107 protein-coding genes and 1 other RNA gene (1 of these 108 cut by a window edge) are annotated in these 115,343 nt (G+C 56.0%); 39 read left to right on the top strand and 69 right to left on the bottom strand.

All coding sequences use genetic code 11. The features are described from left to right. Positions 1–44: 44 nt before the first annotated feature. An RNA gene (gene ffs, locus ACNT1W_RS07520) (signal recognition particle sRNA small type) lies at positions 45–141 on the bottom strand. Positions 142–297: 156 nt separating this feature from the next. Between ffs and ACNT1W_RS07515 the strand changes: the two genes are divergently transcribed. After that, on the top strand, positions 298–612 hold the full coding sequence (locus tag ACNT1W_RS07515; RefSeq protein WP_012005553.1) for an MGMT family protein: 315 nt from the start codon (positions 298–300) through the stop codon (positions 610–612). 66 nt (positions 613–678) lie between these two features. On the opposite strand, the gene ACNT1W_RS07510 is transcribed toward ACNT1W_RS07515, so the two are convergent. Beyond that, the gene (locus ACNT1W_RS07510) at positions 679–1,170 is read right to left on the bottom strand and encodes a YbaY family lipoprotein (RefSeq protein ID WP_012005552.1); all 492 of its coding nucleotides are present in this window, start codon (positions 1,168–1,170) and stop codon (positions 679–681) included. Between the two features lie 230 nt (positions 1,171–1,400). Here ACNT1W_RS07510 and tesB point away from each other — a divergent pair, with 230 nt between their 5' ends. Then, complete coding sequence (gene tesB, locus ACNT1W_RS07505; RefSeq protein WP_012005551.1) at positions 1,401–2,264, top strand: acyl-CoA thioesterase II; 864 nt, start codon at positions 1,401–1,403, stop codon at positions 2,262–2,264. A gap of 96 nt (positions 2,265–2,360) precedes the next feature. On the opposite strand, the gene amtB is transcribed toward tesB, so the two are convergent. The 5 genes from amtB to ACNT1W_RS07480 form a co-directional block, all read right to left on the bottom strand. Continuing rightward, positions 2,361–3,647 (bottom strand): ammonium transporter AmtB, encoded by a 1,287-nt coding sequence (gene amtB, locus ACNT1W_RS07500; RefSeq protein ID WP_012005550.1) that lies wholly within the window; start codon positions 3,645–3,647, stop codon positions 2,361–2,363. A gap of 36 nt (positions 3,648–3,683) precedes the next feature. Next, complete coding sequence (gene glnK / locus ACNT1W_RS07495) at positions 3,684–4,022, bottom strand: P-II family nitrogen regulator (protein WP_012005549.1); 339 nt, start codon at positions 4,020–4,022, stop codon at positions 3,684–3,686. A gap of 294 nt (positions 4,023–4,316) precedes the next feature. Further along, positions 4,317–6,095 carry a SmdB family multidrug efflux ABC transporter permease/ATP-binding protein gene (locus ACNT1W_RS07490; protein WP_012005548.1) on the bottom strand — a complete coding sequence of 593 codons (1,779 nt, stop codon included), beginning with the start codon at positions 6,093–6,095 and terminating at the stop codon, positions 4,317–4,319. Continuing rightward, positions 6,088–7,863 (bottom strand): SmdA family multidrug ABC transporter permease/ATP-binding protein, encoded by a 1,776-nt coding sequence (locus ACNT1W_RS07485; protein WP_012005547.1) that lies wholly within the window; start codon positions 7,861–7,863, stop codon positions 6,088–6,090. Before ACNT1W_RS07485 ends, ACNT1W_RS07490 begins: the two co-directional genes overlap by 8 nt. A 91-nt stretch (positions 7,864–7,954) precedes the next feature. After that, on the bottom strand, positions 7,955–8,416 hold the full coding sequence (locus ACNT1W_RS07480) for an Lrp/AsnC family transcriptional regulator (RefSeq protein ID WP_012005546.1): 462 nt from the start codon (positions 8,414–8,416) through the stop codon (positions 7,955–7,957). Between the two features lie 122 nt (positions 8,417–8,538). On the opposite strand from ACNT1W_RS07480, the gene ACNT1W_RS07475 reads away from it, so the two are divergent. After that, complete coding sequence (locus tag ACNT1W_RS07475) at positions 8,539–9,579, top strand: PLP-dependent cysteine synthase family protein (protein WP_115183133.1); 1,041 nt, start codon at positions 8,539–8,541, stop codon at positions 9,577–9,579. A 61-nt stretch (positions 9,580–9,640) separates the two neighbouring features. Here the strand turns inward: ACNT1W_RS07475 and cof are convergent, their stop codons facing one another. After that, positions 9,641–10,465: an HMP-PP phosphatase gene (cof, locus tag ACNT1W_RS07470; RefSeq protein ID WP_419246590.1), complete on the bottom strand. Its 825-nt coding sequence runs from the start codon at positions 10,463–10,465 to the stop codon at positions 9,641–9,643. 104 nt (positions 10,466–10,569) lie between these two features. On the opposite strand from cof, the gene ACNT1W_RS07465 reads away from it, so the two are divergent. Then, positions 10,570–12,297: an SgrR family transcriptional regulator gene (locus ACNT1W_RS07465; RefSeq protein WP_261098998.1), complete on the top strand. Its 1,728-nt coding sequence runs from the start codon at positions 10,570–10,572 to the stop codon at positions 12,295–12,297. 118 nt (positions 12,298–12,415) lie between these two features. Next, a complete protein-coding gene (queC, locus tag ACNT1W_RS07460; protein WP_012005542.1) occupies positions 12,416–13,114 on the top strand; it encodes a 7-cyano-7-deazaguanine synthase QueC in 699 nt (232 codons plus the stop codon). A 35-nt stretch (positions 13,115–13,149) separates the two neighbouring features. Here queC and ACNT1W_RS07455 read toward each other — a convergent pair whose 3' ends face one another. The 9 genes from ACNT1W_RS07455 to bolA form a co-directional block, all read right to left on the bottom strand. Beyond that, positions 13,150–13,563 (bottom strand): acyl-CoA thioesterase, encoded by a 414-nt coding sequence (locus ACNT1W_RS07455; RefSeq protein WP_012005541.1) that lies wholly within the window; start codon positions 13,561–13,563, stop codon positions 13,150–13,152. Positions 13,564–13,718: 155 nt separating this feature from the next. Continuing rightward, the gene (locus tag ACNT1W_RS07450) at positions 13,719–14,108 is read right to left on the bottom strand and encodes a ComEA family DNA-binding protein (RefSeq protein ID WP_419246589.1); all 390 of its coding nucleotides are present in this window, start codon (positions 14,106–14,108) and stop codon (positions 13,719–13,721) included. 139 nt (positions 14,109–14,247) lie between these two features. Then, positions 14,248–16,131: a peptidylprolyl isomerase gene (ppiD, locus tag ACNT1W_RS07445; protein WP_419246588.1), complete on the bottom strand. Its 1,884-nt coding sequence runs from the start codon at positions 16,129–16,131 to the stop codon at positions 14,248–14,250. Positions 16,132–16,313: 182 nt separating this feature from the next. Further along, a complete protein-coding gene (gene hupB, locus ACNT1W_RS07440; protein WP_017891836.1) occupies positions 16,314–16,586 on the bottom strand; it encodes a nucleoid-associated protein HU-beta in 273 nt (90 codons plus the stop codon). A gap of 216 nt (positions 16,587–16,802) precedes the next feature. Next, positions 16,803–19,157, bottom strand: coding sequence for an endopeptidase La (gene lon / locus ACNT1W_RS07435; protein WP_012005537.1), 2,355 nt, complete (start codon positions 19,155–19,157; stop codon positions 16,803–16,805). Between the two features lie 195 nt (positions 19,158–19,352). Next, positions 19,353–20,624, bottom strand: coding sequence for an ATP-dependent protease ATP-binding subunit ClpX (clpX, locus tag ACNT1W_RS07430; protein ID WP_012005536.1), 1,272 nt, complete (start codon positions 20,622–20,624; stop codon positions 19,353–19,355). Positions 20,625–20,786: 162 nt separating this feature from the next. Then, positions 20,787–21,410, bottom strand: a complete 624-nt coding sequence (gene clpP, locus ACNT1W_RS07425; protein WP_012005535.1) for an ATP-dependent Clp endopeptidase proteolytic subunit ClpP — start codon at positions 21,408–21,410, stop codon at positions 20,787–20,789. Positions 21,411–21,972: 562 nt separating this feature from the next. Continuing rightward, positions 21,973–23,277 (bottom strand): trigger factor, encoded by a 1,305-nt coding sequence (gene tig / locus ACNT1W_RS07420; RefSeq protein ID WP_012005534.1) that lies wholly within the window; start codon positions 23,275–23,277, stop codon positions 21,973–21,975. 366 nt (positions 23,278–23,643) lie between these two features. Further along, complete coding sequence (gene bolA, locus ACNT1W_RS07415) at positions 23,644–23,958, bottom strand: transcriptional regulator BolA (RefSeq protein WP_012005533.1); 315 nt, start codon at positions 23,956–23,958, stop codon at positions 23,644–23,646. Between the two features lie 361 nt (positions 23,959–24,319). Between bolA and ACNT1W_RS07410 the strand changes: the two genes are divergently transcribed. From ACNT1W_RS07410 to ACNT1W_RS07375, 8 genes are all read left to right on the top strand, one after another. Next, positions 24,320–24,898: a lipoprotein gene (locus tag ACNT1W_RS07410; protein ID WP_012005532.1), complete on the top strand. Its 579-nt coding sequence runs from the start codon at positions 24,320–24,322 to the stop codon at positions 24,896–24,898. Between the two features lie 53 nt (positions 24,899–24,951). Continuing rightward, positions 24,952–26,430 (top strand): muropeptide MFS transporter AmpG, encoded by a 1,479-nt coding sequence (gene ampG / locus ACNT1W_RS07405; RefSeq protein ID WP_012005531.1) that lies wholly within the window; start codon positions 24,952–24,954, stop codon positions 26,428–26,430. Positions 26,431–26,870: 440 nt separating this feature from the next. Continuing rightward, positions 26,871–27,821, top strand: a complete 951-nt coding sequence (gene cyoA, locus ACNT1W_RS07400; protein WP_026142235.1) for a cytochrome o ubiquinol oxidase subunit II — start codon at positions 26,871–26,873, stop codon at positions 27,819–27,821. A 3-nt stretch (positions 27,822–27,824) separates the two neighbouring features. Beyond that, entirely contained in the window at positions 27,825–29,816 is a 1,992-nt protein-coding gene (gene cyoB, locus ACNT1W_RS07395) for a cytochrome o ubiquinol oxidase subunit I (RefSeq protein WP_012005529.1), read from the top strand. Continuing rightward, complete coding sequence (locus ACNT1W_RS07390; RefSeq protein ID WP_012005528.1) at positions 29,806–30,423, top strand: cytochrome o ubiquinol oxidase subunit III; 618 nt, start codon at positions 29,806–29,808, stop codon at positions 30,421–30,423. The genes cyoB and ACNT1W_RS07390 overlap by 11 nt, the downstream gene beginning before the upstream one ends. Further along, positions 30,420–30,758: a cytochrome o ubiquinol oxidase subunit IV gene (locus ACNT1W_RS07385; RefSeq protein ID WP_012005527.1), complete on the top strand. Its 339-nt coding sequence runs from the start codon at positions 30,420–30,422 to the stop codon at positions 30,756–30,758. The genes ACNT1W_RS07390 and ACNT1W_RS07385 overlap by 4 nt, the downstream gene beginning before the upstream one ends. Before the next feature lie 17 nt (positions 30,759–30,775). After that, a complete protein-coding gene (gene cyoE / locus ACNT1W_RS07380; RefSeq protein ID WP_012005526.1) occupies positions 30,776–31,666 on the top strand; it encodes a heme o synthase in 891 nt (296 codons plus the stop codon). Between the two features lie 200 nt (positions 31,667–31,866). Next, complete coding sequence (locus ACNT1W_RS07375) at positions 31,867–33,231, top strand: MFS transporter (RefSeq protein WP_129938623.1); 1,365 nt, start codon at positions 31,867–31,869, stop codon at positions 33,229–33,231. 232 nt (positions 33,232–33,463) lie between these two features. Here ACNT1W_RS07375 and ACNT1W_RS07370 read toward each other — a convergent pair whose 3' ends face one another. Then, entirely contained in the window at positions 33,464–33,955 is a 492-nt protein-coding gene (locus ACNT1W_RS07370) for a YajQ family cyclic di-GMP-binding protein (protein WP_012005524.1), read from the bottom strand. A 182-nt stretch (positions 33,956–34,137) separates the two neighbouring features. On the opposite strand from ACNT1W_RS07370, the gene panE reads away from it, so the two are divergent. Both panE and yajL read left to right on the top strand, forming a co-directional pair. Beyond that, entirely contained in the window at positions 34,138–35,049 is a 912-nt protein-coding gene (gene panE, locus ACNT1W_RS07365) for a 2-dehydropantoate 2-reductase (RefSeq protein ID WP_419246587.1), read from the top strand. Then, positions 35,012–35,602 carry a protein deglycase YajL gene (gene yajL, locus ACNT1W_RS07360; RefSeq protein ID WP_012005522.1) on the top strand — a complete coding sequence of 197 codons (591 nt, stop codon included), beginning with the start codon at positions 35,012–35,014 and terminating at the stop codon, positions 35,600–35,602. The genes panE and yajL overlap by 38 nt, the downstream gene beginning before the upstream one ends. A gap of 33 nt (positions 35,603–35,635) precedes the next feature. Here the strand turns inward: yajL and thiI are convergent, their stop codons facing one another. After that, positions 35,636–37,084, bottom strand: coding sequence for a tRNA uracil 4-sulfurtransferase ThiI (thiI, locus tag ACNT1W_RS07355; protein WP_012005521.1), 1,449 nt, complete (start codon positions 37,082–37,084; stop codon positions 35,636–35,638). 232 nt (positions 37,085–37,316) lie between these two features. Here thiI and xseB point away from each other — a divergent pair, with 232 nt between their 5' ends. The 4 genes from xseB to ACNT1W_RS07335 all read left to right on the top strand — a co-directional run bounded on the left by xseB (position 37,317) and on the right by ACNT1W_RS07335 (position 41,488). Beyond that, the gene (gene xseB, locus ACNT1W_RS07350) at positions 37,317–37,580 is read left to right on the top strand and encodes an exodeoxyribonuclease VII small subunit (RefSeq protein ID WP_012005520.1); all 264 of its coding nucleotides are present in this window, start codon (positions 37,317–37,319) and stop codon (positions 37,578–37,580) included. 5 nt (positions 37,581–37,585) lie between these two features. After that, entirely contained in the window at positions 37,586–38,506 is a 921-nt protein-coding gene (ispA, locus tag ACNT1W_RS07345) for a (2E,6E)-farnesyl diphosphate synthase (protein ID WP_115183140.1), read from the top strand. A 34-nt stretch (positions 38,507–38,540) separates the two neighbouring features. Then, a complete protein-coding gene (gene dxs / locus ACNT1W_RS07340; RefSeq protein WP_012005518.1) occupies positions 38,541–40,406 on the top strand; it encodes a 1-deoxy-D-xylulose-5-phosphate synthase in 1,866 nt (621 codons plus the stop codon). 107 nt (positions 40,407–40,513) lie between these two features. Next, positions 40,514–41,488, top strand: coding sequence for an aldo/keto reductase (locus tag ACNT1W_RS07335; RefSeq protein WP_012005517.1), 975 nt, complete (start codon positions 40,514–40,516; stop codon positions 41,486–41,488). Between the two features lie 43 nt (positions 41,489–41,531). Here the strand turns inward: ACNT1W_RS07335 and pgpA are convergent, their stop codons facing one another. The 6 genes from pgpA to nrdR all read right to left on the bottom strand — a co-directional run bounded on the left by pgpA (position 41,532) and on the right by nrdR (position 45,660). Then, positions 41,532–42,026, bottom strand: coding sequence for a phosphatidylglycerophosphatase A (gene pgpA, locus ACNT1W_RS07330; RefSeq protein WP_012005516.1), 495 nt, complete (start codon positions 42,024–42,026; stop codon positions 41,532–41,534). A gap of 1 nt (position 42,027) precedes the next feature. Further along, positions 42,028–43,011, bottom strand: coding sequence for a thiamine-phosphate kinase (gene thiL, locus ACNT1W_RS07325; protein WP_419246586.1), 984 nt, complete (start codon positions 43,009–43,011; stop codon positions 42,028–42,030). Positions 43,012–43,063: 52 nt separating this feature from the next. Then, a complete protein-coding gene (gene nusB, locus ACNT1W_RS07320; protein WP_012005514.1) occupies positions 43,064–43,480 on the bottom strand; it encodes a transcription antitermination factor NusB in 417 nt (138 codons plus the stop codon). A 20-nt stretch (positions 43,481–43,500) separates the two neighbouring features. Then, positions 43,501–43,971, bottom strand: coding sequence for a 6,7-dimethyl-8-ribityllumazine synthase (gene ribE, locus ACNT1W_RS07315; RefSeq protein ID WP_012005513.1), 471 nt, complete (start codon positions 43,969–43,971; stop codon positions 43,501–43,503). A 119-nt stretch (positions 43,972–44,090) separates the two neighbouring features. Then, the gene (gene ribD, locus ACNT1W_RS07310) at positions 44,091–45,200 is read right to left on the bottom strand and encodes a bifunctional diaminohydroxyphosphoribosylaminopyrimidine deaminase/5-amino-6-(5-phosphoribosylamino)uracil reductase RibD (RefSeq protein WP_375189283.1); all 1,110 of its coding nucleotides are present in this window, start codon (positions 45,198–45,200) and stop codon (positions 44,091–44,093) included. 10 nt (positions 45,201–45,210) lie between these two features. Further along, a complete protein-coding gene (nrdR, locus tag ACNT1W_RS07305; protein WP_004949256.1) occupies positions 45,211–45,660 on the bottom strand; it encodes a transcriptional regulator NrdR in 450 nt (149 codons plus the stop codon). A 187-nt stretch (positions 45,661–45,847) separates the two neighbouring features. Here nrdR and ACNT1W_RS07300 point away from each other — a divergent pair, with 187 nt between their 5' ends. Next, entirely contained in the window at positions 45,848–46,402 is a 555-nt protein-coding gene (locus ACNT1W_RS07300) for a DUF3251 domain-containing protein (protein ID WP_012005511.1), read from the top strand. A 48-nt stretch (positions 46,403–46,450) separates the two neighbouring features. Here the strand turns inward: ACNT1W_RS07300 and ttrA are convergent, their stop codons facing one another. The 3 genes from ttrA to ttrB are packed head-to-tail and all read right to left on the bottom strand — an operon-like array spanning position 46,451 to position 51,316. Continuing rightward, a complete protein-coding gene (gene ttrA / locus ACNT1W_RS07295) occupies positions 46,451–49,534 on the bottom strand; it encodes a tetrathionate reductase subunit TtrA (protein ID WP_419246585.1) in 3,084 nt (1,027 codons plus the stop codon). Continuing rightward, complete coding sequence (ttrC, locus tag ACNT1W_RS07290; protein ID WP_419246584.1) at positions 49,527–50,585, bottom strand: tetrathionate reductase subunit TtrC; 1,059 nt, start codon at positions 50,583–50,585, stop codon at positions 49,527–49,529. Before ttrC ends, ttrA begins: the two co-directional genes overlap by 8 nt. Beyond that, positions 50,582–51,316 (bottom strand): tetrathionate reductase subunit TtrB, encoded by a 735-nt coding sequence (ttrB, locus tag ACNT1W_RS07285; protein ID WP_419246583.1) that lies wholly within the window; start codon positions 51,314–51,316, stop codon positions 50,582–50,584. Before ttrB ends, ttrC begins: the two co-directional genes overlap by 4 nt. A gap of 153 nt (positions 51,317–51,469) precedes the next feature. Here ttrB and ttrS point away from each other — a divergent pair, with 153 nt between their 5' ends. Together ttrS and ttrR are read left to right on the top strand one after the other, a co-directional pair. Further along, complete coding sequence (gene ttrS, locus ACNT1W_RS07280; RefSeq protein WP_419246582.1) at positions 51,470–53,227, top strand: tetrathionate respiration histidine kinase TtrS; 1,758 nt, start codon at positions 51,470–51,472, stop codon at positions 53,225–53,227. After that, positions 53,202–53,822, top strand: a complete 621-nt coding sequence (gene ttrR / locus ACNT1W_RS07275; RefSeq protein WP_419246581.1) for a tetrathionate respiration response regulator TtrR — start codon at positions 53,202–53,204, stop codon at positions 53,820–53,822. The genes ttrS and ttrR overlap by 26 nt, the downstream gene beginning before the upstream one ends. Before the next feature lie 58 nt (positions 53,823–53,880). Here the strand turns inward: ttrR and secF are convergent, their stop codons facing one another. The 5 genes from secF to queA form a co-directional block, all read right to left on the bottom strand. Then, positions 53,881–54,849: a protein translocase subunit SecF gene (gene secF, locus ACNT1W_RS07270; RefSeq protein ID WP_012005505.1), complete on the bottom strand. Its 969-nt coding sequence runs from the start codon at positions 54,847–54,849 to the stop codon at positions 53,881–53,883. A gap of 10 nt (positions 54,850–54,859) precedes the next feature. After that, positions 54,860–56,707, bottom strand: coding sequence for a protein translocase subunit SecD (secD, locus tag ACNT1W_RS07265; RefSeq protein ID WP_026142232.1), 1,848 nt, complete (start codon positions 56,705–56,707; stop codon positions 54,860–54,862). A gap of 25 nt (positions 56,708–56,732) precedes the next feature. Next, positions 56,733–57,065, bottom strand: coding sequence for a preprotein translocase subunit YajC (gene yajC / locus ACNT1W_RS07260; protein WP_012005503.1), 333 nt, complete (start codon positions 57,063–57,065; stop codon positions 56,733–56,735). Between the two features lie 33 nt (positions 57,066–57,098). Next, a complete protein-coding gene (tgt, locus tag ACNT1W_RS07255) occupies positions 57,099–58,223 on the bottom strand; it encodes a tRNA guanosine(34) transglycosylase Tgt (protein WP_012005502.1) in 1,125 nt (374 codons plus the stop codon). A 72-nt stretch (positions 58,224–58,295) separates the two neighbouring features. Further along, positions 58,296–59,366 carry a tRNA preQ1(34) S-adenosylmethionine ribosyltransferase-isomerase QueA gene (gene queA, locus ACNT1W_RS07250; RefSeq protein ID WP_115183149.1) on the bottom strand — a complete coding sequence of 357 codons (1,071 nt, stop codon included), beginning with the start codon at positions 59,364–59,366 and terminating at the stop codon, positions 58,296–58,298. A 120-nt stretch (positions 59,367–59,486) separates the two neighbouring features. Here queA and ACNT1W_RS07245 point away from each other — a divergent pair, with 120 nt between their 5' ends. From ACNT1W_RS07245 to ggt, 3 genes are all read left to right on the top strand, one after another. Next, the gene (locus tag ACNT1W_RS07245; protein ID WP_129939655.1) at positions 59,487–60,068 is read left to right on the top strand and encodes an ACP phosphodiesterase; all 582 of its coding nucleotides are present in this window, start codon (positions 59,487–59,489) and stop codon (positions 60,066–60,068) included. Between the two features lie 229 nt (positions 60,069–60,297). Continuing rightward, positions 60,298–60,900, top strand: coding sequence for a peroxiredoxin C (locus tag ACNT1W_RS07240; RefSeq protein WP_085115428.1), 603 nt, complete (start codon positions 60,298–60,300; stop codon positions 60,898–60,900). A 230-nt stretch (positions 60,901–61,130) separates the two neighbouring features. Further along, positions 61,131–62,894: a gamma-glutamyltransferase gene (gene ggt, locus ACNT1W_RS07235; RefSeq protein WP_419246580.1), complete on the top strand. Its 1,764-nt coding sequence runs from the start codon at positions 61,131–61,133 to the stop codon at positions 62,892–62,894. Between the two features lie 65 nt (positions 62,895–62,959). On the opposite strand, the gene malZ is transcribed toward ggt, so the two are convergent. Continuing rightward, positions 62,960–64,783 (bottom strand): maltodextrin glucosidase, encoded by a 1,824-nt coding sequence (gene malZ / locus ACNT1W_RS07230; protein ID WP_419246579.1) that lies wholly within the window; start codon positions 64,781–64,783, stop codon positions 62,960–62,962. A gap of 249 nt (positions 64,784–65,032) precedes the next feature. Here malZ and ACNT1W_RS07225 point away from each other — a divergent pair, with 249 nt between their 5' ends. After that, positions 65,033–66,298 (top strand): mechanosensitive ion channel family protein, encoded by a 1,266-nt coding sequence (locus ACNT1W_RS07225; RefSeq protein WP_419246578.1) that lies wholly within the window; start codon positions 65,033–65,035, stop codon positions 66,296–66,298. Between the two features lie 131 nt (positions 66,299–66,429). Beyond that, complete coding sequence (locus ACNT1W_RS07220) at positions 66,430–66,693, top strand: hypothetical protein (protein ID WP_129935993.1); 264 nt, start codon at positions 66,430–66,432, stop codon at positions 66,691–66,693. 222 nt (positions 66,694–66,915) lie between these two features. On the opposite strand, the gene proY is transcribed toward ACNT1W_RS07220, so the two are convergent. The 6 genes from proY to phoB all read right to left on the bottom strand — a co-directional run bounded on the left by proY (position 66,916) and on the right by phoB (position 74,461). After that, positions 66,916–68,322, bottom strand: a complete 1,407-nt coding sequence (gene proY, locus ACNT1W_RS07215) for a proline-specific permease ProY (RefSeq protein ID WP_012005487.1) — start codon at positions 68,320–68,322, stop codon at positions 66,916–66,918. A 71-nt stretch (positions 68,323–68,393) separates the two neighbouring features. Continuing rightward, entirely contained in the window at positions 68,394–69,713 is a 1,320-nt protein-coding gene (brnQ, locus tag ACNT1W_RS07210; RefSeq protein WP_012005486.1) for a branched-chain amino acid transport system II carrier protein, read from the bottom strand. Between the two features lie 447 nt (positions 69,714–70,160). After that, a complete protein-coding gene (locus ACNT1W_RS07205) occupies positions 70,161–71,267 on the bottom strand; it encodes a cobalamin-independent methionine synthase II family protein (RefSeq protein ID WP_261099011.1) in 1,107 nt (368 codons plus the stop codon). Positions 71,268–71,475: 208 nt separating this feature from the next. Continuing rightward, positions 71,476–72,414 carry a PstS family phosphate ABC transporter substrate-binding protein gene (locus tag ACNT1W_RS07200; RefSeq protein ID WP_012005484.1) on the bottom strand — a complete coding sequence of 313 codons (939 nt, stop codon included), beginning with the start codon at positions 72,412–72,414 and terminating at the stop codon, positions 71,476–71,478. A 16-nt stretch (positions 72,415–72,430) separates the two neighbouring features. Continuing rightward, positions 72,431–73,747: a phosphate regulon sensor histidine kinase PhoR gene (gene phoR, locus ACNT1W_RS07195; RefSeq protein WP_012005483.1), complete on the bottom strand. Its 1,317-nt coding sequence runs from the start codon at positions 73,745–73,747 to the stop codon at positions 72,431–72,433. A gap of 24 nt (positions 73,748–73,771) precedes the next feature. Then, a complete protein-coding gene (gene phoB / locus ACNT1W_RS07190) occupies positions 73,772–74,461 on the bottom strand; it encodes a phosphate response regulator transcription factor PhoB (protein ID WP_012005482.1) in 690 nt (229 codons plus the stop codon). A 201-nt stretch (positions 74,462–74,662) separates the two neighbouring features. On the opposite strand from phoB, the gene sbcD reads away from it, so the two are divergent. Together sbcD and sbcC are read left to right on the top strand one after the other, a co-directional pair. Further along, entirely contained in the window at positions 74,663–75,895 is a 1,233-nt protein-coding gene (gene sbcD, locus ACNT1W_RS07185; RefSeq protein WP_012005481.1) for an exonuclease subunit SbcD, read from the top strand. Then, on the top strand, positions 75,892–79,143 hold the full coding sequence (sbcC, locus tag ACNT1W_RS07180) for an exonuclease subunit SbcC (protein WP_419246577.1): 3,252 nt from the start codon (positions 75,892–75,894) through the stop codon (positions 79,141–79,143). The genes sbcD and sbcC overlap by 4 nt, the downstream gene beginning before the upstream one ends. 79 nt (positions 79,144–79,222) lie before the next feature. Here the strand turns inward: sbcC and ACNT1W_RS07175 are convergent, their stop codons facing one another. From ACNT1W_RS07175 to mak, 3 genes are all read right to left on the bottom strand, one after another. After that, positions 79,223–79,609 (bottom strand): type II toxin-antitoxin system VapC family toxin, encoded by a 387-nt coding sequence (locus ACNT1W_RS07175; protein WP_112363955.1) that lies wholly within the window; start codon positions 79,607–79,609, stop codon positions 79,223–79,225. Next, positions 79,606–79,839: a type II toxin-antitoxin system Phd/YefM family antitoxin gene (locus ACNT1W_RS07170; RefSeq protein WP_012005478.1), complete on the bottom strand. Its 234-nt coding sequence runs from the start codon at positions 79,837–79,839 to the stop codon at positions 79,606–79,608. The genes ACNT1W_RS07175 and ACNT1W_RS07170 overlap by 4 nt, the downstream gene beginning before the upstream one ends. Positions 79,840–79,944: 105 nt before the next feature. Further along, positions 79,945–80,853 (bottom strand): fructokinase, encoded by a 909-nt coding sequence (mak, locus tag ACNT1W_RS07165; protein ID WP_261422888.1) that lies wholly within the window; start codon positions 80,851–80,853, stop codon positions 79,945–79,947. A gap of 210 nt (positions 80,854–81,063) precedes the next feature. On the opposite strand from mak, the gene ACNT1W_RS07160 reads away from it, so the two are divergent. Continuing rightward, positions 81,064–81,804 (top strand): response regulator, encoded by a 741-nt coding sequence (locus ACNT1W_RS07160; RefSeq protein WP_012005476.1) that lies wholly within the window; start codon positions 81,064–81,066, stop codon positions 81,802–81,804. Here ACNT1W_RS07160 and ACNT1W_RS07155 read toward each other — a convergent pair. From ACNT1W_RS07155 to ACNT1W_RS07130, 6 genes are all read right to left on the bottom strand, one after another. Further along, the gene (locus ACNT1W_RS07155) at positions 81,779–82,792 is read right to left on the bottom strand and encodes a carbohydrate kinase family protein (protein ID WP_419246576.1); all 1,014 of its coding nucleotides are present in this window, start codon (positions 82,790–82,792) and stop codon (positions 81,779–81,781) included. The genes ACNT1W_RS07160 and ACNT1W_RS07155 overlap by 26 nt on opposite strands. Further along, positions 82,792–83,652 (bottom strand): ketose 1,6-bisphosphate aldolase, encoded by an 861-nt coding sequence (locus ACNT1W_RS07150; RefSeq protein ID WP_419246575.1) that lies wholly within the window; start codon positions 83,650–83,652, stop codon positions 82,792–82,794. The genes ACNT1W_RS07155 and ACNT1W_RS07150 overlap by 1 nt, the downstream gene beginning before the upstream one ends. A gap of 11 nt (positions 83,653–83,663) precedes the next feature. Beyond that, the gene (locus ACNT1W_RS07145; RefSeq protein ID WP_012005473.1) at positions 83,664–84,350 is read right to left on the bottom strand and encodes a D-lyxose/D-mannose family sugar isomerase; all 687 of its coding nucleotides are present in this window, start codon (positions 84,348–84,350) and stop codon (positions 83,664–83,666) included. A gap of 62 nt (positions 84,351–84,412) precedes the next feature. Then, a complete protein-coding gene (locus ACNT1W_RS07140) occupies positions 84,413–85,357 on the bottom strand; it encodes an ABC transporter substrate-binding protein (RefSeq protein WP_012005472.1) in 945 nt (314 codons plus the stop codon). A gap of 99 nt (positions 85,358–85,456) precedes the next feature. Continuing rightward, positions 85,457–86,446, bottom strand: a complete 990-nt coding sequence (locus tag ACNT1W_RS07135) for an ABC transporter permease subunit (protein WP_419246574.1) — start codon at positions 86,444–86,446, stop codon at positions 85,457–85,459. 28 nt (positions 86,447–86,474) lie between these two features. After that, positions 86,475–87,995, bottom strand: a complete 1,521-nt coding sequence (locus tag ACNT1W_RS07130) for a sugar ABC transporter ATP-binding protein (protein WP_112363959.1) — start codon at positions 87,993–87,995, stop codon at positions 86,475–86,477. 141 nt (positions 87,996–88,136) lie between these two features. Between ACNT1W_RS07130 and ACNT1W_RS07125 the strand changes: the two genes are divergently transcribed. Next, positions 88,137–90,749 carry an ATP-binding protein gene (locus ACNT1W_RS07125; RefSeq protein WP_419246573.1) on the top strand — a complete coding sequence of 871 codons (2,613 nt, stop codon included), beginning with the start codon at positions 88,137–88,139 and terminating at the stop codon, positions 90,747–90,749. A gap of 88 nt (positions 90,750–90,837) precedes the next feature. Continuing rightward, positions 90,838–91,749 (top strand): recombination-associated protein RdgC, encoded by a 912-nt coding sequence (rdgC, locus tag ACNT1W_RS07120; protein WP_012005468.1) that lies wholly within the window; start codon positions 90,838–90,840, stop codon positions 91,747–91,749. 191 nt (positions 91,750–91,940) lie between these two features. On the opposite strand, the gene ppnP is transcribed toward rdgC, so the two are convergent. From ppnP to ACNT1W_RS07085, 7 genes are all read right to left on the bottom strand, one after another. Then, entirely contained in the window at positions 91,941–92,231 is a 291-nt protein-coding gene (ppnP, locus tag ACNT1W_RS07115; protein WP_012005467.1) for a pyrimidine/purine nucleoside phosphorylase, read from the bottom strand. 211 nt (positions 92,232–92,442) lie between these two features. After that, on the bottom strand, positions 92,443–93,120 hold the full coding sequence (locus ACNT1W_RS07110) for an AroM family protein (protein ID WP_419246572.1): 678 nt from the start codon (positions 93,118–93,120) through the stop codon (positions 92,443–92,445). 4 nt (positions 93,121–93,124) lie between these two features. Then, positions 93,125–94,054 carry a DUF1177 domain-containing protein gene (locus ACNT1W_RS07105; RefSeq protein WP_419246571.1) on the bottom strand — a complete coding sequence of 310 codons (930 nt, stop codon included), beginning with the start codon at positions 94,052–94,054 and terminating at the stop codon, positions 93,125–93,127. A 32-nt stretch (positions 94,055–94,086) separates the two neighbouring features. After that, a complete protein-coding gene (locus ACNT1W_RS07100; protein WP_172491131.1) occupies positions 94,087–95,652 on the bottom strand; it encodes an OPT/YSL family transporter in 1,566 nt (521 codons plus the stop codon). 195 nt (positions 95,653–95,847) lie between these two features. Continuing rightward, positions 95,848–96,621, bottom strand: coding sequence for an IclR family transcriptional regulator (locus ACNT1W_RS07095; RefSeq protein WP_115183169.1), 774 nt, complete (start codon positions 96,619–96,621; stop codon positions 95,848–95,850). Between the two features lie 303 nt (positions 96,622–96,924). Next, entirely contained in the window at positions 96,925–97,125 is a 201-nt protein-coding gene (locus ACNT1W_RS07090; protein ID WP_026142228.1) for a YaiA family protein, read from the bottom strand. 46 nt (positions 97,126–97,171) lie between these two features. Continuing rightward, a complete protein-coding gene (locus tag ACNT1W_RS07085) occupies positions 97,172–97,576 on the bottom strand; it encodes a nuclear transport factor 2 family protein (RefSeq protein WP_012005461.1) in 405 nt (134 codons plus the stop codon). Between the two features lie 100 nt (positions 97,577–97,676). Here ACNT1W_RS07085 and ACNT1W_RS07080 point away from each other — a divergent pair, with 100 nt between their 5' ends. Then, positions 97,677–98,450, top strand: coding sequence for a helix-turn-helix domain-containing protein (locus ACNT1W_RS07080; RefSeq protein WP_419246570.1), 774 nt, complete (start codon positions 97,677–97,679; stop codon positions 98,448–98,450). Positions 98,451–98,469: 19 nt separating this feature from the next. Here ACNT1W_RS07080 and aroL read toward each other — a convergent pair whose 3' ends face one another. The 4 genes from aroL to ACNT1W_RS07060 all read right to left on the bottom strand — a co-directional run bounded on the left by aroL (position 98,470) and on the right by ACNT1W_RS07060 (position 102,950). Beyond that, positions 98,470–98,994 (bottom strand): shikimate kinase AroL, encoded by a 525-nt coding sequence (gene aroL, locus ACNT1W_RS07075; protein ID WP_218217479.1) that lies wholly within the window; start codon positions 98,992–98,994, stop codon positions 98,470–98,472. A 116-nt stretch (positions 98,995–99,110) separates the two neighbouring features. Then, positions 99,111–99,629: a GNAT family N-acetyltransferase gene (locus ACNT1W_RS07070; protein WP_419246569.1), complete on the bottom strand. Its 519-nt coding sequence runs from the start codon at positions 99,627–99,629 to the stop codon at positions 99,111–99,113. Between the two features lie 89 nt (positions 99,630–99,718). Continuing rightward, the gene (locus tag ACNT1W_RS07065; RefSeq protein WP_419246568.1) at positions 99,719–101,842 is read right to left on the bottom strand and encodes a TonB-dependent siderophore receptor; all 2,124 of its coding nucleotides are present in this window, start codon (positions 101,840–101,842) and stop codon (positions 99,719–99,721) included. Then, positions 101,835–102,950 (bottom strand): ABC transporter substrate-binding protein, encoded by a 1,116-nt coding sequence (locus ACNT1W_RS07060; RefSeq protein WP_115183173.1) that lies wholly within the window; start codon positions 102,948–102,950, stop codon positions 101,835–101,837. The genes ACNT1W_RS07065 and ACNT1W_RS07060 overlap by 8 nt, the downstream gene beginning before the upstream one ends. A gap of 220 nt (positions 102,951–103,170) precedes the next feature. On the opposite strand from ACNT1W_RS07060, the gene ACNT1W_RS07055 reads away from it, so the two are divergent. Further along, positions 103,171–103,632, top strand: coding sequence for a GNAT family N-acetyltransferase (locus tag ACNT1W_RS07055; RefSeq protein ID WP_012005455.1), 462 nt, complete (start codon positions 103,171–103,173; stop codon positions 103,630–103,632). Here ACNT1W_RS07055 and ACNT1W_RS07050 read toward each other — a convergent pair whose 3' ends face one another. Then, positions 103,633–104,190 carry a class I SAM-dependent methyltransferase gene (locus ACNT1W_RS07050; protein WP_012005454.1) on the bottom strand — a complete coding sequence of 186 codons (558 nt, stop codon included), beginning with the start codon at positions 104,188–104,190 and terminating at the stop codon, positions 103,633–103,635. 241 nt (positions 104,191–104,431) lie between these two features. After that, complete coding sequence (locus ACNT1W_RS07045) at positions 104,432–104,716, bottom strand: DUF1471 domain-containing protein (protein ID WP_012005453.1); 285 nt, start codon at positions 104,714–104,716, stop codon at positions 104,432–104,434. A 309-nt stretch (positions 104,717–105,025) separates the two neighbouring features. Here ACNT1W_RS07045 and ACNT1W_RS07040 point away from each other — a divergent pair, with 309 nt between their 5' ends. Then, positions 105,026–106,207, top strand: a complete 1,182-nt coding sequence (locus tag ACNT1W_RS07040; RefSeq protein WP_419246567.1) for a low temperature requirement protein A — start codon at positions 105,026–105,028, stop codon at positions 106,205–106,207. A 260-nt stretch (positions 106,208–106,467) separates the two neighbouring features. Here ACNT1W_RS07040 and ACNT1W_RS07035 read toward each other — a convergent pair whose 3' ends face one another. After that, on the bottom strand, positions 106,468–107,832 hold the full coding sequence (locus ACNT1W_RS07035; protein ID WP_419246566.1) for an esterase-like activity of phytase family protein: 1,365 nt from the start codon (positions 107,830–107,832) through the stop codon (positions 106,468–106,470). Between the two features lie 449 nt (positions 107,833–108,281). On the opposite strand from ACNT1W_RS07035, the gene aqpZ reads away from it, so the two are divergent. After that, positions 108,282–108,977 (top strand): aquaporin Z, encoded by a 696-nt coding sequence (aqpZ, locus tag ACNT1W_RS07030; protein WP_012005450.1) that lies wholly within the window; start codon positions 108,282–108,284, stop codon positions 108,975–108,977. Positions 108,978–109,076: 99 nt separating this feature from the next. On the opposite strand, the gene ACNT1W_RS07025 is transcribed toward aqpZ, so the two are convergent. Continuing rightward, on the bottom strand, positions 109,077–109,847 hold the full coding sequence (locus ACNT1W_RS07025; protein ID WP_017891772.1) for a class I SAM-dependent methyltransferase: 771 nt from the start codon (positions 109,845–109,847) through the stop codon (positions 109,077–109,079). Between the two features lie 117 nt (positions 109,848–109,964). Between ACNT1W_RS07025 and ACNT1W_RS07020 the strand changes: the two genes are divergently transcribed. From ACNT1W_RS07020 to ACNT1W_RS07010, 3 genes are all read left to right on the top strand, one after another. Beyond that, positions 109,965–110,750: a helix-turn-helix transcriptional regulator gene (locus tag ACNT1W_RS07020; protein WP_041418477.1), complete on the top strand. Its 786-nt coding sequence runs from the start codon at positions 109,965–109,967 to the stop codon at positions 110,748–110,750. Positions 110,751–110,876: 126 nt separating this feature from the next. Continuing rightward, the gene (locus ACNT1W_RS07015; RefSeq protein WP_012005447.1) at positions 110,877–111,629 is read left to right on the top strand and encodes a DUF2076 domain-containing protein; all 753 of its coding nucleotides are present in this window, start codon (positions 110,877–110,879) and stop codon (positions 111,627–111,629) included. Positions 111,630–111,729: 100 nt separating this feature from the next. Next, positions 111,730–112,281 (top strand): GNAT family N-acetyltransferase, encoded by a 552-nt coding sequence (locus ACNT1W_RS07010; protein ID WP_419246565.1) that lies wholly within the window; start codon positions 111,730–111,732, stop codon positions 112,279–112,281. On the opposite strand, the gene ACNT1W_RS07005 is transcribed toward ACNT1W_RS07010, so the two are convergent. The 5 genes from ACNT1W_RS07005 to ycaC all read right to left on the bottom strand — a co-directional run. After that, positions 112,275–112,532, bottom strand: a complete 258-nt coding sequence (locus ACNT1W_RS07005) for a hypothetical protein (RefSeq protein WP_012005445.1) — start codon at positions 112,530–112,532, stop codon at positions 112,275–112,277. The genes ACNT1W_RS07010 and ACNT1W_RS07005 overlap by 7 nt on opposite strands. Positions 112,533–112,627: 95 nt before the next feature. After that, on the bottom strand, positions 112,628–113,071 hold the full coding sequence (locus tag ACNT1W_RS07000; RefSeq protein WP_261131066.1) for a thiol-disulfide oxidoreductase DCC family protein: 444 nt from the start codon (positions 113,069–113,071) through the stop codon (positions 112,628–112,630). A gap of 63 nt (positions 113,072–113,134) precedes the next feature. After that, positions 113,135–113,467: a hypothetical protein gene (locus tag ACNT1W_RS06995; RefSeq protein ID WP_112363361.1), complete on the bottom strand. Its 333-nt coding sequence runs from the start codon at positions 113,465–113,467 to the stop codon at positions 113,135–113,137. 212 nt (positions 113,468–113,679) lie between these two features. After that, on the bottom strand, positions 113,680–114,849 hold the full coding sequence (locus ACNT1W_RS06990; protein WP_017891766.1) for a type I restriction endonuclease: 1,170 nt from the start codon (positions 114,847–114,849) through the stop codon (positions 113,680–113,682). Between the two features lie 451 nt (positions 114,850–115,300). Further along, positions 115,301–115,343 carry the final stretch of an isochorismate family cysteine hydrolase YcaC gene (gene ycaC, locus ACNT1W_RS06985; protein WP_012005442.1) on the bottom strand. Its footprint extends 584 nt past the window's final position, so only the last 43 of its 627 coding nucleotides appear in the window; the start codon falls outside the window, past its right edge; it ends in the stop codon at positions 115,301–115,303.

Raw genomic sequence — 115,343 nt, 5'->3', positions numbered from 1 at the left:
AATTAATAACTGACAAATCAATCAGTTACTGAAATTGGTGGAGGCCCTGCCAGCTACATCCCGGCACACACGTCACCTGCTACGGCTGCTTCCTTCCGGATCTGACCGAGTTCACAAGTTAGTGTTGCGGGAGAACCAACAGGGCCCCCATTGACGGCTTCTGTACTCTGAAGCGGTGGGCATTATCGGTGATGACCAGCCAAATAGCAAGCCAACCGGGGCCAACCGCTGTTTTCTTACCCACCTCGACTGTGGCACACTTTCATCCTTGGTTTTTGCCGCAGCAGGAAAACAGAAATGGAGCCAGAAGATGCCTCATTCAGCCAACGCGTGTTCCACGTGATAGCCGCTATTCCCTATGGCAAGGTCACGACCTATGGCGAAGTGGCGCGGCTGGCCGGTTCACCACGCGCCGCACGTCAGGTCGGCGGCGTATTAAGGCGCCTGCCAGAAGGTAGCAGCCTGCCCTGGCATCGGGTGATTAACCGGCACGGCCAAATTTCACAGCAGGGAGAGGACTTCCAGCGCCAGCGTCAGGCGTTGCTTGAAGAGGGGATTATCTTCGGCACGCACAGCACGGTGGATCTGCTGGTTTACGGCTGGCGCTGGTAATAAACAAAACAGCCTTTGGCCGAAGCGCAAAGGCTGTTGAAGGTTTACTCTTTCAGTGCTGCCGGCTTACGGCATGGTTGCCGGGGCTGCCTGAACCGCAACGCCCTGCACCGGGACCATTACCAGGTCAGCACGGGTGCCGTTACGGTTTACCACTTCCTGGATCGTATCGGTAATAAAGGTCATCTGCCCATTTACCGTAATTGCCGCACTCAGGATGATGCGTGCATTAGGCTGAATATCGGCCGGGTTGTACGGCAGGACAAAATTAAACGGTGCCTGTTTACCCTCGGTGCGAACCGCACGCTGGGCAATGACTTTAGACGGAGCATCCGCCAGCGAGGCATCAGAGAGCGTGACGGTCAGTACTGCATCCGGCGGCAGCGCAATGCGCTGGCGAATGTTAACCGAGCCAGTCACCGCTGGGCCCTGAATCTGCGTTTGCGCAATCGCCGGGTTTCCCGTTGTTGGTACAGGCACATTCGCACTCTTTTGGGCACAGCCCGCCAGGGTGAGGGTCAATGCAGCTGCTCCACCTACGATTTGCCAGAGTTTCATGGATCGCTCTCCTTTTTTATTATCAACATGTTGGTGGCTTTCACCACCGCACCTATTAAACTTAGCACAAAACACTGAAAAATCCATTTAGTCCTGCCTATTAATCACTTAGCCCTCTAATAACGCTCAGCATTCAGTCAATTTTCTCTGTGCCATAACGCAATATATTGACGTCTTGCCGTGATATTCCGCACACTGCGCAAAATGATTATTAAAAGGGTAGTAACTTTATGAGCCAGGCACTGCAAAACCTCCTCGATCTGCTGGATCTGGAGAAAATTGAAGAAGGGCTGTTCCGCGGCCAAAGTGAAGATCTGGGATTACGCCAGGTCTTCGGCGGCCAGGTGGTGGGTCAGGCGCTGTATGCCGCCAAGCAAACGGTGCCTGCCGAGCGCAGCGTCCACTCGTTCCACAGCTATTTCCTGCGTCCGGGCGACAGCAGTAAGCCAATCATTTATGACGTGGAAATTCTGCGCGATGGCAACAGCTTCAGCGCCCGTCGCGTCAGCGCCATTCAGCACGGTAAACCGATTTTCTACATGACCGCCTCTTTCCAAAGTCCGGAAGAAGGCTTTGAACACCAGAACACCATGCCGGACGTGCCGCCGCCAGAAGGGCTGATGTCTGAGTCAGACATTGCCCAAAAACTGTCGCATATGCTGCCGGACAAGGTGCGTGAGAAGTTTATCGGCCAGAAACCGATTGAGATGCGTCCGGTCAAATTCCACAATCCGCTGAAAGGCAGTGTGGAAGAACCGCACCGCTACGTATGGTTCCGCGCCAACGGCACCATGCCGGACGATCTGCGCATCCATCAGTACCTGCTGGGTTATGCGTCTGACTTCAACTTCCTGCCGACGGCGCTGCAGCCGCACGGCGTCGGTTTCCTGGAGCCGGGCATGCAGGTGGCAACCATCGATCACTCAATGTGGTTCCACCGCCCATTCCGCATGGATGACTGGCTGCTGTACGTGGTGGAAAGCACGTCCGCCTCCGGCGCCCGTGGATTTGTACGCGGTCAATTCTATACCCGTGACGGCGTATTGGTTGCCACCACGGTACAGGAAGGCGTGATCCGCCAGCGCGAAGCCTGATAAACGCAGGCCAAAAAAAAGGGCGATGGTGACATCGCCCTTTTTGCATCATCATTATTTTTCGAGTTATTTTAGCGCACTGCCCTTCTTCAAGGCTTATTGGTTATAGGCACTCTCGCCATGGCTGTTGACGTCCAGACCTTCGCGTTCCTGCTCTTCCGGTACGCGCAGCCCGACGATGGCCCCTGCCACTTTAAAGGCGATAAAGGCCGCTACACCAGACCACACCAGCGTGATCACTACGCTCAACAACTGGATCCACACCTGATGGCCCATGGTGACGCCCTCGGCGTAGCCGGTACCGCCCAACGAGGCCGAGGTGAATACCCCAGTCAGCAGGCAACCGACGATACCGCACACGCCATGCACACCGAACACGTCGCAGGTATCATCTACCTTCAGCCATTTCTTCAGCGTGACCACGCCCCACAGACCGGCGATACCGCCAATCAGGCCGATAATCAACGCCCCGCCAATACCCACGGTGCCTGCAGCCGGCGTGATGGCAACCAGCCCGGCGATCATGCCGGAACAGGCGCCCAACAACGAAGGCTTGCCACGAACAATCCACTCGGCAAAGGTCCAGGAGAGGATCGCGCCGGCAGTCGCCACCACGGTATTCAGGAACGCCAGGGCCGCAATGCCGTTAGCCGCGCTGGCAGAACCGGCGTTAAAGCCGAACCAGCCGATATACAGGATGGAAGCCCCGGTAAACACCATGGGCAGGTTGTGCGGTTTGAAAGCTTCCTTACCGAAACCGGCACGCTTGCCCAGCAGGTAAGCGCCAACCAGACCGGCACTCGCTGCGTTGATGTGCACAACGGTACCGCCGGCAAAGTCCAACGCGCCATCAGCGGCCAGGAAGCCGCCGCCCCACACCATGTGGGCAATCGGCAGGTAAGAAATGGTGAACCAGATGGCTGCGAAGATCACCACCGCAGAGAAGCGGATACGCTCGGCAAAGCCGCCCACCACCAGCGCAACGGTAATACAGGCGAACGAACACTGGAACGCCACGTGGATCATCTGGCTAAAGGTCCCGGTGACGCTGTCGATGCCAATGCCTTTGAGCATCGCCGTCTGGAAACCGCCGAAGAAGGCGTTACCTTCGCTGAAAGCCAGGCTGTAGCCATAAAGCACCCACAGCACGCACACCAAGGCAAAGGTAACGGTGACCTGGGTCAACATGGAGAGCACGTTTTTGGAACGCAGCAAACCACCGTAAAACAGAGCGACACCCGGCAGGGTCATGAACAGCACCAAAGCGGTGCAAATCATCATGAAGGCGTTATCCGCCTTGTCTGCGACCGCCGGAGCGGCCAGTGCCAAAGAAGGAACCATGGTTACCGTACTCAGGCCCAACATGGATAAAAGTTTTTTCATTATCAATCCATCCCCATTACTTTACTGAGCCAGTGATTACAGTGCTGCTTCGTCTGTTTCGCCGGTGCGAATGCGAATGACACGTTGCAATTCGGCAACGAAAATTTTGCCATCACCGATTTTGCCGGTGTAGGCCGCTTTACTGATAACATCGACCACTTCGTCTAACTGATCGTCGGCGATAGCGATGTCGATTTTTACCTTAGGTAAGAAGTTGACGCTGTATTCGGCTCCACGATAGAGCTCAGCATGCCCCTTCTGGCGACCAAAGCCTTTTACTTCGCTTACGGTCAGCCCCTGAATACCCACAGAGGATAGGGCTTCACGCACGTCCTCCAGCTTGAATGGTTTAATCACCACGGTCACCAGCTTCATATTGCCCCTCCACGAATTAAGCCCAAACTCACCCCTGGTACGAGTCTTATAAAGCAAAGGCTATGCCATAAATGGATTGGTACGCTAATTCAGCAAATTAACCGACCAGGCAGGGGTGTAACGCAACGCCGCTAGCCAATGGCAGGCTATCGCACAGGGAATTGATTAAATATTGCGCACTACTTTGGTGCGTGACGCGTCGAAAAAGTGCAGAGAAAGGGATTTAAAACGCAGCGATGCCTGTTTATGGTGCGTGGCGGGAAAAGAAAGAGGCCGCTCAAGCGGCCTCATAGATCATGCAGTTTGTGTTTCTTCGCGGTTGGCGGCTGCCAGCTCTTCACCCACCAGTTGTAGCTGATACATCTGGTAGTAACGCCCCTGCTGCGCCAGCAGTTGCTGATGGTTACCCTGCTCGACAGCCTGACCACGGTGCAACACCAGAATCGAATCGGCATCAACAATGGTCGACAAACGGTGAGCGATCACTACCAGCGTGGTGTGCTCGCGGATCAAACTCAGCGCCCGCTGAATAGCTTGTTCCGTACCCGAGTCAATGTTGGCGGTGGCTTCGTCGAGGATCAGGATCTTCGGTGCCTGTACCAGTACCCTGGCCATCGCCAATAGCTGCTTCTGACCCACCGACAGGTTATTACCCTGCTCGCCCAGCCGGGTGTGAATGCCTTCAGGGAAAGAGCGAACCAACTCAGCCAGTTGCACCCTTTCCAAAGCCTGCCAGACCGCCTCTTCACTGATATTACGCCCCAGAGTGACGTTGGCCAGTACCGATTCGGCAATCACCACCGGATCCTGCTGCACCATAGCGATGCCCTGGCGCAGGGTAGCGTGTGAAAGGCTGGACAGAGGCCGTCCGTCGAGACGCACTTCCCCCTGATCGACCGGGTAATAGCCCATCAGCAGATTGGCCAGCGTGCTCTTGCCGCTGCCGGTATGGCCGACCAGCGCCACGAAGCCGCGTGAAGGCACCGACAGCGAAATATGCTGCAGCACCTTTTTGTCATCACGGTAGGAAAAACTCAGGTCGTCAATATCAATACGGCCGCTCTCCAGCGGACGAGCATCCGTCCCGTAGCTCTGCTGGCGGCGATCCATCAGTTCGAAAATACGCTCACCGGCCACCACCGCCTGCTGCAAAATCGACTGCTGCGACGTCAACTCAATCAACGGCTCATTCAAACGCCCCAGATAGTTGATAAAGGCATACAGCACACCGACGCCGATCGCCCCTTCGCCGCTGAAACCGAACAGCATCAGCAGGCCGCACAACACCAGCGCCGAAAACAGACTGAGCAGCGGCCGTAGCAGGAAACCGTCCAACCGCAGCGTTTGCATACGCGCGGTATAGTGGGAACGGCTGGCAGCGCTCATGCGCTCGCCGAAGCGGATCTGCTGGCGGAACTGCTGGATCACGCCCATGCCGTTAATCACTTCGTTAAAACCGTCGTTGATGTCGGCCAGATAGCTACGCACCCGGCGTACAATAGGGATGCTGTAGTATTGGTAAATGCCCATCACCACGAATACCGCCGGGAAGATGCAGATCGCCACCAACGCCATGCGCCAGTCGAGGCTGAACATCGCCACCAGCATAGCGCCAATCAGCGCAGCGCTTTTCAGCACCGTAGACACCACCATCACGTACAGATCTTTGATCACCTCGGTGTCATTGGTCACCCGGGAGATCAACTGCCCGACCGGCTGAGTATCAAAAGCGCTCAGCGGCTGGCGTAATGCGGCATCCATCACGTCCGTTCGCAGACGTTGAACCACCCCGACCGCCGCCTGGTTAAACAGCAACGCCTGAAAATAGTGCAGCGCCGCCGCCAACAGCTCCAGCAGAATATAGGCCGCCGCCAGCCCGCAGACGATAGTCAGCGGCAACTGCCCTTTGGCAACGTAGTTATCGATAAAGTAGCTGACCAGGATCGGTCCGGCGACTTCCGCCGCCGCCGCGACCCACAGCATCAACACCGCCAGCCCCAAGGGTTTGCGGTACGGCGATCCATAAGCCAGCAACCGTTTCAGCGTCGGCCACAGCTTTTGCATCTTATTCATTGGCTAGTATCTCCTCGCCGCTTTCCGGTGCCTCGTCCAGCGCCGCTTCCAGTTGCTGATAGCGGTACATATCGCGATACCAGCCCGGTTGGGCCGCCAGTGACGCATGTTCACCACGCTGAGCCACGCCGCCGTGCTGGATCACCAAAATCTCGCTGGCTTCGGTCAATGCCGAAAGCCGGTGCGCGCTGATAATCACCGTGCGGTTTTGCCCCCAGCTGCGCAGGTTATGCAGGATCTGGTGTTCGGTACGGCCATCCACCGCCGACAGCGCGTCGTCGAGGATCAGGATTTCCGCGTCCAGCAACAGGGCGCGTGCGATGGAAATACGCTGTTTCTGACCACCGGAAAGCATCACGCCACGCTCACCCACCTCGGTTTCATAGCCTTGCGGCAAGCGCAAAATATCTTCATGCACGCTGGCCAGGCGGGCCGCACGCTCAATCTGTTCCTGCGTCGCCCCTGGGTTGCCCAGCGCGATGTTGTTCGCCACGCTGTCTGAGAATAAGAACGGTGTCTGGCTGACCACGGACAACCGCGAACGCCAATCGTCGAGTTTCACCTGGGTCAGCGGCAGCCCCTGATAGCTGATCTGGCCGTCATCAACATCAAATTGGCGCTGGATCAGTGACAGCAGCGTCGATTTACCGGCACCGGTCGGGCCGCACAGGCCGAGCATTTGCCCCGGCTCCAGCTTCAGCACCACATCGTGCAGCGCCGGGTGGGTATTGCCCGGATAGTGAAATGCGCGAATGTCGATTGCCAGATTGCCACGCCCAGCCGGCAAGGCTTGATCGCCGTCCGTCACTGCCGGCGCTTCATCCAGCAGGCTGCGGATACGGCTATAGGCCGCGCTGCCACGTTCAACGATGTTGAACATCCAGGCCAGCGCCAACATTGGCCAAATCATCAGGCCGAGGTACATCACAAAGCTGGTCAGTTGGCCCAGAGTCAGAGTACCGTTCACCACCATCCAGCTGCCGCCGCCGATAGCCAGCAGATTGGCAGTACCGATGGCGATGTAAATCGTCGGGTCGAAACGGGCATCCACCCGCGCTACGTGCATGTTTTTGGCCCCGGTCTGGGCGGCCACTTCGGCAAACTGATTGGACTGATGATCTTCCAGCCCGAACGCCTTGATCATGCGGATACTGGTCATGCTTTCCTGCGCCTGATCGTTCAGGCTGGAGAACGCCGCCTGCGCCGATTTAAAACGCTGGTGTAACTGGTCGCCGTAGTACTTGATGACGATCGCCATGATCGGCATGGGGATCAGCGACAGCAGGGTCAGCTGCCAGCTAATTTGGGTACTCATCACCACCAGCACCGCTAATCCCATCACCAGCGAATCCACCAGCGTCAGCACCCCTTCACCGGCGGCAAAAACCACCCGGTCGACATCATTGGTGGCGCGCGCCATCAGATCGCCGGTACGGTGGCGCAGATAGAAGGCCGGATTCTGACGGCTAAGCTGGCGGTAGAAGTTTTCACGCAGCTCCACGGCTAGCTGATAGGATGCGCCAAACAGCAGAACCCGCCACACATAGCGCAGCAGGTAGACCACCACGGCAGTGCCGAGCATCAGCCCCAGCCACGCCATTAATACGCCGCCGGACATCTGTTTTTCGGTGACGCCATCCACAATGATCCCCACCAGCTTGGGCGGCAACAGTTGCAGTATGGCAATGATGATCAGCAGCACCACCGCCCCGAGGTAGCGGCGCCACTCGCGGCGGAAATACCAGCCGATTTGAGCAAATAGTCTCACGCAGTTTTATTCCAGGATGTAATGGTTTTTTCTCTCATTCTGCCTCAGCAGAGTAGGATACCACCGTTACTTTGCCAATTTGGTGAACTTTTCACTCAGGAACCGGCAGTGCGGTGGTGTATTTGATTTTTTCCATCGCGAAGCTGGAAGTGACGTCGATCAGCCCCGGCACGCCGTTCACCAGGCGCTTGTAGAAGCTGTCGTAACTCTTCATATCCGCCACTTCCACCTGCATCAGGTAATCGTACTCTCCCGCCATGCGATAGAAGGCCAGCACCTCCGGCATCTGCTTGGTCAGTTGCACGAACTGTTGATACCACTCGCTGCTGTGCTGCTGAGTTTTGATCAGCACAAATGCCGTCAGGCCCAGGCCGAGCTTTTCGTTATCCAGCAGCGCGACTCGCCCACGGATATAACCTTCTTCTTCCAGCCGCTTGAGCCTTTTCCAGCAGGGTGTTGACGTCAGATTGACCGCGTCGGCCAACACCTGCAGCGGTTGCGTACAGTCCTGCTGCAGCATGCACAGTAATTTACGGTCTGTTTTATCTAACATATCGTCAACCAGGAGAATAATTTTCTCTCATTAGGCGATTAAACAGGAAAAATGGCAATCCTTTTTTCCTCGCGGCAGGCTATATTATGCAACAAACAAGCCCCCTATTCTGAGGCCAGATGATGACAAATTCTTGGGTAAAATATGCTATCGGTGAAATAGAAGCGGATTTTCAACGCTCCGCCGATACTCACCTGATCCGCCTGAACCTGCCGGAATTTCCCGGCATCTGCCTGTACCTGAAAGATGAAAGCACTCACCCGACCGGCAGCCTGAAGCACCGGCTGGCGCGTTCACTGTTTCTGTATGGTCTGTGTAACGGCTGGATCACCGAAAACACCACGATTATCGAGGCCTCATCCGGCAGTACCGCGGTATCCGAAGCTTACTTCGCCCGGCTGATTGGCCTGCCGTTTATTGCCGTCATGCCTTCCTGTACCGCACGCCGCAAGGTTGAACAGATCGCGTTCTACGGCGGGCGTTGTCACTTCGTCGACCATGCGGCACAAATTTACGCCGTCTCCGAGCAGTTGGCGAAAGAGCTGAACGGCCACTATATGGATCAGTTCACCTACGCTGAACGGGCCACCGACTGGCGCGGCAACAACAACATCGCCGACAGCATCTTCCGCCAGATGGAACGCGAACCTTTCCCGGTACCCAAGCATATCGTAATGAGTGCCGGTACCGGTGGCACCTCTGCGACCCTGGGCCGCTATATCCGCTATCAGGGGCACGACACCCGCCTGACGGTGGTCGATCCGGAAAATTCGGTGTTCTATGATTGCTTCCACCAGCATGACCGCACCCTTATCGGCAGTTGCGGCAGCCGTATCGAGGGCATTGGCCGCCCACGCGCCGAGCCATCCTTTATTCCGTCGGTGGTAGACAGCATGATCCGCGTGCCGGATGCCGCCAGCGTCGCCACTATCCACTGGCTGGAAACGGTGCTCGGACGCAAGGTAGGGGCATCCACCGGCACCAACGTGTGGGGTGCGCTGCAGTTGGCGAAGCAAATGCGGGAAAACGGCGAGCAGGGTTCGATTGTGACTCTGCTGTGCGACAGCGGTGAGCGCTACCTGGACACCTATTACAATCCGGAATGGGTCAGAAACAATATCGGTGATCTGACGCCTTATCTGGCGCAGTTGGCAGATTTGTAATCAGCAGGATTAGACGAAAAAAAGCCGGGTAAGTCATACCCGGCCGGCTGCCAATAAAGCCTCATAATTCGGGGGAATAGGTGAGGTAAGGTGAACGCAGCCAATGTTGCAAATAGTGGGCCACCGCCTGCTGTTCGCAGTGGCCGATAACCTGTAGCTGTGGCAATAGCGACTTCAATTGTGGCAGAGCATTGCCCATCACCACCCCGTGCCCTACCGTCGCCAGCATTTCCTTGTCGTTCATCGCATCACCAAACGCCATACAGTCCGCCATCTTCAGCCCCAGATGGCGGCTTAGCATATCCAGCGCCGAGCCCTTGTTGCAGCCCAGAGGCAAGACTTCCAGGCATTCATAGGCCGAGAAACAGAGATCAACCCGCGCAGCAAAGTGCTGGCGCAGCTGCACCTGAAGTTTCAGCAGTTCCTCATGCGGCCCGGCAAAACAAACCTTGCTGTTGCCGAACGCCGGTAAACGCCGCAGTTCGGTAAGTTGATGATGGAAGCCGCTCAGGTGGTGGGCCTGCAACATTTCCTCCGGCACCGCAAACTCGGTCATCCAGCCTTCATCACGGAACACGTGCATGCTGGCGTCGGTATGCCAGTGAGTATGCAGCACCTCTTCGGCAATATCGGCCGGCAAATCGGTAGCCTGCAGTTGCTGCCCCCGGTCGTCATAGACCCGCGTACCGTTGCCGGTAATCAGATAACCCTGCAGGCCCAGTTGCGCCATGATCGGCTGTGCATCAAGGTAGTGGCGCCCGGTGGCGAAAGTCACCACCATCTCCCGTTCAACAAGTTGCTTTAGCACCGCCAGAGTCTCCGGCCCGACCCGGTGATCCGGTGTCAACAAAGTGCCATCCATATCAAAAGCCGCCAGGCGATACATAAAAACCTCGTGAATGTGAACGCGATTACAGTCCGTGCAGTATGGGATGGTATTTACGGAAGTAATAGTGAACAATTCTGGAAAACTGTTCCGGATTTCCCATCATGCGCCTGACCCACCGCCTCAGCCAGTATCAACGCCTGTACCAGCAGCTCGGCGGCACGCCGGTCGCCATTACCGTTGGCGAGCTGGCAGCGATGTTCTATTGCAGCGAACGCCATGCCCGCACGCTGGTGCAACAACTGCAGGATCAGGGCTGGCTGAACTGGCAGTCGCAGCCCGGGCGCGGTAAACGTGCGCACCTGCACTGCCTGAAAACGCCGGATGAACTACGTGCAGCCCATCTGCAAAGGTTGCTGAAGGAAGGCGATCATCAGGGAGCGCTGGAAATGGCGCAGTTGGATCCGCAACATTTGCAGGAGCTGCTCAGCCCACATCTTGGGGGGCAATGGCAAGCCGGCAGCCCAACGTTGCGTATCCCCTACTACCGTACGCTCGAATCGCTGGATCCGCTGACCCTGACCGGCCGCGCCGAACAGCATTTGGTCGCCACCCTGCATGCCGGCCTGACTCGCTTTAATACCGGTAACTCCGAGCCGCAATCTGATCTGGCCCATCATTGGCAAATCAGCCATGACGGCCTGCGCTGGCAGTTCTTTCTGCGCAGCCAATTGCGCTGGCACAACGGTGAGCCGCTGACCGGCCAGCAACTGCTGCAAACGCTGGAAAAACTGCAGCACCATCCTCGCAGTCAACCGAGCCTGGCCAACGTTGCCGCTATCAGTCTTCCCCATGCGCTGTGCCTGCAGTTTGATTTACAGTGTCCGGACTACTGGCTGGCGCACCGGCTGGCGGAGTTGCCTTGTCTGCTGACCCATCCGGAGGCTTCGGGCATGGGAGCCGGCCCGTTTAAGCTGACGCTGAACCAACCGCACCTGGTCCGGCTGGAGCAACACCCGTTTTACCATTTGCAACATCCTTTTCTTGAGAGCATCGAGTATTGGATCACACCCGAGTTGAACACCGGTGAGGCTTATACCAGTTGCCAGCATCCGGTACGCATTACCCTCGGTCAGCAGGAAGAGATGGCATTAGCGCGGCCGGTACAGCGCAGCATGAGTCTGGGTTGGTGCTATCTGGCGGTAAATTTGAAGCACGGCGTGCTCAGCGAGGCTCAGGGGAAAAAACTGCTGATGCTGATCCAGCAATCCGGCCTGTTGGCCAATCTGCCGGTGCCCAACAGCGTCATCACCCCCAGTAGTGAGATGCTGCCCGGCTGGGCAATTCCACAACATCAGGCCGCTGAGGATATTGCCCTGCCCGCTAAATTGACGCTGTTGTATCGGCCCCCGGTGGAACTGGAGACGGTCACGGTGGCCTTGCAGCAACTGTTGGCGCAACACGGCTGCGAGCTGGAGTTGCGCTACTACGCAGGTAAACGCTGGCAAAGCGCCGAACAAATCGAACAGGCCGATCTGCTACTGGCGGATAATCTGATTGGAGAGTCACCGGAAGCCACGCTGGAAAGCTGGCTTCGGCAAGATACGCTGTGGCGCGGTATCCTGCCCGACGCCCGCTGGCAGCACCAGCAACAAACGCTGCAACAGATCCAGCAGCTCCCGGCGCAGCAAACGCGTTACCAGCAATTGAAAGACTATTATCAGCAGCTTATGGCGGCGGCGATCATCACTCCGCTGTTTCACTATCAGTATCAAATCAGCGCGCCGCCGCGCATTCATGGCGTCACCCTGACCGCCCACGGTTGGTTCGATTTCTGTCAGGCCTGGCTGCCACCGCCGGTAGAAAATACCACGCCTCCATCAACCGACTGAATTTGCCCGGCCCAGCGGTATGCCACCATTTCTGCTACCATTGCTGCCGCAACGCATTTTTATCTTACCGCCCGAATGTGTATCGGGTAGGGTCTCAGCAATAAATTGAGGTTATTTTATGAAGCGCGCGGTTGTCGTTTTCAGCGGTGGACAAGATTCCACGACCTGCTTGATTCAGGCATTGAAACAGTATGATGAAGTTCACTGCGTCACCTTTGACTACGGCCAGCGTCATCGTGCCGAAATTGAGGTGGCTCAGGAACTGTCAGTGGCCCTGGGAGCCAAGGCGCATAAGCTGTTGGACGTAGGCCTGCTCAATGAGCTGGCGATCAGCAGCCTGACCCGTGACAACATTCCGGTTCCCGCCTACGACAGCACGCAGAGCAATGGGTTACCGAGCACCTTTGTGCCGGGGCGCAACATTCTGTTCCTGACGCTGGCGGCGATTTATGCCTATCAGGTCGAAGCTGAAGCGGTGATCACCGGCGTGTGTGAAACCGACTTCTCCGGCTACCCAGACTGTCGCGACGAGTTTGTCAAAGCGCTGAACCAGGCGATAGTACTGGGCATCGCCCGCGATATCCGCTTTGAAACGCCTTTGATGTGGCTGAACAAGGCAGAAACCTGGGCACTGGCAGATTACTACCATCAGTTGGAGCTGGTGCAGCAGGACACTCTGACCTGCTACAACGGCATCAAAGGCAATGGCTGCGGTGAATGTGCGGCCTGTCATCTGCGCGCCAACGGCCTGCAGCAGTACCAAATCAACAAGGCCGAAGTGATGGCGAGCCTGAAGCAAAAGACCGGGCTGGTCTGATTGAATAACGGCGGCACAGGTTGCCGCTCGTTGCTTTACCTATCTTCAAGCGGCGTGAGCACCTGCAGGTGTTCGCGCAGTTGCCCCTCGATCGGCAATGCCCGCTGGGTTTTCAGATCGACACAAACAAAGGTCAGCAGTGCATCCGCTACCGGAGCCCCGCTGGCATCCTGCGAGACCTTCTGGCTCAACACGCCGCTTTTGCCGTTTAGTTGTACCATCTGGCTGTCAATGCGTAACTTGTCGCCCAATACCGCTGGGGTGCGATAGTTAATGTTGATGTTCACCACGATAAAGGCGATGTTGTTTTCTGTCATCCAGCGGAAGCTTTCCTGGTTCTCCAGCCAATCCCATCGCGCCTCCTCCAGGAATTCCAGATAGCGGGCGTTGTTCACGTGCTGATAAACATCAAGATGATAACCACGGACTTTGATAAAGGTCTGGTGCATAGGTAACAATCGCTCCTGCCTGGTGATTACAGAAAGAAGGAGCCGCTAGCGACTCCTTCACCCATTTGGTCAAGGTGCCAAACTGGTAAGACCTGTAAAATGTAGCAGAGGAAAAAGGGCTGCATTATCACTTTGCCACACAGCCGTGATCGAAATCACATTTTGAGCCGCGCGCGATTCCTTTCAAACAGTGCAGGCCCAATGCCCGGTACTTCCTGAAGCTGCTCAATCTGCGTAAAGGGACCATTCTGCTCGCGGTAGCGCACAATGCTCTCCGCTTTTTTCAATCCAACTCCCTTGAGTATGCTGGCCAGTTGTTCGGCATCGGCCTGATTGATACTGACCGATGCTTCATCATTGGCAGTCGCCACGGCCTCTGCACCCTGCCCGGCGTTAGCCGCCGTCACGGATAGCACCGGTTGCCCGGTAAGCGCTTTTTCTTCCGCGGCCAAAGATGGCCCGGTCAGGCAGAGCAGTGCTACGGTCAGCAAGGCTTTGAAGTTAAAACCACTCTCATTTACCGCTTTTATTACTGTAGGTTGCATGCTGTATCCTCCTTGTGTGTAACAGCAAGCTCACCTTGCCGCAGCGAAGAAACTTCAGCAATTGGCGGATTTCAGATATGGAAAAGGCCGCGAAAGCGGCCTTTGAGGATTGCATTGCGTTGCAGAAAACTGCGGCGCTTTACTGAGGCTGCTGCTGCTCAGCGGCACCCATGGTGATCTTGGCTTCTTTGCGCAGGCTGGCCAGCAGAGAGTCAAAGGACACGCCAGTCGCACCTTCTTCCATCTTGCTGACGAAGGTTTTCATTTCTTCAGCCGGCAAGGTGCCTGGCTTCACGGCATCCAGTGCAATCAGTACCACGTTGTCCTGACGGTCCTGCGACATGCCATAAACCGGCTTGCCTTCTTGCGGATGCGGCAGCGCGAACACGCTCTGCACCAGTTGGCTGTCTTCCGGCGCGCGCGCCATCTTCTGTACGCTGCCAAAGCTCAGGCCAGCGGCTTTCATCGCCTCGTCGCCCTTACCCTGCTTCAGCTCAACCAGCAGCTTCTCGCCCTGCAGTTTGGCTTCCTGTTCCGCTTTGTTGCGCTTGACCAGTTCTGCCACGCGATCTTTCACCTGGTCGAACGGTTCAATGCCCTCTGGCTTGTGGCCAGACACGCGGATCACGAAGGCACGGTCGCCATCAACGGTGATCACGTCGGAGTTGCTGCCCGGAGAGCCGCCTTCACCAATCAGGGAACCGTCGAAAATCGACTGAATGACCGGTTTGAAGTTCAGCGCTGCCGGGATGTTGTCGCGGGTAAACCAGTCGGTCTGCACCGCCTTCACGCCGGCGGCCTCTTCGGCCGATGCCAGAGACTCGTTATCGCTGGTAGCCGCTTCACTTACCTTCTGTTGCAGTGCGTAATAAGCGTCTACCGCTTTTTCCTGCTTAACCTGCTTGGCGATAGCGTCACGCACTTCGCTCAACGGCTTAACTTTTTCCGGTTCGATGTCGTTGAGACGGATCACCAGATAGCCTACTGAAGACTTCACGACGCCGGAAAGCTGGCCTTTTTCGGTCAGGTTAGCCTGCTTGAGTTCGTCTGCAGTGGTGTCCGGCTCCAGCCAGCCCAGTTCACCGCCGGTACGGCGTGAAATGATGTCGGTGGATTTGTCTTTCGCCAGGGTGGCAAAATCGCCGCCTTTCTTCAGTTCATCCAGTACCGCATTGGCTTCCGCCTCGGTTTTCAACTGGATCACGCTGTAGTTCTTGCGTTCAGGCTGGCCGTAACTGCTTTTGTGCTGGTCGTAATAGGCGCTGATATCCGCGTCGGCTACCGTCACCTTGTCTTGCATAGCAGCGGCGTCCATTGGGATGTAGCTTACTTTGACCTGTTCTGGCGCAATAAAGCTGTTCTTGTTCTGGCTGTAGTAGTCTTTCAGCTCGTCGTCGGTCACGGTCTGCTTGGCCTGCAACGCTTTCAGATCCAGCGTAGCCAAGCGCACATCGCGCTGTTGCAGCACCAGCGCCGTCATGTCCTGAGCTTCGGCAGGCAGAATAAAGCCCGAACCGCCAAAGGCCTGGATCACCTGCTGGTTAACCAACTGCTGACGCATTGATTGTGCAAAGTTATCGGCGGTGTAACCCATGCGGCTAATCAGATCGAGATATTTGGCGTTATCGAACTGGCCGTTTGTCTGGAAGTAAGGTGCTTTACGGATAGCTTCTTTCACCTGATCGTCACTGACGCTCAGGCCTAATTTCTTGGCATATTGGTCCAGCAGCATGTTGTCGATCAGCTGCGACAGTGCCTGATGGCGCATCTGCTGCATATAGCCTTCGTTGCCCGCCAGTGCGGAGAACTGGTCACCCAACTGTTGCTGCATGCGGCTGCGTTCGCTTTGGAAAGCCTGTTCCAGCTGAGCACGCTCGATCACCTGGCCATTGACCTTCGCTGCATAATCACCGGCACTCCCCTGATAGCTGACCACCCCAGTCAAAAGAAATGACAAAATGATCAAGCCCAGGATGATTTTGAGCACGACGTGATTAGCTGCCGCGCGTAAATTGTCCATCATAGTGTGACAACACTCCGCTGTGATGTGGATTAAAAACACCCTTGTGCAGGCGCGTTCCCTGCGACAAAAATAAAAAAAGCGCATCAATCTGATGCGCCTTATATCTTACCTTACCAGCACCGTTGCGTCAGGTGATTGTTTATTACAAAGCCCTGTAACGCTAAACGGTTAGACGCAAACAATCAGTTTACTGCGTCTTTCAGCGCTTTCCCTGCACGGAAGGCCGGAACTTTGGCTGCCGCGATTTTGATCTCTTTACCGGTTTGCGGGTTACGACCGGTACGGGCCGAACGTTCACGCACGGTGAAGGAACCGAAACCCACCAGGGCCACGTCATCCCCTTCCTTCAAGGAGTCAGTAACAGATGCAATCACTGCATCTAAAGCACGTCCAGCTGCCGCTTTGGAAATATCAGCACCTGCGGCAATTTTGTCGATCAGTTGTGACTTATTCACTCTATCATCCCCTCTAGAATTCAATAGTCGCACCGAAAAATCCCTACGGTTGCGACAGCGCAGCTGTTATATCAATCCCATCGTGCCTTGGCAAGCCACCGTAAGCGTGACAAAACGCGGGCCGACAGCTGTCTAACTTAGCGGTACAAAAAAAGACTGGCAAGTCCGAAATGACTTGCCAGCATAAGTTTTATCAATGGTTTTTGCGATACATCACTATTTTGCCGCTACCGGCAGTGCACCGAAGGCCGGATTGAGCAACGCAAGGTCCAAAACTTCATCAATTCGCTGCACCGGATGAATAACCAGATCGGCAATAACATTGGCCGGGATCTCTTCCAGATCGCGCTTGTTTTCATACGGGATCAGCACGGTTTTGATACCGCCGCGATGCGCCGCCAGCAGTTTCTCTTTCAGGCCACCAATCGGCAGAACCTGACCACGCAACGTGATCTCACCGGTCATCGCCACATCGGCACGAACCGGGTTGCCCGTCAGGCAGGAAACCAGCGCGGTGCACATCGCAATACCGGCGCTTGGGCCATCCTTAGGTGTAGCGCCTTCCGGCACGTGCACGTGGATGTCACGCTTCTCGTAAAAATCAGGGTTAATTCCCAATTTATCCGCGCGCGCACGCACCACGGTCAGTGCAGCCTGGATAGATTCCTGCATCACTTCACCGAGCGAACCGGTGTAGGTCAGCTTACCTTTGCCCGGTACGCAGGCGGTTTCAATGGTCAGCAGATCGCCACCCACTTCCGTCCACGCCAAGCCGGTAACTTCACCCACGCGGTTTTCGGTATCCGCACGGCCGTAGTCGACACGTTGTACGCCCAGGTAATCCTTCAGGTTGTCGCCATTGATCTCGATATGCTTGAGCTTCTTGTCCATCAGCAGCGTTTTCACCGCCTTACGGCACAGCTTGGAGATTTCGCGCTCCAGGCTACGCACCCCGGCTTCACGAGTGTAGAAGCGGATAATACCGGTAATGGCGCTGTCGTCGACCGTCAGTTCACCTTTTTTCAGGGCGTTACGCTCAAGCTGCTTCGGCAACAGGTGCTGCTTGGCAATATTGAGCTTCTCGTCCTCGGTATAGCCAGACAGACGGATCACTTCCATACGATCCAGCAACGGCGCAGGAATGTTCATCGAGTTCGAGGTCGCCACGAACATCACGTCGGACAGATCGTAATCCACTTCCAGATAGTGATCGTTAAACGCCACGTTCTGTTCCGGATCCAACACCTCAAGCAGTGCAGAGGCCGGATCGCCACGCATGTCGGAAGACATCTTGTCGATCTCATCGAGCAGGAACAGCGGGTTTTTCACCCCAACCTTGGCCATTTTCTGGATCAGTTTGCCCGGCATTGAACCGATATAGGTACGGCGGTGACCACGGATTTCCGCTTCGTCACGCACGCCACCCAACGCCATACGCACATACTGGCGGCCGGTCGCTTTAGCGATCGACTGGCCCAACGAGGTTTTACCCACGCCAGGAGGCCCTACCAGACACAGGATCGGCCCTTTGATTTTGCTTACGCGGCTCTGTACTGCGAGATACTCAAGAATACGGTCTTTGACGCGCTCCAGGCCGTAGTGATCGATATCGAGCACTTCCTGCGCCTTGAGCAGGTCTTTTTTAACCTTGCTGCGTGCATTCCACGGCACCTGCAGCATCCAATCGATGTAGCCGCGCACTACGGTTGCTTCCGCAGACATTGGCGACATCATTTTCAGCTTTTGCAGTTCCGCTTCGGTTTTTTCACGCGCGTCTTTCGGCATTTTCGCCGCTTCGATCTTGCGCTTCAGCGCTTCATGCTCGTCCGGCGCATCGTCCATCTCGCCCAGTTCTTTCTGAATCGCCTTCATCTGCTCATTCAGATAGTACTCGCGCTGACTTTTTTCCATCTGTTTTTTGACGCGATTGCGGATGCGTTTCTCAACCTGAAGCAGGTCGATTTCCGATTCCATCATCGCCATCAGGTATTCAAGACGTTCGGTGATGTCGAACATCTCCAGTACCGACTGCTTGTCGCTGAGCTTCAGCGGCATGTGCGCGGCGATGGTATCCGCCAGGCGCGCAGCATCGTCGATGCTGTTCAATGACGTCAGCACCTCCGGTGGAATTTTCTTGTTCAGTTTGATGTAGCCTTCAAACTGATTGATTGCAGTGCGTACCAGCACTTCTTGTTCACGCTCGTCAATCGCGGGTGACTCAAGATATTCTGCCTGGGCAGCAAAATGCTCGCCGCTGTCGGAAAGCGTAGTAATACGCGCCCGCTGCAGGCCTTCGACCAGCACTTTTACCGTGCCATCAGGCAATTTCAGCATTTGCAGGATCGACGCTACCGTGCCGACTGAGAACAAATCATTAATGCCAGGTTCATCCGTTGAGGCCTCTTTCTGTGCCACCAGCATGATCTTTTTATCGTGATCCATTGCTGCTTCGAGGCACCGAATCGATTTTTCCCGGCCAACAAATAACGGGATCACCATGTGCGGATAAACCACCACGTCGCGCAACGGCAACACGGGGATTTCAATGCGTTCGGAACGCTCAGGGTTCATAGAGCTCTCTCTTAAGTTTAACTTCCGCCAGGTTGAGGGGGAATCTCATGAGACGCAAGCATCAAACGTTTCATAAAATCTGGTTAATGAGTATATGGGGATGAATCTCTTACATTCAACGGCAAGAACGCAGGAAATAAAAATGGGGGATAAAATCCCCCATTTTGACATTAACTTTCTGGTTTGACTGGCGAATTATTCGCCTGAAGCCTGTGCTTCCGGTTTGCCGTAAATCAGCAACGGTTTGGACTGGCCGGCGATAACCGACTCGTCGATCACCACTTTGTCGACGCTGTCCATTGAAGGCAGGTCATACATGGTGTCCAGCAGCGCGCCTTCCACGATAGAACGCAGGCCACGTGCACCGGTTTTGCGTTTCATCGCCTTTCTGGCGATGGCGTTCAGTGCTTCTTCACGGAATTCCAGCTCCACACCTTCCAGATTGAACAATGCCTGATACTGTTTGGTCAGGGCATTTTTCGGCTCTTTCAGGATCTGGATCAGCGCATCTTCGCTCAACTCACTCAGCGTGGCCACGACCGGCAGACGGCCGATGAACTCAGGGATCAGGCCAAACTTGATCAGATCTTCCGGTTCAGCCTGCAGCAGCAGTTCGCCTTCGGTCGCTTTCTCAGACTCACCCTTCACGGTGGCGCCAAAACCAATACCGGAACCGGTATTAACGCGCTGACCGATCACTTTATCCAGGCCGGCAAATGCGCCGCCACAGATAAACAGGATTTTCGAGGTATCAACCTGCAGGAATTCCTGCTGCGGATGCTTGCGGCCCCCCTGAGGAGGAACGGCAGCAATAGTGCCTTCGATCAGCTTCAACAGCGCCTGCTGCACGCCCTCACCCGAAACGTCACGGGTAATGGACGGGTTGTCTGACTTACGAGAAATCTTATCGATTTCATCGATATAGACGATGCCGCGCTGGGCTTTCTGCACGTCGTAGTCACATTTCTGCAGCAGCTTCTGGATAATATTCTCCACGTCCTCACCCACATAACCGGCTTCGGTCAGCGTGGTGGCATCGGCCATGGTGAAAGGCACATCCAGGAAGCGTGCCAGCGTTTCCGCCAGCAAGGTTTTACCGCTACCGGTAGGACCAATCAGCAGAATGTTGCTTTTGCCCAACTCGATACCGTTGCTGGTATCGCCGTTGCGCAGGCGTTTGTAGTGGTTATACACCGCTACCGCCAGCACTTTCTTCGCCGGTTCCTGACCGATGACGTAGTCATCCAGGTGGTGGCGGATCTCATGCGGCGTCGGCAGCGCGCTGCGCTCACGATGCGGTGAAACTTCTTTAATCTCTTCGCGAATAATGTCGTTACACAGGTCAACACATTCATCGCAGATATACACTGACGGACCGGCAATCAGCTTACGCACTTCATGCTGGCTTTTGCCGCAGAAAGAGCAGTACAGCAGCTTTCCTGAACCGTCTTTGCGCTTATCTGTCATCAGTAAACCTCTTCTTTAGTCTTTGTCCCGCAGGAAAATCACGGCGGCCGTGCGCCCCGAATTCATACCAGGAATGCCGATAATGCTCACCAGAGCGAGCCACGCCCGCTCTGATTACTATAGTCTATCGGCTCGCACAATTACCTCGCCAGCCGCGTGGTGTTACTTGCGGTGCGTCAGAATGCCGTCAACCAGACCGTATTCTACCGCTTCTTCCGCGGTCATAAAGCGATCGCGCTCGGTATCGCGTTCGATCTGCTCCAGTGTCTGGCCGGTGTGTTCTGCCATCAGCTCATTCATACGCGCCTTCACCTTCAGGATTTCACGCGCATGGATTTCGATATCCGTCGCCTGGCCCTGATAGCCGCCCAGCGGCTGGTGGATCATCACACGTGAATTCGGCAGACAGAAACGTTTGCCCTTGGCACCCGCAGTCAGCAGGAAGGAACCCATCGAGCACGCCTGGCCCATACAAATGGTGCTGACGTCCGGCTTGATGAACTTCATGGTGTCATAGATTGACATGCCTGCGGTGATCACGCCACCCGGGGAGTTGATGTAGAGGAAAATGTCTTTTTCCGGGCTTTCTGCTTCGAGGAACAGCATCTGCGCCACAATCAGGTTGGCCATGTGATCTTCGACCTGGCCGGTCAGGAAAATAATGCGCTCTTTCAGCAGGCGGGAATAGATGTCGTAAGAACGCTCCCCGCGTGAAGTCTGCTCTACCACCATCGGCACCAGGGCCATGTTAGGTGCAAATTGATCTCGTTCGCCACTGTATGACATTACCGTCTCCTAATAGAAATTGCCTTGGCGGCCAGGGTTACACCCTATTACACCGATTCTACTTGAGAACGGTCATGATGACTATGCTCAAGCATTCGACCCACGCCACACGTACCCGACGGTTTTTTTTATCCCGCGCACTCTGGCAAACAGCCTATACCCGTCATCTTTCAAGTCACAGCGTTGTTACCTGCACTCGCTCACCCCAGTTACTTACTCGAGTAAGCGCCTGGGGATGAGCGAGCTGGGCGCCTAGCTGTAACTTGAAAGCTATAGGGTATACATATACTTTTTACAGATTGGGGCCACAGACAGAATTTCAAGCCCGGCAGAGTATTTTTAGCGGTTATCCTGCACACCCTGACAGCAGGTGATAACCATCATGCCAGACTGTGCCAAGAGCAACAGTGTAAATATAGTGCATATTGTCACGCTTAACCTGAGATTAATCAGCAACGTGGCAAAAAGAAAAGCCCGCAACCGAAGGTTACGGGCTTTTTTAACGCCAGAGCCGGCAAGCCGGCCCTGAGAGCGCAACAAGTTGCGCTCTGGCGTACAGACATTACGCCTGTTGAGTCTGGTTCATCAGCTCGCTGAAGGTAGTGGCTTTCTCAGTCACTTTCGCTTTTGCCAGCAGGGCTTCAACCGCTTGTTCTTCCAGAGCAACGTTGCGCATGTTGTTCATCAGCTCTTTGTTTTTGCTGTAGAATTCAACAACTTCACTTGGATCTTCGTAAGCGGAAGCCATTTCTTCGATCAGCGTTTTAACGCGATCTTCGTCAGCTTTCAGATCGTTGGTGCTGATCACTTCGCCCAGCAGCAGACCGACAACTACGCGACGCTTGGCCTGCTCTTCGAACAGTTCGCGTGGCAGTTCCAGCGCTTGCTTCTCGTTGCCGCCGAAACGCTGTGCAGCCTGACGGCGCAGAACGTCAACTTCGCCGTCGATCAGCGCAGCAGGAACGTCGATTTCGTTAGCGCTGACCAGGCCGTCGATTGCCTGAGTCTTGATGCGGTTACGCACTGCACCTTTCAGCTCGCGCTCCATGTTTTTACGCACTTCAGCACGCAGGCCTTCGGTAGAACCATCAGCCACGCCGAAACGTTTGATGAATTCTTCAGTCAGCTCTGGCAGCTCACGCTCTTCCACTTTCTTCAGAACGATAGCGAACTTAGCCGCTTTGCCCTTCAGATTTTCAGCGTGGTAATCTTCTGGGAAGTTAACGTCGATGGTGAACTCTTCACCGGCTTTATGACCGACCAGACCTTCTTCGAAGCCTGGGATCATGCGGCCCTGGCCCATAGCCAGTACGAAGTCAGAGGCTTTGCCGCCTTCAAACTCTTCACCGTCGATAGAACCAGAGAAGTCAACGGTCACACGGTCTTCAGCCTGAGCTGCGCGATCGGTTTCTTTCCAGGTCGCCTGCTGCTTGCGCAGGGTGTCCAGCATGGTGTCAACGTCAGCGTCGTTAACTTCAACCACCGGCTTCTCAACTTCGATGCCGTCCAGGCCTTTCAGCTCAACTTCTGGATACACTTCGAACTCAACGGCGAAAGTGAAGTCTTCACCTTCTTTGTACTCGCCCGGCACGTAGTTTGGCGCGCCAGCCGGATTGATCTTTTCTTTGATGATCGCATCAACGAAGCTGCGTTGCATCGCATCGCCCAGTACGTCTTGACGAACGGAAGCGCCATAACGTTGCTCAACGATGTTCATCGGTACATGGCCTTTACGGAAGCCATCGATACGAACGCTTTTTGCAGCGTTGATCAGCTCTTTTTTAATAGCCTGCTTGATTGTATCAGCGGGTACAGTAATAGAGAGACGGCGCCCAAGGCCTTGAGTGGTTTCTACTGAAACTTGCATCTTGTTACCTCAAAAAAATCACAGTGCTCGGTCAACTCCGTTCGAAGAACCAGGACGGCTACATTACAGAACCGAGTTTCCTGATGACAGAAGTGTCCCGAAACCATTCCGGAAAAATAAGACGCGACATTATAGCGGCGCAAGCGGAGCGAGTCGAGGAAAGCAAGGCAGCGGCGGCGCGCTAAAACTCACACTTTTGCCGATTTGATCGCCAAAAGGCCGCCGAAGCCGACCCGGCCTTGGCTGCATTGCGCATCGGCTGTGTCGTCGTCAAAAACAGAAACGGCCCGCAGGCCGTTCCAAAATTCGTCTGTAGTAATACCCCAAATCGTGGTCAAAGTTCCACTGATACCGCAAATTTAGCCGTCAGGCCAAGGTTCCGGCACCACGACAAGGGGGGGAAGCCGGCACGGTATCCTGCAGCCCTTCCCACTCTTTCAGGGTATAAGTGTGCAACGCCAGCGCATGTACACCATCGGATAACTCTTCCGACAGGACGCCGTAAATCGAGCGATGCCGCGTCAGGAAACGTTCGCCAACGAAGCGATCGCTGACCAACACCACCTTGAAATGACTTTCTGAACCCGCCGGAACGTTATGACGATAGCTTTCATCAACGACTTCCAGATACGCGGGCTCAAATGCCGCCCTTAACTTTGCTTCTATTTGCTCGCGAATCATAGGATCTCCTTACTACACCGGCAGAGGACCGTCCCCATCTATTTCAATATTAGCCTCTTTCTCCCCTTTTAGACCATTGCGCAGGTAAATTTCTCTTCTTTGCGGACAAAAAACGGCCAACATCCGCCGCCGCTTGAGGTTTTTCTGATTGAGACGGTCAAAAAAGCATGTTTTTATCAACGGCAGGTAAAAATTTGTCACTCCGGTGCGTTCTGCGCTTCCTCCGGCCGGCGGCGATGCTATGATGTCGACAATTTGTTGTTGGCTATCCCGCTCTGATTATTACAGAAAGCTTGCTCAAGCCAGCCTCTCTATATTGGGATTGGGCAGCTTAAAATCCATCGAGAATGAGACAGTAACTATGTTAAAGAAACTTTGCCTTCCACTGTTGGCCGCACTGCTGCTGGCCGGCTGTGCTACCAGCAGCAACACCCTGAACGTGACTCCAAAGATCGTATTGCCGCAGCAGGACCCGACTCTGCAAGGCGTCACCATCAGCATTAACGGCGCGGATCAGCGCAAAGATCAGGCCCTGGCCAAAGTTAACCGCGACGGCCAGCTCGTAACGCTGACGCCATCACGCGACCTGCGCTTCTTGCTGCAGGAAGTGTTAGAGAAACAAATGGGCGCACGCGGCTATATGATCGGTGCCGACGGCGCCGTTGATCTGCAAATCGTGGTGAATAACCTGTACGCAGACGTCTCCGAAGGCAACCTGCGCTACAACATCACCACCAAGGCCGATATCTCGATCATCGCTCAGGCGAAAAACGGCAATAAGCAGGTGAAAAACTACCGCTCAACTTATAACGTCCAGGGCGCCTTCACGGCAACCAACGATAAAATTACTAACGCGGTCAATAGCGTGTTGGGTGACGTTATTGCCGATATGGCGCAGGACACCAGCGTCAACGACTTTATCAAGCAAAACGCGCGTTAATCCGCGAACGCCTTGCACCGCCCGGACAGTCGGGCGGTGCAGACAGGGAACTCATGTCGAAACACTATCTGAACCTCTTCACCCAGCGTAACTCCGCGATCCTGCTGCTGCTGGGCTTTGCCTCGGGTCTGCCACTGGCGCTGACCTCCGGCACGCTGCAAGCCTGGATGACCGTCGAAGGCATCGATCTGAAAACCATCGGCATTTTTTCGCTGGTCGGTCAGGCCTATGTGTTCAAATTCCTGTGGTCGCCCTTTATGGACCGCTATACCCCGCCATTCCTCGGTCGCCGACGCGGCTGGCTACTGATCAGCCAGGTGCTGCTGGTAGTATCGATTGTGGCGATGGGCTTTATGCAACCGGCACAGCATCTGTGGTGGCTGGCAGCATTGGCGGTATTGGTGGCGTTCTGTTCTGCGTCGCAGGATATTGTTTTCGATGCCTATAAAACCGATCTGCTGAGCGCTGAAGAACGCGGCACCGGTGCCGCCGTTTCGGTTCTGGGCTACCGCCTGGCGATGCTGGTGTCCGGCGGGCTGGCGTTGTGGCTGGCGGATCGTTACTTCGGTTGGCAGTCAACCTACTGGCTGATGGCCGGACTGATGCTGATCGGCATCGCCGCTACTTTGCTGGCACCGGAACCGGACGACAGCATTCCGGCACCGCGTACCATGGAACAGGCGGTAGTCGCCCCGTTGCGTGATTTCTTCGCGCGTAACAATGCCTGGCTGATTTTACTGCTGATTGTGATGTACAAAATGGGCGATGCCTTTGCCGGCAGCCTGAGCACCACCTTCCTGATCCGCGGCGTTGGGTTCGATGCCGGGGAAGTGGGGCTGGTGAACAAAACTCTCGGCCTGTTCGCCACTATCGTCGGGGCGCTGTTTGGCGGCGTGCTGATGCAACGTCTCAGCCTGTTCCGCGCCCTGATGCTGTTCGGCATCCTGCAGGCGGTCTCTAATCTCGGTTACTGGATACTGGCCGTTACCGATAAAAACATCATGACGATGGGCAGCGCTATCTTCCTGGAAAACCTGTGCGGCGGCATGGGCACCGCCGCCTTCGTTGCGCTGCTGATGACGCTGTGCAACAAATCATTTTCCGCCACCCAGTTTGCCCTGCTGTCGGCGTTATCCGCCGTCGGCCGCGTCTATGTTGGCCCGATTGCCGGCTGGTTTGTCGAAGCGCACGGCTGGCCGCTGTTCTATTTATTCTCGATAGCCGCGGCCCTGCCCGGTCTGTTGCTGCTGCGCCTGTGTCGACAGACGCTGGAATATACCCAGCGCACGGATAACTTCATGCCGCGCACCGAATTCCGGCAGTTTTACCGCTGGGCGTTGCGTATGCTGACCCTGGGTTGCTCATTGCTGGGCCTGTGGCTGATTCTGCTTATCACCAACGCACTCGACTGGAGCGCCTTGCCAAACCTGGCCGATCGGTTACTGCAGATGGGTGCAGCGCTCAGCCTGGTGGGCATTGTCATGGGCAGCCTGTTGGACTATCTGGCGTTGCGGCGTACCCGGCTGGCCTGATATCGTCGGCCGGTGGTAACACCGGTCGGCAAAAATGCATCAGTGTGATGTATTTATTTAGTTAAAAAATATAATTCCCGTCCAAATTATTTTTTTATCCGAGTGTGGCGCTCGGGAAATAAAATTAAATTCACCTTTAAGACACAATTCTTTTACATTAAATAAACCTTTCATTCGTATTTCCAAAAAGCGTTTTTACCTGCTGGATTCATCATACCTTTAGTTTTCCTTAACATACGAATTGCCCGGCACGATTCAGCGTGCCAACGCTTTGTTGCCATTAGTAAATTGTCACGCAACGTGACATCTGTGACCCCCTTAACAGAAAGTGTCAACAAGGCGCTGACACTCCCTTAAGCATGTTTACAGTACTGCAACCTTCCCGTAAAATGCCCGCACACATGAAACGACAATAGAGCCTTTGTAATTGAGGTCGTTAGATGAGACTTAAGAAATACAATAAAAGTATTGGGATGTTGTCATTAATTGCCTCCACTGTAATGCTCAGTGGTTGCAATATGGTATTGATGAATCCCAAAGGAGCAATTGGTGTTGAGCAACGGACACTGATTATCACTGCTATCGCATTAATGCTGATCGTGGTGATACCAGTTATCTTTATGGCGTTCGCCTTTGCCTGGAAGTACCGTGCTTCCAACAAAGATGCCAAATACAGTCCGAACTGGTCACATTCCAACAAAATCGAAGCGGTCGTCTGGACCATTCCTATCATTATCATCGCCATCCTTGGCACCATAACCTGGAAGACTACCCACGAACTTGATCCGTTCAAGCCGATTGTCACTGACAAGAAGCCGATGACTATCGAAGTGGTGTCGCTCGACTGGAAATGGCTGTTTATCTACCCGGAACAAGGCATCGCAACGGTTAATGAACTGGCTTTCCCGAAAGACGTTCCAGTTGAATTCAAAATCACCTCTAACTCGGTAATGAACTCGTTCTTTATCCCTCAGTTAGGTGGGCAGATTTATGCGATGGCCGGGATGCAGACCAAACTGCACCTGATCGGCAATGAAGCAGGCAAATACGACGGTATTTCCAGCAGCTTCAGCGGTCGCGGGTTCTCCGGCATGAAGTTCACCGCCATTGTCACCCCAACCGAAGGCGACTTCGATCAGTGGGTTGCCAAGGTGAAAGCATCGCCGACTAACCTTAACGCCACCAGCGACTTTAACAAACTGGCAGAGCCGAGTGAAAATAACCCGGTTGAGTACTTCTCCAGTGTCAAACCGAATTTGTTCAAAGAAACTATTGGCAAATTTATGGGCGACATGAACATGCACAAGGGCGCTACCACGCACGAAGGTATGGACATGAGCCAGGGTATGGACATGGGTGAACATGCAGCTCACGCCGGAGCCGAGGAATAACTGATGTTGGGAAAATTAACGATTGATGCGGTTCCGTACCACGAACCGATCATCATGGTCACCGTTGCTGCAATTGTTATCGGGGGTCTGGCTCTGCTGGCTCTGATAACCTATTTCGGCAAGTGGAAATGGCTATGGAGCGATTGGCTGACTTCGGTCGACCATAAGAAAATTGGTATCATGTACATCATCGTGGCAATGGTTATGTTGCTGCGTGGTTTTGCCGATGCCATCATGATGCGTAGCCAGCAGGCGCTTGCGTCCGCCGGCGAGGCCGGATTCCTGCCGCCGCACCACTACGACCAGATCTTTACCGCCCACGGCGTAATCATGATCTTCTTCATGGCGATGCCTTTCGTGGTCGGCCTGATGAACGTGGTTGTACCCTTGCAAATCGGTGCGCGCGACGTTGCCTTCCCGTTCCTGAACTCCCTGAGCTTCTGGTTCTTCGTGGTGGGTGTCGTCCTGATCAACATCTCTCTGGGGGTGGGTGAGTTTGCGCAGACCGGTTGGCTGGCGTATCCGCCGCTGTCGGGTAAGGAATACAGTCCTGGCGTCGGGGTCGATTACTGGATCTGGAGTCTGCAGATTTCCGGTCTGGGTACCCTGTTGACCGGTGTGAACTTCTTCGCCACCATCATGAAGATGCGTGCTCCTGGCATGCCTCTGATGAAGATGCCGGTGTTCACCTGGGCGGCGCTGTGTACTAACGTCCTGATCATCGTTTCTTTCCCAATTCTGACTGTTACCATCGCGTTGCTGACCCTGGATCGCTACCTGGGCTTCCATTTCTTTACCAATGATATGGGCGGCAACATGATGATGTACATCAACCTGATTTGGGCCTGGGGTCACCCAGAGGTGTATATCCTGGTTCTGCCAGTGTTTGGTGTGTTCTCTGAAGTCACCGCGACCTTCTCAAGAAAACGCCTGTTCGGCTATACCTCACTGGTATGGGCAACCATCGCGATTACCGTTCTGTCGTTCATCGTATGGCTGCACCACTTCTTTACCATGGGGTCCGGCGCGAACGTTAACGCCTTCTTCGGTATCGCCACCATGATCATTTCCATCCCTACCGGGGTGAAAATCTTCAACTGGCTGTTCACCATGTACCAGGGCCGCATTCAGCTCAACTCCGCAATGCTGTGGACCATCGGCTTCATAATCACCTTCTCCGTGGGTGGGATGACCGGCGTTCTGCTGGCAGTACCGGGCGCGAACTTCGTGCTGCACAACAGTCTGTTCCTGATTGCCCACTTCCATAACGTGATTATCGGTGGTGTGGTGTTTGGTTGCTTCGCCGGCCTGACCTACTGGTTCCCTAAATCCTTCGGCTTCACGCTGAACGAGACCTGGGGTATCCGTGCGTTCTGGTTCTGGATCATCGGTTTCTTCGTGGCCTTTATGCCACTGTATGCTCTGGGCTTTATGGGTATGACTCGTCGTATCAGCCAGAACATCAACCCAGAGTTCCACCCACTGCTGCTGGTCGCGGCTGGTGGCGCGGCTCTGATTGCCTGCGGTATCCTGTGCCAACTGATTCAGATTTACGTCAGTGTGCGCGACCGTGAGCAGAACCGTGATCTGACCGGTGACCCATGGGGCGCTCGTACGCTGGAGTGGTCTACTTCGTCTCCACCGCCGTTCTATAACTTTGCCGTAGTGCCGCAGATTCATGACCGTGATGAATTCTGGGACATGAAAGAAAAAGGCAACGCTTATAAGAAACCGGCGAAATACGAACCGATTCATATGCCGAAAAATACCGGTGCCGGTGTGATTATTGCTGGCTTCAGCCTGGTATTTGGTTTCGCGATGATCTGGGACATCTGGTGGATGGCGATCGCTGCCTTCGTAGGTATGATCGTGACCTGGATTGCCAAGAGCTTCGATGAAGATGTTGATTACTATGTGCAGGTTGATGAAATCGAGCGCATTGAAAACCAACACTATGAACAAATCAGCAAAGCAGGCGTGAAACATGTCAACTGATACTCTGACTAACCATGACGCAGCCCATGCAGAGCATGGGCACCACGACGCAGGTGAGACCAAAGTCTTCGGATTCTGGATCTACCTGATGAGCGACTGTATTTTGTTTGCGAGCTTGTTCGCGACTTATGCAGTACTGGTGAACGGGACCGCTGGCGGTCCCTCTGGCAAAGACATCTTCGATCTGAAGTTTGTTCTGGTTGAAACCTTCCTGCTGTTGTTCAGCTCCATCACCTACGGTATGGCGATGATCGGCATGAACAAAGGCAAGGTTGGCAGCGTTAATACCTGGCTGTTCCTGACCTTCCTGTTTGGTCTGGGCTTCGTAGCGATGGAAATCTATGAATTCCATCACCTGATCGTTGAAGGCTATGGTCCGGATCGCAGCGCGTTCCTGTCCGGCTTCTTCGCACTGGTTGCTACCCACGGTCTGCACGTGACTACCGGTCTGGTTTGGATCGTTATCATGATGATTCAGGTCAGCAAGCGCGGCCTGACTTCAACCAATAAAACCCGTCTGATGTGCCTGAGCCTGTTCTGGCACTTCCTGGACGTGGTTTGGATCTGCGTATTCACCGTTGTTTACCTGCTGGGGGTTATGTCATGAGTCATTCATCCCATGAAACTTCTCACGGCGGCGCAAGCCACGGTAGCGTCAAGACCTATCTGATCGGCTTTATTCTGTCGATCATCCTGACGGTGATTCCATTTGCGATGGTGATGAGCGGCACCGCCTCTCATTCAACTATCCTGGCGGTTGTAGTCGGCATGGCGGTGATTCAGGTTGTTGTTCACCTGATTTACTTCCTGCACATGAATACCTCATCGGAAGAGCGCTGGAACCTGGTGGCATTGCTGTTCACCGCTATGATCATCGGTATCGTTGTTGTGGGTTCACTCTGGATTATGTACAACCTCAACATCAATATGATGGTCGATTAAGAGCAGAGCTGGACGTGATGATTAAGCAATACCTGCAAGTAACTAAACCAGGAATTATTTTCGGCAATTTAATTTCTGTCGTCGGGGGATTCCTGCTCGCCTCTAAAGGGAGCATCGACTATCCCCTGTTTCTCGCCACCCTGGTGGGGGTCTCGTTGGTTGTCGCTTCGGGCTGTGTATTTAACAACTACATTGACCGCGACATCGACAAGAAAATGGAGAGAACGAAGAATCGGGTGCTGGTTAAGGGCCTGATCGCGCCGAGTGTAAGCCTGGTTTATGCTACCGCTCTGGGTATTGCGGGCTTTGCGTTGCTGTATATCGGTGCCAACCCGCTGGCCATGTGGCTGGCGGTGATGGGCTTTGTGGTTTATGTCGGTGTTTATAGCCTGTACATGAAACGCCACTCGGTCTATGGCACGCTGATCGGCAGCCTGTCGGGCGCTGCGCCACCGGTTATCGGTTATTGCGCAGTCACCAACGAGTTCGATGCCGGCGCGTTGATCCTGCTGGCTATCTTTAGCCTGTGGCAGATGCCGCATTCCTATGCGATTGCCATCTTCCGCTTTAAAGATTACCAGGCAGCCAACATTCCGGTCCTGCCGGTAGTGAAAGGCATTTCGGTGGCGAAGAACCACATCACGGTCTACATTGTGGCGTTTATGATTGCCACCCTGATGTTGACCCTGGGCGGCTACGCCGGCTACAAATACCTGATTGTCGCTGCGGCGGTGAGCGTATGGTGGCTGGGCATGGCACTGCGTGGTTACAAAACCGAAAATGACAGCGTTTGGGCACGCAAGCTGTTTGTGTTCTCGATTGTTGCCATCACTTCGCTGAGCGTAATGATGTCTATCGACTTCAGCGCGACAGCCGCGCCGGAAGCGTTGATGACGTACGTCTGGTAAGCCAAATCGTCTGTGAATGGGCCGCTTTAGCGGCCCATTTTATTTGTCTCGCCAAAATGCCGGCGAACTGTAATATCTGTTAAACAACATTAGATTTACCCCCCCTGCCCTTCACACTAAAATGACGCTTCTTTCACAGAAGCTATCCCCTCAGGCGTTATCACCGATAGCCTGACGGAATGGCTTTTAATGAGGTTTTAATGAACGATAATGCAATGACCCCGCTGGAGAGACGAGCGACCTGGGGATTAGGCACGGTATTCTCACTGCGCATGCTGGGCATGTTTATGGTGTTGCCGGTACTGACCACCTACGGTATGGCGTTGAACGGCGCCAGCGAAACGTTGATCGGTATCGCCATCGGTATTTATGGCCTGGCGCAGGCGGTGTTTCAGATCCCCTTCGGCCTGATATCCGATCGTATCGGCCGTAAACCGTTGATTGTCGGCGGGCTGCTGATCTTTGCGCTGGGCAGTGTCATTGCCGCCGCGACCGACTCCATCTGGGGGGTGATCCTCGGCCGGGCATTACAGGGCTCCGGCGCTATCGCCGCGGCAGTGATGGCACTGCTGTCAGACCTGACCCGGGAACAAAACCGTACCAAGGCAATGGCGTTTATCGGCGTCAGCTTCGGTATTACCTTCGCTATTGCCATGGTGGTCGGCCCGATCGTTACCCACGCCTTTGGCCTGCATGCGCTGTTTTGGATGATTGCCGTGCTGGCATTGGCCGGCATCGTGATCACTCTGGCGGTGGTTCCTTCCGCCAGCCACCACGTGCTGAACCGGGAATCGAGCATCGTACGCGGCAGCTTCAGCAAGGTGCTGAGCAACTCCCGGCTGTTGAAGCTCAATTTCGGCATCATGTGTCTGCATATCCTGCTGATGTCCAGCTTCGTGGCGCTGCCGCTGGCGATGGAAAAAGCCGGCTTGGCGCCGAGCGAACACTGGATTGTCTATCTGGTCACCATGCTGGTTTCTTTTGCTGCCGTGGTGCCCTTTATCATTTATGCCGAGAAGAAGCGCCGCATGAAGCAGGTCTTTATGGGTTGCGTAGCGGTGTTGTTCTGCGCGGAAGTGCTGCTGTGGCTGTCCGGCGCGCACCTGTGGGGCATCATTGCCGGCGTGCAGCTGTTCTTTATGGCGTTTAACGTCATGGAAGCCATTCTGCCTTCGCTGATCAGCAAAGAGTCTCCGGCCGGCTACAAGGGTACGGCGATGGGGGTTTACTCCACCAGCCAGTTTATCGGCGTGGCGATCGGCGGCAGCCTGGGTGGCTTGCTGTATGGCCTGCAGGGTGCGGGGCTGGTGTTTATCGCCGGGGCGGTGTTGGCGGCAATCTGGTTTTTGGTCAGCAGTACCATGCAAGAACCGCCTTACGTCAGCAGCCTGCGTATTACGCTGTCGGAACTGGCCGTGAAGGATTCGGCACTGGAAAGCCGCCTGAAAGCCCAACCGGGCGTGGCGGAAGCGATAGTGGTGCCGGAAGAGCGCAGCGCCTACGTGAAGGTCGATACCAAACAAACCAACCGAGTCCAATTGGAAGCGCTGGTGAATTCACTGTAAAGAAAAGGGCCAGCAAGCTGGCCCACGTTTGATAATAAAGTTGTTTTTAGCCCGAGATACCCGGGCCTAGCGCACCGAGGGGCCATTATGGGACACGTCCGTGTGTCCCACCCTACGGGCCGACTGGAAGTCGTTCCAATTTGCTCCCAGCAAATTGGTCGGCAGCCAAGGCTGCTACGACCCCTTCGGCACGCTCTCCCTAATAACTGGCTTTGTCGGTGCTAATGAAACCTTAATCGCGGAAGTTCTTGAACTGGAACGGCTGTCCGAGATCGGCACCGCGCACCAGCGCCATCACGCCCTGCAGATCGTCGCGTGATTTACCGGTTACCCGCACTTCATCGCCCTGAATCTGTACCTGGACCTTCAGCTTGCTGTCTTTGATCAGCTTGACGAGTTTCTTCGCCTGGGCACTTTCAATCCCCTGCTTCAGCTTGGCATCCACACTGTAGGTTTTACCGCTGTGAGTCATTTCTTCCGGGATCTCGAGTGCGCTGCCTTCAATGCTGCGCTTGCTGAGCTTTTCACGCAGAATATCGAGCAACTGCTGCACCTGGAAATCAGACTCACTGGCAACTTTAATGCTTTCGTCTTTTTCGTTCAGCTCAAAGCTGGCCGGCACGTTGCGGAAATCCCAACGGGTGCCCAGATCGCGCGTGGCGTTCTCGACGGCGTTACGCACTTCCTGCATATCAATTTCGGAAACAATGTCGAAAGATGGCATACTTCTTCCTCCTGAATGAGAGCCTAATGGGATAGGCGATTTCGATGCCGAGCATGATAACCGCTTTAGCGTCTCAGGCAAAATCGGCTGAAGCTAGCGGCGGATAAGCCGCCGAACAGCAGAAAAGTCTATAATTATAAGACAGTCATTGAGCGATATTCCCGTTACCCCAAGGAGTCTGGATGAAAATAACTATTCTTGGTTGCGGCGCGCTCGGACAACTGTGGCTCTCCCGGCTTTATCAGCAGGGTCACGATGTACAGGGATGGCTACGGGTGCCACAACCCTTCTGCGCAGTGAACGTGATTGAGCCGCAAGGCGCTTCGTTCAACCGTAATTTACCCACCAACGACCCCGAACATTTAGCCCAGAGCGAACTGCTGCTGGTCACCTTGAAAGCCTGGCAGGTATCGAGTGCGGTCAGCACGCTGCTGCCAAAATTGAACCCACGCTGCGCGATCCTGCTGCTGCATAACGGCATGGGCACCCAGGACGAACTGCCGGCGAACAACCAACCGATACTGCAGGGCACCACTACCCATGCGGCGCGTCATGACGGCAGCACTATTATCCATGTCGCCAGTGGCACCACCCATATCGGCCCGACATCACCGGCGGCGCAATCACTGAGCCACCTGGCAGAAGTGCTGCATCAGGCCCTGCCTGACGTCGCCTGGCACAATAATATCGCCTCGGCGAACTGGCGCAAGCTGGCGGTCAACTGCGTGATCAACCCGCTCACGGCGCTGTATAACTGCCGTAATGGCGATCTGCAACGCTATCCCGAACAAATCGAGCTTATCTGCCGCGAGGTCTCCAGCGTGATGGAAATGGAGGGCTACCACACCTCATGCGAGGGTTTGCAGCAGTACGTCATGGAAGTGATCCACAGCACTGCGGACAACGTTTCTTCAATGCTGCAGGATATCCGCACCCAGCGACACACCGAAATCGACTACATTACCGGTTACCTGCTGCGCCGCGCGCGTAGCCACGGCGTGACTCTGCCAGAGAACGCACGTCTGTTTGAATTGATTAAGCGAAAGGAAAATGAATATGAGCGTATCGGCGCTGGTCTGCCTGGCACCTGGTAGCGAAGAAATCGAAGCCGTCACCACCATTGATCTGCTGGTGCGGGCGGGCGTTAAAGTGACTACCGCCAGCGTAGCGGGCGATGGCGACCTGACCATCGTCTGTTCACGCGGGGTAAAACTGCTGGCCGATGCACCACTGGTGTCGATTGTGGACGAGCCTTTCGACGCCATAGTGCTGCCCGGTGGCCTGAAAGGTGCCGAGTGCTTCCGCGACAGCCCGCTGCTGGTGGAGAAAGTGCGTCAGATGCACCTGCAGGGCAATATTGTCGCCGCCATCTGCGCAGCACCGGCGCTGGTGCTGCAACACCACGATCTGTTCCCCATTGGCAATATGACCGGGTTCCCGGGGCTGAAAGAACAGATCCCGGCCGACCAATGGATAGAAAAACGTGTGGTGTTCGATCCGCGCGTTAACCTGCTCACCAGCCAGGGGCCGGGAACTTCAATGGAGTTTGCGCTGAAGCTGATTGATTTGCTGCTGGGGAAAGCCAAAGCGGCGGAGATCGCCGCTCAGCTGGTATTGATACCTGGAATGTACGACTTCCGCGATTAAATCACGGGGGCTGCAGTGCGCCCCCTGAATTAATTATGGGCGGTAAACCTTAACATTGGTGAAGCCTTGCTCCAGCAGGTACAGCGCCTGCAGGCGGCTCATCACGCCGCGCTCACAGTACAGCAGGTAAGTTTTGCTCTGATCCAAATCGCCAAACTGGGTGCTGAGCTTGTAGAACGGCAGCGGTTTCACCTCAACCTGATCCAGCTTCAGCGGTTTATCTTCCTGCTCGTCGTTAGAACGAATATCCAGAATCACCTGGTCAGCATCGAACTCCGCCACGGTTTCGACTTCGGTAACCTGCTCCTGAGTCTGCTCGGCGATGGTGCGAATATCCACGTTCTTGGCTTCGCTAACCACACGGTCAAGAATGCTGAAATCAAAGTGCCCTTCTTCTTCTTCGATCTTGGCTTTAATCGCCTTCACCGTCGGGCTTTTCGAGATCACACCGCAGTATTCCGGCATGGTCTTGGCGAAGTCCTCGGTGCCGATCTCACGCGCCACTTTGATGATGTGCTCTTTGTCGTGGGAGATCAGAGGACGCAGGATCAGCGTATCGGACGCGTTGTCGATCAGGCGCAGGTTAGTCAGCGTCTGGCTGGATACCTGCCCCAGCGCTTCACCGGTCACCAATGCCTGCACGCCATAACGCTCGGCAATCTGCGAAGCGGCACGCACCATCATGCGCTTGAGCACTACGCCCATCTGGCCGTCTTCGACCTTCTCCAGGATCTCGCCAACCACAGGTTCAAAATCGATAGCGATAAAGCGCACCTTGTGCGAACTGGCAAAGCGGTTCCACAGGTAGTGAGCTACCTGGCGCACGCCAATTTCATGCGCCGCGCCGCCCAGATTGAAGAAGCAATAATGCACACGGCAACCGCGGCGCATCAGCATATAGCTGGAAACACCCGAGTCGAAACCACCGGAAATCAGCGACAGCACGTCTTCCTGAGTGCCTACCGGGTAGCCGCCGATGCCTTCACGGCGGGCTTTCACCAGCATCAGCTTGTCGTTTTCGATTTCCAGGTTAACCGTCACCTGCGGATGCGACAGCTTAACGCGCGCGCTTTCAATATGCTGGTTCAGACCGCCACCGACGTAACGCTCCACGTCCTGCGAATTGAAGTCCTGCTTGCCGCGACGCTTAACGCGTACACAGAAGGTCTTGCCTTCCAGTTGCTCGCGGTAGGCTTCCAGCGTCTGCTCGAAAATATGGTGGATATCGGTATAGTCGCGGTCTTCCACTTCCAGAATGTGGTGGATACCGGGAATGCGCGTCAGCGCGTCGGCAATCACCGGCCGCTGGTTTTCATCTTTAGCGCGAACTTCGATATGATCCCAGTGACGGACAACCGCCAGTGTTTCATCATACTGCTTCAGGACGTTGCGAATACTGGTCGAGAGGATCTTGATAAAGCGCAAGCGCACAGATTGGCTCTTGATGGTGATTTCCGGGAACAATTTAATGATAAACTTCATGGCGGTCTTTATTGTCAGAATTACGAGGGAAAAGGATTTACAATGTATATGCGATTGATAAAACCAACGGGGCTGCCGAATGTTTTATCAATCGCATTTGCGGCGCCGAGTATACCACTATCTGGTGGAGCTCGGTGCACAAAACCACACTTGTGCGCCATGATTTGCCAATCAAGACCCGCTAAGATAGGCTCTGGCGCCACTGTTCACATGATGATGTAAAAAGAAAATTATGCCAAAAAAACCTGCACAATCAGACAGTACAGAGCAAAGCGTCAGCTTTGAAAGCTCCCTTAGCGAGTTGGAAAGCATCGTCACGCGTCTGGAATCGGGTGAGTTACCGCTGGAAGACGCGCTCAATGAGTTCGAACGCGGCGTACAGTTGGCACGCCAGGGCCAGCAGAAACTGCAGCAGGCGGAGCAACGCGTACAAATTTTGCTTAACGACAGCGCCGATGATGCCGCGCTGACGCCTTTCACACCGGATGCCGAGTAATCACCATGTCCGAGACTGTCCAACAGACCGCCTTTTCTGACCAGTTGCAGGCTTTACGCCAGCGGGCCGACCGCACGCTGCTTAATTTTATCGCGCCACTGCCGTTCAATGATGGCAACATGGTGGCGGCAATGCGTCACGGCGCGCTGCTGGGCGGTAAACGTCTGCGTCCGTTCCTGGTGTACACCACCGGGCAGATGTTTGGCGTATCACTGAATAATTTGGATGCGCCCGCCGCTGCGGTAGAATGCATTCACGCCTATTCTTTGATCCATGACGATCTGCCGGCGATGGACGACGACGATCTGCGTCGCGGTCAGCCGACCTGCCACATCAAATTTGGTGAGGCCAACGCCATTTTGGCCGGCGATGCCCTGCAAACGCTGGCATTTTCCATTCTGGCCGATGCCGAGATGCCCGACGTGGCACTGCGCGACCGGCTGGCGATGATATCCGAACTGGCAACCGCCAGCGGCGTTGCCGGCATGTGTGGCGGCCAGTCGCTGGATCTGGAAGCCGAAGACCGGCAGATTGGTCTGGAAGCGCTGGAGCAAATCCATCGACACAAAACCGGTGCCTTGATTCGCGCAGCCGTTCGCCTTGGGGCATTAGCCGCCGGTGAGCCTGGCCGCGCCGCACTGGTACAGCTTGATCGCTACGCCGCTGCGATTGGCCTGGCGTTCCAGGTGCAGGATGATATTTTGGACGTGGTCGGCGAAACCGAAAAAATCGGTAAACGCCAGGGGGCGGACCAGCAACACGGAAAGAGCACCTATCCAGCTTTGCTCGGGCTTGACAGCGCGAAAGCAAAAGCGTGGGATCTCTATCAGGAAGCTTTAGCTGCATTAGACACTTTGGCAGCACAATCTTATAACACAGCGCCATTGCGAGCGTTAGCCAGCTTCATTATTGAACGCGACAATTAACGTGTGACGTTAACTCCTCTGATATGAGTATCGAATGAGTCTTGATATAGCCAAATACCCGACCTTGGCGCTAGCGGAAAATCCGGATGAACTCCGTTCGCTGCCAAAAGAGAGCCTACCGAAGCTGTGTGACGAACTTCGGCAATACCTGCTGGACAGCGTCAGCCGCTCCAGCGGCCACTTTGCCTCCGGGCTGGGTACCGTCGAACTGACGGTGGCATTGCACTATGTTTACCAAACCCCCTTCGATCATCTGGTATGGGACGTTGGCCACCAGGCCTACCCGCATAAAATTCTGACCGGTCGTCGCGACAAAATCGCCACCATCCGCCAGAAAAATGGCCTGCACCCTTTCCCGTGGCGGGCAGAAAGTGAATACGACGTCCTGTCGGTCGGTCATTCTTCCACCTCGATCAGTGCCGGTCTCGGCATGGCGGTAGCCGCTGCGCGTGAAGGCAAAAATCGCCGTACCGTCTGCGTGATCGGCGATGGCGCGATCACTGCCGGCATGGCGTTTGAAGCCATGAACCACGCCGGTGATATCGATCCGGATATGCTGGTGGTGCTGAACGATAACGAAATGTCGATTTCGGAAAACGTCGGCGCGCTGAACAACCATCTGGCGCAGCTGCTGTCCGGCAAGCTTTATTCCACCCTGCGTGAGGGCGGTAAAAAAGTGTTGTCCGGCCTGCCGCCGATTAAAGAGCTGGTCAAACGCACCGAAGAACACCTGAAAGGCATGGTGGTACCGGGCACGCTGTTCGAAGAGCTGGGCTTTAACTATATCGGCCCGGTCGACGGCCACGATGTCCAGGGGCTGGTTGCCACGCTGAAAAACATGCGTGACCTGAAAGGCCCGCAACTGCTGCACATCATGACCAAAAAAGGCCGTGGTTACGCCCCGGCGGAAAAAGACCCGATCAGCTTCCACGCGGTGCCAAAATTTGATCCGGCCAGCGGTACCCTGCCGAAAAGCGCCGGCGGCCTGCCAACTTATTCAAAAGTTTTTGGCGACTGGCTGTGTGAAACCGCCGCCAAGGACAGCTCGCTGATGGCCATCACCCCGGCCATGCGTGAAGGCTCGGGCATGGTGCAGTTCTCTCGCGACTATCCGCAGCAATATTTTGACGTGGCGATTGCCGAACAGCACGCGGTGACCTTCGCTGCCGGTTTGGCCATTGGCGGTTATAAGCCGGTGGTAGCAATTTATTCCACCTTCCTGCAACGCGCTTACGATCAGTTGATCCACGACGTCGCCATTCAAAAGCTGCCGGTGATGTTTGCCATCGATCGCGGCGGTATTGTCGGCGCTGACGGCCAGACTCACCAGGGAGCCTTTGATCTGTCATTTATGCGTTGCATCCCGACCATGGTGATCATGACGCCAAGTGATGAAAACGAATGCCGTCAGATGCTGTACACCGGCTATCACTATAACGAAGGCCCAAGCGCCGTGCGTTATCCTCGTGGCAATGGTACCGGTGCACCGCTGGAACCTCTCAACTCTCTGCCGATCGGCAAAGGCGTTGTCCGCCGTGAAGGTGAAAAGCTGGCGATCCTGAATTTCGGCACATTGCTGCCGGAAGCCGCGCAGGTAGCGGAAACGCTCAACGCAACGCTGGTGGATATGCGCTTTGTGAAGCCACTGGACGAACAGCTGATACTGGAACTGGCAGCCAGCCACGACGCACTGGTCACGCTGGAAGAGAACGCCATTATGGGCGGTGCCGGCAGCGGCGTGAACGAGTTGCTGATGGCCAGGCGCCGTGTGGTACCGGTGCTGAATATCGGCCTGCCGGACTTCTTTGTCTCCCAGGGTAGCCAGGAAGAAGTCCGTAGCGATCTCGGCCTGGACGCCGCCGGCATCCAGCGGCAAATTGAGGTCTGGCTGGCGCAATAATCGCCGCACCCGCTCGATCGACGCCTCCGCTTTGCGGGGGCGTTTTTATTTCTGTCACCCGAAAATCCGCTACAGTTAAAGTTCTGTGCTGACACCGGGAGGCAAGCATGAAGTATCTGAAACTGGGTAACACCGACCTGAACGTCTCACGTATCTGTCTGGGCTGCATGACCTACGGCGAACCCAGCCGTGGCAACCATGCCTGGACGTTACCGGAGGAAAGCAGCCGACCGCTGCTGAAACAGGCGCTGGATGCCGGCATCAACTTCTTTGACACCGCCAACAGCTACTCAGACGGCAGCAGTGAGGAGATCGTCGGCCAGGCACTACGCGATTATGCCCGCCGTGACCAGGTAGTGATCGCCACCAAAGTCTATTTCCCCCTGAGTAATCTGCAGCAGGGACTTTCGCGCGCCAAAATCATGCAATCCATCGACGACAGTCTCAAGCGGCTGGGCACCGACTACGTTGATCTGTTGCAGATCCATCGCTGGGATTATGAAACGCCGCTGGAAGAAACGCTCGAAGCGCTGCACGATGTGGTGAAAGCCGGTAAGGCACGCTACATCGGCGCATCGTCAATGTACGCCTGGCAGTTCGCCAAGGCGCTGTACACCGCCGATCTGCACGGCTGGACGCGCTTTGTCAGCATGCAGAACCAGTACAACCTGATCCAGCGTGAAGAAGAGCGTGAGATGTTACCGCTGTGCGCTGCCGAAGGCATTGCCGTGCTGCCCTGGAGCCCGTTGGCGCGGGGTCGCTTAACCCGCCCCTGGGGGGAAACCACTGCGCGTCTGGTCTCCGATCAGGTCGGTAAAAATCTGTACGATGAAACCGAAGGCATCGACGCCATCATTGCCGAACGCGTGGCCAGTATTGCCGAAGAACGCGGTGTGCCCCGTGCGCAAATCGCACTGGCGTGGCTGTTGAGCAAGCCTGTCGTCAGCGCGCCGATTATCGGTGCGTCACGCCATGACCATCTGGAAGACGCCGTCGCCGCCGTCGATCTTGAATTAACACCGGAAGAGATTGCCGAGCTGGAAACGGCTTATGTGCCGCACCACGTGACAGGATTTGAATAACCCGGAGGGTTCAGGGGCGCAGCATTGAACTGCGCCCTCAAAATCAGAACAACCCAAGCGGCCAATGGTGACCAATCAGGTAGATGATACCGGCGGAAAGGACCCCGGCGACGATATCGTCGACCATGATCCCCATGCCACCGTGCACATTGCGATCAAACCAGCGGATCGGCCATGGCTTCCAGATATCCAAAATACGGAAAATCACAAAACCTGCCGCAACCCACTGCCAGTCGTTGACCGGCAGTGCCATCAACGTGATCCACATGCCGACAAACTCGTCCCAGACGATGCTGCCGTGGTCGTGCACCTTCATATCTTTGGCGGTCTGATGGCACAGGTAGACGCCAATACAAATGCTGAACATCACCAACAGCGAATACAGTTGCCATGGCAGTTGGATCAACAGCAGCCAGAAGGGGATCGCCGCCAGTGAACCCATGGTGCCCGGCATCACCGGCGACAAACCGCTACCAAAGCCGGTGGCCAGCAGGTGCCACGGATTACTCATCCGCAAGCGGCGTTTAGCTTCATCCATGTTACGCCTGTCCTTCGCTGAAATGATCGAAACCGTGCCACGGCAGTTCCACCACTTCATCGCTGCGGTAGAATTTGATGCCTTCGGAAAGCGGGCCAATCTGACCAATACAGGTATAGTCAGCGCCCAGATGGCTTAACGCCACCTCCAGTGCACCACGGTTGATTTCCGGTACGGTGAAGCAGAGTTCGTAATCTTCACCGCCGGTCAATGCCCAGCGCAGCGCCTGATCGGCATCCGTATGGCTGCTTAACGCCTGCGACAACGGCAGCTCATCGAGATTGATGCGCGCACCGCACTCGGAGGCTTTCAGCACATGTTTCAGGTCAGAAATCAGGCCGTCGGAAATATCAATCGCCGAACTGGCCAGATCGCGCAGTGCCTGCCCCTGCAATACCCGTGGCTGAGGCCGCAGATGACGGCCAATCAGGTAATTGCGTGCCTCGGCGTCCGCTACCTGCAAACGTTCCTGCAGCACAGCCAGACCGGCGGCGCTGTCACCCAGCGTACCTGTGGTGTAGATCCAGTCGCCGATACGCGCACCGCTGCGGGTCAATGCCCGCCCGACCGGGATCAGGCCGTGAATGGTTAACGTCATGCTTAACGGGCCGCGTGTGGTATCACCGCCAATCAATTGCATACCGTAATAATTAAGTTGTTCGAACAGGCTATCGCTGAACGCCTTCAGCCAGGGTTCATTCACCTCCGGCAGGGTTAGCGCCAGTGAAAGCCAGGCGGGATCGGCGCCCATGGCTGCCAGGTCGCTCAGGTTAACTGCCAGTGCTTTGTAGCCGAGATCGGCGGGATCGATATCCGCCAGGAAGTGAACGCCCGAAACGAGAGTGTCGGTACTGACGGCCAAAAGCTGTTTTTCTGCCACTGTCAGAAGTGCGCAGTCATCTCCAATGCCCAACTGTACATCCCGGCGCAGACTCTTAAACCGGTCAAAATAGCGGGCAATGAGGTCAAATTCGCCACATGCCATGGTCGATATTCCAATAGAAGAAATTAAGGCCGGGGATACCGGCCTTAATTTTTTATTTTTTCTTGCGAATGCTTGGTGCCACTTTATCCAGCACGCCATTCACAAACTTGTGGCTGTCTTCAGCGCCGAAGGTTTTCGCCAGCTCGATCGCCTCGTTGATCGCCACCTTGTAAGGCACATCCTCACGCATTTTCAGCTCATACAGCGCAATACGCAGAACGGCTCTTTCTACCTGGCCCAGCTCTTCGAGCTGACGCGACAGGACAGGTGCCATCAGGCTATCCAGCAGACCTGCATTCACCGCCACGCCGGACAGCAGCTCCCGAAAATAGACGATGTCTACATCTTTGACATCTTGCTCCGACAGGAACTGGTGTTCAACATCGGCAATGTCATTTTTAGACAACTGCCAAGAGTAAAGCGCTTGAACAGCGCACTCACGAGCGCGGCGACGAGCAGCAGGTTTCACGGAATTCCCCTTAACTAAATTCAGGCTTTAATAGCTTTGATAACATTAATCATTTCAAGTGCGGTCAGAGCCGCTTCAGCGCCCTTGTTGCCCGCTTTGGTGCCGGCACGCTCGATAGCCTGTTCAATGCTTTCGGTCGTCAGCACGCCAAAGGCAACCGGGATTTCAGTGTTCAGAGAAACACTGCCCAGGCCGGAGCTGGCTTCGCCCGCGACATATTCGAAGTGCGCGGTGCCCCCACGGATAACGGTGCCCAGTGCGATCACTGCATCGTATTTGCCGGTGTTAGCCAGCACGCGTGCAGTCAACGGCAACTCGTAAGCGCCCGGGACCCAGACAACGGTGATGTTGTCGTCAGCAACCTGGCCAATGCGCTTAAGTGCGTCGATAGCACCTTGCAGCAGGCTGTCATTGATGAAATTGTTAAAACGTGCAATTGCAATCGCCACACGGGCATTTGGAGTAGCAACAACACCTTCGATAACTTTCATGGGCTTTCCTTAAAAATGGGTTCAATACCCCGCAGGGGGGCGGATTCTATCACATTCTTTATCTGCCTGCGCGGGCGGTTTTGTAAAACGACAGCCTACCCGGCACGCAGGTTTTAAAATCAGTATTTTGCTTTCAGCCGCAGCCGCAAATCAGGGCCGATTTGCCGCACTTCGCTGAAGACGAATTCCGGTGCATCGGTCAGGTGTTCAAGGCCCGGCAAATGGCACAAACCGCGGCCATTATCACCCAACAGTTTTGGCGCGATATACAAAATGAGCTCATCAACCAGCCCGGCCTGCAACAAGGCACCGGCCAACTGCGCGCCGGCCTCGACCCAGATGGAATTCACCTGGCGTTTCGCCAGTTGCATCATCATCACCACCAGATCAACGCCACCGCCGTGCGCCGGAAAGGTCAGTTGCTCGACATCCTGCGGCCAAATTTGCTCATCCGGCTGCAGGCGCGCCAGCCAGGTTTGCCCCGGTTGTTGTACCACCCGGTGCTGTGGGGTGACGCGATTTTGGCTATCCAGAATAATGCGCAACGGTTGACGCAGGTTTTCACGCGGGTAAATGCTTTGCGTTTCAGCGTCCAGTTCATCCCAGCGCACCGTCAGTGACGGATCGTCAGCCAATACGGTAGCACTGGTGCTGAGAATAGCGGCGCTTTGCGCTCGCAGACGCTGCACGTCCTGACGTGCCTGCGGTGAAGTGATCCATTGGCTTTCGCCGGAAGCCATCGCCGTGCGGCCATCGAGTGAGGCGCCGAGCTTCAGTTGCACATAAGGGAAACCGGTGCGCATCCGTTTGAGGAAACCCAGATTCACCGATTCAGCTTCGGCCAGCATCAAACCGTGGCGCACATCCAGCCCCGCCTGCTGCAGTTTATACAGGCCACGTCCAGCAACTTCCGGGTTGGGATCCTGCATCGCCGCCACCACACGGGCTACGCCGGCTGCGACCAACGCATCGGCACAGGGCGGCGTGCGGCCGTGGTGGCTACAGGGTTCCAGCGTGACATAAGCGGTGGCACCGCACGCCTTTTCGCCCGCCATGCGCAGCGCATGGACTTCCGCGTGCGGTTCACCGGCGCGCAGATGGTAACCCTCACCGACGATTTCGCCATCGCGCACGATAACGCAGCCGACATTGGGATTCGGTGCGGTAGTAAAACGCCCCAGTCGCGCCAGCTCAAAGGCGCGAGCCATATAAAACTCGTCGTTATGCATCAAAGCCCCTTTAGTCCTGCAGTCGGGCGATCTCTTCGCCGAATTCGCGGATATCTTCAAAGCTGCGGTAAACCGAGGCAAAGCGAATATAGGCCACTTTATCCAACTTTTTCAGCGCGTCCATCACCAGGTTACCGACCAGCTTGGTCGGGACTTCACGCTCGCCGGTGGCACGTAGCTGAGATTTAATATGGTTGATCGCGTTCTCCACGTCGTCGGAGCTGACCGGGCGTTTTTCCAGCGCCTTCAGCATGCCGCGACGCAGCTTGTCTTCGTTGAATGGCTCACGCACTTCATCGCTTTTGATTACCCGTGGCATCACCAGTTCAGCCACTTCAAAGGTGGTGAAGCGTTCATTACAAACCAAACATTGGCGGCGACGGCGCACCTGCGAACCATCACCCACCAGGCGGGAATCAATGACTTTGGTATCAACGGCGGCGCAGAAAGGGCAATGCATAACACGTCCTGATAAACGTTTTCATAGTTAAGAACAGTTTACCCCGAAGTACGGTTACAACAAAGGCCGTCGGCTATTTGTTGCGGAGCGCCCCTATGAACGACGCCCCGAAAGGACAATCAACATGACTTTCCCCATCAGGCGGACTAAGCTGATAACAGGAGAAGTTGAATAGGAAATCCCCGCCATGACAACCCGTTACCCCAAGATTTTCCTGCTCAGCACACTGGTGCTGCTGGCAGGCTGCGCGCAAACTCGCGAAGTGCCCAAGCTGCGTAATCAGGTGGTTGAGCTAAATCAGCAATTAACCACCCTGACTAACCAGGCCACGGCGCTGGAACAGCAAAACCAGTTGAACAAGAACTCCACCAGCGGCGTCTATCTGCTGCCGGCAGCCAATAACGCCCCACGTTTGCAAAGCAGTCTCGGTGAACTGAGCGTGTCACTCAGCCACGTGAAAAGCGAGGCTAACGGCACCCAGGCCATGCTGCACGTTCGCACGCTATCGCAGGCCTCCCTGCCGGCGTTCAAGGCCATAGTCGAATGGGGCCAACTGGATGCGACCACCGGCAAACCACTGACGGCTGAAGCACTTTCGCAGCCGATCGTGAGCCAGGACTCATTGCTGCCCAAAACGGAATACAGTTTTGAGCTGCGTTTCAGCGGCCTGACACCGGATCAACTGGGCTATGTGCGACTGCACAGCGTAGAACCCACAACGGCAGCCGCCGCACAAAACTAACCAGGCCAGGCCCACGTTCCCCCCCCTTAGAGAAAGTGGGCCACCTGCTTAACCCAGCCGTTGCAACCTTGCCGGTAGCCCCTGGCGCACCGCCGCCCCGCTGACCCAATCCAGCCAGCTATTGCTGATTTCTCTGGTCGGATCCGGCAACCCAAGGTCGTTTAAGTTGATGCCGGCGGCAATGCGCGCATCGGCAGCCAGTGGCTGACCATCCAGCAGGTGCGCACGCGCCCCCATCTCGCGATGGCCATAACCGTGCTCAATAGCAATCACACCCGGCATCACGCCGTCGAGCAAGCTGATCTGCGCCTCAACGCTGCCACCAGGGGTTTGCAACTGCACCCGATCGCCATGTTGTAGTCCATAACGCTCACCATCGGCCGGATTGAGCGCCACCAGGTTGACCGGTTTCACTGCGCGCAGGCGATCAATGGGCGCCGTTGAGCTGCTCATCAGATGCGACTTGAACGACATCAAACGGAACGGCCATGCCTCTGGCGGATAGTGATCCCCAACATCGGAACCGTCGGCAAAACGCGGCGGATAATAGGTCGGACAGCCGCTATAACGCTCTCCGGTCATGGCATGGCGATGGCGCGCCACCTCTTCATTCCAGATATTCAGCCCTTTTTTCCACTGCGGTCCGGTTTCATTGCCTCGCCAGGCCTGCTCATAAGGTGCAAAACGCCCACCCCGTGCCAGCATATAGCCGACCCGCAACCGTTCATCCGCTTTCAGCACCTTATCCAGCGCCGGTAGCAGGCGATCAACACCGGTCAGCCGCAGTTCGCTTTTCGTCGCTTCGGGCAACGGCTCACCGGCAAAGGCGACGTTGGCCGCAGCACGCAAATAATAATCTTCGGCGCTGTGTAATCCAAAAGTGTTGCCTTGCGTATCTTGCAGTGCGGCATCGCCAAACCCCGGCAACCCCATGGCCTTCGATAAAGCAATAACAAAGCTTTCCAGCGCTACCGGCTGCCCATCGGCCGTGAGCGCGGTACGCGCCGGGACAATCGGCCAACGTGCAGTACTCGCCCGCACCATCACACCGGACCAGGGAGCGGTAAAACCCCAGCTCTCGAAGTTGTGAGTGTCCGGCACGATATAATCCGCCAACGCACTGGTTTCGTTAATAAAGGCATCTATCGCGATAAACAGCGGCAGTTGCCGGGGATCTTTCAACCGGCTTTCGACCACCTCTCGCAGACCGGCAACCCCGTACAGCGGGTTACCCATATGGCTGATCCAGGCTTTTAGCGGATAGGGATATCCCATCAGCGCCGGGGCCAATTGCTCGGTGAACTGGCCCGCGACAAACGGGTACCAGGGGCCGCGCGCCGGGTAAGGTTTTTCACCCTGCTCAATCTTGCGGCGATATTCGTCCGATTGTTCGTACGCCTGTTTGCTACGCGACAGCACCAGCCCTTTCGGTTTCACCATGCCGGGAAATGTCTTCAGGTTATAGCGCGGCCCATCGGCAAACTCTTTGAACTTACCGCCGCCGACCGAGACGCCGCCCTTAAGGTTCAGGTTACCGATCAGCGCATTGAGCATCATCACCGCCCAACTGTTATAGAAACCGTTGCCGCTCATCATGCCGCCATGGGCGATCACCGCCGCTTGCCGCTGATAGGAAGTAAACTCTTTGGCCAGCGCTGCAATGGTCTCGGCGCTGACGCCACAACGAGTACTGTACTCAGCCAGCGTGAAGCGCTCAGCCGCCCGCTGCAGACAGAGAAAGCTCGAGCGAACCTGGACCTGTGAACCGTCGGCCAGCCGCAGCTGTTGCTCCACCCGCAACGCGCCCTGTAGCGCCTGGTTAGCCGACACCGGTTCAGCCCGCTGCGTATCCCAGACCAAAGGCGGGCTTTCGGCCTCTCCGGTTGTGCCGCCGTCCAAATGCACCCGACGCAAAAACTGGCCGCACAACGGATGATCGTCATTCATCACCACCAGATGCGTGGCATTGGTCCAGCTCTTTTCACCGGCCGCCTGCATGGCCACCTCACCGGGTAACGTCAAATAATCGGCGTTATAACGCTCCTGTTCGATGATCCAGCGGATCATGCCCATCACCAGCGCGGAATCGGTGCCCGGCAACACCGGCACCCAACGGTTGTGATCGTTGGCCAGCGTGGTGGTTAATGGCAACGCCGGTGCCACCACCACGTAACGGAATTCATCACGCAGACGGGCGTTGGCCAACTGACGCCCCTGACGTTTGAACGGGTTGCCGGACTGCGCCGGCGAAGTGCCGAGGAACAAGCCAAAACGCAAATTGTCCCAATCCGGTTTAACGTGCGCATTGGTTTCCAAATCCCCCATTAACGCCCCGGATCCCGCACGGTAAGCCAGCCCGCAATAAGCGCCATGATGGCCGAAATTACGTGTCCCAAAGGCGTTTTGCGCAAAGCGTTTGATAAAAGCGTCCCGCCCTTCATCACCGGCATTGGTGACCAGCAACTGATTGGCCTTTGGCCCCAGCGAAGGTTGCTCAGGATCGAGCGGCGTTTCGAGATCGCGGATCGCCCGCAGCCCCTCAACCCGCCCCTCACCAAACAGATCGCCGCCCTCGACCACTTCGTGGATCAACTGTTCAAAACTGATGCGCTGCCACTGCCCGCTGCCGCGTGGCCCTACCCGCTTCATCGGTTCCAGCACGCGGTAAGGGCTGGTCAGCCCTTCCAGCAAGGTCGCACCGCGGGCGCAGGCGGTGGAACGCTGTTCAAGGCCTTCATCGCCCCCCAGACGGTTGAGTGCATCACTCACCGGCAAAGAGTAGGGAAAGTGGCGGTCGTGAGACAGCGGATGATAAGGGTTGCCCGCCACGCGTAAAATCTGATTACTGTCGCGATCCACCCTGACCCGCAGGCCGCACAGCGTCCAGCAGCCAAAACACTGGGTCATGGACACCGCCTGTTGCGGATTGGCCTGCCAGCCATCCGGGTGCCGATGGCCCTCTGTCGGCAGTGAGTTGGCGCTGATCCGGTCGAGCGTCAATTTACCGCTGCTGCCGTCACGCAGGCCGGTAAACACTTTCTGCACCATCTCGCTGTAACTGGCACCAAACAGCGTCAATCCACCCAGGGCGAGCCCACCTTTCAACCACTGACGCCGCGTTGAATTAGCCATAGTGTTTTTTCTCCATCAGCCCATGCTGTAATTCACGAATTCCAATGATTAAAGCCATCCATAAACCCAGGGTGCCCAGGATCGCCAACAGCCCTTCGCTACCGAGCGGTAACACATAGGGATTGGTCAATACGTTGAACTTGGGCAGCGTCTGGGTTTGCATCAGCAGCATCCAGCGCACGCCCCAGCACAGCAGTAACGCCGCGGTAGATTGCGCCAGTAGCCCTTTGGTGCCCAACGGCCGATGGCGGGTGCGCCACGCCAGCGCCAACAGCAACAGGGTTAAGGCGACAAAGGCGATACCGGCCCACAACCAGACCGCCCCCTGAGTCGAAAGCGAGCGCAACGCGACGGAAGAAGTGCTGCCATCCAGCCACCAGCCAAGACCGGAGAGGCACAACAGCAGCAGGCTGACGGCCTGATAGCGAGCCAGACGCGGCTGCCATTGCGGTTCCTGACGCAGCCAACAGGCCAACAGCGGCGGGACGGCCTGCATGGAGGTAAGCAACAGCAGCCAGGGTAACCAAAGGCTGTACCAAAGTGGCTGCGCCCGCAGCACCGAAACTTCGCGCCCGGTATAAAGCAGGATACTGACCGCAGACAGTAAAGTGGCCAACGCTACCCAACGCAGCCATTTTTCTTCACGCCATGCCGGGCGGAACTGTAACCAGCGCGCCCAAAACGGCAAGGTCTTCGCGCGTAATTGCCCCCGTAGCAGCAGAACGAAATAGCTGACCACCAGCAGGGTAAACAGCGGTAAAAATAGCGAGCCGAGCGACATCCACGACCAGGGGGTAAAGTAGGCATAGAAATGCCAGATGCGGGCGGGCTGATGTAAGTCCGCGCTCAGGGCCATCGGCGCCACGGTGCCGCTCACCACCGCCAGTGAGACGGCGGCCAGCTCCAGGCGTGACGTATTCTGTGGATCGCGCCAGCGCAGCCAGACGGCAATCATGATGCTGCCGCATGCCAGGCCAATAAAGAAAAAATACTGCACCGCCCAGGGCAACCAGGCGATCTCCTGCGGGCGAGCCATAATTTCGCGGATCATGGATGCACCTCCTGCCACAGCGCCGGTTGTCCCCGGACGTGACTGACAAATGCCTCATCAAGCCCCAGATAGAACACCTGAGGGTGCGTTCCCTGTTCGGGTTTCAGTACCTTGAGCTGTGCCTGATGCTCATCCAGAGCCCGCCTTAATGCACCTTGCCGATCGTTAAGATCGCCAATCATCCGCGCACCACCGACACAGGACTCGACGCAGGCTGGCAACAGCCCGGCATCCAGCCGATGCGCGCAGAAAGTACATTTATCGGCCGTTTGAGTTTCATGGTTGATAAACCGAGCCTCATAAGGGCAGGCCTGCACGCAATAGGCACAGCCGACGCAGCGGGTATTGTCGACAACCACAATGCCGTCCTGACGCTGGAAAGTCGCCTGCACCGGGCAGACCGGCACGCAAGGCGGATTGTCACAGTGGTTGCACAACCGTGGCAGCAGCACGTTGGTGGTCGAGTCCTGCCCCGTCAGGCTGACCTGATATTGCAGTACGCTGGTGCGAAATTGCCCCTGCGGTAGCCGGTTTTCCACCGCACAGCTAACGGTACAGGCCTGACAGCCAATGCAGCGGCGCAGGTCGATCAACATCGCCATGCGCTTTTTGCTGTCACCTTCCCGCCGAGCCGGCTGCAACTGCCAGTCTGACTGCGCCAGCGGCACCAGAGCTGCGCCGGCAGTCAATGCACCGAGTCGTTGTAAAAACTGCCGTTTCCCACTGTCCATTGATTTCTCCCAATAAGTATCCGCCGGGGAACTGATACAAAGGAGTGTAAAAACAGCGACCGACCGCCAATATTGTGGTTTACCACATTCCCCACGGCGGCTTGATCCAGGACAATTCAACCCGGTGATGCGGATCATAAAAGTGGAGAAGAGGTGAAAAGAGCAGCGCTAATCTTGTTGCTGGGGGGTTGGTTAAACGTTGCCTGGGCGGGGCAATGGACCATCGCGGTGCTGGCGCTGCGCGGCGACGCCCATGCACTGGCCCAGTGGCAACCCTTGGTCGATCACCTTAATCGCCAGTTTCCCGGCGATCATTTCCAACTGTCGCCGCTAAGCCTGGCCGGTATGGATGAGGCGGTCCGTAATGAACGCGTGGACTTTTTGCTCACCAACCCGGCGCAATATGTCCAGTTGGATAACCGCTACCCGCTGCGCTGGCTGGTTTCGCTGCGTTCTTCCCAACAGCCGCAGCAGGCCTCAGGCAACGTGGTCGGCAGCGTCATACTGGTGCGCCACGACAGCCCAACCACTACGGCCAGCCAGTTAGTTGGTAAAAAGGTCGGTGCCGTCGCCGCGGACGCCTTTGGCGGCTACCTGCTGGGATATAAAGAACTGCTTGGCGCGGGCCTTGACCCGGAGAAAGACTTGCAACTGCATTTCAGCGGTTACCCGGCGGATGCCCTGCTTTATCAGCTGCGCGATCGGGCGCTGGATGCGGTGATTGTGCCGGTTTGCCTGCTGGAAAAAATGCAGGCGGAAGGGTTGCTGCAGGCCAGTGATTACCGCGCCCTGTTGGCAAAACACAGTGGCCAGCCCTGCCTGACCAGCACCGAGCTGTATCCCAACTGGTCATTTGCCGCCCTGAACCACGTCCCGGATCGGCTGGCAGATGAGTTAACCCGCCAGTTACTGCAGATGAACGCTCCCGGCCTGCCGGTTTGGGGCGCCCCGGCGTCATCCCGCCAGGTTAATCAGCTACTGCGAGATTTGAATATCCACCCAAGCCAACGCTCACTCTGGCAGGAGGTGACCCTTTGGGCACAGCAACACCTGCTGTTGCTCGGTGGCATCTTCGGGGGGATGCTGTTGCTCGGCGCTAACCACCTGTGGATCGGCCATCTGGTGCGCCGTCGCGGACGCCAACTCGAACAGATGCATCAGACGCTGCGCGCCAGAGAAACCGCGCTGGCTCAGGCACAACGTCTCAGCACTCTGGGCGAAATGGCGTCCGGCTTTGCTCATGAGCTTAACCAGCCGCTGGCGGCGATCCGGCACTATGCGGAGGGCTGCCGTATTCGTCTTGAGCGCAGCGATCGACAGCACGAGTTGCTGCCGATCCTCGAACAAATTGGCCAGCAGGCGCAGCGTGGTGCGGAAAGCATTGTCAATTTGCGACGCTGGGCCAGCAAAACGCCGCACCATGAAAGCACACGCCCCCTGCTGTTGCGTCCGCTGGTGGAACACCTGATTAAACTGATGCAAATAGAACAACAGTATCCGCTGTGCCGCATAACCCTGGCCATCCCGGCTCAAAGCCAGTTGTATAGCCAGACGACGTTGTTGGAGCAAGTGCTCACTAATTTGCTGAGTAACAGCCTGCAAGCAGGTGCCCAACAAATCACTCTGCGGCTGGAAGTCGACCAACATCAGCAACGGTTGATCGTTGAGGACGACGGCGGCGGCCTGAACGCCGAGCAGCTGACGCTGCCGTTCGTCCCGTTTCGCAGCAGCAAACCGGAAGGCCTCGGTTTGGGGCTGGTGATCTGCCAGCGGTTGCTGAAGCACCAGGGCGGCGATCTGACACTGGAAAACTATTTTTCCGCTTCTCAACAGCAAGGGTTGCGCGTGACCCTGTACTTCCCCGTGATCCAACAGGAAACCTGCCATGGCGTTAATACATCTGGTCGATGACGATTTAGCCGTTACCGACGCCTGCCGCTTTTTACTCGAGGGGCTGAACTATCGGGTGCAGATCTGGCACGACAGCCAAAAGTTCATCGACCAGGTCAGTCTTTATCAATGCGGTGTGGTGATGCTGGATATTCGGATGCCGGGCATGGACGGGCAACAGGTTCATCAACAACTGCGTCGGCAGGAAAGTACCCTGGCGGTGGTGATCGTCACCGGTCACGGTGATATTGCCATGGCCGTGACGGAGATGAAGCTGGGGGCCGTGGATTTCCTGCAAAAACCGATTGCTGCCGCGCCGCTGATCGAAGCGCTGGATCGCGGAATCGCGCATTCTCAAAACCGGTTGGAACGCCATCAGTTACAGCAGCGTTTCAGTGCGCTGACGCCGCGTGAGCGTGAAATAGCCCGCGCCGTGGCTGCGGGAATGACCAATAAACTGATTGCCGATCGTCACTTTATCGCGGTGCGTACCGTTGAGGTGCATCGGGCCAGAGTGATGGAAAAAATGCAGGCCGCCAGCCTGGCGGAGCTGGTGAACTCGCTCAACCAATTGACGTTAACCGACCCCTCAGAGAGCGGAGTCAGCCGCCTGTAGGCAAAAAAATGCCGGTCGGAATAAGCCGACCGGCATCGTATTTCAACTCACGGGCAAATCACGGCATAATCGAAGGCTGATCTGCGCCCTCTTTTTCCACTTTCTGCTGCAGCATGTGTTCGCGTTTCATACCCAGTTTCAACGCCAGCGCGGACGCCACGTAGATAGAGGATATGGTACCGATAGACACACCAATCAGCATAGCCAGAGAGAAGCCGTGCAGCATCGCGCCGCCGAAGATGTACAGCATCAGAACCACCATCAGGGTGGTACCGGAAGTCATCAAGGTACGGCTCAGCGTCTGGGTCAACGACACGTTCATGATTTCGTAAGGCGTGCCGCGGCGGATCTTGCGGAAGTTCTCACGAATACGGTCGGAAACCACGATGCTGTCGTTCAACGAGTAACCGATAACCGACATCAATGATGCGACGATAGTCAGGTCAATCTCGATATGGAACAACGACAGCACGCCCAGAGTGATGACCACGTCGTGCGCCAACGCGATAACCGCCCCCAGCGCCAGGCGCCATTCGAAGCGGAAACCGACGTAAATCAGAATACAGATCAACGCCACCAGCAGCGCCATGCCGCCGTTTTGCGCCAGTTCGGTGCCCACACTCGGGCCGACGAACTCAATCCTCTTCACCGTGGCGTTTTTATCGACCGAGTCGTTAATCACGCTGATGACTTTGTTACCCAGTTCCTGGCCTGCGGTGCCGATCGCCGGTGGCATACGCACCATCACGTCACGGCTGCTGCCAAAGTTCTGAATAATCGGGTCCTGGAACCCGGCTTTTTCCAGCGTATCGCGCATTAGATCGAGGTTGGCCGGTTGTTCCAGGCTGATTTCAATGACGGTACCGCCAGTGAAGTCCAGACCCCAGTTAAAACCACGCACCGACATAATGGCGATTGACGCGATCAGCAGCAACAGCGAGATGCCGAAGGCCACGTAATCCCAGCGCATAAAGTCATAGACTTTACGGCCGTAGTTGAGTTGTTCAACAGTATAATCCTGTGCCACAACGCACTCCTCAGATAGACAGCTTGTTAATGCGTTTGCCGCCGTAAAGCAGGTTGACGATGGCACGGGTACCGACAATCGCGGTGAACATGGACGTCGCCACACCGATTGCGGTGGTAATCGCAAAGCCTTTGATCGAACCGGTGCCCACTGCGTACAGAATAATCGCGGTGATCAGGGTAGTGATGTTGGCATCAACGATACTGGAGAACGCGCCTTTATAGCCTTCATGGATCGCCTGCTGAACGGAACGTCCGTTCTTCAGCTCTTCCTTGATACGTTCATTGATCAGTACGTTGGCGTCGACCGCCACCGCCAGCGTCAGCACGATACCGGCAATACCCGGCATGGTCAGCGTCGCCCCCGGCAACAGGGACATGACGCCGACAATCAGCACCAGGTTGGCGACCAGCGCCGTGGTAGCGATCATGCCGAACTTACGGTACCAAACCACCATAAACACGATGGATGCCACCAGGCCCCACAAGCAGGCTTCCAGACCTTGGGTGATGTTCTGTTGCCCCAGGGTCGGACCGATTGTCCGCTCTTCCACGATCTGGATAGGCGCAATCAGCGCACCGGCGCGCAGCAGCAGCGAGAGCTGACGTGCTTCGTTCGGGTTGCCGATGCCGGTAATACGGAAGCTGTTGCCCAGACGCGACTGAATGTTCGCCACGTTGATCACTTCTTCCTGTTTCACCAGGACTGCACGGCCATTAGCGTCTTTCTTGCCGCTGTCCTTGTACTCCACAAACAGGGTCGCCATCGGCTTGCCGATATTGTCCTTGGTGAAGTTGGACATCGCGGTACCGCCGGCACTGTCCAGCGAGATATTAACCTGCGGCTGGTTGTATTCGTCGGTGCTGGAGGTGGAGTCGGTAATGTGGTCACCGGTCAGGATCACGCGCTTGTACAGCACAACCGGCTGGCCTTCGCGGGTGTCTTTTACTTCGGAGTCACCCGGCACACGGCCATTGGCTGCCGCAGTGGTATCCGCATTGGTGTTAACCAGACGGAATTCCAGCGTCGCGGTAGCGCCCAGGATCTCTTTGGCACGTGCGGTATCCTGAATACCTGGCAGTTCGACCACGATGCGGTCAGAACCCTGGCGTTGTACCAGCGGTTCGGCAACGCCGAGCTGGTTAACACGGTTACGCAGGATAGTGATGTTCTGCTGCACCGCATACTCACGCGCTTCGCTCAGGCGGGCATCCGTCAGGTTGGCTTTCAGGGTGTTGGTGCCGTTGGCAGAGAACACCATGTCACGTTGGCGTGGGCCAAGGTAGCTGATGGCCTGATCGCGGGCAGCATCGTCACGGAAACGCACTTCCACGCCGTTGTTGTCCAGCTTGCGGATAGACGCATAAGGAATGCCCTTTTCACGCAGCTCGCTGCGCAGGGTGTCCATGGTCTGTTCCTGCAGTTTGCTCAGCGCAGTGTCCATGTCCACTTCCATCAGGAAGTGCACGCCACCGCGCAGGTCCAGACCGAGTTTCATCGGTTCGGCGCCCAGCATGGCCAACCAGGCCGGCGTGGCCGGGGCCAGGTTCAGCGCCACCACGAACTTGTCGCCCAGCTCAGCCATTAAGGCTTCACGCGCGCGCAGCTGAATATCAGGATTGCTAAAGCGAGCCAGGATGGCGCCATTTTCCAGCGCAATCGACTTGCTCGCGATCTTGTCTTTTTCTAATACGGTACGGACTTGGTCCAGCGTAGTTTCACTGGCGGCGACACCGCGCGCGCCAGTGATCTGTACAGCCGGATCCTCACCATAGAGGTTGGGAAGCGCATAAAGCAGACCGATGATGATCACTACGATCAGCATCAGATACTTCCACAAAGGATAACGGTTTAGCACGGCAATTCCCTTCGGGAAAACAAAATTACAGGGCCTTCATGGTACCTTTCGGCAGAACGGCCGCCACGAAGTCACGCTTGATCATCACTTCCGTGGTGTCGTTCAGCGCAATAGCGATGATGCCGGTGTCAGCCACTTTGGTCACGCGACCAATCAGGCCACCGGTGGTCAGCACTTCATCACCCTTGCCGATCGAGTCCATCAGTTTCTTGTGCTCTTTAGCGCGTTTCTGCTGTGGACGCAGGATCATGAAATAGAAAATCAGGCCAAAAACCACCAGCATAATGATCAGAGAGTACGGGCTTCCCTGAGACGGAGCTCCTGCGGATGCGACGGCGTCAGAAATGAAAAAGCTCATTGAAATTCCCTCATTAAGTTATCAATTATTAATTCAAGCGTTTAAAGGTGGAACCGGTTTACCGATCCGACCGTAGAAATCCGCAACAAACAGCTCTAATTTACCCTGTTCAATGGCCTCGCGTAAACCCGCCATCAGGCGTTGGTAGTGACGCAGGTTATGAATGGTGTTCAATCGGGCACCGAGTATTTCGTTGCAACGATCGAGATGATGCAAGTAGGCGCGGCTGTAATTGCGACACGTGTAGCAATCACAGTCTTTATCCAGCGGAGAAGTATCATCCTTGTGCTTGGCATTACGGATTTTTACCACACCGTCAGTCACGAACAGATGGCCGTTACGGGCATTACGCGTTGGCATCACGCAGTCGAACATATCGATACCGCGACGCACGCCTTCAACCAGATCTTCCGGTTTGCCAACGCCCATCAGGTAACGTGGCTTATCTTCCGGAATTTGCGGGCAAACATGTTCAAGAATACGATGCATATCCTCTTTTGGCTCACCTACTGCCAAGCCGCCCACAGCGTAACCATCAAAACCGATATCCACCAGCCCTTTTACTGATACATCACGTAAATCTTCGTAAACACCACCCTGAATAATGCCGAATAAAGCGTTCTTGTTATTCAGTTCGTCAAAACGCTGACGGCTGCGCTGCGCCCAGCGCAGAGACATTTCCATCGAGCTTTTGGCGTAGTCCCAGTCTGCCGGGTACGGCGTACACTCGTCGAAGATCATCACGATGTCAGACCCCAGGTCATACTGGATTTCCATCGATTTTTCCGGGCTGAGGAACACTTTATCGCCGTTAATCGGGTTACGGAAATGTACGCCTTCCTCTTTAATCTTGCGCATCGCGCCCAGGCTGAACACCTGGAAGCCGCCGGAATCGGTGAGGATCGGGCCATGCCACTGCATGAAATCATGCAGATCGCCATGCAGCTTCATGATCTCCTGCCCTGGGCGCAGCCACAGGTGGAAGGTGTTGCCCAGCAGGATCTGCGCACCGGTCTCTTTCACTTCTTCCGGCGTCATGCCCTTTACCGTGCCGTAGGTGCCGACCGGCATAAAGGCTGGGGTTTCCACCACGCCACGTTCAAAAATCAGGCGGCCACGGCGGGCGCGGCCATCGGTTGTGTCTAATTCGTACTTCACAAAGCCTCCAGCATCAGAGAAACAGTCTGATGTCGTTAAAACAGGGTTGCGCCAGATGCGCAGCCCAGGAAATCAGGCGCCGACGGATTCTTGCTCCGCCAGCGGGTTACGGCTGATGAACATCGCATCGCCATAGCTAAAGAAACGGTACTGCTCGGCCACCGCCTGCTGATAGGCATGCATGGTGTTTTTATAACCGGCAAAGGCGGAAACCAGCATAATCAGCGTCGACTCCGGCAGGTGGAAATTGGTCACCAGTGCGTCAACCACCTGATAGTGGTAACCCGGGAAGATAAAGATGCTGGTGTCGTCGAAGAACGGCGCAATCAATGCCTCTTTGCTGGCGTTGGCGGCACTTTCCAGTGAACGCACCGAGGTGGTGCCGACAGCCACCACGCGCTTACCGCGCGCTTTGCAGGCCAATACGGCGTCAACCACCTCTTGCGGCACCTCTGCGTATTCGGCATGCATGACGTGCTCTTCGATGGTTTCCACCCGCACCGGCTGGAAGGTGCCCGCGCCCACGTGCAGGGTGACAAACGCCATCTCGATGCCCTTCTCGCGCAGCGCAGCCAACAGCGGCTCGTCGAAATGCAGCCCGGCGGTTGGTGCAGCTACCGCGCCCGGTTTTTCGCTGTAGACCGTCTGATAAAGTTCGCGGTCGGCGTCTTCGTCCGGACGATCGATATACGGCGGCAGCGGCATATGGCCAACGGCATTAAGGATAGTAAAGACGTCGCGTTCATCGTTGAAGCGCAGTTCGAACAGCGTATCGTGGCGCGCGACCATAGTGGCGGCGATACTTTCGTCGTCGCCCAGCAGCAGGTCGGTGCCCGGTTTCGGGGCCTTCGAGGCGCGGACATGCGCCAATACCCGATGGTCGTCCAGCACGCGCTCGACCAACACTTCAATCTTGCCGCCGCTGACCTTGCGGCCAAACATGCGTGCCGGGATCACCCGGGTATTGTTGAACACCAGCAGATCGCCGGCTTCCAGGTTATCCAGCAGATCGGTGAATACGCCATGCTTAAGCTCCCCGCTCGGCCCGTCCAACTGCAGCAAACGGCAACCGCTGCGTTCAGGCTGGGGATAGTGGGCAATCAGGGACTCGGGAAGTTCAAACGAAAAATCGGCGACGCGCATGGCTATTCACTTCTTCAATATAGGACTGGTTGGTAAAAAACAGGCGGCCTAGTCTAAAGCTGCGGGCGGTCAGCGGCAAGAAATAAGGAGGATTTGCATGACTTCAGGTATAGTTGCCGGATGAATTATCTCGCTCATCTCCATTTAGCCTCACTGGCGGAAAGCTCGTTGCTGGGCAATCTGTTGGCCGACTTCGTGCGCGGCAACCCTGCCGGCGAGTACGATCCCGCCGTGGTGGCCGGCATTATGATGCACCGTCGCGTCGATGTACTGACCGACAACCTGCCGCAGGTAAGAGCCTGCCGCGCCTATTTCTCTGAAGAACACCGACGCGTGGCCCCCATTACGCTCGACGTGGTATGGGATCACTTTCTGGCGCGCCACTGGCAACAGCTGGAACCCTCCCTCAGCCTGCCGAGTTTTACCCAGCAAGCCCAGAGCCAAATCCTGCCGCATTTGCCGCTGACGCCGCCACGCTTTCAGAATCTGAACGGCTATATATGGCCGGAACGCTGGCTGGAGCGCTACGCCGAACTGCCGTTTATCGGTAATGTGCTGGCAGGCATGGCCAGCCGTCGTCCGCGCCTGGCCGCATTGGCCGGCTCCTTCGCCGACGTGGAGCGCAACTATCATCAGCTTGAAACACAATTCTGGCAGTTTTACCCACAGATGATGCAGCAGGCCAAAGACAAGCAGCTGTAAGGTCAAGCCAAAGCCTTTGAAAATGCGATGCTTTACAAGAAATTGCTTTTTAAGCCTTGCCCTTTTATGGGAAAAGGTTATTTTTAAAGACTGCTAAATTTAATCACCGACTTTGATAGGTGAAAGCTATCTCATTGATTGGTCTTTTACCCTTTCTTCACCAAGTCGTGGCCCCTATACTGGCCCTTGCTTTTACATCAACCCCTTAACACCTATTACAGGAGTAATTATGGTCCTGGTAACTCGTCAAGCCCCTGACTTCACTGCAGCTGCCGTACTTGGCAGTGGCGAAATCGTAGAAAACTTCAACTTCAAGAAGCACCTGAACGGCAAACCAGCCGTCCTGTTCTTCTGGCCGATGGACTTCACCTTCGTATGTCCTTCTGAGCTGATCGCATTCGATCACCGCTATGAAGAATTCCAGAAGCGTGGCGTTGAAGTGGTTGGCGTTTCATTCGACTCAGAATTTGTCCACAACGCATGGCGTAAAACCCCTGTCGAGAATGGCGGCATCGGGGAAGTGAAATACGCAATGGTTGCTGACATTAAGCGTGAAATTCAGAAAGCTTATGGCATCGAGCACCCAGAAGCAGGCGTTGCCCTGCGTGGTTCTTTCCTGATCGACAAAGAAGGTGTGGTTCGCGCTCAGGTTGTTAACGACCTGCCAATCGGCCGTAACATCGACGAAATGATCCGTACCGTTGACGCGCTGCAATTCCATGAGCAACACGGCGAAGTGTGCCCGGCTCAGTGGGAAAAAGGCAAAGCAGGTATGGGCGCATCTCCAGACGGCGTAGCTAAATACCTGTCCGAGAACGCTTCCAAGCTGTAATTTCAGCCTGCAAGTGTATCAACCGGCCCTCGCGGCCGGTTTTTTTTGCTCTTTTTTAGGGCACATCGCCCCGATTACGTGCTTCATTTGCTTGTTTCCGCTCACATTTCCCCGGCTATTTTCCGCACAATCCCTTAACTCTGGCTAGTATCAATAACGCTGGCCCGCTCTTTGCACGTCAGGAGGGGCAAGCCAAACACAATAAGAAAACTGACAGGGTAGGAATAACTATGTTTTTACAAAAATGGAGCAAGCCGCTGACCATGGCGGCGCTGCTGGTCAGCAGCAGCCTGTATGCCGCCTCCAATCCGGCGGTCGAAGCCAAAAACGGCATGGTGGTGACATCGCAACATCTGGCCTCGCAGGTCGGCGTGGATATCCTGAAACTGGGCGGCAATGCGATTGATGCGGCCGTAGCCGTGGGTTATGCGCAGGCGGTGGTCAACCCGTGCTGCGGTAATATCGGCGGCGGCGGCTTTATGACGCTGCACCTGGCCGATGGCACCGACACCTTCATCAACTTCCGCGAAACTGCGCCGGCAGCGGCCAGCGCCAACATGTATCTGGATGCCGCCGGCAACGTGAAGAAAGGTGCCAGTCTGTACGGCTATCTGGCCGCAGGCGTGCCGGGCACCGTGCTGGGCATGGAAACCGCGCGCAAAAAATACGGCAAACTGAGCCGCGAGCAGGTGATGGAGCCGGCAATCAAACTGGCACGCGAGGGCTTTGTGCTGACCCGCGCCGATACCGATATCCTTGATACCACCATCGCACGCTTTAAACAGGATGCGGAATCTGCCCGAATCTTCCTGCGCCCGGACGGCACGCCGTTGCAACCGGGCGATCGTCTGGTGCAGAGCGACCTGGCCAATACGCTGGCGGCCATCGCCAAAGAAGGCCCGGACGCCTTCTATAAGGGCAAAATTCCCCAGGCGGTAGAGGCGGCAGCCAAACAGGGCGGCGGCATCCTGACGGCAGCCGATTTCGCCAATTACCAAGTCACCGAAACCCCGCCGATTACCTGCAGCTATCGCGGCTATAAGTTTGTTTCGGCTCCCCCGCCAAGCTCTGGCGGCGTGACGCTGTGCGAAATCCTCAACGTGGTTGAAGGTTACGATCTCAAGAGCATGGGCTTTAATTCGGCGGCGGCCATCCATACCATGACCGAAGCGATGCGCCACGCCTATATGGACCGTAACACCTACCTGGGCGACCCAGAATTCATCAAGAACCCGATCGACAGGCTGGTCAGCAAGAGCTATGCCGAAGAGATCCGCAAGAAAATCGTCGCGGACAAAGCCACGCCGTCAGAGAACGTGCAGCCGGGCATGGAACCCCACGAGAAGCCGGAAACCACCCACTACTCGATTGTCGATCATCAGGGTAACGCCGTCTCCACCACCTATACCGTCAACGGTCGCTTTGGTGCCGTGGTGATAGCCCCGGGGACCGGCTTCTTCCTCAACGATGAGATGGACGATTTCACCGTCAAAGTCGGCGAGAAAAATCTTTATGGGCTGGTGCAGGGAACCGCCAACAGCATAGCCCCCGGTAAGCGCCCACTATCGTCGATGAGCCCGACACTGGTGACCAAGGACAATAAAATCTTTATGGTTCTCGGCTCGCCGGGCGGATCGCGCATCATCACCATTACTCTGCAAACCGCCTTAAACGTGATCGACCACGGTATGGCACCGCAGGAGGCCGTAGATGCACCGCGTATCCACCATCAGTGGTTACCGGATGAGGTTTACTACGAACAGCGCGGAGTTTCTGCCGATACGCTGAAAATTCTCGGCGGCATGGGTTACAAGATGGTTGAGCAAACGCCATGGGGCGCCGCCGAACTGATTCTGGTCGGCCTGCCAGGCGCCGCAGGCGTCAGCCCGGCCAACTCCGGCAATGACTCCGCGGTTTCCGGCAGAGTGCGCGAAGGCTACCTGTACGGCGCCAATGACGTTCGTCGCCCGGCCGGCTCCGCCGTAGGTTATTGATCTGACTGGCCATCCGAACACCCACTAACCCATAAAGGGGCCGGTATACTGGCCCCTTTACAGAACTAACCGACTCGTCGCCACAGAGTCACGGACTCCTCACCCAGTTGCAGCGAGATCGCGTTTTGCGTGTCATTCAACTCGCCGTCCCCTTCCAGCCGTTGCCATTGGCCTGCGGCCAGCAACGGGCTGTGTGGCAGGGTCACGCTGCCGTTACCGTCACGCTGTAACGCCACCAACACCTGTTCCTGTTGGTAAATACGCACAAACACCAGCGTTTCAGCGGCGGCATGCAGCACCTGACAACCGCCGCGGCGCAGCGCCAGGCTCTGTTTGCGCAGCGCCGCCATGCGCTGGTACAGGGCCAACAGGTTCTGATCCCACTGGCTTTCATCCCACGGAAAAGGCTTGCGGCAGAACGGGTCGTTGGCCCCATCCAGACCAATCTCGTCGCCATAATATAGGCAGGGTACGCCTATCCAGCTCATCAGCCACACCGCCGCCATGCGCATCCGCGCCTGATTGCCCTGTAATAGCGTCAGAAAACGTGCAGTGTCATGGCTGTCGAGCTGGTTGAACTGAATCAACTGACGGCCATGCGGCAGCCCGGCCCGATAACCGTCCATCCACTGGGCGCAGTCCGCCGCATCCAGCTGCACCGGGTGGTGCGCCACGTCCAGCCCGGCGAGGAACCCCCGCACCGGCAGGGCAAAGCCCATGTAATTCATTGCCGCATCTTCCACGCCGGCATGCAGCCAGCGACGCGCGTCGCCAAAATGCTCGCCCAGCACGTAGGCCTGCGGGTTTTCCTGTTTAACCGCCTGATAAATGCCCGCCAGATGCTGCAAATTGCCGGTAGCGCCCCCGTTCTCACCCAGCATGTGCACCACATCCAGCCGCCAACCGTCGATGTTGTACGGCGGCCGCAACCAATGGCGCACCACACTGGCGTCACCGCGATAAATCGCTTCCGCTACCTGCGGTTCAGCGAAGTTAAGTTTCGGCAGGCTGGCATTCCCTTTCCAGTCGAGCGCGCGGCCATCGGGGTAGAAATTGAACCAGCCACGGTAAGGTGAATCGGGGTGATGGCAAGCGCCGTTATCCCCTTGCTGGTGGCGGTCAAACCACGGATGCGAATCGCCGGTATGGTTAAACACCCCGTCCAGCACCAGTTTCATCCCCACCTTGTGAGTACTCACTCGCAAACGCTGCAGGGCGGCGTTGCCGCCGAGATAGGGATCGACCTGGTAATAATCTTCGGTATCGTATTTATGTACGCTGGGCGCAGTGAAAATCGGATTCAGATACAGCGCCGTCACGCCAAGATGCTGTAAATAAGTGAGTTTTTTGCTGATGCCATCCAGATCGCCACCGTAGAAGGTGGACGCGGCATGCCGGTCTTCCAACGGATGGTGCCAATCCTGACGCACAACATCACAACCGGCCGCATGATGACGATAGCTGCCGCTCTGAATGCCGTGTTCCCCCCCGCTACTGGAGAAGCGATCGGGGAAAATTTGATAGAAAACCTGATCCGCCACCCAGGCCGGGCTGCGGTCGGGCACGTCGACAGCAAACTGCGCCAGTTGCCCCGGCGGCGTCAGCGACCAACCCTGGGGGCCGAACCATTGCTGACTGGCGGCCCAAACCAGCTTGAAGCAGTAACGACGGGTTGGCTCACCCTCATTGAGCGTCAAACTGGCCTGATAGCGATGCAGCCCGTCAATATGCTGCACTTTCATCGTCAGCAACCATTCTTCATTATCCGGCTCGGCGCGTAAAAACACCCGTTCGGGCACATCATCACCCTGTAACCACAGCGTGATATCAAGACGTTGCCCCTTCTTCACCACAAAGGGCGGGACCGGTTGATGCCAGGCGTTAAGCATGACTTTCCTCCTGCTGTACAAAACGAAATCGACGACGTTATTCAATGCCACGAACAATGCCACGTTGAGTGCCAGTCCCCCTCCTCTTTGGCCGGTAAACTCGGGGAGGAGCCGGGGGGTGGAGATAGTCGGTCAGCAGCAAGCCTATGTAAAAAAGGGTAAAAAGACGCACATTGTGGCCCGCAGCCATTAGGCTAACGTGTTTTGAGTCTATTGGATATTTTTTGCACATTTTTTAAAGGAGCGGCAATGCAACAACAGATAACCCTGTGGCTGGAGAAGTTCGGGCTGGAATTTAGCGGGGTGATGTCTCTGCTGATGGTGCTGGGGCTGATCGTCCTGATTTCGGTGGTGATCCATCTGGTGCTGCATCGCGTGGTACTGAAGGCTGTCCAGCGCCGTGGCCAGCAATCGCAACGCGTATGGCAACAGGCAATCACCCAATACAAGCTGTTCCAGCGTATGGCGTTGTTATTGCAGGGGGTGATCATTAATCTGCAGGCGGTGCTGTGGCTGCACGCCGGTGGTCAGACGCAGGCGGTTATCGTCACCGCCGCCCAGGTGTGGATCATGGGCTTCGCCCTGCTGTCGCTGTTTTCCCTGTTGGATACGCTGTTGGCGATGCTGCGCCAAAGCCCAATTTCAAACCAGTTGCCGCTGCGTGGCATTTTCCAGGGGCTGAAGCTGGTAGCCGCCATCCTGATTGGCATCATGATCGTCTCCTTGCTGATGGGTAAGTCACCCTTGCTGCTGCTCAGCGGCCTGGGGGCGATGACCGCGGTGCTGATGTTAGTGTTCAAAGACCCGATCCTCGGTTTGGTGGCTGGCATTCAGCTTTCCGCCAACGATATGCTTAGCATCGGCGACTGGCTGGAGATGCCGAAATACGGCGCAGACGGTGCAGTCACCGACATCGGCCTGACCACGGTAAAAGTGCGCAACTGGGATAATACCGTCACCACCATCCCGACCTACGCGCTGATCTCCGACTCTTTTAAAAACTGGCGATCCATGTCGGAATCCGGCGGGCGTCGCATCAAGCGCAGCATCAATATCGACACCACCAGCGTGCATTTTTTGTCGGATGAGGAACAGCAGAGGCTGAACCGCAACCCGCTGCTGCAACGCTATCTGAACGATAAAACGCAGGAGTTAAGCCAACATAACCAGCAGATTGCCGTAGATCTCAGTTCCCCCCTCAACGGCCGCCGCCTGACCAACCTTGGCACGCTGCGCGCTTATCTGGTGGCGTACCTGCGCGCCCACCCGAATATTCATCAGAATATGACGCTGATGGTGCGCCAATTAGCGCCAACGCCGGAGGGCCTGCCGCTGGAGATTTACGCCTTCACCAACACCACGGTCTGGGCGGAATACGAAAGCATTCAATCGGATATCTTCGACCATATTCTGGCGGTGATTAACGAATTCGACCTGCGGGTACATCAAACGCCAACCGGCAACGATATGCGCAGCATGCTCAGCCAAATGCGCCAGGCGCCCGACCTTTCCTGACGCAGGTTGACGTAACTGTTTCTGCCGGTAATGACTCTCAACCTATGGACAACGGATGTCTCGGTCCGCTTCTCTTTCGGCATAAAAACCGCGTTAATGCGTTGATTATCGCCCGCAGAAGGAAAAGAGGATTGCTGAAATCATTACGCCACCGGCTGTTTACCCTGCTGGCCACGCTGCTGTTTATTGGCTGTCTTCACAGCGCTTCGCTGGACGAAAGCCGTATGAGTCGGACCTTGCAGCCGGCGCTGAGCGCCCTGAGCAGCAATATGCAGGATATTCGCGAAGTGCTGGCGCGCGCAGCAGGAGAAGGGAAGGAAGAACGGCTGAACGACAGCAGCCTGCGCATCGAAGCTCGCTCCTCCGGTGACGATGAGCCAGAGGAAAAACGTTAAAAAACACCGGCGCATAGCCGTAATGCCGGTTAGTTAAGCAAAATTCTGAATAAGAATGTATGACATTGTTTAAGTGGGCGTCCCCCTCTCCCGAGGGAGAGGGCCGGGGTGAGGGGCTTTCGCGTTGGTTTGTATCCCCTCACCCTAACCCTCTCCCAAAGGAGAGAGAACAAGATCACCTTAACTTACAAGCATTACGGCGCATGGCCGGTGTTTTCATTTTCAATCCTGCTGCTGCGCCAGCACCGCCAGCTTCTTCTGGTGGTTGAGCTTGAAGTAGTAGCCCGCCAGCAGTACCACCACCCAGACCAGACCGGCGTACAGCGATACGCGGGTGGTTGGGAAGTAGCCAATCAGACCGATGATAAACACCAGGAAGATGATCGCCACTACCGAGGTGAACACGCCGCCGCGCAGCGGGAAGGCCAGGTTTTTCACCTGCTCTTTGCTCAGGCTGCGACGGAAGGCAATCTGCGAGAACAGGATCATGATCCACACCCACACGGTGGCGAAGGTCGCCAGGGAGGCAATCACCAGGAACACGTTTTCCGGCATGATGTAGTTGAGATACACCGCCAGCAGCAGCGCCAGCATCATCACCACCACCGTGACCCACGGAATACCGCGTTTGGAGACCTTGCTGAATATCTTCGGCGCGTGGCCCTGTTCAGCCATGCCGTGCAGCATGCGGCCAACGCCAAACACGTCGCTGTTAATCGCAGACAATGATGCGGTGATCACCACAAAGTTAAGGATACCTGCCGCCACGGTAATCCCCATGTGCTGGAAGGTCAGCACGAACGGGCTGCCATTGGTGCCCACCTGGTTCCACGGGTAGATCGACATGATGACGAACAGTGTACCGACATAAAACACCAGAATACGCCACGGCACCGAGTTAATGGCCTTGGGAATCGAGCTTTTCGGATCTTTCGCTTCACCGGCGGTGATACCGATAATTTCGATGCCGCCGTAGGCAAACATCACCAACTGCAGCGACAGGATCATGCCGATAAACCCGTTACTGAAGAAGCCGCCGTTAGACCACAGATTATGGATACCGGTCGGCTGCCCGCCGTTGCCAATCCCCCAGATGATGATGCCGATACCGGCAGCAATCATGATGATGATGGTGGCCACTTTGAAGAATGAGAACCAAAACTCCAGCTCACCGAACACCTTCACGCTCATCAGGTTGATGGCGCCAATTACCAGCACCACGCTCAGCACCCAAATCCAATGCGGCACCTCTGGGAACCAAATCCCCATATAGATACCGAACGCCGTCACGTCGGCAATCGCGACAATCAGGATTTCAAAACAGTAGGTCCAGCCGGTGATATAGCCGGCCATCGGGCCAAGGTAGTCCTGCGCGTAGCGTGAAAACGAACTGGCCTGCGGGTTGTTGACCGACATCTCGCCCAGCGCGCGCATGATGATAAAGGCGACAATACCGCCAATCAGGTAGGCCAGCAAAACGCTCGGGCCGGCCATTTTAATGGCGTCCGCCGAACCGTAGAACAGACCGGTGCCGATAGCCGAGCCAAGAGCCATAAAGCGAATGTGACGCGTACTGAGACCGCGTTTCAGCTTATTGGCCGCAGGAGCGGCGGGTGACTGTTGTTGCATGAAGATAACCCGTGTTTTTTAAACGTAAAAAAGCCACGGACAAGTCCGTGGCCCAAAATTTAGCCGGGGAATTAAGAGTGCGCGGTCACTTCGGAGCGCGAACAAACCCGGTCATAAATTGCGACCAGCACCAGCATCAGCAGCGACGGCGGCAACCATGCCAACCCTTGATCCGCCAATGGCAGATGATTGGTCCACTCCGGCAGGAAGTGCTGGAAGGTGGACGCTTTCACCGCGTCAAGGATACCAAACAACAGGCTGACTAACATCACCGGCGCGATGATACGCGGCGCGCTGTTCCACCAGCGCTGAGTGAAACTCAGCACCACCAGCACGATACACGGCGGATAAATCGCGGTCAGCACCGGGATAGAGATCTGGATCAGATGGCTCAGGCCCAGGTTGGAAACCAGCATCGAGAACAGACCCAAAATGAACACCAGCGTCTTGTAAGAGAACGGCAGGTATTGGGCAAAGAACTCGGCGCAGGCGCAGGTCAGGCCAACCGCAGTCACCATACAGGCGATAAAGATCAGCGCGGCCAGGAAGAAGCTGCCCAACCCACCGAAGGTGTTCTGTACGTAAGCATGCAAGATCACCGCGCCGTTGGTAGCGTCCGGTACCAGCACACCACTGCCGGAACCCAGCTTGAACAGGCTCAGGTAAACCAGCGTCAAACCGACACCGGCGATCAGGCCCGCCAGAATGGTGTAACGCGTCAGCAATTTGGCATCCTTCACGCCGCGGGAACGCGCAGCGTTAACGATGACGATGCCGAAGACCAGCGCGCCCAGCGTATCCATGGTCAGATAGCCGTTAACGAAGCCGGTAGAGAATGGAACGTTCTGATAGACCTCGGTGGCAGGAATTGGCGTGCCTGCAGGCCAAGCCAGCGCGGCAATACCCAATGCGCCCAGCGCAACAATTTTCAGCGGTGCCAGTACGTGGCCGACGGTATCGAGCAAGCGGCCCGGATACAGAGAGATGCCGATCACCAGTGCGAAATACACCAGGCTGTAAATAAACAGCGGCATGGCACCGTCACCGGTCAGCGGTGCAATGCCCACTTCGAAGGAGACGGTCGCGGTGCGCGGGGTGGCGAATAGTGGGCCGACGGCCAGATAGCAGACGGTCGCCAGCAGCAGGCCGGCGCGACGACCAATTGGCGTGCTCAGGGCGTCAATGCCGCCACCGACACGAGCCAACGCGATCACCGTCATCACCGGTAGACCGACGGCAGTGATCAGGAAGCCGATAGCTGCAGTCCAGACGTGTTCACCGGACTGTAAACCGACCATCGGCGGGAAAATGATATTCCCGGCGCCGACGAATAAGGCAAAGGTCATAAAACCCAGTGCAATAATATCTTTTGACGTTAAACGATGACTCATACGATGTCGTGTTGCCTGTTCAAATGAAAAAAAGTGTCCGATACGTGGTGGCGTTATGCCCCACCCGGTTGCCGGCTTGCCATTTCATCGCGAGACCAAATAAGAGCAGAAAACGCATAACGTCCGGCGTTTTGTCCTTATTCGAAAGTGACCACTCATGATGATGGGCAGAGTTTTAGGAGTTATAAATGGAGGTTTAGTCCGACAACGGGGGCTAAGTTAAACGTTTATAGCGTTGAAAGGCAAGACGCATGACAAAAAGCAGAGTTATAGACCAGATAATCTTTCGGGGCCAGTCGATCATAGTGGCTATCAATAAATATACAATACATGATTTGTATAATTTTTAAGCGACAGATTCACAAAACGTGAAGGCTTTGGCTAATGACCGCGCGAAAACGCCAATAAACAGCCAGTTTTCGCGCAGTCTGAACGAGTTTTTCGCCGTTACCAAACCTGCCGGGCGATATTCACCACGCTTTGCAGTTTATTCCACTGCTGTGATTCACTCAGGCTGTTGCCCTCTTCGGTCGAGGCAAAACCGCACTGGGTACTGAGGCAAAGTTGGCTGTGGTCGACAAACTGCGCGGCCTCCTCAAGACGCTGTTTCACCTGTTCAGGATTCTCCAGTTCACCGTTTTTGGTGGTGATCAGCCCCAGCACCACCTGCTGTTTACCTGGTTTGATAAAACGCAGCGGCTCAAACCCGCCGGACCGTTCATTGTCATACTCCAGGAAGAAAGCGTCGATATTCACCTGACCGAACAGGATCTCCGCCACCGGCTCATAGCCGCCTTCGGAGATCCAGGTGGAACGGAAGTTGCCGCGGCAAACGTGCAACCCAATGGTCAGATCGTCCGGCCTGTCGGCGATCGCGGCATTCAACACATCGGCATAAATACGCGCCAGGCGATCCGGATCCTCTCCGCGCTCGCGGATCTGCCGGCGTTGTTCGTCTGAACACAGATAGGCCCAGACGGTGTCATCCAGCTGCAGATAGCGGCAACCGGCATCATAAAATGCCTTGATCGCATCGCGATAGGTTTGGGCCAGATCGTCGAAATAGGCGTTCAGATCCGGGTAGACCTGACTGTCGATGGCCTTGCGCCCACCGCGAAAGTGCAGCACGCTCGGGCTTGGAATGGTCATTTTCGGCACCGTATCACCGGCAATCGCCTTCAGGAAGCGGAAATCTGCCAGCATCGGATGCTGCGGGTTAAACCCCAACTTGCCGACCACCTTGATGCTGCGCGCCCGGGTTTGCACGCCGTTGAACTGGATCCCCTGCTCCGCGTCATAGCCTTCCACGCCGTCCAGCCCTTCCAGAAAATCAAAGTGCCACCACGCCCGGCGGAATTCGCCGTCAGTCACCACCGCCAGGCCGAGCTCTTGCTGTTTGGCCACCGCCAGACGGATCTGCTGATCCTCAACCGCCCGCAGCTCAGTTGCGTCAATATCGCCTTGCTGAAACTGTTGGCGAGCGGTTTTCAGCGCTGCAGGGCGCAACAGACTGCCGACAACGTCAGCGTGAAAAGCGTGGTTGCAATCGCACATATTATGACTCCCGGTAGCAGGTAAAAGATCGGGCCTTTACCTCAGTAATTGACAGTTTGAATTATTACGCCAGGTTATTATGGACATCCAGACGTCTAAAAAAGATAGGGGGCATGCTGTCATACCCACTGCCGGGCAGCAATAGAAGAATTTTCATCGGTAGTGAGAGAAATTCATGTTGAGGGCGAATCAACGCCCCGAGGGAAATTTATTGCAGACCCAACGCCCGGCGGGTTTTCTGCAAAGTAGCAGAAGGCAGCGGCAGATAGCCGTCATGGTTCACCAGGTTTTGTCCGGTGTCGGACAGGACGCGATCGAGAAATGCGGCGGTCAGCGGCTCCAACGGCTGGTTGGGCGCTTTGTTAATGTAAATATACAGATAGCGCGACAGCGGGTAGCTACCGTTGCGCACGTTGGCATCGTTGGGGGTGACATAGTTTTCGCCGGACTCGGCCAGGGGCAACAGCCGCACGCCGCTGGCGCGAAAACCAATGCTGGCGTAACCGATACTGTTCAGCGAACCGGCCACCGCCTGCACCACCGAGGCAGAACCGGGCAGTTCATTGACCCGTGGCATAAAGTCACCGCCACACAGCGCACGCAGTTTGAAATAGCCGTAGGTGCCGGATGCCGAGTTACGCCCAAAGCGTTGCAGCGCACGCTGCTGCCAATCGCCGTTCAACCCCAGTTCACCCCAGCGCGTCACCGGCTGATTTTCGCCACAGCGCAGGGTAGCGGAGAAAATTCGGTCAAGCTGCTGCAGATTAAGACCGCGCAGCGGGTTGTCCTGATGTACCAGCACCACCAGCGCATCGACGGCGACCGGCACTGCCAGCGGCGCATAGCCATAGCGGTGTTCGAATGCCGACACTTCCGCCGCCTTCATCGGTCGGCTCATCGGCCCCAGTTGCGCGGCCCCCGCAGCCAAAGCGGTCGGCGCAGTTGAGGAGCCCGCGGCCTGGATCTGCAAATTAACGTTAGGGTAATGCTGGCTGAAGTCCTGCGCCCACAGCGCCATCAGATTCGCCAGCGTATCGGAACCGACGCTCGACAGGTTGCCGGACAGCATGCCGTCCGGCTGCGCTAACGCGCCACGGCTCACCAGCAGCGCCAGGCAAAGCAACAGCCCTCGGGTCATTCGGATCATACCAGCCTCTCGCGCGTTAATTTTTCACCGCATTCTCTGACAAAGCTGCGGGTACAATCAACCGGTTAGGCAAGGTAAAGATGAATCGGGTGCCAATCCCCTGCTCACTGAGGATCTCCAGCCGCGCGTCATGGTGGCTGAGCGCATGCTTGACGATCGCCAGCCCCAGCCCACTGCCGCCGGTCTGGCGTGAACGGGCCTTGTCGACGCGATAGAAACGTTCGGTCAGGCGCGGAATATGCTCGGCGGCGATACCCGGCCCATTATCACTGACCTGGAACTGCGCACCGTTGGGCGTCTGTTGCCAGCTCACTTCAATATTGGTGCCCTTTGGCGTGTGATTGACGGCGTTGTACACCAGGTTTGATACCGCACTGCGCAGTTGGTCGTCGTTGCCGAACACCTTGAGCTGTTCGTTCACCCGGAAGCTAATCTCATGGTTGCCGCCGCTCAACGACTGCGCTTCGCGTTGCAACACTCGCAACATCAGTGGGATATCGACCCGTTCGTTCATCTCGACGTTAGGCGCCGCCTCAATCCGCGACAGCGTCAGCAGCTGTTTGACCAGCCCATCCATACGCCGGGTCTGCTCTTGCATGGTGCCCAGCGCTTTGCCGCGCAGCGAACCATCCAGCTCTTCGTCGCTCATCATCTCCAGGTAGCCCTGCAACACCGTGAGCGGGGTACGCAGCTCGTGGCTGACGTTGGCGAAGAAGTTGCGTCGCGCGCCTTCCAGCTGGCGCATTTGGGTGACGTCACGCGCCACCATCAGTAATTGCCCTTCGGAATAAGGCATCACGCGGAATTCGACGTAGTGCTCATTGTTCAACTGCAGCGTCAACGGCCGGGTGAACTCCTGCTGTTGCAGATAGTGGCTGAACTCCGGGTAACGCAGCAGGTTAAGGATGTGCTGACCATTGTCTTCCGGCCAGCGGAAACCCAGCAGATGCTGCGCCAAACCGTTACACCAAAAGATATTGCCTTCGACGGTAGTCATCACCACCGCATCGGGCAGCGATTCCGCGCCGCTGCGGAAGCGTTTGATCAACAGCGCCAGTTCACGCCGCCGACGGCGATTACGCTGCTGCATCTGATAAAGGCCGTAAAACAGCGGTTCCCAGCTCCAGCGCCCAGGGGGCGGCGTCATGCTGCGATCAACCCACAGCCAGTGGGAAAGTTTGAGTTGGTTGTAGAAATTCCATACCAGCGCCGCCAGCACGGAGGCCAGCAGCAACCAGGGCAGATAACCGAAAATCAGCCCCAGCAGCAAGGCAGGCAAGCAGAAAAGGGCCAGCTCCAGGGCCAGCCTCTTCCAGGATAGACGTTCTAGCACGGCATATTCTCCAGCGCGTCGCGATCAGTAGCGCGTTGAGAATCGGTAGCCGGTGCCCCGAACGGTTTGAACCATTTTGTCATGACCACTGGTCTCTAACGCCTTACGGAGCCGACGGATATGCACGTCAACGGTGCGGTCTTCCACATAAACGTTAGTGCCCCAGACGTGATTAAGCAACTGTTCGCGGCTATAAACACGCTCTGGATGAGTCATAAAGAAGTGCAGCAATTTGAACTCTGTCGGCCCCATATCCAGCGCCTGCTCGTTGGCCATCACCCGGTGTGAAGAAGGATCCAGGCTCAGCCCTTGCATTTCAATCACTTCTTCCACCGCCATCGGTGAAATACGGCGCATTACCGCCTTGATGCGCGCCACCAGCTCCTTCGGCGAGAAGGGTTTGGTGATGTAATCATCCGCCCCGACCTCCAGCCCACGGACACGGTCTTCTTCTTCACCGCGTGCGGTCAGCATCATCACCGGAATATCGCGGGTCATCGCTTCACGCTTCATATGTTTAATAAACTGAATGCCGGAACCTCCGGGTAACATCCAGTCGAGCAACACTAAATCAGGGAACGGCTCAGACAGGCGCGTCACTGCGCTGTCATAATCCTCAGCTTCCAACGGTTGGTAACCATTCTGTTCCAACACAAAGCACACCATCTCACGGATCGGCGCTTCGTCTTCCACCACCAGTATGCGTCTTGCCATCGTCAATCCTGCCAATGTGTTAGCGATCACAGTTGATTGCGGGCGCCATTATGCGTCAGTTTTGTGACAGATTTATGAAATAAATAGCCATGAAATAAACCGGGTGTCATAGGCAGTAAGCATAGCGATTATTTCTAATAATACAGAAACATCATATTCCCTTTATAATCCCTGCCATTACTCTATCGCCCCGGGAGTGTCATGCGCCTGATCCACACCTCTGACTGGCATCTTGGCCAGTATTTTTTCACCAAGAGCCGCGCCGCCGAACATCAGGCTTTTCTGCGCTGGCTGATCGAACAGATCGAACAACAGCAGGTGGATGCGCTGATCGTCGCCGGGGACCTGTTCGATACCGGCTCGCCGCCAAGTTATGCCCGTGAGCTGTATAACCGATTCGTGGTGGATCTGCAGCGCACCGGCTGCCAGTTGGTGGTGCTGGGCGGTAACCACGACTCCGTGGCAACCTTGAATGAATCGCGTGAATTGCTTTCCTGCCTGAATACCACCGTGATTGCCAACGCACAGAGCGAAACCGAACAGCAAATTCTGGTGCTGAATCAGCGCGATGGTCAGCCGGGTGCGGTACTTTGTGCCATCCCTTTCCTGCGCCCACGCGATCTGCTCACCAGCCGAGCCGGCGACTCCGGAGTGCAAAAACAGCAGGCGCTGCAAGAGGCTATCGCCGACCATTATCAAAGGCTGTACCAAGCGGCCTGCGCGCGTCGCGATGCGCTGGGCTTGCCACTGCCGATTGTTGCCACCGGCCACCTGACCACCGTGGGCGTCACCACCTCCGATTCGGTGCGCGATATCTACATTGGCACGCTGGACGCCTTCCCGGCCCAGGCCTTCCCGCCGGCCGACTACATCGCGCTGGGGCATATACACCGCGCGCAGAACGTCGCCAAATCCGAACATATTCGCTACAGCGGCTCGCCGATCCCACTCAGTTTTGACGAGTTGGGCAAAGCCAAAAGCGTGTTTATGGTGGATTTCAGCGCGGGCGCTCTGCAACAGGTCACTGCGCTGGAGATCCCCAGCTTCCAACCGATGCAGCTTATCAAGGGTGATTTGGCGCAGATCGAACAACAATTGCAGCAGTTCGCCGATTATCAGGGTGAACTACCGGTGTGGCTGGACATTGAAGTGGCAACACAGGACTACCTTAGCGACATTCAGCGCCGCATCCAGTTACTGGCCGATCAACTGCCGGTAGAAGTGGTGCTGTTGCGCCGCAGCAAAGAACAGCGGCGCCAGGCCATTGAACAGCAGGACAAGGAAACGCTCAATGAACTGAGCGTCAACGAGGTGTTCGAACGGCGGCTGGCGCAGGAGCCTGAAATGGCCGAAGAACGTCGGCAACGAATGAACCAAATGTTCCAGCAGGTGGTCGAGTCCGTGCGGCACAACGACCAGGAGCCGAGCCAATGAAAATCCTCAGCCTGAGATTAAAAAACCTTAACTCCCTGCAGGGTGAATGGAAGATCGATTTTACCGCCGAGCCTTTTGCCAGCAATGGGTTATTCGCCATCACCGGGCCTACCGGGGCAGGCAAAACCACCCTGCTGGACGCCATCTGTCTGGCGCTGTACCACCAGACGCCGCGCCTTAACGTCACGCCGAGCCAGAACGAGCTGATGACACGCCACACCGCCGAATCGCTGGCGGAGGTCGAATTTGAAGTTAAAGGGGTCGGCTATCGCGCCTTCTGGAGCCAGCGCCGCGCCAAAAATGCCCCGGACGGCAACCTGCAGGCACCTAAAGTGGAGCTGGCGCTGCGTGAAGACGGAAAAATTCTGGCGGACAAGGTACGCGACAAGCTAGATATGACCGCCGCGATCACCGGGTTGGACTTCGGCCGCTTCACCAAATCGATGATGTTATCCCAGGGGCAGTTCGCCGCCTTCCTCAATGCCGATGCCAACGATCGTGCCGAACTGCTGGAAGAACTGACCGGCACCGAGATCTACGGCCAGCTTTCCGAGCGAGTTTTCGAACAGCATAAGCAGGCCAGGGCCGATTTGGATGCGCTGCATCAACGCGCCAGCGGCATTGAACTGCTCAATGACGAACAGCGTCAGCAGCTTGAAAACCAATTAATTGAGCTGGGAACGCAGGAAAATACCCTTGGCGAACAGGCCCACCAGCAGCAGCAGGCGCTGAACTGGTTGCAGCAGTGGCAACAAACACAACAAAAACAACAGGAATACCAACGTCAACTGAACGCGGCACAACAAGAACAGGCGGCGGCCGCACCGCAACTGCAGCAGTTGGCGCGCAGCGAGCCGGCAGAAAAACTGCGGCCGTTGCTGAATGAACGTAACCGCTGCCGCAACGATCAGCAGGCGCTGCAACAGCAGATAAGCCAATTAACGCAACAGCAAGAGCAACAGCTAGCCCAGATGGCGCCGTTGCAACAGGCGGTGGAGCAGGCCCGTGCGCAACTGCAGGCGCATGTTGAACACCAGCAGGCGCAACAGCGGCTGATCGACGAGCAAGTCGTCCCGCTCGATCACCAGATTGCCCAGTTACAGAAAACGCAGGCCGAGCTGCAACAGGCGTGCGATAGCGCCGCACTGCAGTATGCCCAGCAAAAAACAGCGCTGGAACAACTCGAGGTTCAGCGAAGCCAGTTGACCGCACAGGCCGGGCAGCATCAGGAAAAACTTAACGGCCTCACCGCCGCGCTGACGGCGCAACAGCAACAACAAAATACGCTGGAAGCCCAGTCGCCCCTGATGGTACTGCGCCAGCGCCAGACCGAACTGGCCGAGCTGCGCCCGGTACGCCAGCAGTTATTTACCCTGTCTTCCCTGTTTAGCCAGGTCAGCGAGCGGCTGGAGCAGCAGCGCCAGGAGTTTGCCGCCCGCCAGACGCAACTCGGCGAACATGAAAAACAGCTCGAAGAGACGCGGCAGCAGTATAAACAGCAAAAAGCCCACCAGACAGACGTGGAGAAAGCCCTCGAGCTGGAACAGCGCATCGTCAGCCTGGAAGCCGAGCGCGCCCGCCTGCAAACCGGTGAACCCTGTCCGCTGTGTGGCTCCTGCAGCCACCCGGCCATTGAGCAGTATCAGGCGGTAAAACCTTCTGAAACCGCATTGCGCCTGGCCCAGATGCGCGCCACAACCGAAGCTTTGTATACTCAGGGCACCGAACTGCGCACCCGTTGCGAAAGCCTGAAAGAACAGCAACAGCGCCAACAGCAGCTCATCACGCAAGACGAGCAACAGTTGGCTACTCACCTGCAGCAGTGGCAAACCCTCAGTACACCGCTGGCATTTGACTTTACCCTGCAAGACGCCGACCGCCTGAGCCAATGGCTGAACGCCTGCGACAACGAAGAACGTCAGGGTCAGGCCGCCCTGTTGCAACACGAACAGGCATCGCACGCCGTGCAGCAGGCCAAAGACCAACTGGCCGCACTGCAAACGCAACAGCAGCAGGCGCACCAAGAGAAAGTCCGGCTGGACGAGCGTTACATCCTGCTGGAGAAAGGCCACGCAGAGGCCCAGTTGCAACAGCAGCGGCTGCAGCAACAGTGGCAGGACGGCGAACGAGTCCTTGGCGAGCAACGTTCGCAGCGTCTGGCTCTGTTTGGTGAACAGCAAATCACCCAGGTGCGCGAACAGTTACGCGCCCGCCAGACGGCCTGCGAGCAGGCCAGCCAGCAGGCGGCCGAACAGTGGCAGAAGGCACAAGAGCAACGCGATCGACTGAGCGGCCAGTTGGCCGGGTTACAACAGCAACTGCTGCAACAGACCGAGCGGCTGCAACAGGCGGAACAAGTGTGGCTACAGGCGTTGGCCGCCAGTGAATTCAGCGATGAAACCGCCTTCAGCGCCGCGCTGTTGGATGACGACCAGCGCCGACAGCTGCAACAGCGCAAAGAGCAGCTGCAACAGCGCCAGGTTGAAGCCAGCGCCCTGCTGGCACAGGCCGTTGACAGCCTGAAACAGCAGTTGCAACAGCGTCCCGAAGGGCTGGATGAGCATCAGACCGATCCCCATGCCCTGAGCCAGAGTCTGGCAGCGCTGGCGCAGCAGTTAAAAACCTTGCAGCTACGCCAGGGCGAAGTGCGCAATCAATTAGAAAGCGACACTGCCCGCCGCATCAATCAGCAGTCGCTGTTTGAGCAAATCAGCCAGAGCCAGAGCCAGTACGACGACTGGAGCTATCTCAATCAGCTTATCGGCTCCAAAGAAGGGGATAAATTCCGTAAGTTTGCCCAGGGGCTGACGCTCGATCACCTGGTGTATCTGGCCAATAACCAGTTGGGACGGCTGCACGGGCGCTATTTGTTGCAACGAAAAACCAGCGATGCGCTGGAGCTACAGGTAGTGGATACCTGGCAGGCGGACGCGCTGCGCGATACCCGCACCCTGTCCGGCGGTGAAAGCTTCCTGGTGAGCCTGGCGCTGGCACTGGCACTGTCTGACCTGGTCAGCCACAAGACCAGTATCGACTCGCTGTTCCTCGACGAAGGCTTTGGCACGCTGGATGCAGAAACCCTGGATACCGCGCTGGATGCGCTCGACAGCCTGAACGCCTCCGGGAAAACCATTGGCGTGATCAGCCACGTGGAAGCCATGAAAGAACGAATCCCGGTACAAATTAAGGTGAAAAAGGTCAACGGGCTCGGCATCAGCCGGCTGGAGCCGCAGTTCCGGCTGGAATAACCCAGCTCTGATTGAGAAAGAGGGTTGCAGCACCGGCGAAAGGGAGCCGGTGCCTAGTGAACCCCAGGGTTAACCCGCTTTAGCGCCGGGCGTCAAACACCCGGATGCCATACTGCGGAAAAGCGGCGTCGGCGGAAACCAACGTCAGCCCTTCGGCCTGCGCCTGGGCGATCAGCATGCGATCAAAAGGATCCTGATGATGCGGCGGCAACTGGCCCGCCTGCTGACCGTGAAAGGCCGCCATCGGCAACGGCAAAAAATCTTCTGCATCAATTATCTCGAAGATATCCTCCGGCAGCGTCAGCTTGCCCTGCGCACGCTTAATCGAAATCTCCCAAATGCTGGCCGCGCTGACATACACCACATTGCCGGGATCGGCGATCTGCCTTCTGGCGTTCTCCCCCAGGCTGGGATCGTCTATCAGCCACCACAACAGCGCATGGGTATCCAGCAGCAGACGTTTCACTCGTCGCCCTCAAACAGTGCGGTGATGTCTGCATCGCCATCATTAAAATTGTCCGGGACGGTGAATTGGCCCCTGGCAGCACCCGGCTTGCGGGTTTGCCCCTTGATGGCCACCAGCTGAACATAAGGCTTCCCTGCTTTCGCTATAATCACGGTCTCTCCCTGTGCGGCTTTATCCGCCAGTTGGCTCAGGTTGGATTTGGCTTCGTGCATATTGGCCTGAATAGGCATACGCGATCTCCTTAGCTAAGTTAGCTAAAGCATAGAGGGGAGTCCAGTTTTTGTACAGGGAATTGATTAAAGCGCGAGCAGGCCCGCGCTTTTTTGCAACGGTAATTAAAGTTGCGGCCACAGCCACGCCGCGCCGCGCACGCCGCTGGAATCGCCGTGAACCGCCTTGCGGATCGGGGTTTCGCATTCGCCACCGAACACCCAGGATTTCACCAACTGCGGCACCCGCTGGTACAACCGATCCACGTTGCTCATCCCCCCGCCCAACACCACCACGTCCGGATCAAAAATATTGATCACGTGCGCCAGCGATTTCGCCAGCCGCAGCTCGTAACGGCTGATCGCTTGCTCCGCCACCGCATCCCCTTGTGCCACCAACGTCATGATTTCATGACCTTTTAGCGGGTTACCGCTCAAACGGGCATAGTCGGTGGCAAAACCAGTACCGGAGATAAAGGTTTCAATGCAGCCCTGCTTCCCACAGTAACAAGGAACCTCAGCGCGAAAACGCAGCTCGTCCTCATCCAACCACGGCAGCGGGTTATGCCCCCACTCGCCAGAGATACCGTTCCCGCCCGAGTGTGCCTGGCCGTTGATCGCCACTCCAGCACCGCAACCGGTGCCGATAATCACCGCAAACACGGTTTGCTTGCCGGCGGCTGCACCATCGGTGGCTTCCGACACCGCCAGGCAGTTGGCATCGTTGGCAATACGCACTTCACGGGCCAGCATCGCCGACAGGTCTTTATCCAGCGGTTGGCCGTTGAGCCAGACCGAGTTGGCGTTTTTGACCAGCCCGGTATAGGGCGACAGCGTGCCGGGAATGCCGACGCCGACCGAGCCTTGCTGGCCGGTATTTTCTTCTGCCAATTTTACCAGACCGGTAATCGCATCCAGCGTTTGCTGATAATCATGGCGTGGCGTGGCGATGCGATGGCGGAACAGTTCCTGCCCATCGTTGGCCAACGCGATCACTTCAATTTTGGTGCCACCCAGGTCGATACCAATGCGCACGATTTTTCTCCTCAATGCACAACAACGTTGCCACAGCCTAATATATTCAGTTGCCAGGATCACTCAATCAGCGCCGAGTGTGACGGTGATGGCAATTTCCGCATCAGACTCACACCGACTGCCGCTTATTAATTAGCCATCGGGTACACTGCATTTAACCAGTTAACTTGTTGATAACATTTTCCGCATCCTAAAATCCGGAGAGCAGCGATGAAACCTGCCGTATTGATCGTCGACGACGATCCTGCCATTTGTGACCTGCTCTGCGATGTCCTCAACGAGCATGTGTTTAGCGTGCATGCCTGCCACCGGGGCAGTGAGGCGTTAACCTTACTCAGCCAGCAACCGGATATTGCTCTGGTGCTGCTTGATCTGATCCTGCCGGACACCAACGGCCTGCTGGTGTTGCAGCAGATCCACCGTCTGCGCCCGGATCTGCCGGTGGTGATGTTGACCGGCCTGGGCTCCGAGTCCGACGTGGTGGTCGGTCTGGAAATGGGGGCCGACGACTACATTGCCAAACCCTTTAACCCACGCGTGGTGGTCGCCCGTGCCAAGGCGGTGTTACGCCGTACCGGTGCGCTGGCGCTGGAGCCGGCCACCGCCGGTCGGAACAAACCCGAAGGCTGGCAGTTCAACGGCTGGTGCCTGGACACTGCCCGCTGCACCCTACACAACCCGCAGCGACAACCGGTCGATCTGACCCAGGGCGAATACGGCCTGCTGCTGGCGCTGGTACAGCACGCGCGCAAAGTACTGACCCGCGATCGCCTGCTTGAGCTGACCCACAGCGAAACGCTGGAGGTGTTCGATCGCACCATCGACGTGCTGATCATGCGGCTACGACGCAAGATCGAGATCAACCCGCATCAACCCGAGTTGATCCGCACCATTCGCGGGCTGGGCTATGTTTTCGCCGCCGACGTCAGCCAGCCGGTGGCTGCCGCCTGATATAATCCTGCAGTTCCGACAAGGGGCGTGCGCCATCGATCGCGTTGGCGCGCAGTAGATTGAACCGCGCACAGGCATGCGCCAATTGCAGCGTCTCTGCCAAAGGCCAGTTTTCATGGCTGGCGTACAGCACCCCGGCGCAGAAGGCATCCCCGGCACCGACGCTGCCGACGATTTCAGTTTCGCCAACCTGCCACGACGGTTGCCAGCGCGCTTCACCGCCTTTCTCCAGTCCATATGCACCTTCCGGGCAGTGGATCACCACTCGCCGCCGCACACCGGCCAGCAATAGCTGTTCTGCGGCCTCGGCCATCAACTGCGGTTGCACCGCGCCATTGGCCGCACGCAAAGCCAGCCCGGTAAACTCACCGGCCTCCAGCTCGTTGATCACCAGATAATCCAGCCAGCGCAGCGCCGGTAGCACCAGCGGTCGATAGCGAGGATCGCCCTGGCGCGACACTAAATCCAATGAAGTTTGATAACCACGCTGCTGCATTTGCGCCAGCAGGCGGGCGCTGCGGGTGCCAAACTCTTCATCCGGGCGATCCAGGCTGTCGAGCAGCAGCAGATAACCCAGATGGAAAATTTTATGTTCACTGTGCAGTTGGTCGAAATCGGCCAGATCCAACTGCCGGTTGGCCCCCGGCGCGTGAAAAAACGTCCGTTGGCCGCCCGGCTCGGTCATCACCTGCGACATGGCGGTCATCGCCGTTTCGCTGCGTCTGACCAGGCCACTGTCGACCCGGTGCTGCGCCAGCATTTGCAGAATGTAGTCACCGTCTGCGTCGCAGCCGATCAACCCGAGCGCCGCCAGCGGTAACCCGGTCTCCATGCGTGCCAACGTCAGCAGCACATTAAGCGGCGCACCGCCGGTAGCGCGCTGGCTATGTTCAATCTCAACCAGCCAGCCCGGCTGCGGCCAGTGCGCAATTTGATGCACATGATCCACCAGCATATTGCCGGCCGAAACAATGCCACGCCGGCTCATCACAACCGCCCGGCGCTGCCGAAAATATGCATTTGCTGCTGCACCACTTCGCTGATCGACTGCTCCACCGCCAGCAACACTTCGGCGAATTCATCGTAAATCGCGTGGCGTTGCGTTATCCGCTGCTCCACCGTCCCCAGCGCCGCCTGCGACATGCCGGTATAGAAATTGATTTTGTGAATTCCCAGGCCAATGGCGCGTTTGAAATCGGCGTCGCTGATGCCGGAACCGCCGTGCAGCACCAGCGGGATCCCCGCCTGCTGCTGGATAGCCGCCAACAGCTCGAAATCGAGCTTCGGCTCGCCTTTATATTTGCCGTGCGCATTGCCAATCGCCACCGCCAGCGCATCAATGCCGGTCAATTCGACAAATTCGCGCGCCCGCTGCGGGTCGGTAAATTTATTGCTGTCGGCCTCGCCGTACAGCGCGCCGCCTTCGTCACCGCCGACCGCCCCCAGCTCAGCCTCAACCGAGACGCCGACCGCGTGACACATGCGCACCACTTCCTGCGTCTGACGCACGTTCTCTTCGTAGCTCAGGCCGGAACCGTCGAACATTACCGAGCTGAATCCCAGCCGCAGCGCCTGCACCACCGCCTCGAAATGCAGGCCATGATCCAGATTCAACACCACCGGGATATCGTGCTGCGCCACTTCGCTTTTAATCGCCGCCACCAGCGACTCCAGCGAGACGTACTTAAAGTGCACTTCGGCAATATTGATAATAAACGGCGATCGCGCCGCCTGCGCCGCAGCAAACAACGCACGCAGGAAATGGCTGTCGAGCACGTTGAATGCGCCCAGCGCATAGCCGTGTTGGCGAGCCTGCGCCAACCCCTGCGCCAATGAAATTAATGCCATGCTGGTTCTCCTTAAGCGATAAAGCGCAAATATTCATGACACAGCAACCACTGCGGTGGCTGGTCCTCTTCAATCTGGCTAAAGCGGCTGAGCGGCTGCAGGAAACGGTTGTCGTTATCGTCATCGTTTACCGTCGAGACTTCCCCTACCAAAACGTCTCCGAAGCCCTCTTCGCCCCAGAAACTGTGATAGATACCCGGCGTGAGACAGATGCTTTCTCCCGGCGCCAGGCGCAGGCGCGAACCGGCAGCGTGGGTCTGTCGACAGCCATCCAGTGTCACGGTCACGGCGGTCTCGGCCAGCCCTTCCCGAGAGTCTGCGTTGTGCAGTTCAACGATCAGGTTGCCGCCGCCACGGTTAATAATGTCTTCCCGCTTACGCCAGTGGAAATGCATTGGCGTCACCTGAGCTTCGCGGCAATGCATGATTTTCTCCGCATAGCCTTTGGCATAAGGCTGCCCGCCGGGTGAACCGTTGCGCAGGGTAAACAGCGTTAGCCCCTTGCGGGCAAAATCATCGTCGCCGAACGCCGTGACGTCCCAACCCAGTTTCAGGTCAAACACCTCCTGCCACGGCTGGCGATCGAGCTGCTGCCAGGCCGAGGGGCTAAAATGGGCGAAGGGCGGCAGCTGGACGTCGAAACGGGCAAAAAAGTGTTGAGTTTGCTGCAGAATTTGATTCACGGCGGAACGGTTCATGGTACCTCCGCAAGCGGTAGAGGAATGAGGGGCCCAGTCTGGCAGGCCCCGCCGATAACAGGTTATTTCACCGTCCAGCCTTTGTAGCTGCCGATATTGTTTTTATCGATCATGGTTACCGGGATCAGCACCGGCGCGGTTGGCGCAGGTTTACCCTGCAGAATGTCGTAACCGATCTCGACCGCCTTGGCCGCCATCACCTGCGGATCCTGCGCCGGCGTCGCGACAAACAGCGATTTTCCGCCACGCTTGAGCGCCTCTTCACCGTCCGGCGATCCATCCACGCCAACGATAAAGAACTCGCTGCGCTGCGCCTGTTTGGCGGCCAGATCGGCACCGATCGCCGTAGGATCGTTAATCGCAAACACGCCGTCGATCTTCGGATTGGCCGCCAACAGCGCGGTCATGATCTCCAGCCCGCCTTCACGGCTGCCCTTGGCATTTTGGTTATAGGACAGCAGCTTGATCTCCGGGTGTTTCTTCAGTTCGGTCATGCAGCCTTCGACCCGGTTTTGTACCGCGGACACCGGTGGCCCGTTGATGATCACCACGTTGCCCTTCTCTTTCAGGCGATCGCTGATGTATTTACAGGCCATGGCGCCGGCCTGGGTGTTATCCGAGGTGATAGTGGCATCGGCACCTTCGGCCGCCACGTCAACCGCCACTACCACGATACCGGCATCCTTGGCGCGTTTTACCGCCGGGCCGATACCCTTGGAATCCGCGGCGTTCAGGATGATCATGTCAACCTTGGCAGCGATAAAGTTATCGATCTGCGCCACCTGCTGGCCGAGATCGTAACCGCTCGACACCAGCGTCACGTTGACCTTATCGCCGGCCAACTCGCGCGCCTTCATTTCTGCACCCTTGGTGATCTGTACGAAGAACGGGTTGGCCAAATCGCCCACCGTCACCCCAATCGATTTCAACTCTTTTGCCTGCACCAACGAGGCACTGCCGAGCGCGGCAGTAACCAGCAAAGCGGTAATCAATGGCTTGAAACGCATAGTGTTTTCCTCATTATTTTCCGATCTACGAAAACCTGCCCCGGTGGGCGCCGACATTTCTTTATCACTCACCCCGCAGCTTGAAAGACACCGGGTAAGTTAGTGTTGGTAGTTGCGGGTGCGATATTTGTCGATTAGCACAGCTATGATGATCACCGCCCCCTTGATCACCAACTGCCAGAAGTATGAGACGCCCATCAGCGTCATGCCGTTGTTCAGGGTGGCGATAATCAGCGCCCCCACCAGCGTGCCGGTAATGGTGCCAATGCCGCCGACAAAGCTGGTACCGCCGAGGATCACCGCGGCAATCGCATCCAGCTCATAGCCCATGCCGAGGTTGCCGTTGGCGCTGTACAAGCGTGAGGCACTCATTATTCCCCCCAGCCCAGACAGCAAACCGCTCATGCCGTAGACGAACAGCAGCACCGCACCGACCTTAATCCCGGTCAGGCGTGCCGCCTGCATGTTGCCGCCCACCGCGTAGATATGAACTCCCAGCGTAGTGCGGCGCAGAATGAACCAGCACAGCGCGATCACGGCAAAGGCGATAATCACCAGCCAGGGGATCGGCCCCAGATACGAGTTACCGATCCATTCGAAACTGATATCGGAATTGATGATGGTGGTGCCGTCGGCCAGCAGATAAGCCGCGCCGCGCAGTGCGGTATAGGTCCCTAGCGTGACAATAAAGGGTGGTAAACCGGCGTAGGCCACCAGAAAACCGTTAAACAATCCCATGCCCAAACCGGCCAGCAGCGCCAGTGGGATAGACAGCCCGGTCAGGCCCGGCATCAGTGAAACCGCCATCGCCACCACCGCCGTGGTGCCCAGCATCGAGCCAACAGAAAGATCGATACCGCCGGTCAGGATGATGAAGGTCATACCCGCCGCCAGCACGATGTTAATCGACGCCTGCCGGGCAATATTCAGCAGGTTGGCGTCGGTAAAGAAATTCGGTGCGACAAAGCCGAAAACGGCGACGATCAGGATCAATATCGGCAAGATGCCGACGGTTTGCATCATATCGCCCAACAATGCCCGTTTCAGCGTGGGATTTTTTGCGGCGGGTGGCAGCGGGTTCGAAGTCATGACAGGCTCCTTGAGCGTAGGGATAGAATTATTCATGGCTGGCCGCCTCCAGGGCGGGTTCGACGCCGGTGGCCAGCGTCATAATGCTCTCCTGGCTGATCTCTGCGCCGCTCAATTCCCCGGCAATACTGCCTTCGTGCATCACATAAACCCGGTCACTCATGCCAACCACCTCGGGCAGTTCACTGGAGATCATCAGGATCGCCACTCCCTGCTGCGCCATCTGACTCATGATGCGATAAATTTCGCTTTTGGCACCCACGTCAACGCCGCGAGTGGGCTCATCGAGGATCAGAATACGCGGGCCGATCGCCACCCAGCGTGAAATCAGCAGCTTCTGTTGGTTGCCGCCGGACAACCCACCGGCCCGCACCTGAGCATGCGGCACGCGGATATTCAGCAGGCCGATGGCGTCGCTGGAAATACTCTGAGCCTTACGCCGATTCAGCAGGCCATAACGGCCGTCACGCTCCAGCGTCGCCATCACGATATTTTCATGCGCTGCCAGATCGAGAAACAGGCCCTGCTCTTTGCGGTTTTCGGTGAGAAAACCGATGCCCAGCGCAATGGCGTCACGCGGTGAACGGATATTGACCGGCTTACCGTCAATTTCCACCGTACCGCCGCTGGACTTGCGCACGCCGAAAATCAGCTGCGCCAGTTCGGAACGGCCGGCGCCCACCAGCCCGGCAAGGCCGACGATCTCACCGGCACGCACCTGCAGGCTGACCGGCTTTACTTTCTTGCCGTCGGTCAGGCCATGCAGCGTCAGGCGCGGTTCGCCCACCGCAATGCCCTGCTCCTTGTTGAACAGATCGCTCAACGGGCGGCCCACCATCATGCGTACCAATTCACTGGCGGACAGTTTGTCGCGCATCAGGCTGCCAACGTACTGGCCGTCGCGCAGCACGCTAACGCGATCCGACAGCTCGTAGACTTCCGCCATGCGATGGCTGATGTAAATGATCGCCATCCCCTCATCGCGCAGACGCTTGATCAACTCAAACAGCCGATGCGTCTCACGCGAAGAAAGTGCCGCCGTCGGTTCGTCCATCACCAGGATGCGGCTGTTGCGGTGCAACGCGCGGGCGATTTCCACCTGCTGCTGTTCGGCAATGGTTAATTTCATCACCCGATCGCCGGCGCTGAACTGCGCGCCCAAACGATCGATGACTTTCTGTGCTTCCAGCAACATCTGCTGGCGCTTCACCAGGCCGCCGCGCTGGATCTCGCTGCCCAGAAAAATGTTCTCCGCCACCGTCAGATTCGGTGCCAGATTCATTTCCTGGTAAATCAGCGTGATGCCCGCCGCCAGGGCATCTTTTGGCCCTTTAATGGCAAACGGCTGCCCATCGATAAAAATTTCCCCGCTGCTGGCGATATAAGCGCCGGCCAATATTTTCATTAAGGTGCTTTTACCCGCGCCGTTTTCACCCATCAGCGCGTGGATCTCACCGCTATAAACCGTCAGGTTGACGCCCTTCAGCGCATAAAACTGACCAAAACTCTTGGCGATGTTGTGCATTTCCAGGATCGGGGTCGCGCTCATCGTCATACCTCGGGTTGCGGTTCGGATTGAGTGCAGTTAACCACGCATAAATAAATGCAAAATGTCAGCGGCCGTTCATCTTTGTCATATTGTTAATGGGACGGGGATTTATAATGCGGACAGTCAGTTACGGGGGATCCAATGCGCAGACTGCCTTTCCTTGCCGGTGCACGTGGGCGCCTGCTGATGTTCAACCTGTTGGTGGTGGCGGTGACGCTGATGGTCAGCGGCGTGGCGATCGTCGGCTTTAACCATGCGGGCAAGCTGCAGGAACAAGTTCAGGCGCAAACGCTAAATGAGATGAACGGCAGCATGGCGCTGAGCCGGGATACTTCGAACGTGGCGACCGCCGCCATTCGGCTATCGCAGGTGGTGGGTGCGCTGGAGTATCAGAGCGAGTCAGCCCGGCTGAAGCAAACCCAGCTGGCGCTGCAGGCCTCGCTCAGCCGACTGGCGGACGCTCCGCTGGCACATAGCGAGCCGGAGCTGGTTCAACGCATCATCAGCCGCAGCAACGCGTTGGAAACCAGCGTGACCCGCATGCTGGATCTCGGTCACGCACGGCATCTGCAACGCAATATCCTGCTCAGTGGGCTGTATCAGGCGCAGAGCACGCTGCGGCATATCGCCAGCCTCAACCAACGTAATAATCAGAACCCGCCCTCGCTGCCGCTGCTGAGCCAGATCGACCGGCTGCTGGCGATCGCCATTCAAACCCCGACGCCCAAGGCCGCCGCCCAGCAACTCGACAGCGTGATGGCCTACTGGCCGCAGCACAGCCCGGATGCCTTGGTCGACGAGAAAATGCGCCAGTTTCGCGACAGCGAACAACGCCTGCTGCCCGAAACGCTGGAGCTGGAGCAAAGCGATCTGGCCCTGGCCTATTACACCTACCATATCAAAGCCTTAGTGGCGATGCTCAATGACGACATCAATCTCTACGTACAGAAGGTGGCAGACGAGTCGGAGCTGCGCACCCATCAAACCCATCGCGAACTCAGCTCCATCAGCTGGTTTATCGGCCTGTTCGCGCTGCTGGCGCTGGTGATTACCGGCTTCGCCGGGTGGTATATCTACCGTAATCTGGGATCGAACCTGACGGCGATCGCCGGTGCCATGACGCGGCTGGCGCGCGGCGAACGTGAGGTCAGTGTGCCTGCGCTGCAGCGCCGTGACGAACTGGGCGATTTGGCGCGGGCATTCAACGTCTTTGCACGCAATACCGCCTCGCTGGAGCAAACTTCTCGCCTGCTGAAAGAGAAAAGCACCCAGCTCGAAACCACCTTTCTGGCAATGCGCGACGGCTTTGCGCTGTTTGATAACGACGGCCAACTGGTGGTATGGAACCCGCAATATCCGCTGCTGCTGGGGCTAAACGAACACCAGTTGCACCGGGGCCAACACTACCGTGAACTGCTGCAACACGTGACGCCCCCGGCGGGTCAGCGCTGGGAAGCGGTGCTGGCCAACCTGTCCAGTGAACTGCCGCAGCCGCAGGAACTGCGCCTGAGCGACGGCCGCACCGTCGAGCTGCGCTTCAGTCCGGTGCCCAATCGCGGCGTAGTTAACGTGGTATTGGAACGCACCGAGCGCAAAGCGCTGGAAGAGGCGCTGCTGCACAGCCAGAAAATGAAGGCGGTCGGTCAGCTCACCGGCGGCCTGGCGCATGATTTTAACAATCTGCTGGCGGTGATTATCGGCAGCCTGGAACTAACCACCCAACAGACTCAGGACGCCCAAACCGAACAGCGTATTGCCCGGGCTCTGAAGGCCGCCGAACGCGGTGCACAGCTCACCCAGCGGCTGCTGGCATTTTCGCGTAAACAGGCGTTGCATCCGCAGGCCATCACGCTACAGACGCTGGTAGAAAACCTGCAGGAATTGCTGCGTCATTCACTGCCCACGACGTTGTCTCTAAGCATTGAGACTCAGCGACCCGGCTGGCCGGCGTGGGTGGATGCCAATCAGTTGGAAAACGCGCTGATCAACCTGGTAGTCAATGCCCGGGATGCCATGGAAGGCCGCAGCGGCGTGGTCAAGATCCGCATCTATAACCAACGAGTGGTGCGCAGCGGTGGCAAAAAACAGGACATGGTGGCGCTGGAGGTGATCGACACCGGCTGCGGCATGTCGGAGGAAGTGAAAGCGCAGGTGTTCGAACCTTTCTTCACCACCAAGGCAGTGGGCAGCGGCAGTGGGCTGGGGCTGTCGATGGTCTACGGCTTTGTTCGCCAGTCCGGCGGCCGGGTGCAGATTGAAACCGCACCGGGAGAAGGCACTCTGGTGCGCCTGCAACTGCCGCGCGCCCCGGCACCGGCAATCGCCCAAGCACCGCCCCTGCCGCTCGAAGAAAGCGACGGCACCGACAGTCTGGTATTGGTGCTGGAAGATGAAAATGACGTGCGCCATACGCTGTGCGAACACCTGCATCAGCTCGGCTACCTGACGCTGGACTGCGCAGACAGCCATGAAGCGCTGGCGCTGCTGCGCCAGACGCCGGATATTGGGGTGCTGGTCAGTGACCTGATGCTGCCGGGCGAACTGGACGGCGTGCAGGTGATTGGGCTGGCGCGAGAGATTAATCCGCGCCTTACCGCGCTGCTGATCAGCGGCCAGGATATACGCCGTCACCACGAAGACACACTGCCCAACATTGAACTGCTGCGCAAGCCTTTCAGCCAGCGGCAACTGGCGTTGGCACTGCAACGGGCACGCCGCTCAAACGCGGCCGCTGACGCAATTCGGAGGGAATGAGGCGATTTTTCGCCCCTGATTCGTTATTATGCCGCCCTGCTTTTGATGAATAAGCGTGCCAGATGCACGCCCAGCCAGGGATAACATTATGCTGTGGTTTAAGAATTTGATGGTTTACCGTTTGAGCCGCGAAGTGGCGTTAAACGCGGATGAAATGGAAAAACAACTCAGCGCTTTTGCTTTCACCCCGTGCGGCAGCCAGGACATGGCGAAAACCGGCTGGGTTTCTCCGATGGGTTCCCACAGCGAGTCACTGACACACGCGGTTAACGGCCAGATCGTTATTTGCGCGCGCAAGGAAGAAAAAATCCTGCCGTCGCCGGTCATCAAACAAGAGTTGCAGGCCAAGATTGAACGCCTGGAAGGTGAACAACACCGTAAGCTGAAGAAAACCGAGAAAGACGCGCTGAAAGACGAAGTGCTGCACAGCCTGTTGCCACGCGCCTTTAGCCGCTTTAATCAGACTTTTATGTGGATCGACACGGTTAATGACCTGATTATGGTTGATGCCGCCAGCGCCAAACGCGCGGAAGACACTCTGGCGCTGCTGCGCAAAAGCCTGGGTTCACTGCCGGTAGTGCCGTTGACCATGGAAAGCCCGATCGAACTGACGCTGACCGAGTGGGTACGCTCTGGTGAGCTACCGGCTGGCTTTATCATTCAGGACGAAGCAGAGTTGAAGGCAATTCTGGAAGACGGCGGCGTGATCCGCTGCAAGAAACAGAACCTGATCAGCGATGAGATTGCGGTACATATCGAAGCCGGCAAGCTGGTGACCAAGCTGGCGGTGGACTGGCAGGAGCGCATTCAACTGGTGCTGGCAGACGACGGGTCGCTGAAGCGTTTGAAGTTCGCCGATACGCTGCGCGAGCAGAACGACGATATCGATCGTGACGACTTTGCCCAGCGTTTTGACGCCGACTTTATCCTGATGACCAGCGAACTGGCTGCGTTAATCAAGAACACCATCGAAGCCCTGGGTGGCGAAGCCCAGCGCTAAGTACACAAAGGCGCAAATCGCTGCGCCTTTGTTCCACATGAGTAGCGTTGCAACACAGATAGCATACCCAAATTAATTGGAGTTGCAGCTAGGCGGCAAGTGCGGGAATCCCCAGGAGCTTACTCAAGTAAGTGACTGGGGTGAGCGCACGCAGCCAACAACGCTGCAGCTTCAAGTAAGAAGGGTATGAGTTACTTACTTAAATAACGGCACAGATAGGCGGTCGCGTCGGCCACCTGCAGGTTGAACTCACTGTGTGCCGGTACGAAGAACTTCTCACCCGGCATAAACACCTGCCAGTCCGGCGAGCCCGGCAGCAACACTTTCAACGCGCCGGTAATCACGGTCATTTCTTCCGGCAGGGCGGTGGTGAAGGTGTACTCTCCCTCTTCCATGACACCGACGCTGGTAAGGCCGATGCTGCTACTATCGAAACCGATAGACTTCACTTTCCCGGCAAAATACTCGTTTACTTTCAGCATAGACTGACACCCGCGTAATCAACTTTATGGGAAATCCATATTGGGGGATTGCGGTTGATCTGTCACTGGTTTTTCTCGCGAAATGCGATCGTGGCGCAGAGTAAAACGCTGCCAAGCGGTTGACCGTCAGCCTGCCGTTCTGGGTGCACGCCCAAAAACACGCAGCACCGCCCCCGACACACCGCCATATAAGATTTTATTAGCTTTTTAATCAGTCGATTAGCTCAGCAGCCAGCTTGGCCACCAGCGCATTGGACAACAGCACCGGTATTTCAAGCCGTGCCTGCAGGAAATCACGGTGCTGCCGGTGATAACCAATGCAGTCGAGCACCACCACCTGCGCGCCCTGCCGCTGTAGCTCGCTTGCGGCCAACTCCAGCACCGCGTCATCCGCCAAATAAGGGCTGGCGACGGCAAAACAGGGCGGCGTCGCCAGTAACTGCCACTTGCTCGCCTGCTGGCTGATTTGCTCCGCCACCGGCACCACAATCCCCACCCGGTGTTGGCTGACAATGGCAGAAATCAGCGGCGGAATAATGCGGTCCGGCTCCAGCAACAGCGCCTGTTGTGCATGCAACTGGCCAAACTCGCCGGTGCACAACAGCAGGATCACCTCACAGCCCTTTGCTTCCAGTGCATTGATTTTCTGCTGCAACCCCAGTTCGACCCGCGAGGCCGCCAATCTCACCTGAGTGCCGTCCAGCAGGCGTGAAACCAACACCTTCTCTCCGGCCTGCGGTGTATAACGCTCGTCAATCTGGCTGGCCTTCAGCCCGTCCAGCAACCCGACATGCCTCACCTGTTCCGCAGGCAGATAGGCAGACAGCAACGGCATAATGTCGTTGCGCGGTGCCTGACCGATAGTCAGCGTGGCAAATGAGGCATTCATCCGGTTATTTCCTTTTTTGCAGATGACTCAGGCTGCCGTACAGCGCCAGCAACTGTGCGTATTCGTCAGCCTGATAAAAATGACAGGTACCGCGGCCAAACTCTTTCGCCACTTCCACCGCAAACTTGACGGTTAGCGCAATATCCACTTCATGGCTGGCACCGGTACCGCAGCCCGGCACCACCGACTCGGTGCAAATCGCCACGCCAACCACCGGCGCAGAGGTCGCGGTAGAGGGCTGCAGAATGCTGTTCAGATGGTGTACCCCGTTGCCGTAAGGCGTAATGTCCTGGGTAGTGATCGGGAAGGTCACCGCCGGGCGGCCGCTGGTCATCTCCATAATCCGCAGCAGATCTTCCGACACCCGCAGGATGTAGCCTTCTTTCACCGTCGGTGACAGTGCGTAGCCTTTGTGATTGATGATGCGGTTGCCCTTGGTAGTGTCGATGGACAAAATCGCATCGGCCTCCGGCACCACTTCATTATCGTTCATCGTCATGTCGTCGATCGGCGAATCCATAAAGTCGACCGGGTCGTGCGGACGGGTTGGCGCATCAGGGCAAATATGGGTGGTGATGATCACATCGCCCGCCAATACATCGCCCTTGCGCTGCATTTCCGCCAGCTTCAGCGCGCTGGCAATAGCGGCGATAGCGCCGTCGCCGTCGGACACCAGGCCAATCCGCGTTGGCCGCGCACCAATACCGCCCAAGCGGCCGATAATACCCAGCGTCGGCGCCTCCCCACCCCGGCTTTTACCATTGCTGCCGGGGATCTCAATGCGCACGAAGTCGGTCGCGCCTTTTGGCCCACTGGCACGCAGCGTGCTGGCGCGGATGCCGGGATAGGACGTGAACAGATCGACAACCTGCTGACCGTTCACATAGGCACTATCAATTAATTCAAAAACCTGCAGCGTTTGTTGCAAACTCATAATCGGCTGACCTCACAATTTAACCGGATGGGTTATTTCCCTTTGCTGGAAAAAATGGAATTGAAAAAGTTATACAGCGCGTCTCCGGCGATAAAACCGGCCGCCATGATCTCCATCGGCGTGCGGCCCTTGTCGCCCCAGCGGCGAATAATCAGAATGCGCAGCGCGATACCGACGATCACCGCCCAACCCGCCAACGCGTTGTTGATCAACAGGCCAGTGGCCAACAGCACGCCGAGCTGACGTTTGGGCCCGCCAATCCACTGCACAATGGCTCCTGGGACAGCCCAGACAAGCAGGCTGTAGGCAATGCCCGGCTGCGCACCTGCCTCGATGGTTTTGGCGTACACCCGCGCCACCGGCGGGATCAGGTCCTGCAGGAAGTAACTGGTATAAGCGAAGTACACCACCGGGATGGCGATGACAAAGGCGATCAGCGCAGCAAACAACTGAATGCGGCGCCCCAGCAGCTCCTGCTGTAAATCTTTGCCGTAGCCGCGCAGAATGAATCCGGCTTTCAGATCAAAGCCCATATCGGCAAATGCCGGGCCGGTGGCGGCGGTAAACCCGGTCAGCACGCACAGCGCCAGCGGCGGGAAGCCAATCAGGATGCCGATAATCAGGGTAATCAGCGCCACCGCAAAGGCCGGGAACCAGCCGGAATGCATCGCGGCGATGCCGACAATCAGTTCATGCACAAAGGCGGCAAACGCGGCGTAAATCACAAACAGCACCAGCATGCCCAGCGACATCTCGCTGTACAGTCCAGCGGCCAACGCCAACAGCGCGGCAATAACGATATATCCCACCGCGCCCAACCCGAGCGCTTTGCGCACTTCACTGTCGGCCTGGCTATAACCACTGGTATCCGCACGCTTGCTGCGGATCACCTGAACCACCTGGATCAACGCCACCAGTCCGGCACCAACCATCACTCCGTGAGGAATGAAATTCGCATTGATATCAAAACCTGCCATGGGTTCCGCGTAGGCTCGCAGCAACAGGCCGACACCAAACATGCCCAATGCCCAGATATTGCCGATAAACGCGGTGCCGAAAGCCGCCATCGGGATTTTAAGCATCGAACCGGCGATGCCGACTACCACGCCCACCACCAGCAGCCAGGCTTGCTTGCCACCCCGGTCACCGGCCTTAATGGCTTCCGCCGCCGCGACACCCGGTGGCCAGGCATTGGCCGCAGGAAATATTTTGGTGTCGAACATGCGGTACAGCAGGTAGGCGTCGAGCAACATCGCGGCCGCCACCCCGCAAAACATCGGCAGGATTAGCTGCGGTTGCCCCATCACATAAGGCACGGCAATTGGCATCAGCAGCGAGTTGGCCGCGCCGAAGGTGGCGGAAGAGATCACCGTTTGCGCCAGGTTTTGCGTATGCACCGAACGGTAACGCTGGAACATTTGCAGTGGAATGCGCGCCAACAGCATGGCGATCAACGCGCCAATAATCGACGTGTTGGGCGTCACGCCCAGCGTGGTGATCAACTGTACGCCGATAATTGCGCCGACGATGGACAGCAGCACCATCACCAGCAGAGTACCGATATCTTTCAAAGGATTTATGCTGCTTTTTGGTTTCATAGTTTTCATTTCCCTGAATATTCCCTGGCGTCTGGCAACGTTAATTTCGGCATGAGGTGGCACTCACAGTTCCGAATATTGGAACTGTGAGTGCCATTAAGTATTTATTGCCCATAAATCCAAGATAGATAATTAAGAAATTCCCTGGTGTTGGTTTTCGTTAATTATCAGATACTGACAGAGTGTTCCGGTGCGTTATTTGATCTGTTGCCAATAATCATCACCGAGTTTTTCCGCCAATTGCCGGGATACTGTCATTAATGCTTCCAGCACAGCGGGTGAAAATGGCTGTTCTTCCGCCTGCGTAGGAAAAGACAAGCACAGACCGACCGTCTCATTGCGGTGTTTGTTGGTCACCGCTGTCGCCAGCGAACTGATGCCCTGCAACGTCTCATTACGTGCCAGAGACCAGCCCTGCTGCCGGACCTGTGCCAGCTTACTCAACAATGCTTCCAGCGTTTGCGGAGCATTGGGTGAAGCCGCACGGTAGCCTGCGGCAAAACGCGCTATCACCTGCTCATCACTGTCACGCGCCAATATCGCCCGGCCTACCGAGGTTTCCGCCACCGGTGAGCGGCTGCCCGCCGGCGTCACCACCTGGAGAAAATGGCGACCGGGGAACATGCGCATCACCATAATTTCCTGCGCTTCCAGCACTGAAACATAACCCGTACAGTTAGTCTGTTGGCTGAGCTGCACCATACTGGCCGCCACGCTGTCGACCAACGGCGTCGACAGATAGTGGCTGGAAACCGATAGCAGCAAACGACCGATTTTATACAGCTTGCTGTCAGGATCGCGCTCCAGCATGCCCTGGGTTTCCATGGTCTGTAACAGGCGAGAGGCCGTGCTTTTTGGCAGCGCCAATTGACTCACCACATCACTGAATGAAATACCGGCCTGGCCGTGCATCATTCGCTGTTGTGAAAATAACTTTAATACCGCAGCGGCATTTTCCAGAGTTGTCATCGCACGCCTTGTTCCACTATATGGAACTCAGTTCCTGTTTGATAATTAGAAACTAAAACTCGTACAACTTATCGTCAAGCAGTTTATTTTTTATTCTGCCCATTAATCGCAGCGGATGATGCTTCACTAAATTAAATGCAACGGCTAACGCTGATAAAACAGGCCGATTACCACGCAGTTATTCGACCATGGCGGTATAAACCAGCATGTCATGCTAATTTATCGTTATCGAGTGAGGTAATTAAAGCAGTAAACGGAATGAATAAAGAAACCGGCCTGATGCCGGTTTCAGAGGGATATTATTTAATCTTCCAGCGCCGGATCTTCATAACGATGCTTGGCATCGAGCGCTTCCTGCTCGGTAGGATGCTCACTGAGTAGCGTATTGGGCTCAATGTCATCGGTGCGCACCTCAAAACGGTGCATATGCAAGCTTGGATCGCCCCGGTCAACGGCGACCACTCGGGCAGTTCTCGGATAGCCAGGTCGGTTATTTTCGCGCATGCTGATCTCCCGTGTGATTCCACAAGTTTAAGTATAGCAGCGGTATCTATACCGACACGCGTGACCCCAAATCGCGATCGCCGTGTTCGCCTTCCAGCAGCTGCGTCAGCTCATCGCAGGCGCAGATCTTGCCGTCACGCACGGTGAAATGTGCCAATACCTTAACCAGGCTGCGGCTTCCGTCACGCTTTTCCACCCGAACCTGGTGGTGGGTCAGTACCGAATCCCCCTGCCCGGCTACGGCGACTATCTCCAGCGTCATGCTGCGGGTGAGTTGTTTCAGTAACGCCATATGCTGCATGAAGTGGGCGTAATCCAGCGTGTTGCCGTCCACCTGCTGGAGGTAATCTTCACTGAAAAACTCAGCAATCAGCAGCGGCTGGTGTTGTGGTGCCGCGACGACCCGTTGCAGGGCCTCGAGCACCAGGGCGGTTGGGGTTTGCAGGCTCATTTTTATCTCCAAAATTAAACGTTGAGGAGATCATAGATCAGGCAGAGGATGGCATAATAACCGCAACTGGACATTCAATACGGTAAATCGGCCAATCAAGATGATCCTGCAAAGCGAACGACTGTGGCATGAAAAAAAGCACTTAACGCCCTGGCATCAACATACCCGCGGACAGCTCTATTTATTAACCCACGGCATGATTGCGCTGGAAACTCAGGAGCAACAATGGGCAATGACCGCCGGCAGTATCGGCTGGCTGCCAGCGAACTGCGCGCACCAGGCATTGGCCTGTGGCAACGTCGCCGGCTGGAGCCTGTATCTGCCTGGATCCCTATGTGCAGATCTGCCGAAACAACCTCATTTGAGCACGGCTTCCGGGTTGATTTTGGCGTTGGTGGAACGCCTTGCACAATTCGCAGGCCAAAGGCTGAACGCGCCGCAACGGCGACTACTACAGGTATTGCTCGATGAGATGTGCGCGCAGGAAAATACTCCGTTGCAACTGCCTCTGCCGCAGGACGCACGACTGCTGAAAATCGCCCGTGCGCTACTCAATGAGCCGGCCAGCGAACGCAGCCAGAGTGAATGGGCCGCCTGGGCCGGGCTGAGCGTCCGCACCCTGAGCCGGCATTTCATCAGCGAAACCGGCGTGACTTTCGCCCGCTGGCGCCAGCAGGCTCGGGTGCTCCGTTCGCTGGAGCCATTGTCACGCGGTGAAGCCGTCAATCAGATTGCCGGTGACTGCGGTTATGACAATGTCAGCGCCTACATTGCCGCTTTCCGTCAGCGTTTTGGTACCACACCGGGATTGTATTTTGTTCAGCGCGAGACTCATGTTCGGGAGAAAAACGAGGCAGCCGTCAGGCGCAATTGACGGTGCCCCAAGAGAGAGCTTATTTTACCGTTTCCAACTGCAGGGCGGAGAGGATCTGCTCAACCACCTGTTGCGGGCCACCGGTGCCGTCCATCACGTAGTGAGCGGCCTCCTGATACAGCGCTTCACGCGCGGCCAGCACCTCCAGCATTTCTTCGGCAATCGGACGGCCGGTCAGCGTAGGGCGCTGTGTATCTTGCGGGTACTCTTCTAGCCGCTGTGCCAATACTTCGGCGGGTGAACGCAGGTAGATGACCTTGCCGTTCTGACGCATAAAGCGGCGGTTCTCCTCCGCCAGGATCGCACCACCACCAGTGGCAACTACAGTTGACGGTTGAGTGACCGTTTGCAGAGCAATGCTTTCACGGCGACGAAATCCCAGCCAGCCTTCTTGTTCGACCATTTCCGCCACGCTCATCTGCGTGGTCTGCTGCATAAACAGATCGGTATCGACGAATTGATAGCCCAGCGCCAGCGCCAGTGCGCTACCCACCGTGGTTTTACCGGCTCCGCGCGCGCCTACCATGAAAATGGTTTGTGTCATTACGGGTTGTCCCTTATACGGTGACTTGAGTGCATTTGCTCGCCAGAACCCGGCGTGCTAAATCCTGCGATGGCGTGGTTGCTGCATCATACCGCCATCACTCTGTATTTCAATATTTACGATAGTGTAAATTCCATAGCACAGCGACTGCCGACGGCGAAGCCATCCGCCACCTCTTGCGCCAACCGAGAGCTCAATGAAGCGCTGAGCCGCTCAGGGGCTATCGGCCGGAACCCCAGCCGTTGGTAATAGGGTGCATTCCAGGGCACATCGATAAAGGTGGTCAGCGTCAGGCGCTGCGCGCCCTGCAACCTGGCCTGTGCTGCGACCTCGGCAATCAACCGGCGTCCAATGCCCTGACGTTGCCAGTTGGCGGCAACCGACAGTTCGGCGATATGCCAATCCTGCTGTTGCGCCATCACCGCGATAAACCCGACCGCCTCACCCGCGGTGCTTTCCGCCAGCCATTCCTGCCGCCGCTGAATAAAATCAGTATGCTGCTGCGCATCCATCACCGGGCCTTCGGCAATAAAAGCCCAGGCCGGTTGTTGATGAAATAACTGCGCAGCCGAGCGTTCGACGGCGATCAGTTGAGCAATGTCCTGTAGTTGCGCCAAACGAATTTTCAGGCTCATCGGATCCTCCTTAACAACAGGCCGGCTATTTAACCAGATTTATCCGACGGCAGATACCCGCCGCCGGACTGGCTTCCCGGCCCGCCAAATTAGAAGTCGACGCTGGCACGCAGCACCACTTCACGTGGTTCCCCCACCGCCACACGCAAATTGCCGCCGCTGGAAGGATAATAGGTTTTGTCGAACAGGTTCTTCACGTTCAACTGCCATTTCACCCGGTAACCATTGACCGGCATGATGTAAGCGGCGAAGGCATCGGCGACGGTGTAGTTATCAAGATTAAAACTGTTGGCAGCATCGCCAGGGCGGCGGCCCACATAACGCGCACCGGCTCCCATGCGCAGGTTGTCTCCGCTGTATAGCCCTGGGGAACCCAAATCCTGCGTCAGGAACAGTGAAGCCGTGTGGCGCGCCACGTTGGTCATTTCCTTGCCCTTGTTGTCCGGGTCGTCCACCACCCGCGCATCGGTATAGGCATAAGAACCGATCAGGCTCAGCGAATCGGTAATATTGCCTGCGACATCCAGCTCCACCCCCTGCGAGCGCACGCGCCCGGCGGTGCGGGTCACGGTTTCGCCATTCACCAGTTCGCTGACCATCACGTTGCGTTTGGTGATATCGAACAAGGCCAGGGTCCCGGTGACACCGTTCGGCAACTCAACCTTGCTGCCCACTTCCCAGGCCTTGCCCTGTTCCGGCGGTAGCGAACCAATCTGGCTGGCGATGGAAGAGTTTGGTTTGAAAGACTCGGTATAGCTGCTGTACAGCGACACATACGGCGTCAGCTTGTAGACCACCCCGGCGCGGGGCACCAGTTTGCCATCGGAGCTGTCGGTATTGGTGACAAACGGCCGCCCTTTGCCGGCAAACACGTCAAAGGCGTCGTAACGCAGTCCGCCCATCACCAGCCATTTATCGGTCAGCTGCACGGAGTCCTGCATAAACCAGCCGTAGCTGGTGAGGTTTTCACGCTGATCGCTGTCTTTGGCGCTGACGGCGTTCGAGGTAGGCATCTGGCCGTAAACAGGGTTGTAGATATTGAAATCACTGTTCTTCTTGCCGCGGATCATATCGCCGCGATAGGTGCGATTATCTTCAAAATCAAAGCCGAACAGCATTTGGTGGTTGATGCTGCCCCAGTCGACGTCACCGTTGAGCGTCAACTGCACCGCGTTGGCATGGCTGACCGCATGGGCGGTGGAGTCGGCCTGGCGCGACAGCACGCCGGTTTCAGGATCCAGAGCCAACGCACGTGCCTGGTTGTCGCTGTAGCTGTTGCGACTGTAGGCGTAGGTCAGTGAGCTTTTCCAGCTCTCGTTCAACACCTGATCAACCTGCAGGGTAACGCTGTCCTGATCGCCACGCGTGGCGTTATAGCTTTCGTCGAAGCGACGATCGCGCGGCGTATTCACCGGTTTGCCGGTACGCGAATCGATGATGGTACCGCGATCGAACGGCACCAAATACTCCATATGCTCGTAGGCAACGCGCACCGTGGTGCTCTCGCCGAACCACATCAGCGACGGTGCGATCACCGTCTGACGGTTGCGGCCGAAGTTACGCCAGTAGTCGGTCTCGTCGTGATCGACAATCATCCGATAAGCGAATCCTGAAGTCCCCAGCGGCCCGGTCACGTCCAACTGGCCGCCACCGCCCTTGAAGCTGCTGCCCCAGCCTTCCACATGGGTATGCTGCTGCAACTGCGGCTTTTTGGTGATCATATTGATCATCCCGCCCGGTTCACTCATGCCGTACAACATCGAGGCCGGGCCTTTCAGCACCTCAACCCGTTCGGTGGTTGGGGTAAAGTTACGTGCCTGCACCGAGCGCACGCCGTCGCGCAGAATTGAGCCGTCGCGGTTATCACCAAAACCACGCTTCATTACCGCGTCCTGAGTTCCCCCCAACGTATTCGCCCGAGTGATGCCGCTGACGTTATACAGCGCCTCATCCAGGCTGCTGACCGCCTGATCGGTAATCACCTGCTGCGGCACCACGTCAATAGCCTGCGGCACGTCCAGCAGGCTGGTTTCCATGCGGGTGCCGGTCACGCTGGTCAGCGGCTGATAGCTTTGTACGCCATCGGCCTGTGCCTGGCCAACCACCACCAGGGTTTCACCCTTCTCTGCTGTTTTGTCGGCACCGATCGCCGGTACAGAGGCGCAGGCCGCCAGAGGCAGTGCACACCACCAGCCACGTTGGGTGTTATTCATTATTTAACTGACTCCAATAGGTCCCTGAAAAAGGTAACGGCAAAAATTGTTGATATAACTGCTTAAAGGTCTGCTGCGGGTTGATGTCTGCAAACAGATCCGGATAGAAGGTTTTGGCGAACATCTCAACCGCGACAACGTGATAAGGGCTGAGATAAAAGTTGTGCCAAATGCTCCAGGCCTGGTGATTTTTTATGGCTTTCAGGTTGGCGAGCATCGGTTGTTTTTGCATCACCCGGCTAAAGCTCTCATCGGCTTCCTGCTGGGTGACCAGCGGCCCAAGGCGCAGATCGGAAAAATGCTTGCCCTGCGGCCCGGCCATTCCGGTGGCGATGTAGATGTCAGGATTGGCAGTCAGAATGGTTTCCGGGTTCAGCTCACCGTAGACGCCTTTGATGCTGGCGTTGGCAATATTGTCGCCGCCGGCAAAGGTCAGCAAGTCACCGAGGTTGCCATGGGCCGCCGTGGTGCAGCAGGTTTCGCGCCGCCCGAGGTGCAGGTGCAACATCACCTTGGGTTTCGGCCCCTGATAACCGGCCAGCCGCTGCTGGATCACCGCCATATGCTGTTGATAGAAGTTGATGAACTGCTCTGCGCGCGGCTGACGGTTAAGCACTTCGCCCAACAGGCGGACGCTAGGCACGGTGTTGTTCAGCAGATCGACCCGTAAATCGACGTAGATCACCGCAATGCCGGCCTTGCTCAACGCACTCAGCAATAAATCACTGTCACCCTCTTCCCGCGCATAGCGCGCGAGGATCACTAAGTCCGGCTTCAAGCGGATCAGGTTTTCAATATTTACCTGGCGGAAATTGCCCTTGCTGATAGAGGGGATCGCTTTGATCTGCGGAAATTTCTGCGTGTAGAGTTGCCAGCTTTGCGCATCGAAACGCGCCATATCTTCCGGCCAGCCAACGATACGTTGGGCGGGGTTTCCCGGTTCGAGCAGCGCCAGGGTATACAACATGCGGCTCTCGCCCAGCACAATACGCTGCGGATTGTCCGGCACCTCAACCTGACGCCCCGTAATGTCAGTGACCATTTTTGCCTGAACGCCAAAAAAGCCGAACAGCAGGGAAAGCAGCAGAAAAATGAGGGAATTGCGCATCAGTGAGCCGGATTAGCCAAAATATTCGCGCATGATAATCACTCTCATTAGCACTTTCAATCACAACAGGCAAAGAGCGAGTCAAATCCGCTGAATTACGCAGTTTCGTCACTGATGCGTGCAAAACCGCTATAAATACGGTTTTATTAAGTTAAAAAAGCGGTCGATAGTCCGCTAGCGGGTGAGCCAGATTGGCTGATAATTAAAAGGAGGGGCAGAGATGACTCAACAGATTATTCCACTGACCGAGTGCCCAGAGTTTAGCGACGTTTGTGCCGCATGGGCCTTTGGCCAATGGGGTTCGCAGCGCGGCGGTTCTCTGGAACGCACGCGTCAACGCTTTGCCCAATGCGCGCAACCGAGTGAAGACTACACCACCTTGTTGATGCTTGAAGACGGACGCCCGCTGGGCATGGCCAGCCTGTGGCCGAGTGACGATCATCACCGAATGGACCTTTCCCCCTGGCTGGCTGGGGTGTTTGTTCATCCTGACCATCGCCGTCAGGGCATTGCACAGCGTCTGGAGGCCGCCATCGTCCAACTGGCACGCCAACGCAACCATCCCGTATTGCACCTGATCACCGATAAATCAGAACCGCTATATACGGGTTGGGGCTGGCAAACTATCGAGCGTCGGCAGCAATATGATGGCCAGGTGGTGGTGATGGAGAAAAGGCTTTAGCTAACGCGGAGTACAGACGTACACCAGCGCCGGCGGGAAGTTACGCACTACCCGCAGTCGCTTCCAGTGGAAGTAGCGGGACAGTAATTTTTCCGACAGGTGACTGTACTGGAACAGTACCAGCGTGCCATTGCGTGCACGCAGGCATTGCTGTGCCTGCTGTAAAATACGAATACTGATTTTAAGCGGAATTGACAGCAGCGGCAGGCAGGAGAACACCACGTCATAATCGCGAGCCATCTGTTCCGCCGACCGGTCCATTACCTGCAGGCGGCGATCGTCGATTTTCCGCAATTGATGGACAAAGTTTGATTGAATTTCAAAAGCTTCCAGCGAAGCATCGGCGCGCATGCGTCCCAATATGCGCTTGGTCAGCACGCCGTCCGCCGCACCCAGCTCCGCGATCGACAATGCGCCTGTCCATTCAATCTGATTGAGCATCGCCTGGCACAGCCAGGGGGAAGAAGGCGCCAGGGTGCCAATGGTGCGTGGCGAAGCCATAAACTGCTGGAGATAGGAAAAGTGGTTCTTCAGTTGCAGCCGTGTCGCATTTAACATTGGGGCCTCCTTAGGTTGAGTAGCCACCAATCTGAACTCAATTCCTTAAGTATTCATTAACATGTGTCCTAAAACCACCGACACAGTTGTAATAAAATGCAACTGACAACCGAAAAAAACGGCTGTGGATAATGATCATCGGGTTAGCCAATAATGGCCTTTCCGGTCAGATTATTATCCACAACCGTTTATTTTATCGGCCACTTATTTAAGTGACCGATTTTAATTTACTGCCTGATAATTACCGATAGATTTCCGCATTACCACGCCAGTTGCTGGAGTCCCCCGGGGTGTCCAGCCCAATAATACGCAGATGGCTGGCGCCATCCGCCTGAGCTTTTTCTTTCAGCGCGTGAACCGCATCAGCCGGTGAACCACTGACACCGGAAACCGATACTACGCCAAGGCTCTGCAGGCCACTGGCTTGTTCAGTGTTGACCTGTTTTACCGATGACAGCGGCGCTGCAAAGGAAGAAAACGAAGCGGCTGCCAACAGAACTGCTGCGATGCCAGGTAATAGTTTCATGATTAACTCCAGGTGTTTTTGTTTATTTCGTCGTATCAGTGGAGTTAATTATCCGCCAGGCAGTGAAAATGGACGTAATCCAATGTAAAGAACATCAATCATTGTGACGAAAATAAGGAGAAGGTGAGTGCAGATATGTCTTACAGGGAATAATAGCGGTCTACACAGCGACTCTACTCCCGGCAGATGACAATTAAAAGTCCGTTTGGTCAATCAAAAGATAAAAACCTCACTTTTAAGATTTCTCTCCCACCCGCAGGTGGCTGAACTACGCTATTGCTGAAGGTTACCATTTTGGAAGGACTCTCTATGTCACAAACCTTACTACGTGTACGCGATGGCCATGGCGCCTCGGTTTCGTTCTCGGAACTGTTGTTCGATCTGATCTACGTTTTTGCCGTTACCCAACTTTCCCACTATCTGCTGCATCATCTGACGTTAACCGGTGCGCTGGAAACCCTGTTGTTATGGTTCGCCGTCTGGTTGGCGTGGCAATACACGGCCTGGGTCACTAACTGGTTTAACCCGGATACTCGCCCGATTCGCATCCTGCTGTTCGCCATCATGCTGTTGGGGTTGTTCGCCTCATCCGCGCTGCCGCAGGCATTTGGTGAACGAGGACTGACGTTCGCACTATTTTACGTGGCAATCCAGGTTGGCCGTTCACTGGTAGTCCTGAATCTGTTACCGGCCCACCATCCGCTAAAACAAAACTTCCAGCGCATTCTCGGCTGGATGTGCATTTCGGCGATTTTCTGGATCCTCGGTGGCCTGGCGGAGGGCAACCATCGACTGCTGCTGTGGGCCGTGGCGGTCCTGTGTGAATACGTTTCGCCGATGTTCGGTTTCCGCTTACCGGTGCTTGGCCGTTCCGACAGCAGCAGCGAATGGACGATTGAAGGCCATCACCTGGCAGAGCGCTGCCAACTGTTTGTCATTGTGGCACTGGGGGAAACCATTCTGATCACCGGTTCCACCCTCAGCGAAATGGAGTCCTGGACAGCGCCGGTGCTGATTGCGTCACTGGTGGCCTTTCTCGGCAGTCTGGCGATGTGGTGGGTTTATTTCGATACCAGCAGCAAAGCCGGCAGCCATGCCATCAGTCAGGCAGAAAACCCTGGCCAGTTGGGTGCCTATTTCCATTATGTCCATGTGGTACTGGTGGGCGCGATCATCGTCTGCGCCGTCGCCAATGAACTGGTGATCGCCCACCCTGACGGCCACATCAATAACGTGACGGCAGCGGTGCTACTGCTGGGCCCGGCAATTTATCTGCTCGCCAATGCGCTGTACAAGAGACTGGTGTATCGCCGTTTCCCGCTGTCGCACTTACTGGGGCTGATCGCGCTGGCGGTGCTGGCACCGATTGCCTATCTCACCGATTTATTGATGGTGAACGGCCTGACCACGCTGATTATGGTGGCCGTGGCGGTATGGGAAAGCATCTCGCGTGGCAAAGCGTCACAGGCTAACCGCGACGCTGGCATATAAGGAAAGAAGCAGGGGGCCATGCCCCTGTGAGTTTGATGGCAAAGTTGTCTTTGAATCCGAGATACCCGGGCCTAACGCACCGAGGGGCCATTATGGGACACGTCCATGTGTCCCACCCTTCGGGCCGACTGGAAGTCGTTCCAATTTGCTCCCGGCAAATTGGTCGGCAGCTAAAGCCGCTACGACCCCTTCGGCACGCTCTCCCTAATAACGGGCTTTGTCAGTAGTCTGACCGGGGGCCTCGCCCCCGGCCGTGATGCTTACTTCAGCGATTGCGGCAACGTCAAGACCCAGAGTTCGCTGAGCGACTCCGGTTTTTCCAGCGGCTGCAATTCGATACTGGTTGAGACGGTTTTGCCGTCCAGGCTCAGCTTGCCCTGTTGATCCAACTGATAATCGCCGATTTTCTTCCCCTCCGGTTGCGCGTCTACCAGCTTGGCCTGCAGACCAAAATCGTTGTCGTTAATCACCGCCAACGTGCGATCGTCAATCAACGACAAACCTTCCACTTTCTCCTGCTGCCAGCCCAATTTGCGCAGATCCACCACTTCACGCTTCTGGGCCAATTTCACGCCACGTTTGGCGAGATCTTTCGCATCGTCAAATTCCAACGCCTTGCCCTTGCCGTCAAATTTCGTCAGGTCGGTTGCCTGGCTGAGATCAACCAGGTAGATCTTGTTGATCATCTGCTTGTCTTTGTCGCTGCCCTGCTCAACCAACAGGATGTGCTGATTATCGACCGCCACAATGTCGCCGACCTTGGCGTCTTTAGCCTTTTTATAGCTGTCGATATCGATCGGATAGCCGTACATCACCGTTTTACCGCTGGCGGGATCAAAACTGACCAGGCGGGTGAACTGCGCCTTGTTCTTGCTTTTACCCTCAACGTCGAGCGTGCTCTGTACCGCCGCTAAAATCCGTCCGTCCGGCATCCGGGTAATGCCCTCAAAGCCGCGATTCGGCTGGCGCCACTTGATGATATTCGGCAACCCACCGGCCACCGCCTGCTCGCCCTGTTCCGGCGTTGGGCCGTATTTGGCAAGGATTTTGCCCTGGCTGTCGATATGGATCAGGAACGGACCGTATTCGTCACACAACCAGTAACCGCCCTTGCCGTCCGCAGTGATACCTTCGGTATCCAGCCCGCGCCGGTCGCTCTGCAAGGTTTTCAGCGTATCGCTCAGCGCCACTTCGTTGGTTGAACCAATCAGGCCCGCCGGCAGCGGCAACCCGCTGATCGGCCCTTGCTGGTCATGCAGCGGGCGTGAATTGCCTGCAACGGCCTTGCCGCCGCCGACGCGAATATCCATCAACAACGGAACAAACTCCGGATTGGCGAAAATTTTCGCTTCCTGTTCACCCACCGCAGGTGCATCGGCATTGGGGCCGCGATCGGTCAGGGTGGTCAACAGCAGATCCTGGCCTTCACGGCCATTGAATACCAGCCCCGAACCAATGCCTACAGGCAACCCCTGTGGGAAATTCCTGGCGAACGCGCCTTGATAGCTCACATGCTCGCCGCCGGGGAAGCTGACCACGTAGCGCGCCACCTCAACGTCGGTGGCGGCATAAGAAAACAGAGGGAACAACGAACTGATTAACAGCGAAACCGATTTTATTTTCATGGTTATGGCTCAGAGTTAAGGGGATGAAGTTGGCAGCTTGCTAAGGTATTAGTCCTGCATGACGATTTGATGACAAGACAGACCTAATGCCCTGAATTTTCGTGAAAATTAAATATAGCAAATAGGAATTAACAATTAACCCTGATAAACCCAATGGAAAAATCATATGAGAAATCGAAAATAGCCATGGCTATTTTCCGCCAGAAATACCTATACCGCTTAAGCTTAGGGTAAATTCTTATAACAGCGATAAAAAAATCAGCAAACGCACTGCAAAGCCACATATATAGCCGCATTCGCATAGACAAAGTTAATTAGCAGGGATTTAATATCTGTCGTTATTCAAGGTTCATTAAGAATAATCCTGATAGAAACCTGCATTAATTGAAAAAGGTGTTCTATAGTTTTTAGTGCTAACGCCCGTTAGTATTTTCCGTAGGATGGAGTCTATGTCAAAGCGACTTTTTGCCGAATTTTTTGGCACATTTTGGTTGGTGTTCGGTGGTTGTGGTAGCGCAGTATTAGCAGCGGCATTTCCACAGCTGGGTATTGGTTTTCTTGGTGTCGCGCTCGCTTTTGGTTTGACCGTGGTCACCATGGCTTATGCCGTTGGCCATATTTCTGGCGGGCACTTTAACCCGGCGATTACCGTAGGATTGTTTGCCGGCGGCCGTTTCGCCGCTAAAGACGTGATCCCCTATGTGATTGCTCAGGTTATTGGCGGGATTGCTGCAGCGGCGGTGTTGTATTTGATCGCCAGCGGCAAGGCAGGTTTTGACGCTACCGGCGGCGGCTTTGCCTCCAACGGTTACGGTGAACACTCACCGGGCGGCTATTCTCTGCAGTCCGCAATCGTAATCGAATTGGTCCTGACCGCATTCTTCCTGATCGTTATTCATGGTGTCACAGATAAACGTGCGCCTGCGGGCTTTGCTCCATTGGCCATTGGTTTGACGTTAACCCTGATTCACCTGATCAGTATTCCGGTTACCAATACTTCCGTTAACCCGGCGCGTAGTACCGGCGTAGCAATATTCCAGGGAACCTGGGCATTGCAACAACTATGGGTATTCTGGCTGGTGCCATTAGTGGGCGGTGTTATCGGCGGCCTGATTTATCGCTGCCTGCTGGAAGACAAAAAGTAATTTCTTACCTGGCAATATTCTGTCAGGGCAGCCGCTATATCCCGCGTGTTTCCGATTGCCATCGGGAAAATGAAGGGTATATCGGCTGCCCTGAATTATTTAACCTCTAACGACTTCAAACATCATAATGTCGCTGGTGAATGAACCGTCCGGCTCGATGGCAAAATGCTGCAGCACATCTTCAGAGAGCCCCTGTTGCAACGCGCGAATCGCAGTGACGAAATGCTCTGGCGTACGCATGCGCTCCACCCAACTGCTGAACTCCAGATAAAGCCGATCCGACGTCACCTCCCGAACCAACAATCCAGACTCTGTCAGCAGACTCAGCCATTCACCTGGTGCGTAATTGCGCACATGTGAAGTATCACGCAGTACCTCTACGGTTTGCAGATAGATATCCAACAGCGGATGCCCCGGTGCAACCACATCCATAAAGATGGCCCTGCCGCCCGGTTTCAATACCCGGCGAACCTCGCGCAGCGCCTGGCCGACGTCATGCCAGTGGTGCGCCGAGTAACGGCTGATCACCACATCAAAACTGGCATCGTCAAACGGCAGCGATTCTGCCACGCCCTGCTGCACCTGAATGTTGTTGAAACCTTTATCCTGCGCCGCCTGGCTTACCACATCCAACATCTGCGCCGATAAATCATAGGCCACCACCTGCGCCACTTTAGCCGCAGCAGTAAAGCTGGCATGCCCTGCGCCACAACCCAGATCCAGTAATTTGGCGTTGGCATGGGGTTCCAGCAGTCGTGCCAGCCGCTGTAAATCCTTTCCCTGTGCATGCACTGCACTGGTCAGGTAGGCGCTGGCCTGCTCACCAAACTGGCGGTCGACCGCATTTTTATGGCTATTGCTGATGCTCATAGGTGCTCCCTTTATTGTATGGCTTGCGCCTGTGCCGGATGGCTTTCAATGACTATAATTGGCTTATTATACGGGTACAATATAAGCAGTTATCCTAGTATCAGGAGGTACCAGTCTATGCAATCAGAAGCCTTATCCGGCCCTAAAGCCCTGGGGGCCTTCCTGCGTGCGCACCGGGAACGCATCACACCGGAAATGTTGGGTTTACCCAGCGCCCCACGCCGTCGCACCAGCGGCCTGCGCCGTGAAGAGCTGGCACAAATCAGCGGTATCAGCGCCACCTGGTATACCTGGATCGAGCAGGGGCGCGAAGTTTCCATATCCCCCCATACGCTGGCACGCATTGCCAAAGCGCTACGGTTGGGAGCAGCCGAACGTCACTACCTGTTTACCCTGGCTCGGGTAGCCGATCCCGAACAGGAGCAGCATCAGGAAACGGCGAATAGCGCCGTGTTGCAAAGCGTTCACCAGGTAACGGGGCCTTGCTACCTGCTGGATATCACCTGGAATGTCGTTGCCTGGAACCCGCAGGCGGAAAGCCTGTTCAGCGGTTGGCTGGGCCAGGCCGCTACCCCCAACCTGTTGCACTTTATGTTCTTCCATCCGTTGGCCAAAACCCTGGTCAGCGACTGGGATGACCGCGCGCGACGCGTGGTCGCCGAGTTTCGGGCCGAAACCAGTCACCATCAGAACACGGAAGAAATGCGTGCTTTCGTGCGTAACATGACGCACAACAGTGAGGCCTTTAATCACTGGTGGAAACAGCAGGACGTGCTGGCACGAGAAGGAGGCGAGCGTGCGTTTACCCACTTGCAACAGGGGGCATTGCGCTATCGGCAACTGACGTTTAACCCGGCGGAAAATAGCGGGTTGAAGCTGGTGATGCTGATCCCTCTGCCGTAACTGGTAACAAATTCATAAACAGGTTTACCTGCCATTTATTTATTGGTTCATATAAACGCGCTAGGGTGATAGCTACCGATGATATCCATCATCCAGTAACGTTATTCATCTCCTTGAGGTAATCCTATGCAATCCGAAGAACAACGTCTTATCGATGGTCTGTTTGGCCGCTTGAAAGAAGCCGAGACCAAGACGGGCCAGAGGGATCTCCAGGCAGAGCAGCAAATCAACCAGCACATCCGTGAACAGCCTTCCGCGCCCTATTACATGGCGCAGGCGATGATCATTCAGGAAGCGGCGCTCAAACAGTTGGATCAGCGGGTGAAAGATCTGGAGGGCCAACTTGCCCAACAGCAGCAAAATAACGCCAGCCAGCCAAGCAGCGGCGGTTTTCTGGCCGGGCTGTTCGGCGGCGGTAACCGCAGCACGCCAAGCCCGCGCGAGCAGTATCAGGCACAACAGCAAAATAATGCGGCGTGGAACAATCAGACACAGCCGGGCTATGCTCAGCAACAGCAGCAACCGGCTTACAGCCAGCCACAACAGGCAGCACCTTCACGCGCCGGTGGGTTCCTTGGTGGGGCATTGCAGACCGCTGCCGGCGTGGCAGGCGGGGTGGTATTGGCCGATATGCTGACCGGCATGTTCCGTCACTCGCAACCGCAAGAGATTGTAAACATTATCGATGAGACCCCGGCAACGCCGGTGGATGACAGCGCGATGAGCAATTTCGACGCCTCCAACAACCTCGACACCTTCAACGGTGGCGATAGTCGCTTCCTCAATCAGGACAACGGCTTCCAGAACGCGGATTATCAAAACGACGATAACACCGACTTCTCTGATGACGACTACAGCGACGACGATTCGTTTATCTGATGCCGCCCCCTCTCCGCCTGGGGAGGGGCTTAATGTTTCTTGTTCCCCGCATCCTGGTCTACAGTTAACCCTTGCCAATGACCGCAAGTGACGAGAAACCATGCCGCAAATTCCCTCTACTCCCCCTTTTGTTAGCGCCCGCATGCTGATGCGTCCGCCGGTAGCCGACGATGTTGCCCGCTTTTACGCTATTTTTGGCGATCCGGAAACGCAACGCTTTAACCCCGCCGGGCCTGTCGCCAATGAGCAGTTGGCACAGCAGGCGCTGTCGGAGCGGATCGAAAGCTGGCGGCAGCACGGCTATGGTTCCTGGGCGATTGCGCTGCATGAACGGCCGGAGTGGATTATTGGATTTGGCGGGATTTCCTGGCGGCCGCTGGGGGCCCAACGTACGGTGAATCTGGGCTATCGTTTTGACACACAGGTTTGGGGCCGAGGATTGGCTACGGAACTGGCACAAGCCGCGCTGGAATATGGTTTCGAACAGCTACGGCTGGCAGAAATTTCCGCGATTGTTCGTGAAAAAAATCTGGCCTCGTGCCGCGTGCTGGAAAAAGCAGGTTTACATCGTGTTGATACCCTCGATGACGTGCCCGGCGATACGCCCAGCCTGGTCTACAGCATCACGCGCAGGGACTATCAGGGCTACTGAACCGGAGGTTCGTCGTTGATTTTCGCCAGTTCCCGGCGGTAGGACTTCACCTTCTGGCGTTTCTTCAGCCAGGTGGTGGTGGATACGATAAAAATCAGCCCGGACATGGTCAGCACGCCGATCGGATGGCCGTAAAACACCATCAGGGCAAAGTAAATGGCAGAAACAATTGCTACCCATTTCGCCGTATTCCCCATCGTATTTTTTTCCTGACTTAAACGGCGGATGTGCTCTTCTTCACTGATTCCCATACTCTCTCCCGATTGGCTGAACGTTCCATTATATGGGGCCGGAACGCTGATATTTCAATCGATTAAAGGGTAAAGAAGCGTAAAGCTCAGCGGGTTTATTCACCACGACGATGCAGATAGCGCTCCGGCAGCTCAAGCCCAGGCAAGGTGGTGCCGTCGTTGCGACCAAACAGCCGATAGCGGTTACGCGCCACCGCATTGTATAACGCATCCGCCAGCCGTTGCGGCAGAAAGCGAGCCAACGCCAGCAGGCGAAATGGCCAGCCAAGCTGCCGCAGTGCCTGAAAGAACGCCGCCGAGCGCAGCCAATGCTGGCCCTGTGCCAGGTAAACAATGGAGTCAAAACGATCGGTAGGTAACGCCAGCCAGCGCAGAATGGCCTGCCCCTCCTCGGATTGCACCGTGGCCAGCAGGATCTTGCCTTGCCGATCGGCACGGATCAAAAATCGCACCAGCCCGTGGCACAGATTACATTCACCATCGAATAACAGCACCCGATCACCGGGTTGCAGATAAGGGGGGAGTCCTGGCCGATTCATCCTGCCTCCTGAGGGGTTGCCACCAGACTAACGCGCATTTCCCCTCAGTGCCAGCAGGCCCGTTTAAGGCGCAGGCGGGGCCGGAGGGTTATCCGGTAATGCCACCACAGAGATACGCACCTCATAATGTTTGGCACTGCCGGCCGGGATCACCGACGTTAGCTTATTGATGGTTTCAGTTGGATTATCACTGGCGGAAGTCGCGCAAAATAGCTCGCCCCCGTGGCAGAAACCCGGTTTGGGCATATGCCCGCCAGGGAATGGCGGCAAGCGGAAGCCTTGCTCAGGCGGTGGGACATTTTTATCGGCCGGAGCCGGAGCGGAAAGCGCACTGACGCTGAACAGCGTCACGCCAGCCAGAAAAGGCAGTGCCAGTAATTTGACGGTATTTTTCATGTTATTGACCTCATTTGCCGGGATTGGATTTAACCTACTCCGCCCCCGGCCCATGAGAAAGTCGCTTTTCACGACCTTTTCACCCCCGATGATCTTTGCTTACATACCACCGCTAACGTGATGAAAGCTTAAGGATTATGTAAAGATCATGGAGAAATTTTTGTTGAGAACACACGGCTGTACAATATGGAAGGCATTCAGCCTAACCATTTTTACGACTGCGTTTTTTTCTTCTGTCTGAAGTTTTCATCATCAATACAATAATGGTAGGAGTCGATAATCAGGCCTGTTAGCCGCAAGATATTCTCAGGTCGGTCAATAATAATATGCCCTCCAGCCGCAAGTTCTAAACCCGCTCGGATAATTTCGGCATGTCTCTCTTCATTGATTTCCAAAGGAAGTAATACGGTAGGTCTTTGCTTATTGTCGAAATAGCGTAGCACCCATCGGGTAGTCTTCCCCTGAACCAAAATACTGAAATAACTTTCCGTATCTTTTGCTGTTAAATCTGCACTTTCACCCAGGATCATTGCCACATTTTCAAATAAAGCCCGCTCAGCAAAAGTGGTAACTATCTTACTGTTTTCTGGGTCAATAATCGGCGCTAGCGGATCGATTTCGTTGCTTTTCTTAACGTCACCAAACTCTTCAGACGGCGCTTTATTTTCAGAAGTCACAGACAACCCTGAAACAACCATTGCACTAACCGCTTTCTCCACGGCCAGGCGCACCAAAGGGGTGATCGTCTCAAGAAAACGCTGGTTAAGTTGACGTTGGACGTTAGATCGATTCGCCACATATCTGACAAAATCCACGTCCACATCTCTTAGGCTGGCACTGATGGTCTTGGTAAATGAAGTCAGATAAATGCTTTCTTCAGCCAAGGTTCTCAACGCTTCCGGCTGAAATTGATCGTGCCTAAACCTATAAAGCTGTTCAATATCAGAGTCATTCAAATCATTAAAATCTATCTTAAGGAAGGGCGTATCATCCATAATATTTTTATCTTTTAGATCGGTAAAGAACCGCCATTCCTTGCCGTTGGTGATTGCTGATACGGTGACTTCTGGGGTGGCATTAAAGTAACGTGATAGCTGTGGGCTGTGGTTTGTTAAGTTTTGGCTGAAGGATTTCGCCTCAATAAACATGACAGGTACTGCATGACAGAAAAGAGAATAATCAACCCGCTCTCCCACTTTAACCCCTGGAAAATCAGCGCCATATTCTGCTTTTACTTTAGTGGGGTCATAAGGATGAAAACCAAGAATTTCCAATAATGGTAAAATTAATGCCTGCTTTGTTGTTTCTTCCGTGTTGCAATGCTGGCCTACCGCAGCGACATGATGTACATGCGCTTTAAGCTTGTCTCTGAATGCATTCATCAAACATCCCTCTTGCTGTGTTAGAAATTGGTCATTTCTTAAAGTCATACCTACAGAAAGGTTTACTAATTTCACCAACGTTACCGTATCAGCAACTGGCTGAGTTTATTTATTGAAAAAAATAATATTAACCTTAAACATTAAATATATAGCAGAACAAGCAAGCTTTGATCAAAGGCATCAATTCAATATTAATACATAGTTCAAAAATAATCGGTCAGCATTCATAACCAGAAGAAAACTTATAGGAATTAAATAATTGCAATCACAATTAAATTTCAGTATCTCGCTTTTATATGTTTTGTATTTCTCTGGTGGGATAGAACGAGGTAAACAGCAAGAAGATGGGTATAACAGATGGATTTATCTACTAAAATTGTTCAGTCAACCAATATAACACCGTCTGATTCAAATAAAATGGAGCACAGCCAGAAGCTGCGCTCCAGAGAAATTACTTGCCGCTGGTCAGCGTGCTGTAACTAGTCATCAGGTTA

The organism is Serratia sp. NFX21, from assembly GCF_048517035.1.
Classification (GTDB): domain Bacteria; phylum Pseudomonadota; class Gammaproteobacteria; order Enterobacterales; family Enterobacteriaceae; genus Serratia; species Serratia quinivorans.
Note: the sequence above shows the minus strand (reverse complement) of the source record. Positions and strands in the feature narration are given on the sequence as shown.

What these genes read in the sequence shown, in the direction of transcription:
- sbcC (WP_419246577.1), top strand. Translation starts at nt 75,892, where the DNA reads ATGAAAATCCTCAGCCTGAGATTAAAAAACCTTAACTCCCTGCAGGGT.
- ACNT1W_RS07370 (WP_012005524.1), bottom strand. Translation starts at nt 33,955, where the DNA reads ATGCCATCTTTCGACATTGTTTCCGAAATTGATATGCAGGAAGTGCGT.
- ACNT1W_RS07225 (WP_419246578.1), top strand. Translation starts at nt 65,033, where the DNA reads ATGCAACAACAGATAACCCTGTGGCTGGAGAAGTTCGGGCTGGAATTT.
- brnQ (WP_012005486.1), bottom strand. Translation starts at nt 69,713, where the DNA reads ATGAGTCATCGTTTAACGTCAAAAGATATTATTGCACTGGGTTTTATG.
- aroL (WP_218217479.1), bottom strand. Translation starts at nt 98,994, where the DNA reads ATGACACAAACCATTTTCATGGTAGGCGCGCGCGGAGCCGGTAAAACC.
- ACNT1W_RS07105 (WP_419246571.1), bottom strand. Translation starts at nt 94,054, where the DNA reads ATGAGTTTGCAACAAACGCTGCAGGTTTTTGAATTAATTGATAGTGCC.
- dxs (WP_012005518.1), top strand. Translation starts at nt 38,541, where the DNA reads ATGAGTCTTGATATAGCCAAATACCCGACCTTGGCGCTAGCGGAAAAT.
- ACNT1W_RS07125 (WP_419246573.1), top strand. Translation starts at nt 88,137, where the DNA reads ATGCGCAGACTGCCTTTCCTTGCCGGTGCACGTGGGCGCCTGCTGATG.
- sbcD (WP_012005481.1), top strand. Translation starts at nt 74,663, where the DNA reads ATGCGCCTGATCCACACCTCTGACTGGCATCTTGGCCAGTATTTTTTC.
- clpP (WP_012005535.1), bottom strand. Translation starts at nt 21,410, where the DNA reads ATGTCATACAGTGGCGAACGAGATCAATTTGCACCTAACATGGCCCTG.
- glnK (WP_012005549.1), bottom strand. Translation starts at nt 4,022, where the DNA reads ATGAAGCTGGTGACCGTGGTGATTAAACCATTCAAGCTGGAGGACGTG.
- ppnP (WP_012005467.1), bottom strand. Translation starts at nt 92,231, where the DNA reads ATGCTGAAAGTAAACGAGTATTTTGCCGGGAAAGTGAAGTCTATCGGT.
- ACNT1W_RS07480 (WP_012005546.1), bottom strand. Translation starts at nt 8,416, where the DNA reads ATGTTAGATAAAACAGACCGTAAATTACTGTGCATGCTGCAGCAGGAC.
- clpX (WP_012005536.1), bottom strand. Translation starts at nt 20,624, where the DNA reads ATGACAGATAAGCGCAAAGACGGTTCAGGAAAGCTGCTGTACTGCTCT.
- ampG (WP_012005531.1), top strand. Translation starts at nt 24,952, where the DNA reads ATGTCGAAACACTATCTGAACCTCTTCACCCAGCGTAACTCCGCGATC.
- thiI (WP_012005521.1), bottom strand. Translation starts at nt 37,084, where the DNA reads ATGAAGTTTATCATTAAATTGTTCCCGGAAATCACCATCAAGAGCCAA.
- yajL (WP_012005522.1), top strand. Translation starts at nt 35,012, where the DNA reads ATGAGCGTATCGGCGCTGGTCTGCCTGGCACCTGGTAGCGAAGAAATC.
- ACNT1W_RS06990 (WP_017891766.1), bottom strand. Translation starts at nt 114,849, where the DNA reads ATGAATGCATTCAGAGACAAGCTTAAAGCGCATGTACATCATGTCGCT.
- ACNT1W_RS07410 (WP_012005532.1), top strand. Translation starts at nt 24,320, where the DNA reads ATGTTAAAGAAACTTTGCCTTCCACTGTTGGCCGCACTGCTGCTGGCC.
- ACNT1W_RS07455 (WP_012005541.1), bottom strand. Translation starts at nt 13,563, where the DNA reads ATGCACCAGACCTTTATCAAAGTCCGTGGTTATCATCTTGATGTTTAT.
- bolA (WP_012005533.1), bottom strand. Translation starts at nt 23,958, where the DNA reads ATGATTCGCGAGCAAATAGAAGCAAAGTTAAGGGCGGCATTTGAGCCC.
- aqpZ (WP_012005450.1), top strand. Translation starts at nt 108,282, where the DNA reads ATGTCAAAGCGACTTTTTGCCGAATTTTTTGGCACATTTTGGTTGGTG.
- ACNT1W_RS07060 (WP_115183173.1), bottom strand. Translation starts at nt 102,950, where the DNA reads ATGCGCAATTCCCTCATTTTTCTGCTGCTTTCCCTGCTGTTCGGCTTT.
- ACNT1W_RS07025 (WP_017891772.1), bottom strand. Translation starts at nt 109,847, where the DNA reads ATGAGCATCAGCAATAGCCATAAAAATGCGGTCGACCGCCAGTTTGGT.
- ACNT1W_RS07465 (WP_261098998.1), top strand. Translation starts at nt 10,570, where the DNA reads ATGCGCCTGACCCACCGCCTCAGCCAGTATCAACGCCTGTACCAGCAG.
- ACNT1W_RS07240 (WP_085115428.1), top strand. Translation starts at nt 60,298, where the DNA reads ATGGTCCTGGTAACTCGTCAAGCCCCTGACTTCACTGCAGCTGCCGTA.
- cof (WP_419246590.1), bottom strand. Translation starts at nt 10,465, where the DNA reads ATGTATCGCCTGGCGGCTTTTGATATGGATGGCACTTTGTTGACACCG.
- ACNT1W_RS07170 (WP_012005478.1), bottom strand. Translation starts at nt 79,839, where the DNA reads ATGCCTATTCAGGCCAATATGCACGAAGCCAAATCCAACCTGAGCCAA.
- ACNT1W_RS07390 (WP_012005528.1), top strand. Translation starts at nt 29,806, where the DNA reads ATGTCAACTGATACTCTGACTAACCATGACGCAGCCCATGCAGAGCAT.
- ACNT1W_RS07065 (WP_419246568.1), bottom strand. Translation starts at nt 101,842, where the DNA reads ATGAATAACACCCAACGTGGCTGGTGGTGTGCACTGCCTCTGGCGGCC.
- thiL (WP_419246586.1), bottom strand. Translation starts at nt 43,011, where the DNA reads ATGGCATGTGGCGAATTTGACCTCATTGCCCGCTATTTTGACCGGTTT.
- phoB (WP_012005482.1), bottom strand. Translation starts at nt 74,461, where the DNA reads ATGGCAAGACGCATACTGGTGGTGGAAGACGAAGCGCCGATCCGTGAG.
- ACNT1W_RS07020 (WP_041418477.1), top strand. Translation starts at nt 109,965, where the DNA reads ATGCAATCAGAAGCCTTATCCGGCCCTAAAGCCCTGGGGGCCTTCCTG.
- ACNT1W_RS07100 (WP_172491131.1), bottom strand. Translation starts at nt 95,652, where the DNA reads ATGAAACCAAAAAGCAGCATAAATCCTTTGAAAGATATCGGTACTCTG.
- ACNT1W_RS07130 (WP_112363959.1), bottom strand. Translation starts at nt 87,995, where the DNA reads ATGAGCGCGACCCCGATCCTGGAAATGCACAACATCGCCAAGAGTTTT.
- ACNT1W_RS07135 (WP_419246574.1), bottom strand. Translation starts at nt 86,446, where the DNA reads ATGACTTCGAACCCGCTGCCACCCGCCGCAAAAAATCCCACGCTGAAA.
- ACNT1W_RS07010 (WP_419246565.1), top strand. Translation starts at nt 111,730, where the DNA reads ATGCCGCAAATTCCCTCTACTCCCCCTTTTGTTAGCGCCCGCATGCTG.
- ACNT1W_RS07375 (WP_129938623.1), top strand. Translation starts at nt 31,867, where the DNA reads ATGAACGATAATGCAATGACCCCGCTGGAGAGACGAGCGACCTGGGGA.
- proY (WP_012005487.1), bottom strand. Translation starts at nt 68,322, where the DNA reads ATGCAACAACAGTCACCCGCCGCTCCTGCGGCCAATAAGCTGAAACGC.
- ACNT1W_RS07045 (WP_012005453.1), bottom strand. Translation starts at nt 104,716, where the DNA reads ATGAAACTATTACCTGGCATCGCAGCAGTTCTGTTGGCAGCCGCTTCG.
- ACNT1W_RS07110 (WP_419246572.1), bottom strand. Translation starts at nt 93,120, where the DNA reads ATGAATGCCTCATTTGCCACGCTGACTATCGGTCAGGCACCGCGCAAC.
- ACNT1W_RS07200 (WP_012005484.1), bottom strand. Translation starts at nt 72,414, where the DNA reads ATGATCCGAATGACCCGAGGGCTGTTGCTTTGCCTGGCGCTGCTGGTG.
- ACNT1W_RS07085 (WP_012005461.1), bottom strand. Translation starts at nt 97,576, where the DNA reads ATGAGCCTGCAAACCCCAACCGCCCTGGTGCTCGAGGCCCTGCAACGG.
- ACNT1W_RS07040 (WP_419246567.1), top strand. Translation starts at nt 105,026, where the DNA reads ATGTCACAAACCTTACTACGTGTACGCGATGGCCATGGCGCCTCGGTT.
- ACNT1W_RS07450 (WP_419246589.1), bottom strand. Translation starts at nt 14,108, where the DNA reads ATGCAACCTACAGTAATAAAAGCGGTAAATGAGAGTGGTTTTAACTTC.
- queA (WP_115183149.1), bottom strand. Translation starts at nt 59,366, where the DNA reads ATGCGCGTCGCCGATTTTTCGTTTGAACTTCCCGAGTCCCTGATTGCC.
- panE (WP_419246587.1), top strand. Translation starts at nt 34,138, where the DNA reads ATGAAAATAACTATTCTTGGTTGCGGCGCGCTCGGACAACTGTGGCTC.
- ACNT1W_RS07080 (WP_419246570.1), top strand. Translation starts at nt 97,677, where the DNA reads ATGATCCTGCAAAGCGAACGACTGTGGCATGAAAAAAAGCACTTAACG.
- cyoA (WP_026142235.1), top strand. Translation starts at nt 26,871, where the DNA reads ATGAGACTTAAGAAATACAATAAAAGTATTGGGATGTTGTCATTAATT.
- xseB (WP_012005520.1), top strand. Translation starts at nt 37,317, where the DNA reads ATGCCAAAAAAACCTGCACAATCAGACAGTACAGAGCAAAGCGTCAGC.
- ACNT1W_RS07090 (WP_026142228.1), bottom strand. Translation starts at nt 97,125, where the DNA reads ATGCGCGAAAATAACCGACCTGGCTATCCGAGAACTGCCCGAGTGGTC.
- ACNT1W_RS06995 (WP_112363361.1), bottom strand. Translation starts at nt 113,467, where the DNA reads ATGAAAAATACCGTCAAATTACTGGCACTGCCTTTTCTGGCTGGCGTG.
- ACNT1W_RS07000 (WP_261131066.1), bottom strand. Translation starts at nt 113,071, where the DNA reads ATGAATCGGCCAGGACTCCCCCCTTATCTGCAACCCGGTGATCGGGTG.
- ACNT1W_RS07035 (WP_419246566.1), bottom strand. Translation starts at nt 107,832, where the DNA reads ATGAAAATAAAATCGGTTTCGCTGTTAATCAGTTCGTTGTTCCCTCTG.
- tig (WP_012005534.1), bottom strand. Translation starts at nt 23,277, where the DNA reads ATGCAAGTTTCAGTAGAAACCACTCAAGGCCTTGGGCGCCGTCTCTCT.
- ACNT1W_RS07150 (WP_419246575.1), bottom strand. Translation starts at nt 83,652, where the DNA reads ATGGCATTAATTTCATTGGCGCAGGGGTTGGCGCAGGCTCGCCAACAC.
- ACNT1W_RS07515 (WP_012005553.1), top strand. Translation starts at nt 298, where the DNA reads ATGGAGCCAGAAGATGCCTCATTCAGCCAACGCGTGTTCCACGTGATA.
- malZ (WP_419246579.1), bottom strand. Translation starts at nt 64,783, where the DNA reads ATGCTTAACGCCTGGCATCAACCGGTCCCGCCCTTTGTGGTGAAGAAG.
- ACNT1W_RS07155 (WP_419246576.1), bottom strand. Translation starts at nt 82,792, where the DNA reads ATGAGCCGGCGTGGCATTGTTTCGGCCGGCAATATGCTGGTGGATCAT.
- yajC (WP_012005503.1), bottom strand. Translation starts at nt 57,065, where the DNA reads ATGAGCTTTTTCATTTCTGACGCCGTCGCATCCGCAGGAGCTCCGTCT.
- ribE (WP_012005513.1), bottom strand. Translation starts at nt 43,971, where the DNA reads ATGAAAGTTATCGAAGGTGTTGTTGCTACTCCAAATGCCCGTGTGGCG.
- lon (WP_012005537.1), bottom strand. Translation starts at nt 19,157, where the DNA reads ATGAACCCTGAGCGTTCCGAACGCATTGAAATCCCCGTGTTGCCGTTG.
- ACNT1W_RS07490 (WP_012005548.1), bottom strand. Translation starts at nt 6,095, where the DNA reads ATGAATAAGATGCAAAAGCTGTGGCCGACGCTGAAACGGTTGCTGGCT.
- ACNT1W_RS07140 (WP_012005472.1), bottom strand. Translation starts at nt 85,357, where the DNA reads ATGCGTTTCAAGCCATTGATTACCGCTTTGCTGGTTACTGCCGCGCTC.
- ppiD (WP_419246588.1), bottom strand. Translation starts at nt 16,131, where the DNA reads ATGATGGACAATTTACGCGCGGCAGCTAATCACGTCGTGCTCAAAATC.
- ACNT1W_RS07510 (WP_012005552.1), bottom strand. Translation starts at nt 1,170, where the DNA reads ATGAAACTCTGGCAAATCGTAGGTGGAGCAGCTGCATTGACCCTCACC.
- ggt (WP_419246580.1), top strand. Translation starts at nt 61,131, where the DNA reads ATGTTTTTACAAAAATGGAGCAAGCCGCTGACCATGGCGGCGCTGCTG.
- ttrB (WP_419246583.1), bottom strand. Translation starts at nt 51,316, where the DNA reads ATGGACAGTGGGAAACGGCAGTTTTTACAACGACTCGGTGCATTGACT.
- ACNT1W_RS07335 (WP_012005517.1), top strand. Translation starts at nt 40,514, where the DNA reads ATGAAGTATCTGAAACTGGGTAACACCGACCTGAACGTCTCACGTATC.
- queC (WP_012005542.1), top strand. Translation starts at nt 12,416, where the DNA reads ATGAAGCGCGCGGTTGTCGTTTTCAGCGGTGGACAAGATTCCACGACC.
- ACNT1W_RS07095 (WP_115183169.1), bottom strand. Translation starts at nt 96,621, where the DNA reads ATGACAACTCTGGAAAATGCCGCTGCGGTATTAAAGTTATTTTCACAA.
- ACNT1W_RS07245 (WP_129939655.1), top strand. Translation starts at nt 59,487, where the DNA reads ATGAATTATCTCGCTCATCTCCATTTAGCCTCACTGGCGGAAAGCTCG.
- ACNT1W_RS07070 (WP_419246569.1), bottom strand. Translation starts at nt 99,629, where the DNA reads ATGAGCCTGAAAATTCGTTTGGCGCAACTACAGGACATTGCTCAACTG.
- ACNT1W_RS07385 (WP_012005527.1), top strand. Translation starts at nt 30,420, where the DNA reads ATGAGTCATTCATCCCATGAAACTTCTCACGGCGGCGCAAGCCACGGT.
- ACNT1W_RS07300 (WP_012005511.1), top strand. Translation starts at nt 45,848, where the DNA reads ATGACAACCCGTTACCCCAAGATTTTCCTGCTCAGCACACTGGTGCTG.
- amtB (WP_012005550.1), bottom strand. Translation starts at nt 3,647, where the DNA reads ATGAAAAAACTTTTATCCATGTTGGGCCTGAGTACGGTAACCATGGTT.
- cyoB (WP_012005529.1), top strand. Translation starts at nt 27,825, where the DNA reads ATGTTGGGAAAATTAACGATTGATGCGGTTCCGTACCACGAACCGATC.
- ribD (WP_375189283.1), bottom strand. Translation starts at nt 45,200, where the DNA reads ATGCATAACGACGAGTTTTATATGGCTCGCGCCTTTGAGCTGGCGCGA.
- ACNT1W_RS07160 (WP_012005476.1), top strand. Translation starts at nt 81,064, where the DNA reads ATGAAACCTGCCGTATTGATCGTCGACGACGATCCTGCCATTTGTGAC.
- rdgC (WP_012005468.1), top strand. Translation starts at nt 90,838, where the DNA reads ATGCTGTGGTTTAAGAATTTGATGGTTTACCGTTTGAGCCGCGAAGTG.
- ACNT1W_RS07015 (WP_012005447.1), top strand. Translation starts at nt 110,877, where the DNA reads ATGCAATCCGAAGAACAACGTCTTATCGATGGTCTGTTTGGCCGCTTG.
- ACNT1W_RS07145 (WP_012005473.1), bottom strand. Translation starts at nt 84,350, where the DNA reads ATGAACCGTTCCGCCGTGAATCAAATTCTGCAGCAAACTCAACACTTT.
- ttrA (WP_419246585.1), bottom strand. Translation starts at nt 49,534, where the DNA reads ATGGCTAATTCAACGCGGCGTCAGTGGTTGAAAGGTGGGCTCGCCCTG.
- ttrC (WP_419246584.1), bottom strand. Translation starts at nt 50,585, where the DNA reads ATGATCCGCGAAATTATGGCTCGCCCGCAGGAGATCGCCTGGTTGCCC.
- ACNT1W_RS07475 (WP_115183133.1), top strand. Translation starts at nt 8,539, where the DNA reads ATGACAAATTCTTGGGTAAAATATGCTATCGGTGAAATAGAAGCGGAT.
- ACNT1W_RS07050 (WP_012005454.1), bottom strand. Translation starts at nt 104,190, where the DNA reads ATGTTAAATGCGACACGGCTGCAACTGAAGAACCACTTTTCCTATCTC.
- ACNT1W_RS07005 (WP_012005445.1), bottom strand. Translation starts at nt 112,532, where the DNA reads ATGGGAATCAGTGAAGAAGAGCACATCCGCCGTTTAAGTCAGGAAAAA.
- nrdR (WP_004949256.1), bottom strand. Translation starts at nt 45,660, where the DNA reads ATGCATTGCCCTTTCTGCGCCGCCGTTGATACCAAAGTCATTGATTCC.
- pgpA (WP_012005516.1), bottom strand. Translation starts at nt 42,026, where the DNA reads ATGGATGAAGCTAAACGCCGCTTGCGGATGAGTAATCCGTGGCACCTG.
- ACNT1W_RS07205 (WP_261099011.1), bottom strand. Translation starts at nt 71,267, where the DNA reads ATGTGCGATTGCAACCACGCTTTTCACGCTGACGTTGTCGGCAGTCTG.
- ttrR (WP_419246581.1), top strand. Translation starts at nt 53,202, where the DNA reads ATGGCGTTAATACATCTGGTCGATGACGATTTAGCCGTTACCGACGCC.
- cyoE (WP_012005526.1), top strand. Translation starts at nt 30,776, where the DNA reads ATGATTAAGCAATACCTGCAAGTAACTAAACCAGGAATTATTTTCGGC.
- ACNT1W_RS07055 (WP_012005455.1), top strand. Translation starts at nt 103,171, where the DNA reads ATGACTCAACAGATTATTCCACTGACCGAGTGCCCAGAGTTTAGCGAC.
- ispA (WP_115183140.1), top strand. Translation starts at nt 37,586, where the DNA reads ATGTCCGAGACTGTCCAACAGACCGCCTTTTCTGACCAGTTGCAGGCT.
- tesB (WP_012005551.1), top strand. Translation starts at nt 1,401, where the DNA reads ATGAGCCAGGCACTGCAAAACCTCCTCGATCTGCTGGATCTGGAGAAA.